Below are 99,242 nucleotides of genomic sequence, written 5' to 3'. Positions count from 1 at the left end.
GAACAGGATTGTGAAACGCCTTTGCGCCGATGATAGTGGACGGACGTCTGTGAAAGTAGGTCATCGTCAAGCTCTTATTCCTCAAAACCCCCGCAAGCATTGCTTGTGGGGGTTTTGTTTTTTATGTCGCAGAAAATAGGCGGCGTAAACCGGGGCAAGGACAAGAGCTCGTCTCTACTTCGCTCGGGGTGAGCGGCCCGTATTGCATACCTCTCTGGGCTCATATCCTCCTCTGTCTGTCTGTCTGTCTGTCTGTCTGTCTGTCTGTCTGTCGATGACGTGCTTGAGCGGCTTAGACAAGGCTGCTGATCTAGGCATCAGGCCGAGATTGTCCCTTCGCACTCTGTGCCACCCCTCTCTGCTTCTTCCTTATTTCTTCTTAGAACTTCTAACTTCCGTTCTTAAACTCCTACTCAGTTCTTTGTTTGAGCCGTAGAATATGGATAAATACTTTAGAGCTAAAGGAGTTGGCCGTGAGTGCAGAGACAGTAGTGGATGCGATCGTGATTGGAGCTGGGCACAATGGCTTGGCGGCGGCGGTGGAACTGGCCAGCCAGGGCTGGAAGGTTCAGGTCGTAGAGGCTAAGAGTTCGGCTGGTGGTGCGGTCAGCACTCAGGAGCTGACCTTACCTGGCTTCCGGCATGATGTCTGCGCGATGAATCTGTCTTCGTTCGCCGGTTCTGCTTTTTATCAGCGCCATAAAGAGGCGCTAACTCGGCATGGTTTGGCCTTTGTTCCTGCTGAACATTGCTTTGCCAGCATCTTTCGTGATCATACTTATTTGGGCGTCAGCACGGATCTGGAAACGACGTTGACGCGTATCCGGGCTATTTCCGATAAGGATGCTGTTGCCTGGCAGGCTATGCTGGATGATTTTCAGCGTAAAGCCCCCCATCTATTTGCTGTGCTTGGCAGCCCTATGCCTTCTTGGAGCCTGTTGAAAGGTGCCTGGAAGAGCTGGCGTGAGCTGGGTAAGGATGGAGTAGTCGAGCTACTGCAACTGCTGCTGGCGACTCCGCGTGACTTTCTGGATCGTCACTTTGAAAGCGATTCCCTGAAAGCCATGATGGCAGCTTGGGGCCTGCATGTGGATTTCACTCCTGATACCGCCGGTGGTGCTTTGTTCCCTTATCTGGAATCTATGGCTAATCAGGCCTTTGGGATGGTGATCGGGCAGGGTGGGGCAGACACGGTTATCCGTGCGATGACCGGTCTATTGCAGGAGTTGGGTGGGGAGCTGTTGTTGAATGCTCCTGTGCAGACGATTGAACAAGAGAATGGCCGCGCCACCGGTGTTGTTTTAACGGATGGTCGACGCCTGAAAGCGCGCAAAGCGGTGATTGCTAACCTGAATCCTCAGCTTGTTTTTGGCCGTCTCGTACAGTCCCCAGCTGTGCCTAGCGACTATCAGAAAAAAGTGGATGCCTTCCGCCCTGGGTTGGGGACCATGATGATCCATTTGGCTATGGATGGATTGCCTGACTGGAAAGCCGGTGCGGACTTGCAGCGCTTCTCTTACGTGCACTTGGCTCCCGATATGGCCATGATGAGCCGCGTGTATGCGGAAGCCGCCGCTGGCCTGTTGCCAGCAGAGCCTGTGTTGGTGGTTGGGCAGGGCACTGCTTTGGATTCATCCCGTGCACCTGAAGGCAAACATACCTTGTGGGTTCAGGTCCGTGTTTTACCTGCTCAAGTAAAGGGTGATGCCTTGGGACAGATTACAGCGGGGGATTGGTCGCAGCTGAAAGACGCCTATGCAGAGCGTGTATTGGATCTGCTGGAAAGCTATGCTCCCGGCTTACGGAGCATGATTTTGGCCCGCCATATCATGTCGCCCCAAGATCTGGAGCAGTTCAATGCCAACCTGATTGGGGGGGACAATCTTTCAGGTAGTCATCATCTGGATCAGAACTTCTTCTTCCGCCCTGTTGCCGGTTACTCACAATACAAGACGCCGATTAAGGACTTGTACTTGTGTGGTGCATCGACTTGGCCAGGGGCGGGAACGGGTGCTGGATCAGGTTATATGTTGGCCAATATCCTGGCTAAGTAAGCCTAGGTTTATAACCCATTCAGGCGCTGGCGGGCGTGTTCCAGGCGTAATTGCCTGGCTTCCAGCTCCTGAAGCTGCCTGCGTATTCCATCAATATGTTCTCTGGCTGCACGTCGCGCCAGATCGGCTTGACCCTGGGTGACGGCATGGCATAAACGAGCATGCTGTCTATCCAGCTTGCGCTTGGAGTCTTGATCGGGATACAGATGCTGCACGGACACCCGCACGGTAGACAGCATCAAATCGTTGAACAGGCTGATCATGTGCACCAAGACCGGATTGTGAGAAGCCTCGCAAATGGCTTGATGAAAAGCATGATCTGCCCGAGCAATCTGCTCAGGCGCACCTTCCTGCGCTTGCAGATCTTCCAGTTCCTGAAAGCGTCGCCGGATCATAATGTGATCTGCTTCTGTCCCTCTGGAGGCAGCCAGTTGGGCGGCCTCACTCTCCAGTAACTCGCGCACTTCCAGCAAGTCGTAAAGGGTGCGCCCCTGCGCTTGCAAGAGGTGCTCCAGCGGTTTGCTGGCAGCGGAATCAATCAGATTGGCAACGAAGGAACCTTTGCCATGCTGGGTTTCAATCAAGCCGCGTACACGCAGGATTTGCAGGCCCTCGCGTAAGGCAGAACGGGAGACCGTCAGCCTTTGTGTCAGCTGTCGTTCCGACGGCAAGACTTGTCCTGGTTTCAGGACGCCATCCATAATCAAGGTTTCGATGCGCTGGGCAACCAGCTCGGCGGACGTATCCAGCCGCTTGGGTTCCTGCATTTTCATTGATGGTCTGACCAGTTTTGTACCTGTGAAAATAATAACAAACTAAATAGCTATCTATCTGTTTTATCAGTATAAAGATAAACCCTAGGCGGGACTAAGGGTAAAAACTGGTCTGACCAGTAATGGATGCGCTGGACAAGCAGGTGCTCATCAAAGACTATCCGGTTTAGAAGACTTTATAAAAATAGGAGACGTCGATGAGTTTGCTCTATGACGAAAAATTAGACGGCGTCTTGCCCCGCGTGGACAAGATGCAATTACTCAGCCGTTTGCGCGATGACATTCCCGGCCTGGATGTGTTGCACACAGATGAGCAACTGCACCCTTATGAATGCGACGGTTTAAGTGTCTACCGTAGCAAGCCCTTGTTGGTAGTGCTACCGCGTAATGTGGAGCAGGTGCAAGCTGTGATGCGGCTGGCTCACGAAGTGGGTGTGCCCGTGGTAGCCCGCGGAGCAGGTACCGGTTTGTCGGGCGGTGCCATGCCTTTGGAGCAAGGCATTTTGTTGGTAATGGCTCGTCTGAATCAGATTCTGGATCTGGACCCCGTAGCGGGGATTGCACGTGTCCAGCCCGGTGTACGCAATATCGCTATTTCTCAGGCGGCCCAGCCTTTTGGGCTTTATTACGCGCCGGATCCTTCTTCACAGATCGCCTGTTCGATTGGCGGCAATGTGGCCGAGAATGCGGGCGGGGTGCACTGCCTGAAGTACGGCCTGACCGTACACAATATCTTGCGTCTGGAAGTTATTACCGTCACAGGCGAGCGTCTGACTCTGGGGTCTGAAGCCCTGGATACGCCCGGCTTTGACTTGATGGCTTTATTTACCGGCTCTGAAGGGATGCTGGGCATTGTCACGGAAATTACGGTCAAGCTGCTGGCTCGCCCACCTTGCACGGTGGTACTGCTGGCCAGTTTTGATGATGTGGAAAAAGCAGCGGATACGGTGGCGCAGATTATTGCCCAAGGGATTGTGCCCGCTGGGCTGGAAATGATGGATCAGATGTCCATCCGTGCTGCCGAGGATTTTATTCACGCTGGCTATCCTGTTGATGCCCAAGCGATCTTGCTCTGCGAGATTGATGGCGCTTTGGAAGACGTGCAGGACGATGTGGCGCGTGTTGAACAGGTCATGTTCAAAGCCGGTGCCCAAGAGGTACGGGTGGCCCGCGATGAGCAGGAGCGGCAGCGCTTTTGGGCTGGGCGTAAAAATGCCTTTCCGGCGGTAGGCCGTATTTCCCCTGACTATTACTGCATGGATGGGACTATTCCGCGTCGTCAGCTGGCGTATGTCCTCAAGAAAACAGCAGAGCTGTCTGAAGAGTATGGTCTGCGCGTGGCTAATGTCTTTCATGCGGGGGACGGCAATATGCATCCCTTGATTTTGTTCGATGCTAATGAGCCAGGCGAGCTGGAACGTGCGGAGGCTTTGGGTGGCAAGATTCTGGAATTGTGTGTGGAAGTGGGTGGCACGATTACCGGCGAGCACGGTGTGGGCCGAGAAAAAATTAATCAGATGTGCGTGCAGTTCAATACAGACGAACTGCAATTTTTTCATGCCATTAAAGCTGCGTTCGATCCCAAAACCATGTTGAATCCTGGGAAGAACATCCCCACGTTGCATCGTTGTGCCGAAATGGGCGGGATGCATATCCATCATGGGCAGTTGCCTTTTCCTGAGTTGGAGCGCTTCTGATGAGCAAGGTAGAACATAAAACTCAGGATCGCAGCGTCGAGTTGCTGGAACAGGTTCAGCAGGCCTTGAGCACGAAAACCCCATTGCGTGTTGTTGGCGGAAACACGAAAGCCTTTCTTGGCAAAGCGGTTCAAGGACAGGACTTGTGTTTGGCCGGCCATGAGGGTGTCGTGGACTATGACCCGGCAGAGCTGGTTGTCACGGTACGCGCTGGAACCTCCTTGCAGGCTTTGGAGGCTGTCTTAAACGAACAAGGTCAATGCCTGCCGTTTGAACCGCCTGTCTTCGAGGGCAAGGCGACAGTCGGTGGTGCGACAGCCTGTGGTTTGTCAGGGCCGCGCCGCCCTTGGGCTGGCGCCTTGCGTGACTATGTGTTGGGCTGTCGTCTGATCAGTGGCATGGGCACGCATATGCGCTTTGGCGGCCAAGTCATGAAGAACGTCGCAGGCTATGACGTATCGCGACTGATGGTAGGCGCACAGGGCTCATTGGGAGTGATTACCGAGGTGTCCTTCAAAGTCTTGCCGCGCCCACGTAGCCGGGCGACATTGGCTTTGGATGTCACACAGTCAGAGGTGGCTGGTTTGTTGCGTGCATGGCGCGATCAAAGCCGTCCTATTACGGGAGCTGCCTGGCAGAATGGTCGTTTGCATCTGCGTTTGGAAGGTGGCGATAGCTCGGTGCGGCTGGCGCAAGAGCAGATAGGTGGAGATGTGCTGGAGGTGTCGTATTGGGATGATTTGTGCGAGCAGCGTCTGGCCTTTTTTAACCAGACTGGTACTTTGTGGCGGATTGCCTTACCGGTTGATGCGCCGGTACAAACATGGCCCGGTGAGATCCTGGTGGATTGGGGCGGTACGCAGTTGTGGCTTAAGTCCAATGCCCCTGCTGAGCAGATTCACGCGCAAGCTCGCGCCTTGCACGGTCATGCTCGTTGTTGGTCGGGATCGGGAGCAGGGCAGGATGAATTGCCCGAGTCCTTGTTGATCTGGCATCAGCGCTTGAAACAGCAATTAGATCCTGCGGCCATTTTTAATCCCGGTCGTTTATTCACTTCGGTGGAGTCCACATGCAAACACAACTGACCCAATGGGCTCAGCAGCTGCCGCAAGCTGAGCAAGCCCAGGCCATTTTGCGCTCCTGCGTGCATTGTGGATTTTGCAATGCGACTTGTCCTACCTATTTGGACCAAGGCAACGAGCTGGACGGCCCGCGCGGCCGTATCTATCTGATCAAAATGTTCCTGGAGGGCAAGGCAACCTCGGAGCTGACTCAACATCATCTGGATCGATGCCTGAGCTGCCGTAACTGTGAAACCACCTGTCCGTCGGGGGTGAAATATCACAATCTGCTGGATATAGGCCGGGCTGCCCTGGAGCCTAAAGTGAAGCGGCCTTTGAAGGATAGGGCGATGCGAGTCGCACTGACACAAATCTTGCCTGAACCGGGGCGAGTCGGTGCCTTGTTAGGTGTGGCGCGAACCCTGCGTCCTTTGCTGCCGTCTTCGCTGCAGGAAAAAATCCCGCCTAAACGTAGTGCAGATTTGAGCCGTCCCGCACAACGCCACAGCAAGCAGGTTTTGATGCTGGAGGGCTGTGTGCAACCCGCCATGGCGCCGTCGATTAATGCGGCTACCGCGCGGGTGCTGGATCGTTTAGGAATCAGCGTGACACCGATTGCCCAGGCAGGCTGTTGCGGTGCCTCGTCCTTTCACCTAGGTGCGCAGGAACAGGGCCTGGACCAGGCGCGTCGCAATATCGATGCCTGGTGGCCGCAGATCGAGCAAGGAGCGGTGGCGATTGTGCAGACCTCTAGCGGCTGCGGGGCTTTCATCAAAGAATACGTGGACCTGTTCAGGAATGATCCTGTGTATGCCGAGCGTGCTCGTCGAGTTAGCGACTTAGCTAAAGATCTGGTTGAAGTGCTAGAAGACCAGCCTTTGGAGGAGTACCTGAACTCGCAAACCCGCCCACGTTTGGCTTTTCATTGTCCTTGTACTTTGCAGCACGCTCAGAAGTTGGGTGGCCGGGTTGAGTCCGCCTTGACCCGTCTTGGGTTTGATCTGGGGGCGGTGCCGGATAGTCACCTGTGTTGTGGTTCAGCCGGGACCTACTCGTTGACGCAGCCAGAGATTGCAGGACGCCTGCGAGATCGGAAAATGGATGCGCTGGAAAGCAGCAAACCAGATTTGATTGTTACCGCCAATATGGCTTGTGGGAATCATTTAAATGGGGCGGGGCGGACCTCGGTCAAGCATTGGATTGAGTTGGTGGATGAGTATCTGATCGGATAAAGGTGTACCCGTCCGATCAAGTTTTGAAAAAAGCCCGCTGATATAGCGGGCTTTTTTTATTTGTGTTCCAGCGAAAAGGAGATGGATGGCTGCCAGAGTATGTCCATAAAGCGTGCTCAGCACATCCCTTATTTTGCAGGCATGTGGGCTTGGCGCCAGAGCGGCTAACAGTGTCTACAGGCCACGGAAGCATTAGGGCAAACCATAGGTTTTAGTGTTTTGTCAAGAATAAGTGCAAGAAAGGGCTGCTATCTGCGTGAATGGGATAGCGACGAGATACACGGACTCTTTAGCCTGTAAGGGTAGGAGCTAGCGCAGGCAAAACGGCTATGGGGAGCCGGTGCTGGTCCTTTCACTTTGACATCCACAGGATGATTTCAGGCAGTAGCACTTATAAGAAAGGAGTTGCTTTATGCACTCGGCGATTCGCGCAACCTTGCTTTTTCTGGGCCCTTTGTATGCATTAGTTCCTCAAGCGCAAGCCTATGAGCTTTATCGCGATGAAGGTACGCATCTTAATGCTGATCTGACAGTCGTTTATGGTCTGTTGAGCAGTAAACATAATTACATAGGCCGCTCAGGCAGTTTCCGATGGCAGGAAGGATTTGCCAAGTATGGATTCAGCGGTGAAACAGACCGTATTGGTGCCGGCTCTGTTTACGGTAGTCTCGCTTTGATCAGCTCGGCCACCTGGGGCGACGGTGATCCTGGTGGTTACTCGATTGGTAAGGAGCGGCGCACCAGTTTCGAGGATGCGTATATTGGTTGGCGCTCCGGTTCTTTGTTACCTGCTTTAGGTCAGGACGGTATTGACGTTTCGTTTGGGCGTCAGCCCATCAAGATTGGCCGAGGTTTCCTGATCAACGATGACGCCGCCAATCCGGGCAGAGGCATGGGGCTTGAGTATGACCGCGGCGGTGCGTATTACTTGGGCGCCCGGCATTCATTTGCAAATACTGCTGTGCTACGGCTGGGGGGGAAAGAGGGCCTGCATGGCAGTGCGATGTGGATCAAGTCCAAGAATCCGGCTCTTAGCAAGACGGAAATGGCGCTCGCCACGCTGGAGTACACCGCAGCAGAAGGGACAGTGGGCATGACTCACATTCGTGGATTGAATGTGGATAAACAGTTCACTGACGCCAAAACGATTGAGCGCAAAGATATCAAAATGTATGGCTTATGGGGCGAAGGTAATGCCGGTATACCCAATGCCAAGTTTGGTTTTGATGTGGCTTTGCAGGATAAAAAGTCCGGCAATGAAGTTGCCTGGTCCGCCCAGGCTGGCTATACCTTCGCTGACTTTCCCTGGAAGCCGGAAATCAGCTATCGCTATAGCTATTACCCCAAAAATTGGGATGGTTTTTTTACTGGTGGCTATCTGGATGACGGATGGACTCTTGGCGAAGTGGCGGGGAATTATGTACGTGGATCGTTCGCCAGCAATCTGGCGGTACATGCGATTTCCCTGCGAGCCCGCCCCTACGAAAACCTGACCGTGGGTGCGCTTTTCTATAACTATCGAACGGTGGCTAATCGTGCTGTGCTGAATGCAGACGCGAACGCGGTTGAGGTGTATCTGGATTGGGCGGTGACGCGTCATATCTCTGTCTCCCCTTTGTTTGGCTTGTACAAGCCGCGCAAGGATCAGGGCAATGGCGGCAGTCAGAGCAGTAGTTCGACCAATGTGTATACGCAGTTGGTACTGTCGGCAAACTTCTGATCGAATCTGCCATGTCGCGAGCTCAGTCTTATCGTGATTGCTTGATTAGCTTATTTATTCGGCGCCTTATTTTTTAGGCTTTGGCCGAAATTGCAAATTTTTGCGAAAAAAAGGCAATACCTACTTTCAAGACGACCAACTAGCATTGATTGCACATGGCGCATCCATCACAAAATATGAAAACGGAGACAAAAATGAGCCACACTGATGCGCGGTCTGTATCCACACCGGGTTTGATGCCTGGGCAGTTGGGCACAGCAGATATTATTTTTATGATTTTGGCCTGTGCTGCTCCCCTGGGGGTATTGGGCGGGCTGGTGCCATTGGCATTTGCGTTTGGTAATGGTGTCGGTACGCCTGGCACCATGCTATTGATTTGCCTAGTGATGCTGATTTTTGCAGTGGGTTATGTTCGCATGATCCCTCATGTTCGCAATGCGGGCGCCTTTTATGCATATATCGCCATCAGTTTGAATAAGCAGGTCGGCGTGGCGGCTGCGTATGTCGCCATCATTGCGTATATTTGCGCAGCTACTTCGACCTTGGGGGCGATGGCCTTTTTCTCCACGGACTTTGTACAGGAAGTTTTTGGTGTGGTCACGCGCTGGGAGCTTTGGGCGGCCATCAGCGTGGGTTTGATCGCTTTTCTGAGCTATCGGAAGATCACGATGGCGGCCAAGGTGCTGGCTGTACTGTTGATTTTGGAAGTCGTGTTCATCCTGATACTGGATGTGCTGATTTTGTACCATGTCGGATGGCCTGGCCTGGATTTCAGTAGCTTTACGCCGGCTGCAATACTGGCCCCCGGGTTTGGCATTTCTATTATTTACGCCATTAATGGTGTAGTCGGCTTTGAGGCAACGGCTATCTATCGCGAGGAAGCCAAGAACAGTCTGGTGACTGTTCCTCGGGCAACCTACGGCGCCATCCTGATCCTGGGTACATTTTATGTTTTTTCGTCCTGGTGTCTGGTTCTCAGTGTCACCCCGGAAAAACTGCAGGCGGTAGCGGCCGCTGATCCTGGCCGTTTGCTGACGGGCATGGGCGAGCAGTATTTGGGTGAGTGGGGACGCAATGCGCTCAATTTGCTGGTGGTGACTAGCCTGTTTGCTGCTGCCTTGGGTTTCGCGAATAATATTGCGCGTTATTTCTTCGCTGTAGCGCGTGATGGGTTGATTCCTGCTGTATTTGGCAAGGTTCATCCCAAGCACGGTTCGCCTTATATCGCCTGTCTGGCGTTGACGAGTATTTTTGTCGTGGTTATTGGCTCGTTTGCCTTGGCCGGTTTGGACCCTTTGCTCAATCTTGCGACCAGCCTGTCGTCCATGGGGGCAGTCGGTTTGATGTGTCTGCTCACCACCACTTCCTTTTCCATGTGCGTTTTTTTCGCCCGACGTGGTGAGTATTCGCTGGCGACTATCGTGGCGCCCTTAGTCGCGGGTGTGTTGTTGGCAGCGGCTACCTTCTTGTCGTTGAAGAATTACTCCGCATTGACAGGCACAGACTCTGTCTTAGTCAATAACCTGCCATTTTTGTTCTTGTTGGTCGTCATTGCGGGTTACTCGCATGGTAGCTGGCTCAAGCGCAATCGTCAGTCGGTTTATCAGAGAGTAGGCTCTACGAGCGTCGAACAGGAAGTGTTGGCGCCTTCGGTGGGCTGATGGGAGACATGCGTTTTTCTGATGGCATGGAGGTCGGATGAGATACGAGGCAGCAGTTCAACACTTAGCGGCAGTGCGTGTTCAGAGCGTCCATCGCGCACTCAGACTGGAAAGATTTCCAGCAATGAGTACGCGGTTCGCTGAGCAGGCGCGGGAGCATTTAAGCAGTATTCTTTCTCCGCACCAACTTGATCTGGACACTCGGCAAGCGGTGTGTTTTACGCATAACCGTCTGTTGCTTGATGGACTGTCCTTGCATTTCATTGAGTACGGCGTGCCTGCCGGTGTGGTTTGTCTGCAGTCTGAACAGCTAACTGACCATTACTTGTTCAAGATTCCTTTGACCGGAACTGCTCAGTATCGTCAGGCCGGGGCCTGTTATGAGGTCAGGCCAGGAATGATGCACGTTGTACATCCTGGCCAGTGCTTTGAGTCCTCCATGTCGGCTGACTATACCCACCTTACTTTGCTGTTGGATGCTGCAACGATTGACTGCCCGGAGGATTCACAGGATGTTGACGAATCGGGACGCAAGGCGCTTTTCGAGATTGCTCGTATCAATGCCGATGGGCATGCGCGGGCATTCTCAGGAATTTTGCAGGCAATTTGCGAGGATACGATCAGTGGTGAGTCCTTACTGAATTTGCCGGTTTTTCAGCACACGATTGAAAAAATAGTGGTCAATGCGGTACGTGCCTTGCCCCGTCGTTTGGTCGAACGCCCCGAATCGGCAAAGGCCTGTCTGGCGCCAATTTTTATCAAGCGGGCCGAAGAGTATATGCATGCCCACCTGACAGCGCCTATTCGTGTTGATGATTTGGTGCAGGCGGTCGGTGTTAGTCGACGTACTTTACATGCGGGATTTCGTAATTTCCGTCAGACCACACCGGGTGCGCAGTTGAAACGGATGCGGCTCGATGCAGCCCGCATAGCCCTGCTTGATGCGCGTGAGACGGGTGAGAACGTGACCGACATTGCGACTCGATATGGTTTTTTCCATCTGGGAAAATTCGCGCGTGATTTCAGAGCTCGATTCGGTCAGAGCCCCTCTGAAATTTTGCGGCCACGCTAAGCCGCGTAAGGCGGCGGTCCTAGCTTTGTGATTTGCTGCACTTTAGGGCTAGCACTTGCGCTTTGAAGCCTATTGCCACAGTCCTCACATCGTTACCCTTTACAGCTAGTCCGGCTCTTGTTTAACGCGCTTGAGCCGCATACGGGATATTGAATCAACCTTGTTTTGAATGTTGCCATGTGCACTGATAAGGCAGTGTGCAGGGGTAGCACGTCTGTGGAGATTGAATTGGGTCTGGACAATAATTATGAATTGTTGGGGCAGGAGACACGCACTTTTCTGGAGTTGCCACACGGCTTGCATATAGGTGGGCGGCAGATTCAGACGGCATCGACTTATGCCTTGCGTGATCCGAGTAATGGCCAGGTGTTTGCACATGCTGGACAGGCAAGCGCATCGGATGTGGGTGAGGCAGTGACGGCCGCCAAGCGGGCATTGCGAGGGTCTTGGGGCCGCTTCCGACCACATCAACGCGAGGCCTGCTTGCTGCGCCTGGCGCAGTTGCTTGAGGAGCATGCGCGCACCCTGTCTGAAATCGAGACCATATGCAGTGGTCGTTTGCTGCGTAATACCTTGGACGTGGACGTGAATTATTCGGCCCATGTTTTGCGTTATATGGCGGGTTGGTCGACCAAGCTGTCAGGGCGTACAACAAGATTGTCAGTACCTTACGTGACTGATGGCGAACTTGATGGCTATACCTTTCGCGAGCCGGTGGGCGTGGTTGCAGCGATTGTTCCGTGGAATGTCGCCCTTGGACTGGCCATCTGGAAAATCGCTCCTGCGCTGGCGGCCGGTTGCACCGTTGTCCTGAAGCCTGCACCCAGTACGCCACTGACAGCCTTGTATCTGGCGCAGTTGGCGCTGGAGGCGGGTGTGCCCGAAGGCGTTTTGAATATTGTGACTGGCAGCGAGCCAGGGCTGGGCGAAGCGATGGTGCGTCACCCAGATGTCGATATGGTCAGTTTTACCGGGTCTACCCATGTTGGTCGACTGGTCGCGCGTGAGGCCGCCGGCGCATTCAAGCGCGTCAGCGTAGAGCTGGGCGGCAAGTCGCCCGTCATCATCGCGCAGGATGCTGATCTGTCGCGTGCCATTCCGCAGGCGGCCTGGGCCATTTTCGCCAATCATGGTCAGAATTGTTGTGCAGGCTCGCGTCTGTATGCGCACGCCAGTGTATACGAGCAGGTGCTTGAGGGGATTGTATCGATTGCCGAGTCCATCAAGCTGGGCGCGCCGCTGGACTCGGACTCGGCAATGGGGCCTTTGATCAATCGGGCGCACAGCGAGTACGTGCTCAATTATGTGAAAGAGGGTGTGCGCGAGGGGGCGTCGCTTCGTACCGGTGGTGCAGGTCTGGATCATCCGGGCGCGTATGTGCAACCAACGGTGCTGGCGGGCGTCAGCCCAACGATGCGGGTGGTTCGCGAGGAGATTTTCGGCCCGGTTCTGGTGGCCGCATCGTTCCAGAATGATGCTCAGGCCGTAAGCCTGGCCAATGATTCCGAGTTTGGTTTGGGCGCCAGTATCTGGAGCCGGGATCTGGATCGCGTGCGCTACATGACGCGTGCATTGCAGGCCGGCTCGGTCTGGGTCAACACCCACAATACGCTGGACGTCAATTTGCCGTTTGGCGGTTGGAAAAATTCCGGTATGGGGCATGACCTGAGCGAAGAATCCGTTCTGGCCCACACCCGCATCAAGAGTTCTGTACATCATTACATGGAGCAGGACGCGTTCGACGCGGTTTGATGGTGGCGCTAGTTGCGCAAGGCATCCATTTTTTATCTATTACGTAGAGATTTCCATGAAGCAATCTTCTGTACCCGTCCAGACAGCAGCGCCGGCAGAGCCTGTCATTCGTATGCCGAAAGGCCTGCTGTTGCTGGATGGCAAACTAAGTGGAGTATCCCCCTCGGCACGGCGTATCGACGTCTTGAATCCGGCGACCGGTGAGCGCATTACGACCATACCTGCGTGTAGTGCCGCCGATGTGGATCATGCGGTCATGGCCGCGCAGCGCTGTTTCGAGAGCACGGCTTGGCAGTCGATGCGTCCTTTGGATCGTGGTCGCCTGCTCGAGCGTCTGGCGCTGCTGCTTGAAGAAAATGCGGAGCAGTTTGCGCAGTTGGAGTCGCTCGACAGCGGCAAGCTGCTAAGTGTGACGCGCATGATTGATATTCCGTTTGCGATCGAGGCCTTGCGTTATTTTGCCGGTTGGAGCTCAAAAATAGCCGGTGAATATATTGCCTTATCGCCTTTGGTCCAGGACGGCGCCATGTACCGTGCCTATACCGAGCGTAAGCCTATCGGAGTCGTAGGCGGCATTACGCCGTGGAACTTCCCATTGGGTCAGGCTATTCAGAAGCTGGCGCCGGCCATTGCCTGCGGTTGCACGGTCGTGCTCAAGCCGTCCGAGGAAACATCGTTGACAACCCTGCTATTGGGAGAGCTGATTATCGAGACTGGCTTCCCAGCGGGTGCAGTCAATATTGTGACCGGCTATGGTCATGATGCTGGAGCCGCTCTGGTGGAGCATCCCGTGGTGCGCAAGATCTCTTTTACCGGCTCTACGGCGACGGGTCAGCATATCTGGATGGCAGCAGCACCCACCATGAAACGAGTCACATTGGAGTTGGGCGGCAAGTCGCCCACCATTATCTTGGCCGATGCTGATTTGACGCGGGCGATACCGGGTGCGGCAGCCGCTATTTTTGCCAATTCAGGCCAGATTTGTACCGCCGGTTCGCGCTTGCTGATTGAGTCCGCCGTCTACGATGAGGTGATTGCCGGCGTAGCCGAAATCGCCCGTACTTTGAAGCTGGGCTCGGGCATGGACCCTGCAACGGAGGTCGGTCCTTTGATCTCATCGCGCCAGCGCGAACGAGTGGCTGGTCTGGTGCGCTCCGGGCTGGATCAAGGTGCTGTGGCATTGGCCGGGGGCGATATTGCCGGTGAGGCTGGCTGGTTCTACCAACCGACGGTGCTGGGCAATGTGACGACGGATATGACGGTGATGCGCGAAGAAATCTTCGGGCCTGTTGTGTGCGCCATGCGGATCGATGACTCCTCGGAATTGGTCAACTTGGCCAACGATACTCCCTACGGTCTGGCGGCCAGTATCTGGACGCGCGATCTGGAGCGAGCCCATCTGCTGGCGGATCGGATCGATGTGGGAACCGTCTGGTTGAATACGCACAATGTGCTTGATCTGGCGGTGCCTTTTGGCGGGCGCAAGCTCTCTGGCGTAGGGCGTGAATTCGGCAGTGAAGCCATCCATGCCTATACCGAACCCAAGGCGATATGCATGCGCCTGGACACGGGTGCGATGGCAGGGTACTAAGTTTTATTGAGGTAGTGGGTGAAGACGATCGCGGCGACTTGTTCTGAAAACACAGGTCGCCGCAATTTTTTTATTTCTGGAAGCGATCCAGTCGATACGGGCTAGGGTTCACCAGGGGAGGGGTATCGAGTATCAGGTCGGCGGCCAATTGACCAGCGGCCGGGCCGGTGCCAAATCCATGGCCGGAGAATCCGCTGGCTAGAGTCAGACCGGGAATCTTGTCGATCGGGCAGATGACGGGCAGAGAATCAGGGGTGACATCAATCATGCCGCCCCAGGATTGCTGGATGACGGCGTTCTTGAAAACAGGCCAGGCTGCGATCAGGTTGGTCATGGCCTCTTTGTTCAGGGCGGGCACGCAGGGTGGGTCCATGGTTCTGAGGTACTCGAAGGGAGAGATTCGATCAGCCTTCCAGCGACGCGCCAGCATCAGGTCAGACACCATCTCGCGCCCCAGGGAAATACGGACGTTGTTCCATTGGGCGCGCAGTGTGGGCAGGTAGTGCATGCCCAGCAACAGGCTGTCCAGCATCAAGGGCGCATACAAGGCGCCGCGTTGGGTAATGGTGAAACCGCCGTCCAGGCGCTTGCGGAACGAGAAATTGGGTGCGCCTACGGCAATGTCTGTCGGCCCTTCCATGGGGGCAGTGCGCATCACCGAGGCGACCAAGGGCAGGGTCAACAGCGATATGCCCTGATTGCTCAGGAAGCGACGTGACCACAGGCCGCCGGCCAGTAGCACTTGCTCGCAGCGTATTTCGCCGCGTTCTGTCATCACGCCGCTGACGCGGCCCGCTGACAGGGACAAGGTGCGTACGGCACAGTTTTCGATGATCAGCGCCCCTTTTTTAATGGCTGCCTGCGCGATGGCACTGTTAGCCAAGGTGGGCTCGGCACGGCCGTCAGAGGGCGTATAGATGCCACCGACCCAGCGGCCTTGTCCGCCGGGCACCATTTCATTGATCTGGGCCGCACTGAGCAGGCGCGAGTCCAATGGCAAGTCGCGTACGCTGCTCAGCCATTGCTCATGCTGATGCATTTCCGCCGGGTTGCGAGCGACATACATGATGCCCGCCTGACGATAGCCCACATCGGCCCCGACACGCTCGGGCATTTGAGCCCAGAGTTGATCGGTGGCCAGAGCGAGCGGCACATCGGGGGCCGAGCGGCTCATCTTGCGAACCCAACCCAGATTTCGCGAAGATTGCTCAGCCGCGATCCGGCCTTTTTCCAGCACGACCACGGGTATGCCGCGTTCGGCCAATGTCAGTGCGGCACTCAGACCAACAATGCCCGCACCGATGATGACGACGGTTGTAGAAGCAGGCAGCTCAGTAGAGCTGCTGACAGGAGTAATGACGGGAGCCACAGCTTGTCTCCTTGGACGATAGAGTAGGCCGGAGAGAGCGTTCCATGCGACGCGACTCCGGCCACCGTCATTCGCATGGCGCGACACTCAAGGGGTGATCGTCAGTTCTTTGATGTCGGCTTTGGAGGCACCACGGTAGGCAGTCACTTCAATCTCGACCCGGTATTCAGGTGATCCTAGCGGAGGGCTGGTCATGGTCAGGGTTGGATTGATATTGCGCATTTTCTCACCATAGACGGCCATGATGGTATCCACATCTTCGGGAAACTGGATAAACACCCGAGCGGCAACGATATCGGCCAGGCAGGCGTCCACAGAGGCCAATGCGGTTTCGATATTGATCAGCACTTGCAAGGTTTGTTCGCGCAGATCGGTTGAGATCAGCTTGGTCTTGGGATTGCGGCCTGCGGTATTGGACATGAAAATCAGGTTGTCGACCGCAACCAGGCGCGAGTAGCTACCCATTTCTTCGAATTTGGAGCCGGTTTTGACTTTGACGATAGAGGTCATGGGGAATATGTCCCTGTAAAAGAGTGAGTAATGTGACGCTGAACAAGCCCGTAATACGGGCTTGTTTGCGATAGGCGCTGATTAGCGCAAGACGGGCTCATCCCAAAGATTGAGACGTGTGCCAATTCCCTGTTTGAGCGCGTTGCGGTACACCACCGTGCCCCAGGCCACGTCCTCGACGGGCATACCGCCTACCGACATGATGATGATTTCGTCATCATTCTGGCGACCAGGAGCCTCACCGGCGACGATTTTTCCCAGGTCTTCCAGTTGATCGCGTGACATACGGCCTTCTGCGATCAGATCCATGAAACGGATGCCCACGACCGGCACGCTGGCATGAACAGGTTTAGGGTTTTCGTCGTACCAGGCGTCATACAGGCCGGTGTGATCGAGCACCTTGCGAATCTCAGGTGACTCCATACCCTCATCAATATTGCCCAGGGCTGGCATGGACAGGAATGTGCCGGGGCTCACCCATTCACGCTTGACCGTTGGGTACTTCGAGGGGTCGCCCACCGCGCCGGAGCCGCAGAATGTCACGATGTCACTGTCACGAACCAAGGCTTCGTCGGTATCGACAACTTGGACATTGGCGATCTGCGGGAATGTGTCGGCTAGCCAGGCTAGAAATGCGTCCAGGTTCTTCTGGCCGCGCCCTTTTATTTTGACTGTGTCGATCTGCGGACAGACAGCCATGAAAGCCGACAAGGATGTTCGTGCCATGACGCCAGGGCCGAGAATACCGACGACTTTGGAGTTTTTGCGTGCTAGATGGCGTGCCCCCACCCCCGGAATGGCGCCTGTGCGGTAAGCCGACAAGAGGTTGGCCGACATAAATGCCAGCGGAGCTCCAGTGTCCGCATCATTCAGGACGAACATCAGGATGGAGCGAGGTAGTCCCTTGTCTCGGTTTTCAATGTTGGAGCCATACCATTTCATCCCTGCGGTACGAAAACGTCCTCCCAAATAAGCGGGCATCGCCATGAATCGCCGGTCCGGCGTGGGCTTGGGCATATCGGGAAAGGGTGAGTTTTCGGGAAACACAACAATCGATCCATGCGAGTTGTTGTTTGAACCTGCCATGCGGTAGTCGTTGTGATACAGCAGGCTGAACATCTCCTCCATCGTGTCCACACAGCTCGCCATATCAGTGACGCCTGCGCGAACCATGTCCGGCTCGGACAAATAGATAAAGTCGATCTTCGTCGAGGTGCTCATGTCTCATATCCTTGTAGTGCGTTATTTGCAGCTACATGGTGACTCAGCCTCGAACTGGTGGAAATTGCAAAGCGGGATAAGGAATTTGCAGAATAGGCCAGCCCGCATGCAGCCATACCTTGGCATGGAGAGCAGACACGGGTAAATCCCGATTTTGTGCCGTGGCGATTTTATAAATGATGTATACCTTCGAATACTAAAATTGTTTAGATATAAAGTTTTTGCCTGTTTGCTATCCATGAAGCGTGGGGCGTTTCTTCGGGAAAAGAAGTGAGGGTGAGGATGAATAAGGGCATGAATGAACGGATCGCTTATCCGCCAGGAGCAGAAAATGGCGGCTTGGAGACAGTCGGTTTACACGAGCGTGGGTGCGCGACAATACGGACTTTGTATCTCAGTGCCCTAGTCAATGCCTTGTCTGATCAAGGGCGTCAAGTAGACGCTTTGCTGCGCGAGTATGGTTTTTACAGAACGCAGACATCAACACCGTATGAGCGGGTGCCTTTGCATCGCTATGTCTCCTTGCTGGAGCATGCTGCCCAGAAGTTTGGGCGTCCAGACCTGGGTTTGGAAATGGGAGCCCAGTTCGGTTTGGAGGAGATGGGGCCTTTCCATGCTCTGTTTGTGGCAGCAGGCAGTTTGCGGGCCACACTGGATACATTCGGCTTGTTTCAGGATCGTTGGCAGACGAATACCTTGTTGGATGTGACGATTCAGGCTGAAACAACCACGCTGAGTTATCGGATTCAGGATCGTGCTATTTGGCCTCGTAGCCAGGACGCAGAGTTTACGATGGCTGGTATGGCCTTGATGCTCAAGCAATTGGCGACCCCCAGCTGGGGGCCGATAGAGGTGCATTTCGAGCATTCGATTGTGGGCCGAGAGAAAACGCTGGAGCGGTTTTTCCGAGCGCCAGTTTTAGGGAATCAAGCGGCCAATCAACTTGTGATGCGTAATAGCGATCTGGATCGCCAGCTCTCTAACAACAAAGGATTTCAAGACAATAAGCTGAAGTCGGTTCTGGAGTGTCATCTTCTGGATTTGCTGGGGCCTGAAGCACTGCCGGTCAGGCGAACCTGTGATCAGGCCGCGGATATTATATCTCGGCGCTTGGGGCGGGCACCGGTTGACTGTGATTCGATCGCCTTGGTATTGAATCTGTCTGCACGTTCATTGCGCAGACGTTTGATGGAGGAGGGAAGCTCCTTTCGCCATGTTTTACAGGATGTCAGACAAGCCCGGGCGCAGGCCCTGTTGCAGTCTGCGGATCTACCCTTGTCGGCCGTTGCCGAACAGTTGGGCTATTCGGATACGGCGACTTTTTCGCGGGCCTTCAAGGAGTGGACGCGGGTGTCACCGCGTCGTTATGGGAAAGCGTCTAGCTTGAGTTGGCAATCGTAGAACTCGATATGGTTAAGGCGCAAACCAGGGCTGTGGCACGGTTGTTTGCACCGTAATAGCCTTCAGCTCCGAATACATATTCAAGGTCTCGCGGCAATGCTCGCGGCCAATTCCACTTTCCTTCATGCCCCCAAAAGGCGAGCCACTTGTCAGGTTGAAATAGCGGTTGATCCAGACATTGCCCGCTTGCAGGCGGTCAGCAGTTTCCATCGCATTTTTCAGGTTGGAGGTGTAGATGCCAGCCGCCAGGCCATAGCACACGTCATTGGCTTGCTTGATCATCTCGTCCACCTCGCTCCAGCGGATAAGGGACAAGACCGGGCCAAAGATTTCCTCTTGAGCCACACGCATGCGGTTATTGGTTTCCAGGATTGTCGGTTCAATGAAGTAACCATGTTCGTGACCAGCGACGGTGACGCGCTGACCGCCTGTCAGCACGTTGGCACCTTCGTCTCGGCCAGTCTGGATGTATTTCAGGACTTTTTCACCTTGCGAGGCGCTGATCAGGCAGCTTAGTTGGGTGTTGGAGTCGGAGGGATCGCCTATGCGTACGCGGCGGGCGGCAGCGACGAGCTTTTCAACAAATTGGGTGTAGATGGCATCGTGTACGAACAGGCGTGTGCCGGCCAGGCAGGATTGACCATTGCAGTACAGGGCTGCAAACAAAGCGTTGTCGACGACGGCGTCCATATCGTCAATATCCGGGAACACAATATTAGGGCTTTTGCCGCCCAGTTCCAGTGATACAGGGACCAGACGCTTGGCGCCGGCCTGACTGATGATGCGGCCCACTTCCGGGCTGCCGGTAAAGGCCAGTTTGGCGACTCCAGGGTGGGAGGTGAGCGCGGAGCCGACTTCTTCACCAAAGCCGGTCAGAACGTTAATGAGTCCGGCAGGGAAGATGTCATTGGCAATGCGGGCAAACTCCAGAGTGGACAGGCTGGCGTTCTCGTCGGGTTTCAGAATGACGGCGTTGCCTGCGGCGATGGCCGGTGCCACTTTCAATGCCACCATAATGGCCGGGACGTTCCAGGGAATGATTTGGCCCACAACGCCCAATGGGACGCGTTTAGCGATCAGGTAGCCATCAGGGATGGGGCGACCGAAATCCTCGTGTGCCACGATGGCAGCAGCAAAGTAGCGATACTGGGCAACGGCAATCTGGTAATCGATCATGACTTCGGACACTCGACGCCCTACATCTTCCGCGTCTATACGGGCCAGATGAGGGGTGGCTTGCTCCAGAGCATCGGCTAGACGGTTCAGGAGCAAGGCTCTGGCTTCATAGGCGGTTTGTGCCCATTGTTGCTGGGCTTGCGTGGCGGCCTGCACCGCCAGATCCACTTCCTTGGCTCCGCAGCGAGCCAATTGCCCAAGGGGACGACCGGTGGATGCGTTGATGGCTGGAAAGGTGTCTTGGGCGTAAATGGTTTTACCGCCTATATAGGCAGGGTAGTTTTGAGGGGTGCTCATGGCTAGCTTCCTTAAGTAATAGAAAAGTGTGGGGTTGCCAACAATCTGACGGGGGGCGGCTGGGTTGTTTTTACTTATAGTGCGCACGGTCAAGGCTGAGGGCTATCCACAAAGGGCATTTCTAGCCAGATTGCGCAAAGCGGGCCCAAGGGAAAGTCCTGATCCAGGGCGGCTTGGTGGGCTCTACAATTTACAGAGCCAAATAGGGTGTGTAAGTCATGAATGCAGGAATGCGAGAAGATTCCTTTCGGACCCGGGATATGGACGAGGCCATTGGCCAGGTTAGTCGTGTCTATGCGGCGCATCACTTGCGTGTATCGCGCCGCGCGTCACGCCTCTTTGATATGCGTTTGGGTGTGCTGGATGCCCAGACAGCAGGCTGCGTGGTGAATCTGCGCTACGACGCCGATATCATGGTGGATGCGGCGGATTTGCCTGATCTGTACTTGATCATGACCTGCATTGCCGGCCAGGGCCGTGTGCGGCAGGGGAATAGTGAATCTGCTTGGGTGTCTGGAGTGACGCTGCCTGTGTCAGCCAATGTGCGTACCGATTTCCATTTTGGTGATGGCTTTGATCAGCTGTCTTTTCGGCCGGATGTGCGGGTTTTACGTAAATTGTGTAGTGATTGGCTGGGCCGCCCTTTGGAGTGCCCGGTGCGTTTTCGTCTGAGCCCGTTCAGTGCGGATTTGTCAGCGGCCTGGAATCAGGCGGTGCAAATGTTGGTGGTGGCTGACAAGATTGCCTTGCAACCTGCTGTGCAGGCTTCCTTGAGCGAGTTTCTGCATGGGATGCTGCTCAATGGTCATCCTCATAATTTCAGCGAGGCTTTGCGTCGTCCAGGTATGTCGCTGTCACGGGCAATGGTGATGCGGGCGGAAGAGTATATCTACGAGCATTGTGAGAGTACGCTGACCGTGGGAGAGGTGGCGGCGGCAACGGGAGTGAGTGTGCGCAGTTTGCAGGCCAGTTTCCGAGAGACGGCAGCGGGATCACCCGTGCAGCGTATGCGGGACATCCGTTTGCAGCGCGTGCGTACCAGTCTGGAACAAAGAGAGGGCAGTGTGACCGAAGTGGCCCTGCGTTTTGGCTTCTTTCATTTGGGACGCTTTAGTGCCCAGTACCAGCAGATGTTTGGGGAGCGACCCGCCACGACGCTGGCGCGGGCCCGACAAGGAATGAACTTGTTGTCATAGTGCTTAAGACAAATCAGGTAGTACTTTTCGGGCTAATCCATGAGTGTCGAGCTGGCACTCACGTTCATTCCCGGAGCGAGTGTTCGGGCGAGCGGGTTATACGTTTGAATTTGGGAAGCTAACGCAGTTCACGAACTTTGCAACGTGTTTTCCCGAGTTCGTTTTCTCGGCAAGACGTGGTGGCAGAGCCGTTGGCATCAAAATAAATCCCCACATTTTCATTTTTGTTGTCGGGTGGGCCGAAGCGATTTGACGCTTTATTGTGCTGCTTAAGTGAGGACAGGTGGTTGTGCTCCAGCTGTTGTTCCCGTGCCGCTTGGCGTGTCTTTTCCTCGTTACTCAAAGCCTTTTGGAAGTTTCGGCTGAACTCTGAATCAAGGGCGGGGTCTCTCGACTTGGTCGGCGCGATGTTTGTTTCGCGCGGCAAAGTAGACGCTGAACGTAGATTTTTAAGATCGTCAGCGGTGACGGATAGATTTGGGGAGGCTGCGTGGCTGGTCACAGCGAGAAGACTGAGCAAGCCAATTGCAATAGGATTCAGGTATTTGCTCATCAGAATTTACTCGACGTGGGGGTGGTTTGATTATCTATCAGACGACAGAAATCTCATGGTTTTTCGTCTGCATTCTATATGGAGGGTCAGTAAGAGCGCAATTGTACAAAGGCTGAGGTAGCTGTTAATGGTATGGACCAAGTAACAGCCCCATGAGGGACTGATTCAATAGGGCGATGCCACGTACTAGGCTTTACATGACGACATAGCGGGATATGGCCAGAAAATGCGCTGCGCTGCCGGCCAGCACAAATAAATGCCAAATACCGTGCCAATGTCGAAAGCGCTCGTCAAACACGAAGAATACAATTCCGGCGGTATAAATTGCTCCACCTGCCGCCAACCAGGAAAATCCCTGCGAGCCCAGGCCGGATGCCAACGGCCCCAGTGCCAGCAAGACAATCCATCCCATAACAGCGTAAATCACTAGCGACAATATGCGTGCAGGTGAACGAGGACGGATATCCTGAAGAATGCCAATCAGTGCCAAACCCCAGACCACACCGAACAGACTCCACCCCCAAGGGCCACGCAGCGTGACCAGGCAGAACGGCGTATAGCTGCCAGCAATCAGCAAATAGATGGAAAAGTGATCCATCTTGCGAAATACATTCTTGGCCCGTCCCCTGAAGCAGTGATACAGGGTGGAGATCAGGTAAAGCAGAATCAGTGTGGCGCCATAGATTGCCGTGCTGGTGATGCGCCAGGGGTCTCCGGTAAAACTTGCCATGACCAGCAGCCAGGATACGCCGCCAACAGCCAGAACCGCGCCGATCAGATGTGACCAGGCATTGAAACGTTCACCGTAGTACATGATTCTCTCTTCTCTCCGAACATGCGGCATGCAGATTGCAAGACTGTTGCCGTGACCGGGAAAGCTTAGCGTATAAATCAAGATTTCGTACGGGTAGCTAGCTTGTCATTGACGTACATTAATACGCTGCTTTGGCATAACGAATGCTGGTGTATATGTTCAACAAAAAAGTCCTGTAAGGGACTTTGTCATTTGTCGCTTCTTTTCCCAATTTACTACTACGTATTTCTCACGCAGTTACGGTGGCGATTGCCATGATGCGCGCTCTATAGTGCTGTCCTTCAGGCCGCTAGCGACATTGCTGCGGTGATATTTGATGGCAGCGATGGCACAGGTATGTCGATGACGTGCTGAATTACATACAGTCGAGTAAATTATGCGAGACCAAACGGCAGGGAGTAGAGGAAATGGGTAGGCAGAAACAATATTGCAGTGCATTTTTTTCAAGGCAAACCTTGGCCATGTTGCTAGCGCTATGTATGGGAAGTACAGCAGCTCATGCAGCGGCAGTGACGTTTTCTCATAAGGACTGGGATCTGAGCTGCGATAACACGCTAACTTGCCGTGCTGCAGGTTATGCCGATGAGGCTGAGCAGCAGGGTTCAACGGTGTTGTTGACTCGTAAGGCGGGTAGTGGGGAGCCGGTGGTAAACCGAGTCATGCTGGCGCACTATAGTGATGCTGAGTGGCAAGAGAAATCGCCACCAGAACTTATTATTGCTGGCCGTACAGCAGGCCCATTAAGTTTTTCGGGCGATGAGTCATGGCAAATGAGTCAGGCGCAGTTAAGCCGGTTTTTGACAGCCTTGAAAAAAGACGAAGCCATTTCTTTTCGTGAGAATGGCAGCATATATTTGTTCTCTGCTGCGGGTTCAAGTGCGGTCTTATTGAAAATGGACGATGTTCAAGGGCGAATTAATACATCCGGGGCTATTCTGCGCAAAGGAAAAGAGAGTGAGTCTTCGGTAAAACTTCCTATTGCTGCGCCAGTTGTCACTCGTGCACCGGTACGGGATAAAAACCTACGCCCCATGACGGGGCAGGAGGATGCACAAATAAGGCCCGTGCTTTTGCAGGTGCTTGCCGCTGATGCAGAGCAATCCTGCACTGATGACAGATTGTCTGAGCCGTGGGGAATCGCACAACTTAATCAGCAGTTTTCCCTGGTTAGCGTGCCTTGTTGGTTAGCCGCTTACAACGGGGGAGACGCTTATTTTGTTATCGCTAATCGTATGCAGTCTGCTCCCGTATTGGTGAGTACTAGCGCTAGCGATTACGATAATGGAGTCATCTCCTCCAGAATGAAGGGGCGTGGGCTGGGTGATTGCTGGAGTTATGAGGCATCGGTCTGGGACGGAACCGACTTTGTTGAAAGTGAGCGCGGTGACACAGGACGTTGCGCTCTGATTCGAGCTGGGGGCGCCTGGGATATTCCGGAGCATGTCAGCCAAGTTGTTGGGCCGTGAGACTGTACAAAAAATAGCGACTTAGGTGGCTTTTTTGGGGCCGTTTGGGTGGGGTAGTTGAAAGTAAGCTATCAAATGCTTCCAGTGTAAGGAAGCTAGACCATTGATTTGAATAGTATTGATTGTTTTATTTCAATGGATTTAGATTAGTTGGTGCCGATGAAAGGAATCGAACCCTCGACCTTCTCATTACGAATGAGCTGCTCTACCGTCTGAGCTACATCGGCTAACCTAAGACAATAAGTATATCCTGTTTTTTTCGGGTTTGTAAATTCTGCGCGCGCTTTTAAAGGGTGACGTGCTATGTTGGTTGTTTCAGCCTGTTAAGGGGATGATGATGCTGGGGATCAAGATTGGTTTTGTTGTAGCGGCTTTCTTGCCTTGGTTAGCGACGGTGTGTGCCAAAGCGGGTAGTCCGGGCTTTGATAATCACGATCCTCGCCCGTGGCTGGCAGGTTTGACGGGATGGCGCGCTCGGGCTAATGCGGCTCAGGCCAACGCGTTTGAAGCTTTGCCTTTTTTCTATGCAGCGGTGTTGCTGGCCCTGTGGTCGGGGGTGGACGGCTTGCAAGTGCAAAGCCTGATGATTGCCTGGATCGTGCTGCGCGTGCTGTATCTGGTGATGTACATAATGAACAAGGCGGCGTTGCGCTCGCTGGTCTGGTTCTTGGCTTTGGCCGTCAATATCTGGATTTTGTGCTTGCCAGTGCTAGTGGCGTAAGCCTGCAGGAAAAGTAAAGGGGCTGGTTCTACCTTCTCAAGTAGAACCAGCCCCTTTTTAGTGTGTTTGTATCACCAGTTAAGCAGGCCGGTCCGGCCTATGCATTGATCCGGCCTGCTTGATTTTAGTTGCTGTGATTTTCCTGCTCTTCAGCCTCAACGCGGGCGCTGACGGCAGAGGGGAACAGATCCCAGCAGGCGATGAACATGGCGGCGATCAGCGGGCCAATTACAAAGCCGTTCAAGCCAAAAATCGACAAGCCACCCAGGGTCGAGATCAGGATCACGTAGTCGGGGATCTTGGTGTCTTTACCTACCAGCAGGGGGCGCAGCAGGTTGTCGACCAGACCAATCACCAAGATGCCGAAGGCGGTCAGGATGATGCCGGGAACATAGTGGCCCGATACAAAGAAGTAGATGGCGACAGGGGCCCAGATCAGGGAAGCACCGACGGCAGGCAGCAGGGACAGTACCGCCATCAGCACGCCCCAGAACAGTGCGCCTTGAATGTCCAGGAACCAGAACATGACCCCGCCCAATGCGCCTTGGGTGGCTGCCACGGCAATATTACCTTTGACCGTGGCGCGCACCACGGTCGTGAATTTGCGGAACAGGTGAGTCTTCTGGTTCTCGCTCAAGGGGATCAACTGGCGGTAATGACGACCCAGTTCGACGCCATCGCGCAGCAGGAAGAACAGCATGTACAGCATGATGCCCAGGCTGACCAGAAACTGGAAGGTGTTTTGGCCTACATTCAACGCCTGTTTAGTCAGGAACTGTCCGCCTTGCACTGCAAATTCGGAGAACTTCTCTTGCAGGGAGGCAAAGTCGTGCAGGCCAAAGCGGGCCGCAAAATCATTCACGCTAGGGGGCAGGGCATTAAGAATTTTTTGTAGATACGCGCCGGGATTTAACTGGCCGCTATTCATCAAATCGTAGAGTGAGGCGATTTGTTGAACCAGCGAAATGGAAACCAGGATGACCGGAATAATCACGATCAGGATGATGATCAGCAAGCTGATCAGGGCAGACAGGGAGCGTCGGCCTTTGGTTTTAGCTAGGAGCTTGCGCTGCAAGGGCGCAAACAGAATAGCCAGCACGGCACCCCAAAATATCGCGCCATAAAAAGGGAGAAGTATCCAGATAAAAGCGATGGATACGGCGACCAGCAACAGTAAAAAAGTATGGAATTGTAGTTTTGGCCGGGTGGACATGGAATTTTTCCATTAGCGTGAATTTGTGCCGATTGTAAGGGGGAATTCTGAGGAAGAGCGTGAATCTTGGTATCTGTTTATGCGGTTTCTATCGGCTTTAGAAAGCTCGCTCTTTACATATTCTTGTTATATGAGTTTTGCTGACCTGCTTGCGTAGAAAAGGCCGCTTGAAGCATCAAGTGTGTGATGGTGATATTGGGGCGAATAAGACCTTGCTCACGCTCGGGCTTGTCGAGCTTGCTGCAAATAGTGACTGCTGCGCCACACATGCTGGCTACTGCGTTCAAACCAGCGGTGGGCGTCGGTAATGCGCAGGGTTCGCGAGGCATCGCCTTGGTCTTGTGGGACGGCCAGCAGATGGCTGCGTACGTCGCTTAACAACTCTGCCAAGGCCTGGGAGCGGGTTTGTATTTGATCCAGCCAATCTTCTGGCGCCTGTCCTTGCAGCCCTTGTTGGGCCAAGGTATTGAGTTCAGTGGCCAGTGCGTGGGCTTGTTGATAGCGGCTATCGTGCAAATCGGCACTAGGCTGATGCTGCAAACGGCTGCGCAGGCGTTGCATATGGTCGATGGCGTGCAGCAAGGCACTGATGCGGGTGGCGATGGCAGGGGTATCGGTAGTGCTGGGGATACGTAATACGAACTCGTAGGCCTGATCTAGTACGGTTTCAATTTGCTGTAGATCTTCGGTGGCAGTGCTGGGGCGGCTCATGTTCAAACTGTGTTGATACAGATTCAGTAGGCGTTGGGCCAGTTCTTCCAGTGTGCGTTGTGTCGTTTCCAGGGCCAGGGCGGGTACTTGCAGCAGGCTGTCATCCAGGTGGTGTTGGGGGCGTGCAGCTCGGTCGGGGACCAGGCGTTGCACCCATCGGGCAAATTGCTGGGTAAAGGGCAGGCACAAGACCGCGCCCAGGCCAATGAACAGGCTATGGAAGGCGGCTAGTCCCAGGGCACCGGGAGGAACGTTGATATAGGAGCCAGTGGCGTACATGGCCTTCAGGAACAGGGGCAGAATCAGCAAGCCCAGCAGACCGGCAATGACGTTGAACAGAATGTAGGCAATAGCCGTGCGTTTGGCGTAAATGGTGCCGCCAATGGCGACCAGCACTCCGGTCAGGGTCGTACCGATGGAGGCACCCACTACAATCGCGGCCGCTTGGTCAAAGCTGACTGCTCCCGCATCCAATGCAGTCAGTGTCATGGCAATGGCTGCGGTGGAGGACTGCAGCACTGCGGTCAGAGCCAGACCGGTGAGCATAATCAGCAGATGGGAGCCATACCCACCCGCTGGCATATGGGCCAGGCTGAAGTTGGCGGCTAAGCCCTGCATACCTTCTTGGAGTGTGCTTAAACCCAGGAACAGGATGCCAAAGCCCGCCAAGGCCCGGCCCAGTTCTTTTTGACGACCGGGAGCCAGTAGCTTGATCAAGGCACCCAAGCCAATCAAGGGCAAGGTGTAAAAGCCCAGATTCACCTTCAGACCCAAACCGGAAATGATCCAGCCGGTTGCGGTATTGCCCAGACTGGCCCCAATAACGACGCCAATCGCCTGGGTAAAAGAGATAAGCCCCGCGCTGACAAAACCGATCAAGGTGACCGTGGTGGCCGTAGAGGATTGGGCCAGGGCGGTAATCAGCGCACCAGAGGCAAAGGCTTTGATGGGCTTGCCTGTAAAAGCGAGCAGAATTTGTTTGAGAGAGCCGCCCGCAAATGCCACCAGGCCTTCGGACAACAACATCATGCCAATCAGGAAAAGGCCTAGTCCTCCCAGAAAGGGGAAAAGAGTATCGAACATATCAGCGCGCGAGGAAATAGGGGCTTGGCCTGCCCGGAAAAGAAAAACTTCTTGGGTAGGCAGGGTATGGACTGTGCATTATCGCCAGTTCCTGCGTGCTTGGAATGGATTTCTTGAACGGCTCTGCTTTGGGGCGGGGTAAGTCAAGTGCAAAATTACCGGCCGGCTATTTTTTTGTGTATAAGAGCGCTTGGTTTATATCGCAAGAGGGAGAGTGATGTGGTTCTTCGTAAATACGTAAAGCTGGCGAGTGTTGCCTTGCTAATGGGTGGCTTGATGTCGGGTCAGGCCCAGGCCATTCAAATGTGGCATTCCGATACGGTGTGGGCAAATCAAGGAATGTGCGCGGCAAATTTTACTTTTGATAGCGGATTGGACCGTGTCCAGCAATTGAAAGTGCATATTCAAGTACTGGATAAAAAAAACAATAAGGTGGTGGCCCAGGACGTGATCGAGGTTGATGAGTTTGGTGGCTCGAATGCGGATCGCTATGCGACAGGCTATTGGCACAGTGATATCGCTTGCGATCAGGATTTGCGTTTGCTTGTCACCCAGGCTCAGGCAGTCATCGAGGATGAGCGTGTTGATTTGTTGGCCAAGCGGGAATTGGAAATACGCCCTTTTGTTCCCTATGAAATTACCATTCAGGCACCGCGTGTGACGCAGTCTCAACGCCCTGATGCGTGCCTAGCCTCAAAATTTACCGTTCAGGCTGTGATCCAGGATAAAGATGGCTACAGCAATGTGCGCGCCCAGCCTAATGCCCAAAGTGTTGTCATCGAAAAGCTGTTCGAGAAAGAGGTGTTTTTCACCTTTGAGCAGAAAGGCAATTGGTGGCAGGTGTGTACGCCTACCGGGCAGGTCGGGTATCTTTACCACGATCGCATCCGGCCACAACACTAAGAGGTATTCAAGACATTGTGCGGTTTGAGGGCAAGGCGCAGGATGTGACTTAATGTGGTTTGTGGATAAGGGCCTCTTGGGTATTCAAGAGGCCTTTGTTTTGTGGAGAGCCTGGGAGAATGGGGGGGCTGTGGGCGATTAGCCTGCTGTCTTCAGAAGCGGCGAGGTCTTGGAGCGGTTGGGCGCACGCGTATGGAAATTAGGCGATGTCCAGCGACCAGACGTAGAAAAGCCCAGCTACTTGCGTAGCTGGGCTTTTGTATTTTTGGCTCCCCGACCAGGGCTCGAACCTGGGACCTGCGGATTAACAGTCCGTCGCTCTACCGACTGAGCTATCGGGGACCAGCAAAGAAAATGATTATAGGGTGAAGCTATCAATAATGTAAAGCAGTATTTTTTTAAAAACTCTATTTTCATATAAGCAAAACGGTGAGCGGCCTTGGCAATAGGCGTAAATCCCGAGTTTTTTGTTGGGAACATACCGTCTGGTCAATAAGGGGGAGGGCCTGTTTGGTTGCAAATGGTTGCAAGCCTTTAGTTTATTGGCTTTGCGCTGATTTAGGGCTTTCTCTGCTGAAACGACTGCTGCTGGAAAACTAGGGAAAATGCGGATGAAACCCAGTAAACACGCGGAATGCGGTTTATTGACATCAATATTGTTTATGTCTGAAATATAAATGCTTGCAGTATATGTGCCTCAATTATCAAGCCCCTTTCCATCCCTGTTTCAGGGCTGATCCGTTGAGGAGTCTTGCTTCAAGAAATAGGAGGGAGTGCGCCAGCCTGGCATCCGGGAACTATTCCTGACGGTGTGTGGCCCAGCACTTGGACAGGAACCGGACAACATAAGAAATCCGGCATTCAGACGTTTACAGAGAACAGAGAACATGAAAAAAACTATCTTGGCAGCCTTGTTGATGCCTGTCTTGGCGGTACCTGCTTACGCCGCATCGAACGTGACCTTGTATGGCGTGGTCGATACTGGCTTGGGTTACGAACAATGGAAGGGCAGCGATCTGAAAGGCGGCGCAGAAAAACAACGCCGTTTTGGTCTGTATGACCAGGGTTGGATGGGTAATCGCTGGGGCCTGATGGGCAGCGAAGATCTGGGCGATGGCCTGAAAGCCAACTTCATGTTGGAAAGCGGCTTTGATCTGAGCGACGGTACGGCGCGTCAGAACCGTTTGTTTGGCCGTCAAGCGACCTTAGGCCTGAGCGGCGAGTCCTGGGGCCGTGTGGACCTGGGCCGTCAAACAACCGTCACGTCTCTGTACGTGGCCGGTGTCGCCAGCCCCTTTGGCGGTAATGGCTACCAGTATGGCGTTGGCGCTGCCTTTGATTCGGCCAACACGGTTCGTTATGACAATATGGTGGCCTACCAGAGCCCTGAGTTCTCGGGCTTCCAGTTTGGTGCTGGCTATTCGTTCAATACCAATGGCAAACAAAACTGGAATCGTAGCAGTTTGCCTGGCAATGCCATCAATAGCGACGAAGCCAACGTGAAGGCCGTTACCGTTGCCATGCGTTATAGCAATGGCCCTTTGAAAGCAGCCTTGAGCTTTGACCAAGCACGTTATGGCTCTGCTCGCGAGCAAGGCGGTAGCCTGGTGGCAGCTGAAAATGGCAATGTCAGCGCCTGGAACTTGGCGGCCAGCTACAAATTCAGCTTCGCCACCCTGCATGCTGCTTTTGGTCAAAGCCGTAATGGCTATATCGGCGGCTCCCTGCAAACCGAACAGTTCGGCCCTGGTTTGCATAAAGACCTGAAGGTCAATACCTACGCCTTGGGTGTAACGGTACCGACAGGCAAGGCCGGTTCCGTCCTGGCTTCCTGGACCATGGCTGACCCACGTTCCACACCACGCAGCACGGATGATGCCAAGACCCAGCACGTATTTAGCGCTGGTTATCTGCACAACCTGTCCAAGCGCACCAATCTGTACGCCATTGGTTCCTATGCCCGTAACATCGGCTACTACAGCGATCTGAAGAGCACGGTGGCGACAGTGGGCGTGACACACCGTTTCTGATCTTGCTGACTGATTCTGCCAGCCCTGATCCGGTGTAGTGCGTTAGCAGCGGCGGCGCCGGTTCAGGCAGGGGCTAGGTCAGGAGAAAAGAGCCACAGCGGGGCTGCATCAACATGCAGTCCCGCTGTCTTTTTTTGGGCACTCTCCATCTTTTGTCCAAATGTTAATAGCGCCGTTTCTAATTGGTGTGATGGGCGCATTTTGCAGGGACAAAAAAAAACAGCCCGAGGCAAATGCCTTGGGCTGTTTTCAATGGTTTTCTTGGCTCCCCGACCAGGGCTCGAACCTGGGACCTGCGGATTAACAGTCCGTCGCTCTACCGGCTGAGCTATCGGGGACCAGAGAAAAAGAATATAGCACGTATTTTAGGGAATGTGCAAGCCCCTCATAGGGGGAGTGCCTGAAATTCTTGGCCGATCTGGGCTGTTTTCTGGCGAGGGGGCGCTAAGTTATTGTCTTTGTTGGATTAGTTCTGTCGTTGCAAGGTGAGGTGTGGTTTTTTGTTTTTGCGCTGTTGCTTGTCCTGCCTGATCTGACCAGCATTTGCTGCCGTTTTGATGGGGCTGCCCGACTGCGTGCGTACGTGAGTACCATGGTCGCCATCTGGAGCAAAGAGTAGAATCGAACACTTATTGCCCTTATCGACTCTTTTTCCGTCAGGGCCAGCGGTTTTTTTGCTGACCATATTGCCCTGCAAAGTGATGAATCCCCATGCAAGCTAGTCAAGGCCCCAGTGCGCAGCGCAGTTCCTTTTTAATTGGACTGGCGTTATCGGGGGGCGGCTCTATTCTTTTCTCCGCCAAAGCGGTGGTTGCCAAGCTGACCTACCAATACGATGTCACCGCGCTAACGGTGATCGGGTTCCGGATGCTCTTGTCGCTGCCGTTCTTTTTGGTCATTGCCCTATGGCAGATACAGAAAGTGCGTCAAGGCAAGTTGCGTGCCCTGACGGGGCGACAGAAGCTGGAGCTGGTTGTGCTGGGTTTTCTGGGCTATTACCTGGCCAGTCTGCTGGACTTCATTGGTCTGGAATATATTTCAGCGGGGCTGGAGCGGCTGATTCTGTTCTTGTCGCCCACCTTTGTGCTGATCTTTTCTGCCATCTTCCTGAAACGTCGCATTCTACCCAAGCAGTGGCTGGCCTTGGCGTTGGCTTATCTGGGGGTAGGGCTGGTATTTATGCAGGACTTGAGCCTGACGGGGGATGATGTGCTGCTGGGCGCGCTGTGCGTGCTGGGCTCAGCCATTTCCTATGCCATCTATTTGATTGGTTCGGGCGAGTTGCTCAAGGCGATTGGTTCCACCCGTCTGGTGGCCTATGCCATGTCGTTCTCAGCGGTCTATACCCTGATTCACTTTTTTGCTGTTTTTGGCTGGCAAGGACTGGTGCAACCCGCACCGGTATACGGCTTATCCATGATTCACGCCGTTTTCAATACGGTCTTGCCGACCTTCATGACCATGTGGGCGGTGGAGCGCGTTGGGGCTCCCATGAGCGCTCAAATGGGCCTGATTGGCCCGGTCTCGGTCTTGTTCCTGGCGAACTGGTTCCTGGGTGAACCGATTACGGTCATGCAGTTGTTGGGTACGGCCTTTGTACTTAGCGGCGCGATGGTGCTCAGCCGCCGCTAAGGTCGGGCGTTTGGGCTGGCTTACTTGCCGTTAGCCAGCCGTTTTTCGATCTCGTCGCGGTGTACGTCGTAGGTGGTAAAACCGGCCAGATTCTCTGGCATATTCAGTTTATCGCGGTGGATCAGGGTCTGACGGATATCGTCCAGACCGCTGCGCCAGTGTTCGCGCATGGTGATGCGACCAAACTGATAGTCTTTGTAATGCTGTTCGTAGGGCTGGTTGCGGTAAATCAGGTGCACCACGTTGTAGCGTTTGCTACTGGCCAATTCCTCGGCCAGACGACAAGGCAACAAATCTTTTCGCTGCTCGGGCGGAATCAGCTCCAGCAGCTCCGACAGAATATGGCGCATGTACTGCGAGTGGCGCATATCTTCGGTCACCATACGGGTCCGGCTGGAGTAGCGGATTTCATTCAAGCGATCGCTGACTTCGCCCATATTGTTGGGTACCGCGCCCCGCGCACTCCATAAGTCCACTTGAAAGACCAGGGTGTCTCTACGTGGGGACTGGTCCAGCACATAGGATAGGGGCGTATTGGAAACCAGACCGCCGTCCCAGTAATATTGGCCATCAATTTCCACAGGGGCAAAAGCCGGGGGCAGGGCGCCAGACGCCATGAAGTGTTCGGCCCGCAAAGTGGTGCGATGGTTGTCAAAGTAAACAAAGTTACCTGTGCCTACATTGACTGCGCCTACGGAAATGCGCTGACGCTTGTCGTTGATGCGATCAAAGTCGCACAGGCGCTCCAAGGTGTCTTTCAAGGCGCTGGTGTCGTAATAGCTAGCCCCTTCAGGAACGCCGGGAGTCGATTGCATGGGTGGGGGAAAGCGCGGGCGGAAAAAGCCGCGTTGTCCCAGAACCAGAGCATTGCTGGCATTAAATGCGCTGATGGCTTCGCGCATCATGTCGTTGATGCCAAACAGGGCGTGTTCCAGGCAAGCCGGAGCTGACCAACCAAAGTAAGGCTCGCAAATGGTGTCCCAGAATTCGTGCAGACGCTCGACCTGACGCTCGGGTGGGTTGCCCGCAATAATGGCCGTATTCAAGGCACCAATTGAAATGCCGGACAAACAATCAGGTTCGATACCCGCTTCCAACAAACCTTCGTAGACCCCAGCCTGATAGGCACCTAAAGCGCCGCCGCCTTGCAGAACTAATGCCACGGTTTCGTAAGGTGGCAAATAGGCAGGACGGGCAAAGTCTGGGGCGTCTTGCGCTTGTGGCGTAGGAACAGATGAAGTGTTCATGGCATCGCTCGGTTCAAGAGGTGGGCAGGAGATCGGGACTTATGATCCCTTCTGTTTGTGCTGCACTGCAGCAAGAATAGCATTGCTGCGGGTCTCAACCATCCTGAAAATGCAAAGTTGCGTCAATTTTTCAAGGCAGTAGGACCTTGCTCGGGACTTTGCAGATGATCGGCAAAGGCGCTTAATACCTGGCTGCGATAGCGTTCTTTGTGCAGCACCAGGGACAGGCGACGCTTCAAATCCAGAAAAGGGGTGTCCAAAATGCATAGTCGCTGATTGGCCACAGCGTCCAAAGTGGCGGCTTGTGGCAGGCAGGCCAGACCTAAGCCGGCGATAACTGCTTGTTTGATGGCTTCCACCTGCCCCAGCTCCATCAGCACATGGCCACCGGGCAGGACATTCAAGGCTTGTTCTGTCAGTGCCCGCGAGGCCGAGCCGCGCTCGCGCATAATCCAGCTCATGCCAGCAAAGTCTTCTTTTTCCAGTGTGGTTTTGCTGGCCAGCGGGTGATCGGGGGCGGCGCAAACGACCAGTGCATCCTCTCGCCAGATCCAGGTTTCCAATTGCGGGTGGTTAACTGGGCCTTCTACGCACGCAATGTCGCAACTATGTTCCAGCAACTGATTAATGATGTTTGCCGTGTTGTCTACCGACACATGCAAGGACACACGCGGGTGTTGGCGGACAAACTGGCCTACCAGATCCCCAATCAAGTAGTTGCCGACGGTATTGCTGGCCCCGATACGGATTTCGCCACGCAGCTCGCTTTCTTCTTGCTGGCTTTGCATCTCTCGCAGGCGCTCCAGAATCTCGCGTGCGTGGGGAAGCAACTGCTTGCCGCGACTGGTCAGCTGCATGCGCCCTGGCGTGCGTTCAAACAAGGGACAGTCCAGCTGCTTTTCCAGTTCGGCCAAGGCCATGCTGGCGGCGGGTTGGGATAAGTGAATTTGGGCGGCGCAGGCGCGCACCGTACCCAAGGTGGCAATGCCAACAAACACTTCCAGTTGTCTGATGCTGATCGCGTTCATGATAAATAAAATTGATACTTACGATAAGTAATAATGAATTTTTTAATACTCAGGGTCAATCTAAAATTACTTTTACTTATTAAATATCTGGAAAAACGAGATGAGCAGTGTGACCGATTTGTCGGCAGCAAGCACATCCCTGAAGGCGCAGGGTAAGTCCGGTTTCTCGCTGAAGCCATCGCGCTGGTGGGGCTTTTTATTGTCGGTGGCTGTGGGTGTCGTGGCAATGGGTCTGGGCAAACTTTGGCCCTTGATTGGCGGCCCGGTGTTCGCCATTGTGCTGGGTATGGTGATACGCAACAGCATGGGAGTGGCTGCGGTGTTTCAGCCTGGCTTGCGTTTCTCGTCCAAAGTATTGTTGCAGTGGTCGATTATCGGCCTGGGTTTTGGCTTGAGCCTGCCGCAAGTGATGCGCACCGGCATGGATTCGCTGGCTGTCACTCTGGTGACGCTGACGGTTGCTTTTGTTACCGCGATGGTGCTGGGCCGGGTTCTGGGGATTCCTTCCAAGCTGCGTACCTTGATTGGTGTGGGGACCGCGATTTGTGGGGGCTCGGCCATTGCGGCGGTGACGCCCATTTTGAAACCGGAAGAGCATGAAACCGCACTGGCGATTTCCACGATTTTTATCTTCAATATTGTGGCAGTACTGATTTTTCCGCTGGCCGGCCACATGATGAACATGTCGGATGCAGGCTTTGGGGTCTGGGCAGGGACGGCAATTAACGATACTTCGTCGGTCGTAGCCGCGGGTTACAGCTACAGCCGTCAGGCAGGGGATCACGCCACTATCGTCAAACTGACCCGTGCCACTTTGATTATTCCTATTTGCTTGATTCTGGCTGGTCTGGAAATGTGGCGCTCGCGTCAGGCAGGGCGGGATTTTGATCTGATGCGCGTGTTTCCCTGGTTTATCGTCTGGTTCATGGTGGCGTCGGGCTTGCGTTCGCTGGGTTGGGTGCCTATGGAATGGCTGGAGCCGCTGCGCTTCATGGCCGAGTTCCTGATGGTTCTGGCTCTGGCTGCGATTGGTTTGTGCTCGGATTTGCGAGTCATGGCTCGAGCCGGAGCACGGCCCGCCTTGTTGGGCTTGGGAGTCTGGATAGCGGTAGCGGTCAGCAGCTTGTTGGTGCAGCGCTGGATAGGCGTCTGGTAAGACGGGTCTATCAAAAAGCCCCTGGCAGTGGAAGAGAACTTCCATTGCCAGGGGCTTTTTTGTGAGCGAGCTACTTGTTTAGACGAACCAGGAAGCCGGGCTGCGGTTCAAGGCAACGCCCACGATATAGGCAAAGATGGCAATGGCGATCAGGGCTGCTACGCCTCGGCTGAAAGGAGTTTTACCGCGTTTGATGGCAAAGCTGCCCACCACGATATAGACCACCAGCAGCACAATTTTGGTCAACAACCAGGGTTGATTGGCCGCTGCGCCCAACATCCCGGCCAGGGCCAAACCACAGACCAGCAAAATCGTGTCGATGACATGCGGTGCAATGCGCACAAAGCGACTCTGCAAACAGGCTGATCCGGTAACTGACCAAAAGGCCCGAATAATAAAAAACAAAATGCTCAGCCCGGCGGCTGTCATGTGCAGATGTTTGAGGGCCATGTAAGTCATGCCTGTTGTTTCCTTCTGAAGTTCAGGGGGGCAGAAAAAGGCAGTATACGCAGGCTGGGCCTTAAAAGTTTGTCCTGCGCCTGACCGGGGACGTCATCAGACGCAAAAAACGTGTTTAAAGCTGATTGACCGGTAATTTCAAATAGACCTGCCCATTGCTCTCGGGGGCAGGGAAGTGGCCCGCCCGGATATTCACCTGGATGGAGGGCAAGATCAGGCGGGGCATGCCCAAGGTCTTATCTCGTTCTGTGCGGCGCTGGCAAAACTGTGCCTGGGTGATCCCGTCCCGCACATGAATATTGCCGTCTTTTTGCTCTTGGACGGTGCTGTGATAGTTGGGCTCCCGTCCTTCAGGCGGGTAGTCATGACACATGAACAAGACGGTATCAGCGGGCAAGGCCAGCAGGCGCTGAATGGATTCATAGAGTTGGCTGGCGCTGCCACCTGGAAAATCGCAGCGTGCCGTGCCTACGTCGGGCAGGAATAAGGTATCGCCCACGAATACGCCTAGATTTTCGACCTGATAGGCCATGTCTGCCGGGGTATGGCCGGGTACATGCAAGGCTTGCACCTGGATGGCACCAACTTGGAAATACTCCTGATCTTTGAACAGGGCATCAAACGGCGTTCCATCGGCTCGAATTTCGGCCTCTATATTGAAAATACGGCTGAAGGTGGACTGTACTTGCTTGATGTGTTCGCCAATGGCGATTTTTCCGCCGACTTGCTCTTGCAGCCAGACCGCGGCAGACAGGTGGTCAGCATGGGCGTGGGTTTCCAGTATCCATTGCACTTGCAGCTGATGCTGACGTACAAAATCCACAATCTCTTGGGCGCTGGCTGTGCTGCTGCGGCCCGCCGCTGCGTCATAGTCCAGTACCGAGTCGATGATGGCGCACTCGCTCTGGCCAGCGGTGTAGACCACGTAGGAGAACGTGGCAGTGTCCGGATGAAAGAAGCTGGCGACCTGGGGTTGGAGCATGTCAGACCTCTTGTTGCTTATAAAGTATGAAAAGATATTATATAATAATATATATTGTATTTTTGTAGAGCGATATGAATCGAATTGAACTGGACGCTTTGCGGCAGGTGGCTGGACAAGCCAGCAGCCTGCTGGGCAGCTTGGCCAATCCCGACCGCCTGATGATTCTTTGCACCTTGGTGCAGGGTGAATGCAATGTGGGGGAGTTGGCGCAGCGCAGCGGTATCGCTCAGCCTACTTTATCCCAGCAATTGACCGTGCTGCGTCGTGAAGGGCTGATTGCCAGCCGCAAAGAGGGCAAATACGTGTATTACCGTCTGGAGCATCCAGCCGTGCTGGCGGTTATGCAAACTTTATACGGCATCTTTTGCGCCCCCGGAGGCACTGATGATCGCAATTGACTGGAATTCCTTTACCCCGTGGAGCGCTTTGCTTGGGGGCGCCTTGATTGGTTTGGCGGCCTCAATACTGGTGCTCTTCAATGGTCGTGTATTTGGTATCTCAGGGCTTTTGTCGGGCACCTGGAGTGGCGCGGCAGGGGATAAAGCCTGGCGTTGGATGGCCTTGCTGGGTTTAGCGGCAGCACCTTGGGTTTACCGACTGGCGGGGGAAACCGTACCGGTGGTGCAGTCCCAGCCCTGGGTATGGGTCGTGGTGGCGGGCTTGCTGGTGGGCTTTGGAACCCGTTTGGGCTCAGGTTGTACCAGTGGGCACGGCGTATGCGGTTTGTCGCGTTTGTCGCCTCGTTCTCTGGTGGCGACGCTGATGTTTATGGCCAGCGGTTTTCTGACCGTGTTTGTTTTGCGCCATCTGCTTTAAGGAGCCCACCATGCAATATGTCATCGCTTTAGTCTCTGGCTTGATTTTTGGCCTGGGTTTGTTGATTTCGGGTTTGGCTAACCCCAGCAAGGTGCTGGCGTTTCTGGATCTTGCCGGTGCGTGGGACCCGTCCTTGGCCTTGGTGATGGCTGCTGCCATTGCCGTAGCCATTGTGCCGTTCAGTTTGGCGCGTCGTCGTCCGTGTGCCTATGTGACCGGGCAGCCCATGAATCTACCCAAGCAGCGTCAAATAGATCGCCCTTTGGTGATCGGTGCTTTGATTTTTGGCGCAGGTTGGGGAGTAGCGGGCTTTTGTCCCGGGCCTGCGATTGTCTTGGCCGCTTCGGGGGCGCCTTTGGCCCTGTTGTTTCTGGCCGCGATGCTCATTGGAATGTGGCTAGCCGGAAGGGTGCGTCGCTAAGAACCACGCACCCAAACCTTAGCCCAAGTGGGTGCTGGGAGGCGGAACTTGATCCGGTTCCATATTCACCAAACCTTGCAAAATACCGCAGTGCTCCAGCCCTCCGGCCTGGCCGCAGCGGTGTCGCAATTCCGTCAGTTGTTTTTGCAGATGCTGCAACTCGGCAATTCGTACGGCCACGTGCTCAATATGTTCATCCAGCAAATCGTTGACCGGGGCACAGTCTTGCGCTGGGCCGTCCATAAAAGCCAGCAAGCCGCGGATTTCTTCGTGGGTCATGTCCAGGCTGCGGCAGTTACGGATAAAACGTAGCCGTTCTAGGTGGATGCTGCGGTACAGGCGGTAGTTGCCCTCGCTGCGTTCAGGCTCGGGCAGCAAGCCAACCTTCTCGTAATAGCGGATCGTCTCTGTGTTGCAGTAGCTTTTTTCCGCCAATTCACCAATTTTCATTGCAGTGCCTCCATAAGGCTTGACCTTGTAGTTACTTTAGGCTTTCTACTGATCTCATGCAAGAAGCAAGGAACCGCTATGACATTAGCTAGAAACCCTTCCAAGGACGGCCCAGACATGGGGCAAGATACTGCCAAGACTGAGGTGCATGAGCACGCCCACGAGCATGACCATGTGGCGGGCGAGCCACATAGCCATGACCATAGCCACGACCATGATCACCGCCAGGGCCACGATCATAGCCACCAGCATGCCGAAAGCTCGGCTTGCTGCGTGGCTCCGGCTTTCGCGCCTAGCGTCAACTTGGCAACCAGCACATCGACTCGTTTGGTGGTGCGCATTGCCGATATGGACTGCCCGGCCGAAGAAAACATGATTCGTTCCGGCCTGAAACGCTTGGATCAGGTACAGAGCCTGGGCTTTGATTTGATGCAGCGTGTGCTGACCGTCGATCACAACGAGGGGGCTCGCGATAAGGTTTTGAGCGCCTTGCGTGGCCTGGGTTTTGAGCCGCGCATGGCAGACGAAGAGCCCGTTAAGCCGGTGTCGGCCAAACAGGGCGTATTGCGTATTGCCGGTGCGGTGGTACTGGCCTTGGGGGCTGAAGTCAGCCACTGGTTGGCGGCCCCTGAGTGGCTGGTCATTGCATTGGCTGTCGCCGCTATCTTGTCGGGCGGCGTACAGGTCTATAAGAAGGGCTGGATTGCACTGCGCAATGGTCAGCTCAACATCAATGCGCTGATGAGTATTGCGGTAACGGGCGCGGTGATTCTGCAGCAGTGGCCTGAGGCGGCCATGGTGATGTCCCTGTTCAGTCTAGCTGAATGGATCGAGGCCCGTTCTTTGGATCGCGCCCGTAATGCGGTCGATAGTCTCTTGAAACTGGTACCGGATGAAGTGCTGGTCAGTGCCGATGGCACAGATTGGCAGCGTCTGCCCGCCAGTCAGGTACAGGCCGGTTGGCAAGTACGGGTAGCACCGGGCGAGCGATTTGGTCTGGACGGCAAGGTGTTGCAAGGTTTGAGCACGGTTAATCAGGCGCCCATCACAGGTGAAAGTGCGCCGGTAGACAAAGCCCCCGGTGACGAAGTATTTGCCGGCACCATCAACGGCATGGGTGAGTTGGTCTACCAGGTTCTGGCCGGTCACGATGAAACCTTGCTGGCCCGGATTACCCGTTCTGTGCAGGAAGCTCAGGCCAATAAAGCGCCCATTCAGCGTTTTGTGGATCAGTTCTCCCGCATTTACACCCCCTTGGTCGTCGTTGTAGCCGTCCTGATGGCGGTAGCCTTGCCGTTGATCTGGGGTGTGAGCTGGTCCGATTCTGTTTACCGTGCTTTGGTGCTGCTAGTCATTGCTTGCCCTTGCGCCCTGGTTATTTCGACTCCGGTTGCCGTGGTCAGTGCCTTGGCCAGTGCCGCCCGCTCCGGCATCCTGATTAAAGGCGGTGTGTATCTGGAGCGTGCTCGTCAGCTGCGTTATCTGGCGGTTGATAAAACCGGCACATTAACCTTGGGCCAGCCTTCTTTGAACGAATACGGTAGTTTGCGGGGCGACTTGAGCAAAGAGGAAGTGCTGGACATGGCGCTTGCCTTGGCCGAGCGTTCTGATCACCCCGCCTCGCAAGCGATTGCCCGTGGTCGAGTGGCTTCCGGTCTGGTGCGTTTGGACCAGTTTGAAGCCTTGGCCGGCAATGGTGTGCAAGCGCAGGGTCGAGACGGGTTGTTGCGCCTGGGTAAACGTAGCTGGGTATTGGGCCAGAATCAGGCCGAGTCCAGTCAGGCCGAGCAACAGGCCGTCGAGAGCGGGGCCACCATGGTGTACTTGGGTAATGAACAAGGCTTGCTAGCCTGGTTCGCCATGATGGACACCTTGCGCCCTACGACTACACAGGCGATCCGTCATTTGCAAGAGCAGGGTGTGCAAGTGGAGATTTTGTCGGGTGACCACGAACAGGCAGTGCGTCATGTGGCTCAGCAGGCCGGCATCAAGGACTACCGGGGCGGCTTGCTGCCTCAGGACAAGCTCGACCGTATCGAGGAAAAACTGGGTAATGGTCTGGTTGCCATGGTGGGCGATGGCATTAACGATGCTCCTGCTCTGGCGCGCGCCGATGTGGGGATTGCCATGGGAGCCTTGGGTTCGGATATTGCCATTGAGACGGCCGACGTCGCCTTGATGGACGATGATCTGGGCAAAATCGCTGTGCTGATGCGTCAGTCGCGTGCTTTGCACGCTGTGCTGTGGCAGAACATCAGTCTGGCATTGGGTATCAAGGCCGTGTTTCTGGTCATGGCCCTGACCGGGCAAGCCACTATGTGGATGGCTGTATTTGCCGATGTGGGTGCCAGCTTGCTGGTGGTGCTGAACAGCCTGCGTTTATTGCGAAGTCGTAACCCCTGATAGATGCTCGCTTGGCATGAATGCTCCGCCTCTTTGAGGCGGAGTTTTTTTATGCTTCATCAAAGTAGCCCATCACTATCGTGAAGTTGGGGGGACACGCAGTAGTATCATGAAGGCTTCATTTGACTTGAAGTCCGGTTTGTTGCTCATGGGTTTTGAGCAGGCCGGGCATGACAAGGACGCGCAATGATTGCACTGCTGGAAGCGGGTCGCGCCGGACTCCTGGGGCGAAAGCATTGGCTTAATAATCTGTTGGCTGGTTTAGTGGTGGGGGTGGTGGCTTTGCCACTGGCAATGGCTTTTGCCATTGCTTCCGGGGTCAAGCCTGAGCAGGGTTTGTACACTGCCATTATTGCTGGTCTGGCCGTCTCCCTATTTGGGGGTAGTCGGGTTCAGATTGCCGGGCCGACGGGCGCTTTTATTGTGATCTTGGCCTCGGTAGTGGCGCAGCACGGTGTGGCTGGGCTGCAAATCGCTACCTTGATGGCTGGGTTTATCTTGCTGCTCTTGGGCCTCTTGCGCCTGGGGGCGGTCATCCGTTTTATTCCAGATCCGGTCATCGTGGGTTTTACCGCTGGGATTGGCGTGATTATCTGGGTGGGCCAGTGGCGGGATTTTTTTGGGCTGCCCGTTGTTGAAGGCCAGCACTTTCATGAAAAGCTCTGGTTCTTGCTGCATAACCTGCCTTCCCTAGACTGGGCCACCACGTTGCTGGGCGCATTGTCTCTGGCCATTCTGATCATTGTTCCCAAGATTCCGGCCCTGGCCCGTCTCCCGGGCCCCTTGGTCGCCTTGGTGATCATTACGCTGATCCAAGCCATTTTCCGCTTCGAGTCGGTTGCCACGATTGGTTCCAGCTTTGGCGCCTTGCCCAGCGGTTTGCCTTCTTTTCAATGGCCGGAAATCACCCTGACCCGCGTGGTGGAACTAATAGGCCCAGCCTTCGCCATTGCCATGCTGGGGGCGATTGAGTCCTTGCTCTCGGCCGTCGTGGCAGACTCCATGACGGGCTCTCGCCACGATTCCAATCAGGAGCTGGTGGGCCAAGGGATTGCCAACGTACTGTCCCCCTTGTTTGGCGGGATTGCCGCGACTGGGGCAATTGCCCGTACGGCTACCAATATCCGTAATGGGGGTAACAGCCCCATTGCCGGTGTGGTGCATGTGATTTTTCTGGTACTGGTTTTGCTGCTTTTGGCCCCGTTGGCGGCCTATATCCCCTTAACCGTATTGGCGGCTATCTTGTTCATGGTGGCCTGGAATATGAGTCAGGCGGGGCTGGTCATTCGTTTGCAGCGTCGCATGCCCGTGGTTGATCTGTTTATTTTGTGGGTAACCTTTGCCTTGACGGTGTTTGCCGATCTGGTGGTGGCCGTCAATATTGGTGTGATTCTGGCCATGCTCTATGTGCTCAAGCGCACCTCGGATGGGGTGCAGGTGCGGGCCTTGGAAGGACGCCGCCTGCAACGGGCATTGGATTTGTCCTTTAGCCAGGAGCTGCGTCAGGACATTTCGGTACTGACGTTGGAAGGGCCTTATTTCTTTGCTAGCGTGGAGGCGGTGAATCGCTCTTTGTTGAGCGTGACAGAGCCAGTCAAAGCGATTGTTCTGCGCTTGAATTACGTGCCTTTTGTGGATGCCACGGCCATGCAGGCGCTGGAAACCGTGTTGGTGGAGCTGGAGCAGCGCAATGTGATGGTGGCACTATGCGAAGCCAATGAGAAAGTTACTCGTAAACTGATTCGTATGGGTTTGTCCAAGCATATCTATGCGCAACGGGTCTTTGATAGTTTGCAGACAGCTTGGGACAGTGTGGGTGAAACGCTGGATTACCGGGCAAGCGAGGCGATGAAAGATCTTGCCCAGCCTGCAGCGAAAGCGGTTATTTAAGCAGGTTCTCCCACGGCTTATCGCTACCAAACGCTGGGTTTGAATCATCCCCTCGTCAAAAGCGAGGGGATGTTTTTTGGGTTCTGCTTAAGGGGCCTCGGTGGTATTAAGCACCGTTCGGAATCCTACGTGCTGAGTAGACACGGTGGTTTCTTGTGGCTGGCGTGAGGCAGGGCGGTAACGTACGCAGAAGTTGGCTGCGCACAAAAAAGAGCCGCCTTTGATGACGCCCGTGGCCGGATTCCCCTTGGCATCAGTCGCCGCCTCTATAAGGCGTTTGGATGTTAAGGATTCATGATTAGGTCGCCACTCACTACGCGTCCACTCCCAGACATTGCCGACCGCATCCCACAAACCATAGTTGTTGGCCGGGAAGCAGCCCACCGGAGCCGTGCCCTCGTAGCCGTCGCGGACCAGGTTCTTGGTGGGGAAGTTGCCTTGCCAGGTATTGGCCATTAAGCGACCGCGTAGCTCGGGGGTATTGCCCCACGGGTAGCTAGCGGCTTCCAGACCACCGCGAGCCGCAAACTCCCATTGCTCTTCTGTCGCTAAGTCACGGCCCAGCCAATGGGCATAGGCGCGTGCATCTTCATAGGCAATATGGACGACCGGGTGGTTATCCCGTCCATTCAGAGTTGTGTCTGGCCCGCCAGGGTGACGCCAGTTTGCACCGGGAACCCATACCCACCAGTTGTAGCTGCTGGGTGGGGTTGAGGCGTGCTGGCTGTGCCCTTCATGCGGATCGTGATCATGTTGCGCGGCGGGTGGGGTAAAGACGGCCGAACCGGGTAGACGGTATTGCTCGGGGACCTGAACATGGGGCGGAAATTGCGGCACCCGTTCGGCCTGGGTTAAGTAGCCGGTTGCCGCCACAAACTGGGCGAACTGGGCGTTGGTGACTTCGTGTTGGTCAATCTGAAATGCTTGAACCTCCACGGCGTGTACTGGTTTTTCTTCTGGATAGCCCTCGTCGGAACCCATTAGAAAGCGTCCCCCCGGAATGGCGATCAAACCGGCTCGATTGGCCGCCTTCTTGCTGGCCGGGCTAAATCCAGCCGGGATACCGCTATAGGCCTGACAGTCGTGAGCGGGGCTTGGGAGTGCGTCGGTGCCCTGTGCTGCGGCAGGCAGCGGGGCGGCTGTCAGCAGCCCGCATACCGTCAGCAGCACCTTGGCTCGGGAGAGCTTAAAGGACTTCATCAAGATCCTTGTAGTAGTTCAGGCTATTGCTGTAACCAGGACGTGAAGCCAGACCCTCAAAATCTTCCACGCCGTTGCGCTTGGCATATTGCTCGTACTCGGCAATCAGCTCCTTGAGCTTTTCGGGGTGTTTGTCCGACAGATCCGTCTGCTCGGAGCGGTCTTGGGCCACATTGAACAGTTCCCAGCGATCTTTCCCCCACGGCGCATTGGCGTAGACAATTTTCCAGTCGCCCAGGCGCATGGCGCGGCGACCATTCAACTCCCAGCCTTGGCGGAAGGTTTCATGGACTTGCTCGCTGCGACCTGTCAACAGATCCACCATGGAATTACCTTGCATGGGAATGACGTCACGGCCACGGTACTCGCCTTGGGGTTGCTCGACTTGGGCCAAAGCCAAAATGGTGGGTGCAATATCAGTGACGTGGGCGGGGGCACGAACAAACTCGCCCTGGCGCTTGCCACCGGGTACACGCATGATGCTGGGCACCGAAATACCGCCTTCATACATAAAGGCCTTGTACAGGTTGAAGGGAGTGGAGCCGACTTGTGCCCAGCCTGGGCCGTACTCAACAAAGGAGCCGGGTCGGCCCGTGTTTTCGTAGCTATTGTCGCGATGCTTGTGGGCCCAGGCGCGGGTTTCGCCTTCATCCAGCACCGTGTTGCCATCGGCCCCGTTGTCAGACAGGAAAATCACCACGGTATTGTCATATTGACCGGTTTTTTTCAGATGCTCGATGACGCGGCCAATCTGCGCATCCATGGCGTCCACCATCGCGGCGTAAATAGTCATGCGCTTGCTCTCGACTCGCTGCTGCTCGGGGTTGAGCTCTTTCCAGCGTGGCCAGGCGGGATTACCGACATAGCCCTGCATATCTTTGGGCACTAGTCCCAGTTGCTTCATGCGGGCCAGACGCTCCTCACGCAGCACGTCATAGCCTACGTCGTAGCGGCCTTCATATTTGCGGATGTATTCGTCGGGGGCATGCAGGGGCCAGTGGGGGGCGGTAAACGCCAGGTAGGCAAAGAACGGCTGATCCTTGCGGGTGTCTGCATCGATATACGACATCAGGCGTGAGGCAAAGAACTCGCTGGAGTAGAAGTCTTTGGGCAGTTGCACTTCCTTGCCGTTTTCACGGTACAGGGCGACTGGAGCTTTATTGGCATCAAAGGTGATGATGCCGCTTTGGTCGAAATGGCTGGCACCGCCATGCATCAAGGCATAAGACTGGTCAAAACCGCGATTGGGCGGCGCTACTTCTTCCTTCACGCCCAAATGCCATTTTCCGGCCATATAAGTGCGGTAGCCATTATCTTGCAGGACAAGGGGAAAGGGCAGGGCGCGATCGCTTAGAAAGCCTTCATAACCGGGCAGGCTGCGCTGCTGGGGTGTCATCAGTTCGGCCATGCCGCCAAAGCCAACCTGGTGGTTGTCGGCCCCGGACATCAACATGGCACGGGTTGGGGAGCAGAAGGGCGAGGCGTAAAAGTCGGTCAGTGCCACCCCGTCTTTCACTAAAGCATCCAGATTAGGGGTGGAGATTTCACTGCCGAAGGCACCAATGTCGGAGTAACCCAGATCATCGGCCACGATCAGCAAAATATTGGGGCGTTTTGTGTCTGTGGCGGCGTGGCTGCTTAGCGTGCAGGCAGCCAGAGTTAAGCCGAGCAGGCTACGTAGCAAATAGCTATGGGTAGAAGGTCGCATTTTCTTGTGTCTCACTATTTTTTTGTTTGTAGTGACACTCGTCTTCTGCCGGGACTCTGATGCAAGTCAGAGATGTGCAATCACATAAAACCGTGGAAGCGAGCGCCATGGGGCTGCTTCCTGAATTGAACCCGAAGCCGCTTTGCTCTTTCCAAGACTAAAAAGGTTTACTTGAATACTTAAAAGGTATGGGGGCTAATATAAGTATTGGAAATCAAGGAACTAAGTGCGCCGGAAAGCCGGGCTGTGGTTTTCCCTGATGGGGCCTGAAAGTGTGTGGATTGCGCAGTGGCGGGGGCTCGGTCCACCATGTAAACCATGGGTTTGGGTGACCCAGCAAAGGTTTCTGCTTGCCCAGCGTCAGGCCCCGTTTTTACTTGTTATGGGGGCCTGTGCCGGAGGGTGGATCAGCGTACCAGCTTGAAGTCGTCATCGCCCATAAAGGCGTAACGCAAGGCGTCGATCAGGGCCAGGAAGTAGGCCAGTGGTGCCCAGATGGCAAACAGCACCAGGAACAGCAAACCCATGCCGATCTGGCCCAGATAAAAGCGGTGTACGCCTAGCCAGCCCAGGAAGATCGCCAGCACAATGGCAATCTTGCGATGGCTGTTGGGCTTGGACATTTCATCTTTCTTGTTCTTGGAAATCCAGATGACCAGTGGGACGGTGATCAGCAGTGCAATCAGTGCTTTGCCCCAATGGACCATCAGGTATCCCTGAATGTCTTTCATCAGCGAGATGAAGTCATGGAATAGAAATCCTAGATACGAGGAAAGGTAGGTGAAGATGGCCTCGCCAAAGGTCAGGCCCAACATCACGATTAAAAAGATGGCAATGCCCAGAATGATTTTTTGCAGCATGGTGTGTCCGTCAAAAAAACAGCAAGTTCAATAAGTGCGTGCCTGACGCACAGCCTGTTCCCAACTAAGCATCAGGCTTTGTGCTTCATCGCGCGACATGGCGGGTTCAAAAGTGCGGTCGCATTGCCATAGCGCTGCAATTTCAGGCAGCCCGGCATACAGGCCACTACCTAGTCCAGCCAGATACGCCGCTCCTAAAGCGGTGGTTTCAATAGTAACGGGACGCACGACGGGCAGGCCCAGCAAATCAGCCTGAAATTGCATCAGAAGATTATTGGCGCAGGCACCGCCGTCGACGCGCAGCTCTTGCAGGGCGGGCCCGCCGTTGGCTTGTACATCGCGGTTCATGGCTTGCAGTACGGCTGCGCTTTGATAGGCAATGCTGTCCAGGGCAGCGCGTGCAATATGGGCCATGGTGGAGGCGCGTGTCAGGCCGGTAATGGTGCCGCGAGCCTGCGCGTCCCAGTAGGGAGCGCCCAAGCCGGTAAAGGCCGGTACCAGTCGCACGCCTTGGGCATCGGGCACGCTGCGGGCCAAGGCCTCTACCTGAGCGCTGTGTTCCAGGGCGCCCAACCCATCGCGCAGCCATTGAACGACCGCACCACCAATGAAAACGCTGCCCTCCAGCGCGTAGGCGGGGGTGTCATCATGGTGGGCGGCGCAGGTAGCGATCAGTCCGTTATGGGACTGGGGAATGTGCGAGCCACAATGCATCAGCAAGAAGCAGCCGGTACCGTAGGTGTTCTTGGCCATGCCGGGTGTGGTGCAGGCCTGGCCGAACAGGGCGCTCTGTTGGTCGCCGGCCACACCGCAAATCGGAATGGCACTGCCCAGAATATCGGGACTACACCGGGCGAACTCAGACGCGGAGCCTTGCACTTTGGGTAGGACGCTGGCGGGAATCGTGAACAAATCCAGCAGTTCTTCATCCCATTGCTGGGTGTGAATGTTGTAGAGCAGGGTGCGCGAGGCATTGCTGACATCCGTGGCATGGACTTGGCCACCGCTTAAATGCCAGATCAGCCAGCTGTCTATGGTGCCAAAGGCCAGTTCGCCGCGCTGTGCCCGTTCGCGGGCACCGGGGATGGTGTCCAGCAACCAGCGCAATTTGGAAGCCGAAAAGTAGGCATCAATAGGCAGACCGGTTTTGGCCGTGATGGAGGCTTCGTGGCCCTGCTCGCGTAACTGGGCGCAGAAGTCCTCGGCACGCCGGTCCTGCCAGACGATGGCCTTATGTAAGGCTTGCCCGCTGCGCCTATCCCATAGCACCGTGGTTTCACGCTGATTGGTAATACCAATGGCATGGATGTCCTGAGGGCGCAGACCGGCCTGTTCGATCGCTTGTCGGGCGGTCTGGAATTGGGTGTCCAGAATTTCCTGGGGATCGTGCTCCACCCAGTCCGTGCGCGGATAGTATTGCTTGGTTTCCTGCTGCGCCTGCGCCAGAATGCGGCCGTCTGCTGCCACAATAAGGCTGCGCGAGCTGGAAGTTCCCTGATCAAGAGCAAGTATGAATGTCATGCGAATGAGGCAATAAGATCAAAGCAGGTCACAGTGTACCGGCTCTATAGGGGCGATGTGTGGCCGCGCAGGGGCGTTGATACGCAAGCAAACAAGTTTCACTGGACGGTAAAAGTCCAGGGGCTAAAATCAGGGTAAATCCCGAGCAAGCCTGTGTTTTCCGGGTGTCTGCTAATTTCAGGTCCGATTCTTTATCTTATGACTACATTAAGTTCCCCCTTATTGACCGATAGAGCCCAGATGTTGGGCGCCTTGGCGCGCACCACGCACGTGGATATGGTCGTGGTGGGTGGTGGGGCAAGCGGCCTGGGTGTTGCCGTGGATGCCGCCCTGCGCGGGCTGAGCGTGGTAGTTCTGGAAGCCTGGGACTTTGCCAAAGGCACGTCCTCGCGGGCGACCAAGCTGGTGCATGGTGGCGTGCGGTACTTGGCCCAGGGCAATGTCAGCCTAGTACGTGAGGCCTTGCGTGAGCGCATGCATTTGCTTAACAATGCGCCGCATTTGGCACAACGTCTGCCTTTTGTGATGCCCAGTTACAAGTGTTGGGAAACCCCATTCTATGGGGTGGGCTTGATGGCATATGACGGCCTGGCCGGGCGTGAAGGACTGGGTCATACCCAATTTTTAAGTGCCTCCAAAATTCGACAGCTTTTACCCGGTGCGCGACAAAGTGGCCTGAAAGGCGGCGTCAAGTATTGGGATGGCCAGTTTGACGATGCCCGTCTGGCCCTGGCCCTGGCTCGTACCGCCGCCTTGAATGGCGCTTTGCTGGTCAATTACTGTCACGTGGTGGAAGTGCTGCACAGTGATGGGAAAGTGTCCGGGGTGCGTTGCGAAGACAAGGAAAGCGGCCAGAGCTACCAGATCAATACCCGCTGTGTGGTCAATGCTACGGGCGTGTGGGTGGATCAGGTGCGTCAACTGGATGCCCAGGAGGCGGGGCGTGAGCTGCGGCCTATGGTGTCACCCAGCCAAGGTGTGCATTTGGTGGTGGATCAGGAGTTTTTACCCGGTGAACATGCTTTGCTGGTGCCGCGTACCAAGGACGGCCGCGTGCTCTTTGCCGTGCCGTGGTTGGGCAAACTGATCTTGGGTACGACTGATACGCCTAGAGATGATATTCCTTTGGAGCCACGCCCTTTGGCGCAAGAAGTGGATTTCATTTTGAAAGAATCTGCCAATTATCTGCAAAAAGCACCGGGTGTGCAGGATGTGCGCAGTATCTGGGTAGGCTTGCGTCCCTTGGTGCGTCCGGCAGCTGAGTCGGCGGCAGGACAGACACAATCCATCAGTCGGGAACACAGCATTACAGTTAGTGCGAACGGCTTGCTGACCGTCACTGGCGGCAAATGGACAACCTATCGCGCCATGGCCGAGGATGTGTTGGAGCGCTGTCAGCAGTCTGGTCTATTAGGGCCGCTGCCAGCCTGTCGCACTCAGGATCAGCGTCTCGTGGGGGCCTCTTATGTGGGTGATCGGCGCTCTTTAGGGCGCACAGCAGGCCTGGATGCCTATGGTAGTGAGGCTGACTGGGTGCAAACTTTGCCGGGATCGGATCAGGAACTGGCCCCTGGCTTAAGTGCCGCCATGGTGCGCTTTGCCTGCCGTTTTGAATATGCGCGTACGGTAGAGGATATGTTGGCGCGTCGTTCACGCCTCTTGTTTCTGGATGCGCGTCTGGCGCAATCGGTGGCACCTGCTGTGGCGGCCATCATGCAAGAAGAAACTGGCCGCTCACCCGAGTTGGAAGCCTTTCTTGAATTGGCCGAGCAATACGCCACGGTTCCCACTGTGTAAATAGATAAAGCCCCCTGAACCCTTAAGCATGGCGCTATGCTCAGTTTTTTGGGGTATGAAGTCGGGGCCTTGTTTGAATTAATCCCTTTGCCGGCTCGACAATCAATTAATCAAAGAAAGTTCGAGCCGTTTCAAAGCGTTCAGCGAAATAGGGATTATCCAGAGAATCAATGCGTACCCGCCCGCCGCTGGAGGGCGCATTGATGAATTGCTGCTTGCCTATATAAATACCCACATGCGAGTTGGGCGCACCCAGTGTATTGAAAAACACCAGGTCGCCGGGGCGTAGCTGCGCACGGCTGACACGGCGGGCCGCGCTGGCCTGATCGCTCGTTCGGCGTGGAATAGGGGAGCGGTACTCCTGGCTGAAAACATAGTGCACCAAGCCGCTGCAATCAAAGCCGGTGGAGGGCTCGCGCCCGCCGTAGCGATAGGGGGTGTCCAGCAAGGTCAGGGCAGACAGGACGACGGCTGAACGGCGTTGATCGTCTACCGTGATTGCTTTGCCTGCCGTCGGCGCAAAGGAGGGCGTGTGCGCACACGCGGCCAGAAGCACGCTTAGGCACAGGGCAAACAGACGTTGCGTAAAAGCAGCAGGAACCATGGGCTGTTACAAAACGGATGGGGGGTAGAAGAAGCCAACAAGCAGAAGAATATCCGATATTTGACCTCTTTTTAGGCAGAGCCTGAGTGTTGAGGCTGCTAGATATGCATTAAATCAGGCTTAATAGATGCAACAAAACATATTCTTGGCACAGTCGTGTTGATCTTTGTCATGTTACATCTAGTTTATATCTACAACATTAAGTGAGCATCTGATAATATTCTGCTGTGTCTTGATGCATTTATTGCATGTATCAGACGTTTTTCATGTTTTTAGAGCATTTATAGACATACTGTGTCATAAGCGTTGATAATGTAAAAAATATATTCAGGCAATACATTGCAAGGCATGATACATATTTATGTAACTTTGACTATTTTAAATGTGTTTTGTTACAAGAAACTCGCTGATTAACAGTTTTACAAGGATGGCTGACATGCCCGTATCGGAAAATTCGCTGCTGAATGATATTCAGGAAGTCAATTTGTCGTACTTGTTACTCGCGCAGCGCCTGCTGCGGGAAAATTTTGCGGCAGGTATGTTCCGTTTGGGCTTCGATACCGATGTGGCTGAGACCTTATTGCGTCTGTCGCCCGCCCAATTGGTCAAGCTGGCCAGCTCCAGCTCGTTGATCTGCGGCTTTCGCTTCAATGACTACGACCTGCTTACCACCTTGACGCAGAATGTGCTGGGAGGGGTATTGCAGCAGGCTCACTCCACCATTCTTCTGTCCCAACGCGCGACAGCAGAACAAGTCGGCTAAACCGACACCCATTTCATTCCACCAAGAACTATGGCTATAAAAAGCGTCGCCAAAGAAGCCCAGGAAATTGGGCTTGCTTCCGACATGATTGAGCTGGGGGCGCGCTTGCAGGTCCTGCAAGCAGAAACATCACTGAGTTACGACCGGCTGGCCCGTTTGTACCGCGAGGTGAAAGGTTGTTCGCCGCCCAAGGGCATGCTGCCTTTTTCCGTTGATTGGTTCATGACCTGGCTGCCCAATATCCATTCCAGCCTGTTCTACAGCATTTACCAGTTTATGGCCGCGCATACGCCGTGCGACAAAAGCCGTGCCCTGGTCGAGGCCTACCGTCTGTACCTGGAGCAATCGTCGGCAGGCCGCCTGGAGGTGGGGCCGGACGAGGAACCCGTGCTGAGCTTTACCCGTGCCTGGATGCTGCTGCGCTTTTTCGATAGCGGCCTATTGCAGTTGTCTCAGTGCGAGCGTTGCAAAGGGGGCTTTGTGGCCCATGCGCACGACCCGGAAGCAGGCTTTATTTGTGCCATTTGCCGCCCGCCACCTCGGGCAGGCAAGACACGCGCCAGCAAAGCTCGCAGCACTCCTAAATCTCCTGCCAGCAAAAGTCGAAAATCAGAGCCGGCCAAGGAGCCTCAAGCCAGGGCTGGCGGGCACGTCAGCACTTCTGTAGACGTGCCCGTTTAAGTCGTACTTGTATCGTCAGTGTGCAGCAAAGCCGGATAGATGCTGGTTTTTGATGTCGATCTGATAAGAATCTGAACGTGTCAAGGCAACTGGAAGCGTCGATCTAGGCTGGAAAAAGGCCATTAACGCGTCGTTTTAGCCCGGTTGCTTGCCGCCATCATTAGCAGCGTGAATTAGAAGAAGGCGTATCCGTGCTTATCATCCTTGGATATATCATTGTTTTCGTCTCCGTTTTTGGGAGCTTTGTGGGTCTGGGCGGGCATTTAGGTGCGCTCTACCAGCCTTTTGAATTACTACTGATTGGTGGCGCGGCCCTGGGGGCCTATTTTGCGTCCAACAGCGGCAAGTCCATCAAGCTGCTGGCTAAAGCCTTGCCGATTGCATTTCGCAGCAGTCCCTATAACAAGCAGTTGTACATGCAACTGATGGGGATGCTGTCTGTGCTGCTGAACAAGGCGCGCCGCGATGGCATGATGTCCATCGAAGCTGATATCGAGAACCCCGAGCAGAGTCCCATCTTTGCGGATTATCCCAATGTGGTGAAAGATCCGGCCTTGATGAACTTTGTGTCCGACTACCTGCGTTTGATGATCAGCGGCAATATGAGCTCGTTTGAAATCGAAACGCTGATGGACCAGGACATCGAAACCCACCAGCATGAACGCAACGTGCCAGCGCGTGCCTTGCGTGAAGTGGCTGACGCCTTGCCCGCTTTCGGGATTGTGGCGGCGGTGCTGGGTGTGGTGAAGGCCCTGGCCTCTGTAGATCAGCCGCCTGCTGTGCTGGCAGACCTGATTTCCAAAGCTATGGTGGGTACCTTTTTGGGTATTTTGCTGGCCTACGGGTTTGTGGCTCCTTTGGCGGCCACGATTGAGCGCCGTACTTCCGATTCGGTCAAAGTACTGGAATGCATTAAGGTCACTTTGCTGGCTAACTTAAACGGCTACCCACCCCAGCTGGCGGTAGAGTTTGGCCGTAAGGTGCTGTACTCCTCGGATCGTCCTTCGTTCCAGGAACTGGAAGAGCATGTACGTCAGGCCCGTTCGGGTGCTGGTCGCAAGGCCTAAGCGGACGCGTCCATGAGCAACCATAAGGACCGAGTCATTATCCGTCGCAAGAAGATGGCGCATGCCGAGCATCACGGCGGTAGCTGGAAAATTGCGTACGCGGACTTCATGACGGCCATGATGGCCTTCTTCCTGGTGATGTGGATTCTTTCCCTGGTTCCCAAACAGGACTTGAAAGAGATTGCCGATTACTTTCGCATGCCCCTGATGGATGCTGTGTCGGGCGGCTATCAGGCAGACTATTCGCGCAGTGTCATTCCGGGCGGCCAGCCCAGCCTGGTCCCCAACCCCCACCCCGGTGCGAACCCCGGTCAGGCGGCGGATGACCGTCTGGATGTGGAGCGCCTGGAGGATTTGAAATCGGCTCTGGAAGAGCTGATTCGTATCGATCCCGTCTTGAAAGAGTTCCGTCCGCAACTGCTGCTGGACATGACTCAGGACGGTTTGCGCATCCAGATTATTGATCGCCAAAGCCGCCCCATGTTCTCTACGGGCAGCGCGCATGTGCAGATTTACATGCGGGCCATTTTGCGCTCGCTGAGTTCGTCTTTGAACGAGATGCCCAATCGCATCCTGATTTCCGGGCATACGGATTCTTTGCAGTATGCCAGTGGCGAGCGTTTGTACAGTAACTGGGAACTGTCAGCAGACCGCGCCAATGCGGCCCGTCAAGAGTTGGTGGCCGGTGGTCTGGCCGAGGCCAAGGTCAAGCAGGTCGTGGGTTTGGCCGATAGTGTGAGCCTTGTTAAAGATAACCCTGCCGCAGCCGTAAATCGACGTATCAGCCTGCTCGTGCTCAATAGCCGGGCAGAACGACGCATGGACGAGCAAGCGGCAAGTGGTTCGCAAGAGTTTGATTTGCGCGAAGCGATGCAGGAGACCGAGGGGCCCATCAGTATTCATATTCCGGGTCTGCCTGAAATGCCTTCTGCCTTGCCAGTAGTGCCCTAGGGCCTGTTAACAGGCCCTTCAGGCCTACGTGTTTGGGCTGTGCTTTTTGTTTTGTTGTTCTAAGCCATAACCAAGAAGGAAGTGTTCATGAGCTCCGGCGTAGATCTGAGTCAGTTTTACGAAACCTTTTTCGATGAAGCCGATGAGTTGCTGGCGGACATGGAGCGCTTGCTGCTGGAGTTGGATCTGGATGAGCCTGATCGCGATCAGCTCAATGCCATCTTCCGGGCCGCGCACTCGATCAAGGGCGGGGCAGGCACTTTTGGTTGTTTTGGCCAGTTGGCTGAGACCACCCACTTACTCGAAAACCTGCTCGATCTGGTCCGTAATGGCGAGATGCAATTGCGCAAGGACATGATTGACCTCTTTCTGGAAACCAAGGACGTGCTAACCGGACAAGTCAATGCCTACCGCGAGGAACAGGAGCCTGATGAGCAAGCCTACACTCGTATCTGCGCGCAATTAAGGCAGTTGGCCCTGGAGCAAAAGGGCATTTTGGCGACCGACACCAAAGGGACCGAGGCCATCCTGCAAGAGGAACCCGAGCCAGAACCGGTCGCCAGTGCGGATGGTTTGCCGCTGTGGGTGTCGATGGGGCCGGTATCCGATAAGGATGCCGAAGCGCTGCAACAAGAAATGGAGTTGATGGGCACGATTGTCCATCAGAGCCGCGAGGGCGAGCGCCTGGATATCTGGCTGGAAACCACAGGGTCGGCTGACGATATCCTGGCGGTGTGCTGCTTCATTTTGAATGCGGATCAGGTGTCTGTGCAGCCCGGTGCGGTGCCTGGGCAGGCTGCAGTAGCACCTGCTGCTACGGCGGCTGTTGAGCCAGTTGCCGCTGTTGCCCCTGCGGCAACTCCCGCTCCTGTCGCTGCTCCTGCTGTGGCGCCTGTGGCTGCTGAAGCAGAAAAACCTGAAGCACCTGCTGCTCCCAAAGCGGCAGACAAACCCCTTAAACCGGCAGCCGCCAAAGAGTCGGGCACGATTCGCGTAGGCGTAGAAAAAGTCGATCAGATTATCAATCTGGTGGGGGAACTGGTTATTACCCAGGCCATGCTGGTGCAAACTGCCTCGACCCTAGACCCGGTTGTGCATGATCGTCTGCTTAACGGGATTGAGCAGTTGGAGCGTAATGCTCGCGATCTGCAAGAGTCCGTGATGTCCATCCGCATGATGCCTATGGACTACGTGTTCAGCCGTTTTCCGCGTGTGGTGCGTGAAAGCGCCGCGCGTATGGACAAGAAAATTCGTCTGGTCACCAAAGGCCAGGCCACCGAGCTGGACAAGAGCCTGATCGAACGCATTATTGACCCGCTGACTCACCTGGTGCGCAACAGTATCGACCACGGTATTGAAATGCCCGAGGATCGTCTGGCTGCGGGTAAAGAAGAAGAGGGCGTGCTGACTCTGTCGGCTCAGCACCAGGGCGGCCACATCATTATTGAAGTGGTGGACGATGGCGCCGGTCTGAACCGTGAACGTATCCTGAAAAAAGCCATGTCCTCGGGCCTACCGGTGACCGAGACCATGCCGGACGACGAAGTCTGGCAACTGATTTTTGCCCCTGGTTTTTCGACCGCTGACAAAGTCACGGAGATTTCCGGGCGCGGCGTGGGCATGGACGTGGTACGACGCAATATCCAAAGCATGGGCGGCCATGTGCAGCTGTACTCGCGTGCGGGTAAGGGCACCACCACCCGTATTGTCTTGCCGCTGACGCTGGCCATTCTGGATGGCATGTCGGTTCAGGTGGGCAATGAAGTCTTTATTTTGCCGCTGGCCCACGTGACCGAATCCATGCAGCCAACAGAAGAACAGTTGCGCCGCGTGTCCGATACCGATCATGTGATGTTTGTCCGTGGCGAGTACCTGCCCCTGATTTCCCTGCGGGACATCTTTTCGGTGGAAGAAGCCGAAAAGGATGTAACCCGTGCCATTGCCGTTATCTTGCAGGCCGAAGACATGCGCTTTGCCTTGCTGGTCGATCACCTGATTGGCCAGCATCAAGTCGTGGTCAAGAACCTGGAAGCCAACTACCGAAAAATTCCGGGTATTTCCGCCGCCACCATTTTGGGTGATGGCAGCGTAGCCCTGATTGTTGATGTTTTTGCCTTGCAACGTCTGGCGCGTGATCCCGCCTCGACGTGGGCCTGATTATTCGGAGATTTTTATGTCCAACGACTTTACTTCCCACTCCGAAGCTGCCGAGGCTGGCGGCAAGGAGTATCTGGTATTTACTCTGGGCGACCAGGAATACGGCATCGATATTCTGAAAGTTCAGGAGATCCGGGGCTACGACTCCCAGACCGTAACCCGCATTGCCAACGTACCCCATTTCATCAAGGGCGTTACCAATTTGCGTGGCGTGATTGTGCCTATCGCGGACTTGCGTGTGCGCTTCAATATGGAACGCGTGGAGTACGACCATCAGACCGTGGTGGTGATCCTGAATCTGCATGATCGCGTGGCCGGCGTAGTGGTCGATGGCGTGTCCGATGTGCTGGTCTTGCAGTCGTCCCAGATCAGTGCGGCCCCCAGCTTTGGCACCGCCTTCTCGACCGAGTACCTGACCGGTATCGGTACCCTGGGCGAGCGCATGCTGATTCTGGTGGATATTGAAAAACTGATGACCAGCGAAGAGATGGCCCTGGTTGACAGCGCAGTGACCTGATCGCCTGAGTCTGCAGGGACTCGCCAGACGGGGACTTGCTGAACAAAAGGGGTCCTTTAAGGATTTTTCGGGTCGGGGGAGGCGTCACGAGCGCCTCTGATGTTCGGATCTACTCTAGACAAGGTGCTTGCAATGCTGGATGGATTACGTTTGACCAATCTGAAGGTGCGGACCAGTCTGATTCTGGTACTGGTGTTTTTTTTAGTCATGTTGGTGGCGGGTGCGGCCTTGGGGATTTTGTCCCTGCGCGCCAATAACGGTGCGCTGCAAAGCATCGTGGTCAACCAGCGTGTAGGCTCGGCCATGTATCAGGCGATCGAGCGCTACAAAGAGACTCAAACCCTGATTGGGCGAGCGGCCATCAGTTATGTGGTCAGCAACGACCTGCAAAACCAGGACCTGATGGCGGAATGGAGCGATGCGGCTCCTGAGGGTTCGGCGATCAGCACCGCTACCCGCGAGGCTCTGGAGGCCACCCGTAAGCAGTTCGAGCAGGCGCAAGAAGCTTTTTTTGAGTATCAGGGCGTTGCGACTCAGCTGGAAGGGACGAACGACTACTACCAGCGTGTAGATGCATCCTTCATGTCCTTGATGCAAGGCGGTGTGCTGCCCCTGATCGCTTACCTGGAGCAAGGTGATATTGCCGGTTTCCGCAGCTATGTAGCGACCACCACTAAGTTTCTGGAAGAGGACTTGTACAGTGCCTTGAGCACCTTGCAGGCTGCCCAACAGCGTTCTATCGACACGCAGTTTCAAAAAGAAAACGATCAATACAATATGGTGATCCGTCTGGTGGGTCTGGCCATGGTGTTCTGCCTGTTTATCTCTTTGGCGGTGTATGTGTTCTTGAATCGCATGGTCTTGCGCCCCTTGCGTCAGGCCGGTGCGCACTTTGATCGCATTGCCAGCGGAGATTTGACGCAGCGTGTGGAAGTGCGCTCCACCAATGAAATCGGTGTGCTGTATGACGCTGTGCGCCGTATGCAGAACAGCTTGCAGGCCATGGTCATGACCGTGCGGCAGGGCGTGGAAGAAATTACTTTTGGCTCGCATGAAATCTATGTGGGCAATACCGATTTAAGCAGTCGTACCGAAGAGCAGGCCGCGTCCTTGCAGCAAACCGCGGCCAGTATGGAGCAGTTGGCCAGCACCGTGCGCCAGAACTCGGATAACGCCCAGCAAGCTGATCAGGTGGCCAAGAACGCCTCTGAAGTGGCGATGCGGGGTGGTCAGGCTGTCTCTACCGTGGTGCAGACCATGGAAGATTTGTCGGCCAGCTCGGGGCAGATTGCACAGATTGTGAACGTCATTGATGGCATTGCCTTTCAGACCAATATCCTGGCCCTGAATGCGGCCGTGGAAGCGGCCCGTGCCGGAGAGCAGGGCAAGGGCTTTGCCGTGGTGGCAGGCGAAGTGCGCAGCCTCGCCCAGCGCAGCGCCCAGGCCGCGCGCGAGATCAAAGGCTTGATCGAGCAATCGCTGGCGAAAGTGAAAGAAGGGACTCGTCAGGTGGATGAGGCGGGCAAGGTCGTAATGGAAGTGGTGAGCTCGGTGCAGAGTGTCACCACCATCATGGCGGAAATTTCTTCGGCCTCGAACGAGCAGTCCGAAGGTATTGAACAGGTAAATCGGGCCGTTGCACAAATGGATGTGGTTGTGCAGCAAAACGCGGCCCTGGTAGAGCAGGCAACTGCAGCGGCTGGGTCCTTACAGGATCAGGCTACCCGTCTGTCCGATGCGGTATCGGCCTTCAAGGTTGGTGCCCAAGACATTATTGATGATCCGTTTGATTCGGCCGAGCCAGAGCGGTTACGTTCCGGTGAACGCTTGTCGGCGGGGCCTTTTAGCGGGACCTTGGCCAGCCTGTAGTTATATGAGCACATCTGTGGAACCTTTTGTTTATACATTGCCCTCGATCCCGCAAGCCTCGAGGGCCGACTGTGAGCGAGCTGCGCGCTTGCTCAAGTCGTATGCGGGCATCATTTTAGGGACCCACAAAGAAGATATGGTGGCGCGCACATTGGGGATGCGCAGCCAGAACGCGGGGGTTCGGGAGGTCCGGCAGTATCTGGATATTCTGGAACAGGACACCCATAGCCAGGAGTGGCAGGACTTCGTCAACGCTTTCACGATCAATCACACCGCTTTTTTTCGTGAGCAGCACCACTTCGATATTTTGGGCAAATTTGTCAGTACACGCGGCAAGCCGCTGGATATCTGGTGCAGTGCCGCCTCAACGGGCGAGGAAGTCTATTCCATTGCCATGACGGTGCGTGAGCACTGTCCTTCGCCCGACGTCAATGTGTCTATTCTGGCCAGTGATATTGACTCGGCCGCCTTGGATAAGGCCAGGCAGGGTATGTACACCCTGGAGCGTATCCAGCCCGTACCCGATTTGTGGCTGCCGCGCTATTTTCAGCGCGGTGTGGGGGCTCGCAAGGGACTGGCACGCGTCAAGCCCGTGCTGCGCAAGATGGTGGAGTTTGAAGAGTTCAATCTGGTGGGGCCTGCTTGGCCATCGTCCAGCCGTTTTGACGTGATCTTCTGTAGAAACACCATGATTTATTTTGACCGGGACGATCAAACACGCATCCTGGAGCGATTCGCCGCCGTGACCAAGCCGGGCGGACTGCTGTTTGTTGGGCACTCCGAGAACTTCTCCTACTTGACCAAAGCCTTTCGCTTGCTGGGTCAGACGGTGTATGTGCGGAACTAAGCTCTGTTGGCGCTTGAAATCGGGATGATGAGTAGCATGAAGAAAATTCGAGTTTTGTGTGTAGACGATTCCGCCCTGGTGCGCAGCCTGATGGTGGAAATTATCAATAGTCATGCGGATATGGAAGTGGTGGCGGTGGCCCCTGATCCGCTGGTGGCGCGCGATCTGATCAAAGAACACAATCCGGATGTGCTGACGCTGGATGTCGAGATGCCCCGCATGGATGGCCTGGACTTTCTGGAACGGCTGATGCGCTTGCGTCCCATGCCGGTGGTGATGGTCTCTTCCTTGACAGAACGCAATTCGGATGTGACCTTGCGTGCTCTGGAGCTGGGTGCAGTAGACTTTGTGACCAAGCCCAAGCTGGGCCTGCGCGATGGCTTGCTGGACTATTCAGACCTGATTGCGGACAAGATTCGCGCCGCTTCGATTGCGCGCCCGCGTCGTGCGGCACCGGCCAGCGCAGGCTCAGAACCCGTACGTCGCCTGACGCATAACTTCTCGACCACCGAAAAGCTCATCATGATTGGTGCCTCCACCGGTGGCACGGAAGCCATCCGCCAGGTGCTGGAGCCTTTGCCGGCCAATTGTCCGGCCATCATGATTACCCAACATATGCCTGCCGGTTTTACACGCTCTTTTGTGAACCGGCTGGATGGTCTGTGCTCCATGCAGGTGCACGAGGCTGAAGATGGTCAGCGCGTTCTGCCCGGCCACGTTTACCTGGCTCCTGGCGGTGTTGCCCACATGAAGCTGGCCCGCTCAGGTGCTAACTATGTGGTCAAGCTGGTGGACAGCGAGCCCGTCAACCGCCACCGGCCTTCGGTTGATGTGCTGTTTCACTCTGCAGCCGAGCTGGCTGGTCGTAATGCCGTAGGCGTGATTCTGACCGGCATGGGTAAGGACGGCGCGCAGGGTTTGCTGGCCATGAAACAGGCCGGAGCCATGACCTTTGCCCAGGACGAGGCCACCAGCGTGGTGTTCGGTATGCCCCGTGAGGCCCTGCAAATTGGCGCTGCTGACATCGCCTTGCCCTTGGGGCAGATTAGCGAACGAATTCTAGCTAGTGTGGGGGCCTTTGGGCACCGCGTATAAGCGGACCTGAACGCACTGGCATGCTACTCATTTGGAGAATGTAAATGGTACAAAAAAATATAAAGATTCTCGTCGTCGATGACTTTCCCACCATGCGCCGGATCATCAAGAACTTGCTCAAGGATCTGGGATACGAGAATGTAGACGAAGCTGAAGATGGTCAGATGGGCCTGGAGAAATTGCGTAATGGCAATTTCGAGTTCGTGGTCTCTGACTGGAATATGCCGAATCTGGATGGGCTGGAAATGCTTAAACAGATTCGTGCCGATGCCAACCTGTCCTCTTTGCCGGTGCTGATGGTGACGGCCGAAGCCAAGAAAGAGAACATTATTGCCGCCGCCCAGGCGGGCGCCAATGGCTACGTCGTTAAACCCTTTACCGCCGCAACACTGGAAGAGAAGCTGAACAAGATCTTCGAGAAAATGGGCGGTTAATACGGAGTACGTCATGGATCCACAGCAAACACCGACTCAGCCTGACCCCCAAAGCGTACCGGTTGATCTGGTCTACCGCATCGCCAACCTGACCCGCTTGCTGCGGGAGAGTATGCGCGAACTGGGTCTGGATCAGGCCATTAAAGATGCCGCGCACGCGATTCCGGATGCCCGAGATCGTCTGCATTATGTGGCTCGCATGACCGAGCAGGCCGCCAACCGGGTGTTGAATGCGGCCGAGCAAGTGCGTCCTTTGCAGGAATCCTTGCAAGAGGATGCTCAGGCACTGGATGCCGAATGGGAACAGTGGTTTGAACAACCTTTGGACCAAGATCAGGCTCGCGAACTGGTCAAACGCACCCGCAGTTTCTTGCGTGATGTGCCTGTCAAGGCGCAGCAGACCCAGGAAAACCTGCTGGAAATTATCATGGCCCAGGATTTTCAGGATCTGACGGGGCAGGTGATCACCCGTATGTTGGGGGTGGTCGGCACTATTGAGACAGAGCTGGTCCAGGTGCTGGTTGATAATGTGCCCACGGAAAAACGCGAAGAGACGCAAAGCCTGCTTAACGGCCCTGTCGTCTCGCCAGTGGCCTCGGAAGTGGTCACCAGCCAGGATCAGGTGGACGATTTGCTGGCTAATCTGGGCTTTTAGTTTTCGCTTGCGATTGCCCGTTTAACCCGCTTCAAAAAGGCGCTGCACATTGCAGCGCCTTTTTGCTTGTGCGGAACAGCCTGCTTTTATCCGGCTTTCTCCGCGCTATCAGAGCTTGCCTGCTCTTTTAGAATGACCCCGCGGCCTGCAGTGCGAGCGCGATATTCGTGCTGGGCGCGCGATCCACTCTTTCAATTCCTGCGTCTTGGCAGTCCATGGCAGAAGACAGCGATCTCGAAAAAACAGAACCGGCCTCACCCCGGCGCCTGGAAAAGGCGCGGGAAGAAGGGCAGGTGGCGCGTTCCAGAGAGCTGACGACTTTTCTGATGCTGTTGTCCGGCATTGGCGGGATTTGGGCCGGGGCTAGCTATTTGTATGAAACCTTTGGCGGCATCGTACGCCGTAGCGTCTGGTTTGATCCGCGTATTGCGCATGATCCCACCGCGATGGTGGTGCAGGCAGCAGGTTTGGCCGGAGAGGCCCTGAAAGGGCTGGCGCCGCTATTTTTATTATTGGTGGTCGTGGCGATTTTTGCCTCGATTGCCTTGGGCGGCATGAGCTTTAGCGGCAAGGCGATACAGCCCAAGTTCGAGCGCATGAACCCGGCCAAGGGCATCAAGCGCATGTTTTCGATGCAGACCGTGGTTGAACTGGTCAAGACCCTGGCCAAAGCCGGACTGGTGGGCTCGGTAGCGGTCTATGTGATCTGGACCGAGCGCGAGCAGATGACGGCCCTGATGTATGTACATCCCACGGCAGCCATCGCCACGGGGATGACGCTGATCATCAAGTGTTGTGCCTTGATCGCCGCCAGTCTGCTGGTGATTGTGTTGATTGATGCGCCCTGGCAGCTATGGAGCTTTTATAAAAAGCTACGTATGTCGCGCCAGGATGTGAGAGAAGAGCATAAGGAAAGCGAAGGCGATCCGCATGTGAAAGGGCGTATCCGGCAGCAGCAACGGGCTATGGCTCGTTCGCGCATGATGTCGCAGGTGCCGGGTGCCGATGTGGTGGTCACCAACCCGACACATTATGCGGTGGCCTTGAAGTATCAGGATGGCAAGAGCGCTGCGCCACGTGTGGTGGCCAAGGGCACAGGTTTGATTGCCGCCAAGATCCGTGGCCTGGCGGCGGAACACAAAGTGGCGACTCTGGAGGCACCCGCACTGGCGCGGGCCTTGTACTTCAATGTCGAACTGGAGCGTGAGATTCCCGTAGACCTGTACGCGGCCGTGGCTGAAGTGCTGGCCTGGGTTTATCAGCTTCGCAACTGGAATAAAAGGCAGGGCGAGCGCCCGATCATGCCCACCCGATTGAAAGTGCCGACAGGCATGGATGAAGGTCCACTGCGTTCGCGCAAACACTAAAAGCAATGAACAATTTTTTTGCCTTACTGAAACAAAATGGTGGTCAACACGCCCGGCTGTTAGCGGGCCCAGTGCTGATCCTCATGGTCATGGCCATGATGATTTTGCCCTTGCCCCCCTTTCTGCTGGATCTGCTGTTCACCTTTAACATCGCCTTGGCCGTCATGATTTTGCTGGTGGCCATGTTTACCAAAAAGCCGCTGGATTTTGCGGCGTTCCCGGCGGTGCTGCTGTTTGCCACTCTGTTGCGTCTGGCCTTGAACGTGGCCTCCACGCGTGTAGTGCTGATGAACGGGCACAAGGGCCCGGATGCGGCCGGGCAGGTGATTGAAGCCTTTGGCCATTTTCTGGTGGGTGGCAACTTTGCGGTCGGCCTGATCGTGTTTGTGATTCTGGTCATCATCAACTTTGTGGTGATTACCAAGGGTGCGGGCCGTATTGCCGAAGTGGGTGCACGCTTTACCCTGGATGCCTTGCCGGGCAAACAGATGGCGATTGATGCCGACCTGAATGCTGGTCTGATTGGCGAGGACGATGCACGGCGTCGTCGTACCGAGGTGTCGCAAGAGGCCGAGTTCTACGGCTCCATGGATGGTGCCAGTAAGTTCGTACGAGGAGACGCGGTCGCTGGCCTGCTGATTATGGTCATCAACGTCGTCGGAGGCTTGATTATCGGTGTCTTGCAGCACGATTTGTCGTTCTCGGAAGCCGGCCGCGTTTATACCTTGCTGACGATTGGTGACGGCCTGGTCGCCCAGATTCCAGCCCTGATTATTTCTACTGCCGCCGGTGTGGTGGTCTCGCGCGTCGCCACCGATGAAGACGTGGGCCAGCAAATGGTCAACCAGCTGTTCAGCAATCCTTTGGTGCTGTATATCACCGCCGGGATTCTGGGGCTGATGGGTTTGATCCCTGGCATGCCCAATCTGGTCTTTCTATTGCTGGCGGCGATTCTGGCTACCGGTGCCTGGATGATGAAAAAGCATCAGGCCGAGCAGGTACAGCAGGACAGTGAACCGAATGAGCAAGTTCTGGCTGCCGCTGACTCAGCAGCCAGTGAAGCCAGTTGGAATGATGTGTCCATGGTGGACCCCTTGGGCTTGGAAGTGGGCTATCGCCTGATTTCCCTGGTGGACCATGCGCAAAATGGCGAGCTGCTGCATCGCATCCGCAGCTTGCGTAAAAAGTTTGCTCAGGAAGTGGGCTTTTTGCCGCCCGTGGTTCACATTCGCGACAATCTGGAACTGAAACCCAACGACTACCGCATTTTGCTGGCGGGGGTGGAAATTGGTCGTGGTACGGCTACGCCAGGGCAGTGGCTGGCGATTGATCCCGGTGGCGTCACCATGAAGTTACCGGGTACGCCTACCACCGACCCCGCCTTTGGTTTACCTGCGGTCTGGGTGGATGTGAGTATGCGTGAACAGGCCCAGATTGCGGGCTACACCGTGGTGGATGCCAGCACGGTGATTGCGACTCACATCAATCATTTATTGCATCGCCATGGCGCGGACCTGTTGGGTCGTCAGGAAGTTCAACAACTGCTGGATCACGTCGGTCGCGAAGCACCCAAACTGGTCGAAGATCTTGTGCCGCAAACGCTTTCCCTTAGCCTCTTGCTTAAGGTCTTGCGCGGTCTGTTGGCAGAAGATGTACCGATCCGAGATATGCGCAGCATTGTGGAAACACTGGCAGAACATGCGCCGCGCATTCTGGCACCCGGAGCAGTGGCTCCAGGGAATGAGGCGGGCGAGCTCCTGGCGGTTCTGCGGGTCGCTCTGGGTCGCGCCATTGTGCAGCAGTGGTTCCCCGGTGAAGGCGAGTTGCGAGTGATTGGTCTGGATGCGCGTCTGGAACGGGTTATGACGCAGGCGCTGACCAGTAGCGGCGCCCTGGAGCCGGGGCTGGCCGAGTCAGTGCTTAGCGATGCCATGCGTGCCGCCCAGTTCCAGGAAGAGCACGGGGACCCGCCTGTGCTGGTGGTGCCGCCGGTTCTGCGGGCCACCTTGTCCCGTTTCTTGCGTCACCACATCCCACAACTGGGTGTCTTGTCTAACGCTGAAATCCCTGAAGAACGCATCCTTCGGGTCACCACCATTATTGGTCAGTCTGAATGAATATAAGTCGCTTTTTTGGTAGTACCAGCCGTGAAGCCATGCGTCAGGTACGCATTGCGCTGGGCCCTGATGCCTTGATTGTGTCCAACCGTCGCGTGAATGGCGGGGTGGAAATTTTGGCTACCGATTCAAGTTCGGTGCCCGGCGGTGCCACCGAGCGTGCTCCCGTGCCGGGTAATGTGCCGCATCAAGCGGCGGGCATCCGTCAGCAGGAAATGACAGCGCCACCGGCTGGTGACAATGTCATGGGGGCTATTGGCGCTTTGCGTGGTGCCCTGGAAGGGCGCATGGACGATCTGGTCTGGAGCCACCAGATGCGCCGCTCGCCAGTAGCGGTGAATTTGTTCCAGAGCTTATTGGCACAAGGTTTCAGTACCGCCTTGTTACGGGCCATGCTCAAGCGCTTGCCCGAAGAACTGGGTGCACGTGCGGCTTTGCAATGGGTGCGTACCGAGCTGGAAACCCATTTGCCGGTGTTGCGGGCCGAGGATACGTTGTGGCAGCCCGGTCTGGCTCTGGCCTTGGTGGGGCCGACGGGCGTGGGTAAAACCACCACCCTGGCTAAGCTGGCTGCTCGTGCGGTGCGCCGCTTTGGTCCCGATAAAGTCGTTTTGTTGACGACCGATACCTACCGGATTGGTGCGCACGAACAGTTAAAAATTTATGGCGACCTGATGCGGGTGGCCGTTCATATCGTGCAAGACGTGGCCCAGCTGCGTAGTGTGATGCTGGGCGTGCGGCCGGATCAAGTTATCTTGATCGACAATATGGGTATCAGCCAGCGTGACCGCTATGTGCGTGAGCAGGCAGCTTTGCTGGCCGGTGCCGGACGCCGGGTGCAACGTTTACTGGTTCTGAATGCTGCCAGCCAGGGCGACACCTTGGACGAAGTCGCGCGTAGCTATACCCAGGACGGCGGTACACCATTAAGCGGTTGCATCATCTCTAAAGTGGATGAGGCGATCAAGCTGGGCGGGCCTTTGGATACTGCCATCCGCTTCAAGCTCCCCATTCATTACGTCTCCAACGGACAAAAAGTCCCTGAAGATTTACGCTTCATGAGCCCAGCTGAACTGGTCGATTCCGCTTTGCAGGTGCGCGAGAGCCAACGGCCGTTGTACGCTCCCACATCAGGCGACCTGGCTGCTCTGCTGGAAACGGGTGGGCAATCGGTTCAAGAACAGCAAGCGGAGCAAGAACGCCGTGCTCGCGTCTTGCCGCGCCTCTTGTCCGCCGCTTCGGCGGGTGGTCCTATCGCTCTGGAGCAAGCACGCCGTGCAGCGGCTGATCTGGATGAGCGTCTGGCCTGCGCCGAAGCCTATGACTTCTGGCGTGATCTGCATGCCCAAAATGAGGCGGTTCAAGATGGCGCCGCAGCGCAACGCGCCGAAGGCTTGATGCGAGCCGCCTGCCAGGAAGTCAGCGAAGGTAATGTGTCGCGCTTGCTGGTCATTCATGCCGACCATCAGCCTGTGGGAAGCCAGGAACAATGCTCCTTCAGCTTTCTGTTCAGCCCCAAAGGGCAGGCGCTAAGCGTTCCGTATTATCAGCGCCAGACGCCATCTCAATGGTCAGATGTACGAGGCGTTCGCAGTCTGGAGCGGCCCAGTGCCACTCAGGCCCTGAATCAGGCCATGCAAGTGCTCAATACCCAGGCTCAGCCCGTGAGTTTGCTGCATATCTTTGAAGGTGGTTCGCCCACTATGTGGCGCCAATGGGCAGATGTGGAAGCCGACTGGTTGGCCTTGATTCCGGGGGCAACGTCTTTGTGGCATAAGGACGGCAAAACCACGCCCAATGCCTTGGACAAGCAGCTGGCGTTTCATGCCATTCCTGATCTGGCCGCTCGCCTGCATCTGGAAACGCTGGGTCGCGCCCGCTTGGGTGAAATCGCCTTGTGGTACGCCGTAGAGCCTGTGCAGTTGCGACAGCGTAATGCCGAGCCGGTGCATCTGGAGCTGATTGTCTTGCGTACCGTGCGTCGTCATGATGGCAAAGTGTTGAAAACCCGTTTTGCCCTGATGCATCAGCGTGCAGGCTCGGAGGCCATCGCTCCGGCCAGCCTGGCTTGCTACATGATGCTGCGTAGCGAAGTGCAGGAAATGACTCGGCTTTTAGGGGCGGTGCGTGCCATTTTGCCCGCCAGCAATTCCGAGTTTGAAGAAGAGCTCAATTTGTTGGCCGCCGCGCAATTGACCTTGGCATCTTGGGACTTGCTGCAAGCTCCGGATAATTTGGGTGTGCGCCAGCTGTGTGCCCGCCTCTTGGGTAAAGAGGGCTTGAAGTCCGGGCAATCAGTGGATGCGCTGGTGAAGATGCTGGTGCTGAAAGAGGCGATGAGCTAAAAACCCACGAAGTAAAAAAAGCCTGCCCTTGCGGCAGGCTTTTTTCTATTGGTTCAGCGCCTTTATCTATCTAGCCTTAAACCTTAAGGCTGAGCGATGATTGTGTGCTCTGTGTCTTGCCCGACGCATCGTAAAAGGTGTTGCGGCCTGTGAAAGCCTCTAGGGCATCCAGGTTCTGCTGGGTGTCAGTCAAAAAGGTATCAACCAAAATACGGTTGTTGTCGCTGGCGTTGCGCACTTTCTCGCTCAGATCAATCAGCTGTTCCAGTTCGGCTTCCAGCTCATCGGTTTCTGCCGCGTGGCGCAGCCCTTGACCGTCATTATTCAGGCCGCGCGCTTGCAACAGGTCGGCACGGGCCAGATCCAGTTTCTCGATACGTTCCACTAGCTGATATTTACGCAGCGTAATCTGGGCCAGTTCCTGTGGCTCAAAGGCGCGCAGCAGCAGGGTGCTTTCTTCTAGCAACAGTTGTTCAAAATCGAGCAGGGCTTGGTGTTGATCGGCAAGGCAGGTTTGCAAAGACATGGCCGTTTTAGATGAATTACTTGAGAAGATCGCGCACAGAGGCAATCAGGGAGTCGGCAATCCGACTGGTATCAATTTTGAGCTCGCCTGCTGCAATGGCCTCGCGCAAGGCCTCGACTTTTTTCATGTCTACGTCGGCGCTGCTGTCTTGCAGCGAATTGAGCTGGCGTGCTGCAGCGCTGAAGTCCACTTCGCTAGTGCTGCTGCTATTGCTGTACGCGTGACGCGCACGATGGGCTGTCGTGCTGCGTTCAGTAGCAGACGTTTCAGCAAGGGGTGTTTTGAGGGGGGATGGGCTGATCTTCACGTTTTCCTCCGTGCGGCCTGTTCTTTGCGTTGATCTTGTAACGGCGCTCTGGACGCAAACTTTAGCATGCTCATCAGATTTAGTTTAAAGAATGACCTGGACCGTGGACGCATCCAATACGGTGGCCGAAATCACTTGCCCCGAACTGGCCTTGATCTGGATCTGGGTACCCGGTGCGCCACTTTGTAGTGCCTGGCCTTCGCCGGTCGCCATAAAACCCATGCCGCGTGCAATGGTGCGCACCGTCTGGCCGCGCATCACCGACTGTGGGTCGCGCAGGGCCGAGCTGCGAACCGGGCTGCCTAAAGGAATGCGTTGGCTGGCAACGTAGCCGATGATCTGGTTGGGATCAATCGCTACACCATTGGCCAGACTCAGTAGATCGCCCTCGCGCTCCAGCAGATCGTCCTGATTGATGGTCTCGCCCGGATTGATGCGCCGATTGGTGACGTAATAAAGACCCTGAACAGAAAGCGTGGCTCCAAGAGAGGTGCTCCAGCTTTGTGGGCTCAGGCAGCGTATGCCTATGCTCATTCGGGATCGCAGGCGCTGGCCGCTGGGCAGAAAAACCTGGCTTTGAGTGCAGGCCGGCATGGCGTTCAAGCGGGTCGAGTCCAAGGTGATCGTGGCGATGCCCGGATACATCTGCGCGTGCTTGAGTAAATAGTCCTGCGCCTGGTCCTGCATAGCCTGAACGCTCAGGGGGCTGGCGCTCTCTTGAGCGCGCGCTGGCAGCGTTGCGCCCAGGGCGAACACGCACACGCAGATCAGGAGTCTATATAAGGTCATGACTGAATTTTACGGACTCAGCCGCCAGGTCAAGAGCTGAACTGGCCGATAAATAGCGTTTTGTTCCCGGGTTTGTGATGGGGCTGCTCTGGCTACCATTCTGTTATGGCGGTGAAAGGGCGTGCGCGCGTTCACTGGATCTCAAACTTGAACACAGAATTGGCTTGACTCCATGATTGATCGCATTGGTGAGCACCTGAAGTTTTACCAGACGGCCTTGGCGGTACGCCAGGAGCGCCAGGAGGTGTTGGCCTCCAATATTGCTAATGCCGATACGCCTGACTATAAAGCTCGGGATATGGACTTTACGGCGACCTTGAAGGCTGCTTTAGGGGGGCAGGGCCAGATGGCATTGCCCAATACCCATTTGTCCCTGACGTCGGCTCGCCATATTCCCGCCCAGGCGGAGCGTCTGCCTAGTAGTGACGAGTTGCTGTATCGCGTCCCTGTGCAACCCTCCCTTGACGGCAATACGGTCGAGATGGATGTGGAGCGCATGCAATTTGCCGATAACACCCTGCACTATCAAAGCACGATCAACCTGGCGTCCCAGCGTTTGAAAGGCTTGATGGCTGCCCTGCAACAGTAATAGCGAGTCCCCATGTCCAGTTTCAGTATTTTCCAGATTGCCGGTTCTGCCATGACGGCGCAGTCACAGCGCCTGAACGTGTCGGCCAGCAATGTGGCTAACGCCGACAGCGTGCTTGGGCCAGATGGCCAGCCTTATAAAGCTCGCCAAGTTGTGTTTCAGATGACCCCCCAGGGCAATAGTCCGATCGGTGGCGTGCAAGTGGTGGGCGTGCAAGAAAGCAATGCACCCGGCCGTTTGCAATATGACCCCGGCAATCCCTATGCCGACGAGCAAGGCTACGTAACGATGCCCAATGTGGATGTGGTGGCCGAGACCGTCAATATGTTGGCCGCCTCGCGCTCGTATCAGGCCAATGTGGAAGTGGTGAACACCTCCAAGAATCTGATGTTGCGCACCTTGACCATTGGTCAGTAAGCCGGTTTACGGAAGATAAAGCATGAGCACAGTTAATAACGATCGCACCGCTCTGGACCCTACTTCAGGGGCGATGGCCGGGATAGATGCCCGCAACAAAAGTGCAATGGCCGAAACGGAAGACCGTTTTCTGACCATGTTGATTACGCAGCTGCGCAATCAAGATCCCTTAAATCCCATGGATAACGCCCAGGTCACGACCCAAATGGCGCAGATGTCCACGGTGGCCGGGATTCAGCAATTGAATACCACCTTGATGGCAGTAGCCGGGCAGATGGATGTCAGCCAGTCCATGCAGGCTGCCAATCTGATTGGCAAGGAAGTCCTGGTGCCGGGCGAGAAAGTCGCACTGGGTACGAGTAGTGAGGGCGAGAAAGTTGCGATGCCTTTTGGTATTGACCTGGTGAGCGGTACGACATCGACCACGATCTTTATTAAAGACAGCAGCGGCAAGGTGGTGCGCGAGTTTGATGAAGGCCCGATGCAAGCCGGGGTCTATTCCAAAGAATGGGATGGCTTGGATAACGATGGTTTACCCCTGGCCGATGGTGCGTACACCGTCAGTGTGCTGGCCAGTAATGATGGCACGGCCGTCACAGCCAGCCCATTGACCCATGGAAAGGTCGATAGCGTGGCGTACACCTCCAGCGGCTTGATGCTGGATCTTGGCCTGGCGGGTTCATTCTCCCTGCTGGATATACGCAAAATCATGTAAGTGCCGCGTGCCCCATAAGCGGGCTGGGCCAACACGACATTAAAAGGAAAGTTCATGAGCTTCGGACAAGGATTGAGTGGCTTGAACGCCGCCTCCCAAAACCTGGATTCTATTGGCAATAACATCGCCAACTCGGGAACCGTCGGCTACAAAGCCTCGACAGTGCAGTTTGCGGACGTATATGCCAACTCGCGCGTGGGTCTGGGTGTGCAGGTATCGCGCGTCAGCCAGCGTTTCTCGGTTGGTAACGTCAGCAACTCGGGCAATCAGTTCGATATGGCGATTGACGGTGAAAAAGGCCTGTTCCGTCTGGAGCAAAGCAATGGTGCGGTGCTGTTCTCGCGTAATGGTCAGTTCTACCCGGACAAGGCTGGCTATCTGATCAACGCCCAAGGGCACTATCTGACAGGTTACGGCGTGGGCAGCAGCGAGCTGCAGCGCATGCAAGTGCCATCGGCCAACGTGCCTCCCAAAGCCACAACAGCCCTGGACTTCAAACCTAATCTGCCCGGTGGTGCCGCAGCGATTCCGACAGAAGATGCGAGTGGCAATCCCATCAATACCTTCGATCCCAAAGACAACACCACTTATAGCGAATCGTTCAGCTACTCGGTTTATGACTCGCTGGGCAACAGCCACGAAATTTCCCAGTACTTCGTCAAACGCCCCTCCAATGGGGCCGGTGAAAGCGTGTGGGACGTGTACTACATGGAAGGCAGCACACCCTTGTCGCCCGCCAGCGCCACCATGACCTTTAATGGTTCAGGCGTGATGACCAGCCCTAATCCGGCTACCGTCAATGTGACCTTGGCGAACCCAGGCGGGAATGCGTCGCCTGCGGATGATCTGGTGTTTGACGTGCGCTACACCGGTACCACACAGTTCGGTGGTGAGTTCGCCAAGGGCAAGCCTTATCAGGATGGTTACGCCACAGGTGAATATGCCAGCATGAGCATCGACAAGGACGGCACCATGGTCGCCGCCTACACCAACGGTGTGACCCAGCGTTTGGGTTCTCTGGTCTTGGCTGACTTCAGCAACCTGCAAGGTTTGCGTCCCGTGGGCGGTAACGCTTGGGCGGAAACAGGGGAATCGGGTCAACCTATTTTGGGTCGTCCCGGCGAGAACGGTCTGGCGTCCATTAAAGGGCAGGCGGTGGAGGACTCCAACGTGGATATGGGGCAGGAACTGGTCAATATGATTATTGCCCAGCGTACCTACCAGGCTAATGCCCAGACTATCAAGACGCAGGATCAGGTTCTGCAAACCCTGGTCAATCTGCGTTAAGAGCTGACATGGATCGCCTGATTTATACCGCCATGAATGGCGCCCAGCGCACGCTGGAACAGCAAGACGTCATTACCAACAACTTGGCCAATGTGAACACGTCCGGTTTTCGCCAGCAGTTGGCGTATTACCGCTCCGTGCCGGTGAGCAGTGATGTGGGCTCGCAAACCCGTGTGGCAACTGCCACGGTGACACCGGGCAGCCGTTTCCAGCCGGGCGCCATGGCCGAAACCGGCAATGCGCTGGATGTCGCCATTGCTGGCGAGGGCTGGTTTGCAGTGCGTGCGCTTGATGGTCAGGAAGCGTATACACGAGCAGGCGATCTGCTCGTGAATGCCCAGAACCAGCTGGTGACGCAGGCAGGTTTACCTGTTCTGAGCACCGATGGGCAAGTCATGGAAATCCCGGATCGCGGCACGGTCACCTTCTCCAGCGACGGTCAACTGACCGCTCTGGGCGCAGGTGATAACCCGCGAGACATCCAGGTCATGGGCCAGTTGAAAATGGTTAATCCTCCCTCAGCCGATTTGTTGCGCGGCCAGGATGGCTTGTTCCGCTTGAGTAATGGGGGTGTGGCCCAGCCAGACCCATCGGTGAGCATGGTCTCGGGCTTTATTGAGAAAAGCAATGTGAACCCGGCTGAAGCGATGGTGGCCATGATTTCCAATTCCCGCCGCTTTGAAAACCAGATGAAGATCATCCAGGATGCCGCTGCGCGCGAAGATCGGGCCAACTCTCTTCTTTCATTTAACGGCTAAGCCGCGCTGATTGCGCGTGTTTTAGTTCAAGGATTGCACACATGATTCGCTCTCTGTGGATTGCCAAGACTGGTCTGGAAGCTCAGCAGACCAATATGGATGTCATCTCCAATAACTTGGCTAACGTGAATACCGTCGGTTTCAAACGTACCCGTGCCTTGTTTGAAGACTTGATGTATCAAACCCTGCGTCAGCCAGGTGCCCAAGTGGGTGCGGCCAACCAGCTTCCTACCGGCTTGCAGATCGGTACCGGTGTGCGCACGGTGGCAACCGAGCGTATCCATACCCAGGGTGATATGAAGCACACGGGTCACAATATGGACATCGCCATTCAAGGTAGCGGTTTCCTGCAGGTGGAGATGCCGGACGGCACGTTTGCCTACACCCGTGATGGCAGTTTGCAGCGTGACCAGAATGGTCAGCTGACGACGGCAGGCGGTTATCCGATTCAGCCCCCCATCAACATTCCGGACAATGCCCTGGAATTGACGATTGGCCCGGACGGCACCGTGTCGGTGACACAACCCGGCGCAGCCGGTGCCAGCGTGGAAGTAGGCCAGTTGCAACTGAGCACGTTCGTGAATCCGGCCGGTTTGCAAAGCAAGGGCGAGAACTTGTACATCGAAACGGATGCATCGGGCGCGGCCAACTTCCTGCAACCGGGCATGGATGGTGCCGGTCTGGTTATGCATAAGTACAACGAAACGTCCAACGTGAACGTGGCCGAGGAACTGGTCAATATGATCAGCACCCAACGTGCCTACGAAATCAACAGCAAGGCCGTGTCGACGGTGGACCAGATGTTGGCTCGCCTGACACAGATGTAAATCTAAAGAGATCGTGACAATGTTCCAAGCTCTGATGAGCCGTCTTGCGCTGTGTGCGGTTGTGGCCCTGTCCGGTTGTGCGTTGGTGCCGCCTGAAGATGTGGTGACTGGCCCCTTGACGGCGGCGCCGCCACCGGCCATTCCCGCAGCGGTTGTGGCCAATGGCTCTATCTACCAACCCTCGGCCTATGGCAGCTATCCACTGTTTGAAGACAGACGGCCTCGTAATGTAGGCGACATTGTCACCATCATGATCCAGGAGCGAACCAACGCTGCGAAGAACGTGTCAACCAACACGGATCGGACGGGCAGTGGTGGCCTGGATTTTGTGGGTGTCCCATCCTTCCTGCCTAATGAAGTGGGCAGCAAGCAGAACTTTGAAGTCTCGGGCTCGAACAAGGCCCAAGGCAAAGGCTCCAGCCGTGCGGACAACACCTTTAGCGGCACCTTGACCACCACTGTCGTGGGTGTCTTGCCCAACGGGAATTTGCAGGTGGCGGGTGAAAAGCAAATCGCTATTAACCGGGGCAGCGAGCATATCCGCTTTTCCGGTGTGGTGGACCCGCGCTCCATTACGGGCAGCAATACGGTGTCGTCCACCCAGGTGGCCGATGCGCGTATCGAGTTTCGTAGCAAAGGGGTTATGGACGAAGTCCAGACCATGGGCTGGCTACAGCGTTTTTTCCTGAATATTTCCCCGTTCTGAGCCTTTTGCTTGTTATGGCGTTCTCCATGAGTCGTACTCGTTTTTTCTCTTATCGCTCTGTGCTGCAAGCGGCTCTGCTGGCGGCAGGTCTGCTGCTGGCACCCGTCAGCCAGGCCGAACGCATCAAGGATCTGGCATCCATTCAGGGTGTGCGCGATAACCCGCTGATCGGTTACGGCCTGGTGGTAGGGCTGGATGGCAGTGGGGATCAGGTGCGTCAGGCGCCCTTCACCCAGCAAAGCTTGACCAATATGTTGTCCCAGTTAGGGGTGACGATTCCCCAGGGCAGCAATATGCAGCTCAAGAACGTCGCTGCCGTCATGGTGACGGCGCGTCTGCCTGCCTTTGCCCGTCCCGGTCAGGCCGTGGACGTGGTGGTGTCCTCCATGGGGAATGCCAAAAGCCTGCGGGGCGGCACCTTGCTGATGACGCCCCTGAAAGGGGCGAACGGTCAGGTCTACGCCATTGCACAGGGCAATTTGCTGGTGGGCGGGGCAGGGGCGGAAGCCGGTGGTTCTAGTGTGCAAGTCAATCAGTTAAATGGCGGCACGATTCCCGGCGGCGGCACGGTCGAGCAAAGTGTGCCCACGACCTATGCGCGGGATGGCGTGATCAATCTGGAAATGAATTCTTCAGATTTTGGTTCTGCCCAGAATGTAGTGGCCGCCTTGAATAAACAGTTTGGTCCTTCTACCGCTACGGCCTTGGATGGCCGCCTGATTCAGGTTCGTGGTCCTTTGGACCCGCAGGCCCAGACCGCTTTTATTTCCCATGTTGAAAACTTGCAAGTGAACTTGCCGCCGGCACGGGCTCGTGTGGTGATCAATGCGCGTACCGGCTCGGTGGTCATGAACCGCACGGTGACGATTGATGAAGCCGCCATTGCCTACGGCAATCTGTCCGTGGTCATCAGTCGCCAGCCGCAGGTCAGCCAGCCAGACACGCCGTTTGGTGGTGGTCAGACTGTGGTGGCCGATAGCACGCAGATCGAAATGCGCAGTGATAGTGGTTCGCTGCAACGTGTGAAAACCAGCGCCAATCTGGCCGATGTGGTGCGTGCGCTCAATGCCTTGGGTGCGACCCCTCAAGACTTGTTGTCCATTTTGCAGAACCTGAAAAGCGCGGGCGCTTTGCGGGCTGATCTGGAGATCATCTAATGACGGTGCAGTACTTTCCACGTCCGGGGGCTAGTTCCCAGGTGTCGATTTTTGACCCTCAGCAACTGGCTCAGCTACGTCGGCAAGCCGGGCAGGACAGTCAGAATCAAAACACCCAGCTGCAAGTGGCCCGTCAGTTTGAATCCCTGTTTATTCAGAATATTTTGAAGCAGGCGCGAGCGGCCAATCCTGAAGGCGGCATGTTTGACACGCAGTCCGTGCGTATGGCGCAAAGCCTGGGCGATGAGCAATTGGCGATGCAGTTGGCTGACCCTGGTATTGGGCTGGCCAAGGCTTTGCAAGCTCAAATGAGTGGGCAAGATAGTGAGCCCTTTGGTGTCGCTTCGCATGATCCAGAAGCAGCCCGCTCGCGTCGTCCGGACCTGCGTTCGCGTATGCCCAACGACCGCTCCATCGATGCGGCGTCGATTGCTGAGTTGATCGACAAGCTCAGCAACAACACTACGATTCAGCGCGTGTATTCCTCGATTCAGGGTGCGCCTAACCATATTCGCCAGTTTGTGGACCGTATGAATACGGCGGCCAAAGTGGCTGCCGAAGACAGTGGTGTACCTGCCAAGCTGATTTTGAGCCAGGCAGCACTGGAGTCGGGTTGGGGCAAGCGTGAAATTATGCATGCCGATGGTTCCACCAGCCATAACCTGTTTGGGATCAAAGCCACACCGTCCTGGAAAGGGAAAACGGTGGAGGTGATGACCACCGAATATCAAAATGGCGTGGCCCGCAAAATGACGCAAACCTTTCGTGCTTACGATTCGTACGCGGATTCTTTTGCTGATTACGCCCGCCTGATTGGTAATAACAAGCGCTATGAAAGCGTAAAACAAGCGGCATCGCCTCAAGAGGCGGCACAGCGCATTCAGGACGCGGGCTACGCCACTGACCCCTCCTACGCAAAAAAACTGATCTCCATCATGGCTTACTTCGATGGTGGCAAGTCTTAATTATTGATACAGGTCTAAATATTGCACCAAGGTAGCCGTTAAAAAGCAGCATGTTCATTTTTCGCCTTGGACACTACGGACCGGGCAGGACAGAAAGGATTTGATATGAATCTCGCCAACCTTGGTATTACCGGCTTGTATGCTGCTCAAAAGCGCATGCAGGTGACGGGCCACAATATTAATAATATCGATACCGCTGGCTATAACCGCCAATCGGTCTTGGTTGAGACGGCCGGCTCGGTAGGGGGCAGCGGTGGTTACTATGGCCGTGGTGTACAGGTCGTTACCGTACAACGCTCCCACGACAACTTTCTGTATCAGCAACTGGTACGTTCGCAAACGGCCGGTGCAGCCTTGGTCAGCTATGGTACGGAAATCGCCCAGCTGGACAATCTGTTCTCGGACCGCACGGTAGGGATCAGTCCCGCCTTGCAGAACTTCTTTAATGGTCTGGAAGCCGTCGCTTCGCAGCCTGCTGACTCCTCGGCGCGCCAGGAACTGCTGGGCCGCGCTGAAAGTCTGGCGACCCAGATTCGTGACGCGACGTCCTACATGAACCGCGTCAGCGAGAACATCAATACCCAGGTAGGCACCACGGTTACCCAGATTAATAGCTATCTGGAACGTATTGATAACGTCAACAAGCAGATTGTGTCCGCCAAAGGCACTACGCCCGGTCACGAGCCTAACGACTTGCTGGATCAGCGCGAACAGCTGGTGGCCGAGTTGGGCCAACTGATTGATGTGCGTACGGTTGAGCAGGATGGACGCTTAAGTGTGACCACCGCAGGCGGCCAGATGCTTCTGGGTGGCGAGCGCGTCTACCCCTTGCACGCCGTGCGTTCGGCGGAGAACCCCGAGCGTATCGTTGTCGGCTTTACCTCTGCCTTGAACGTGGACGGCAAGATGGTGGTGTCCGAGTTCCGCGAAGGAACGATTAAGGGCGGCACCTTGGGTGGCTTGTTGCAGTTCCGCCAGGAAAGTCTGGAACCGTCTATCAGTAGCCTGGGCCGTCTGGCCGTGGGCCTGGCTCACGCGGTGAACGATATTCACCGTCAAGGCGTGGACTTGAAGGGCGAACCCGGCAAAGACTTGTTCAGCGTCAGTGGTCCGAAAATTCTGGCCAATGGCAATAACCCGGTCAGCAGCGGTATACCCGGTGTGTCGTTTTACAAAGACCCGGTTGATCCTGCAGACCTCAGCAAAGGCTACACCCAGCCGGTTGATCAACTGACAGGGGATAACTACCGTATCGAACGAGTGGATGGCCGCTTTCAGCTGCGTAATTTGAGCAGTAATGATGTCACCCCCTTGAACGGCCCCGACAAGAATGGCGGCATTACGCGTGTTGATGGCTTGGAAATTGATGTTTCCAGCCTGGAAACCAAATCCCAGGATGGCGATTCCTGGCTGGTTCAGCCTACCGCCAACGCCGGTAGCAGCCTGCAGGTTGAGATCAAGCGTCCCCAGGACATTGCTGCCGCCGATAACGATACCGGTTCGGCTAACGGTGCGATCGCCCAGAAACTGGCAGATCTGCGTAATACCAAAGTGCTGGCCGATGGCTCTTTGAGCCTGAATGATTCCTTTGGCCAGATTGTGAACCGCATTGCCGTGCAAACACAGCAAAACGGTACCGCTGCCAAAGCGCAATTGAAACTGATCGAGCAGAACTACGCGGCTCAGCAATCCTTGTCCGGCGTGAACAAGGACGAGGAATACATCATGCTCCAGCGTTACCAGGAGCAATACCAGGCGGCTGCCCGCCTGATTGATGTCAGCTCGCAGATGTTTGACACCCTTTTAGGCCTCCGTAGTTGAGTACGGCTCTTTAGTCTTGAAATTGGAACCTTGCTATGCGTATTAGTTCTTCTCTTTTCTTTCAGACGGGCCTGAACTCGATTAACAAGCAGCAGTCCGATCTGATGCGCGTTTTTCAGCAAATGAGCACGCAAAAACGGATGATCACTCCCTCCGATGATCCCTTGGCCTCTGCTCAGACCATCAACCTGGCGCAAGCCCAGGCTATGGACAAGCGCTACGGTGAAAACCGGGAAGTGGCCATGCGCTCGCTGGGTGAAGAGGAAAATATTTTGAATGCGGTGAATCTGCAGTTGCAGGGGGTTCAGACTCGTCTGGTGGAAGCTGCTACAGGTACCTTGTCCGATGCGGATCGGAGTACGTTGGCGACGGTCATGGAAAGCTCATTAGAGACCCTGCTTGGTTTCGCCAATACTAAAGACGGTTCGGGCCAGTATTTGTTCTCTGGCTCTCAAGGTACAACCCAGGCTTTTGAGCGTACGGGTAACACTTACTCCTATAAAGGCGACGGTAATAGCCGTGATGTTCAGGTTGAGCAGACCCGTCAGCTGGACGTTGCAGACCATGGCCGCACAGTGTTCGAACGTGCTAATCCGGGCTCCGCGTCGTATTTCACTCAGGCCAACAGTAATGCTGGCACAGCCGTAGTGAGCAGCCCCAATGGGAACTCCACCCTGCCCGGTGCAGAAGCCAATTACACCATCCGCTTTACTTCGGAAACCGAGTATGACATCGAGGTCAACGGCGCGGTGGTCAGCCAGGGCGTACTGGATGAAAACGAGCGTCAGCGTATTAGTTTGCCCGGTGGTGTGAGCGTTCAGATTGAAGGCAAGCCTGAAGTGGGTGACAGCTTTACGGTCAGCTCGGTAGACGGTGCCAGCTCAGATGAAATGAGCCTGTTTAATACTTTGCAATCCGTTGTTGATGCCTTAAGAAAGCCGGTGAGTGGAGATCCCGCCGCTCAAGCAGAGTTTCGCAACGTCATGAACTCGGCCATGCAACGTATTGGTGAGAACTTCGATAACGTGCAGACGGTGATTTCCTCGGTCGGTACACGCATGAACGAGATTGATGCCTTGAGCGCCAACGGTGCAGCCCGTGCCCTGAGTTACACCAATGAACTCTCGCGTCTGGAAGATCTGAACCCGTTTGATGCCTCCACCCAGCTGCAGCTGCGTAAAGCGGCCCTGGAAATGTCGGCCCTGGCGTTCCAGACGATTCAGAGCATGAGCTTGTTCAATATGAATCGCTAGGACTGAGTTCCTTTTTTAAGTGGTTTTTCCTTAACCGGCAGTCAAGCACCACGTGCAGGAATCTTCTATGCTTTTTAAGAATTTGAGTCTGAAGGTCGGTATGACCTTTTGTATCGCTACTTTGATGGCATTGACAGTGGCCATGGCAGGCTGGGCGCTGTATTACTTTCACGGCCTGCTGGCATTGGGTTCGGGCGACAAGGTCATGCGTACCTTGCAGGAGCAGCAGAGCACCTTCAATATTATTTTGATCGTGGTGTTGGTTCTGGCTGTCTTGCTGGGCCTGGCGGCAATTAGCTACTTCTTTCGCCGTGTCGTGCGTCCTTTAGGCGACTTTGCCGCGTATTTTGACGCGATTGCCAAAGGTGACTTGACTCAGCGTATCCGCGTGCTGACCGCCAATGAAATTGGCGACTTGTTTGAGTCTCTGGGGCGCATGCAGGAATCCCTGGTCAAGACCACCACTACGGTGCGTCTGGGCCTGGAAGAGATCCACGCAGGTGCTCAGGAAATTGCCCAGGGCAATACCAACATCAGCAGCCGTACAGAAGAACAGGCCGCTTCCTTGCAGCAAACAGCAGCCAGCATGGAACAGCTCGCCGGCACCGTGCGCCAGAACGCCGACAACGCCCAACAAGCCAACCAGTTGGCAGCAACGGCTTCGGATGTGGCGCATCGTGGCGGCAGTGCCGTCAATGAAGTGGTTGCGACCATGCAAGGGATTTCGGCCAGTTCCAACAAGATTTCCGACATTGTTGGCGTCATTGACAGCATTGCCTTCCAGACCAATATTCTGGCGCTGAACGCGGCCGTTGAAGCCGCCCGTGCTGGTGAGCAGGGCAAGGGTTTTGCGGTAGTGGCCGCTGAAGTGCGAGCCTTGGCTCAGCGCAGTGCCCAGGCCGCTCGTGAAATTACCGGCCTGATTGAAGACTCGGTGCGTAAAGTCACCGAAGGCTCTTCGCAGGTCGAGCGTGCCGGTGCCACCATGCAGGAAATTGTGGACTCTGTGCGTCGTGTGACTGACATCATGGGTGAAATCACTGCAGCCACAATTGAGCAGTCTTCCGGGATTGATCAGGTGAACCGCGCGGTGTCTCAGATGGATGAAACCACGCAGTACAACGCGCGGTTGGTCGAACAGGCAGCCTTGGCTTCGTCGGGCTTGAGCGAACAGGTCACCAAGGTCAATCAGGCCATTGGCTTTTTCCGCTCCCCCGGCACTGAAGTCATTGATGTCAGTGCTCGCCGTGTGGCGAACCGCCGCAGTGTGGCTGCCAGCAAGCCCGAATCTGAGCATCGCCGTAGCTCCACCTTGAAAAACGGTGCGTCGGCGGTAAAAACCAACAGCCCGACCAAAGGTTTGTCGGCACCCGCCAAGGCGGCTCCAGCGACTAAAACCGCTGCTGAGCAGGACGATAGCCAACGCCTGTTGCGTCCCGATCTGAGCGGCAAAAAGAGCAGTAGCGCATCTTCGGATGATGATTGGGAGGAGTTTTAATGTCGTATACCCGACTGAGTACCTGGGTCGGGCTGGGACGTAAGACGCTGATCGGTTTGTGCTTGCTAAGCCTGGCGGCCTGCGCCACCCAGGGTTCTTCCTTCAAGTCATCGGGACTGAATGATTTGGTCTTGGGCCAAAGTACCCGTGCCGATGCCGAGCTGTCCTTGCAAGGCCGTCCTCATCAGGTCTACCGACAGCTCGATGGCAGTGAAATGGCCGTGTGGTTCCAGGGTACGACCCTGGCTACCGATGCGGTTTACTTCCGACAAGAACTGTGGCTTCAATTCGATGCCCAGGGGCGTTTCCAGCAAGTGGTCAAACGCAGCCATATTCCTTCTATGTATCGCGAGCAGGCGCGCAGCGCCACCACAGGCTCGGTCACGATTGAACACCCTGGCACGGACATGATCACCATCTTGCCGGTCAGCCACTAGAGTTTTCTTTGGATTTAGCAAATGCTGGGTATTGAAAGCAGTCTTCCGTCCGCGTCCCGCGCTTCTAAACGTCGTTCTTCCAAATCTTTTCGCCCCAACCTGAAAGCCGCCTCGGGTCTGAAGATCAGCACCTTGCTGATGATTTGCATGGGTCTGCTCCTGTTGCTGATCGTGGCTGTCGGTGGCTTGGCCGCTTACTACCTGCAGCAAAGCGGTGATTCGCTGCGTACGATTAATCGTCAGGCCGATCGTTCCGTGCAGGTACTGCAGCTGAACAACAACATGATGGAAGCCCGTGTCAGCTTGATGAGTGCGGCGCGTTTTTATCAGGAAGCGGGCATTGATAACGATGCCAATCTGGTACAAAGCGCCGACAATGCCGTGATCATGGCGACCCAAAAACTGGACGAGGTGCGTAAGGCCTTTGCGGACATTCGGAGCAATATGCCGACTGAGCCGGAGTTGCGTCGTCTGGCCATGGGTTTGGTGGCCTCCTATCAGGCTTATCTGGATGATGGCGTCGAGCCTATGGTCCAGGCCCTGGAAACACGCGACTACAGTACTTTTTACTTTGTCAGTGAAGGTTTTGGGGTGCTGCGCGCTGCTACCTTCCAATTCCGTATTGAAGAGCTGAGCAAGTTCTACAACGACCTGGCCGACCAGTTGCTGGAACAGGCCGAGTTGCAAACTCGTGTTGCCAACACTGCGATTGCTCTGGGCTTATTGCTTGGGCTGATTATTATTGTTGTCCTGCGTTTGGTGCTGGGTCGTACTGCTCTGACGCCTCTGCGTGAAGCAGGCGTGCATTTTGACCATATTGCCAATGGCGATCTGACCAAGAAAATTACCTACCGCTCCGCTAATGAAGTGGGTGTTCTGTATGACGCCATGCGTCGCATGCAGCAAAGCCTGCAAGGTATTGTGCTGACGGTGCGCCAAGGTGTGGACGAGATTGCATCGGGTTCTTCGCAAATTTTTGCCGGTAATACGGACCTTAGCTCCCGTACCGAGCAACAGGCTGCCGCCTTACAGGAAACGGCCGCCAGTCTGGAAGAACTGGCCAGCACGGTGCGCCAGAATGCGGACAATGCTCACCAAGCGGATCAGCTTGCCCATAATGCGGCCAAGGTGGCCCGTCAGGGTGGCGAATCGGTGGGTGCCGTGGTTAACACCATGAACCAGATTTCGGCTCGTTCCGGTCAGGTGGCTGATATCGTTAATGTCATTGACGGCATCGCCTTCCAGACCAATATTCTGGCCTTGAACGCGGCTGTGGAAGCGGCCCGAGCTGGCGAGCAGGGCAAGGGATTTGCCGTCGTGGCCGGTGAAGTGCGCAGTCTGGCACAACGCAGTGCGCAAGCAGCCAAGGAAATCAAGGGCCTGATCGAAGCTTCGCAAAACGAAGTGAAAACCGGTACACAACAAGTGGCTAGCGCGGGCGATATCATTCAAGAAGTGGTGCGTGCGGTCAATAGCGTGACCACTTTGATGAGCGAAATTTCCTCCGCCTCCCAAGAGCAAACCGCTGGTATCGAGCAAATTAATACCGCTGTGGCGCAAATGGATGCTGTGGTGCAGCAAAATGCTTCACTAGTGGAAGAAGCTGCCGCTGCGGCAGGCTCTTTGCAAACGCAATCTGAAACCTTGGCCGATGCTGTTTCCCAGTTCAAGGTTCAAGAAGGCGATGTCATCGATATGTCTGAACGTGACTACGAGCGTTTGCATTAAGCTTTTTTGCGGGCAAAAAAGGGCTAGTGCCTATAGTTGAAATCCCCTAGAAAAAGGGGCTCGGCCTAGGTCATGCTGCATGGCACAATAATTCTTTGCCTAATAGCCAGCAGAGACGACCATGTCCTTCGCGATTCCCGGTGAATCCGTGGCCAAGACGGCGGTGCGCCAAAAGGCGCCCGGCATCTTGGCCTGGTTGATTGCTTACCCGCCCTTTGATCAGATGCAGACGCAGCACTGCGATTATTTGATCGAGCACAGTGAGCTTCGTTTTTTTTCAGCCAGGCAGCGCTTGTTCGAAGAAGGCGCGCGGGTAGACCAGCTCTACATTATTCGCCAGGGCCAAGTCTCCAGTCAGGAACAAGGCGAAACCCGTGAATACGTGGAAGGCGATTTACTGCCTGTGCGGGAGCTAGTCTCTGGCCAGCCTTTGGCTACCGCCTACGAAGTTCAGGAAGACTGCTTTGCGCTCTGTGTGGCTGGCGAGGCGGTCGCGCATCTACTGACTAATAGTGAACCCTTTCGGGACTATTGCCTGCGCGGCACCAGCAGTTTGCTGGCCTCCGTCTGGCGTAGTGCTCAGCAAAGCGCCAGCGCGGATTTGGGTGCCAGCTACACGCTGGACATGAGCCTGCAAGCCCTGACTGAACGTGGTTTGCTGAGCTGCTTGCCGGACTGCCCGGTTGAGCAGGCCGTGAAAGATATGCACGAGCGTCAGGTCAGCAGCATCGTGGTGGTTAATTCGGACACCCATCTGCTAGGTATCTTTACGTTGCGCGACTTGCGCCGTCTGGTGGCGGGCGGGCAGTACGACCCCACCCAGGCTATGTCTCAGATCATGACGTCGGATCCGGTTTGGCTCAGCCCCCAAGCCTCTGCTTTTGATGCGGCCTTGCTGATGGTCGAGCACCGGATCGGCCATATTTGCCTGGTGCAGGACCATAAAGTGGTGGGCATGGTGTCCGAACGCGATGTGTTCTCCTTGCAGCGCGTGGATCTGGTGCATTTGTCCCGCGCCTTGCGCTGCGCACAGGATGTTTCGGTGCTGGTGAGTTTGCAGTCGGATATCGGGCGCTTGGTGGATGCCATGCTGGCCCACGGCGCCCGCTCGGAACAGCTGACGGCAGTCATTACCCGTTTAAACGATCACACCGTGCAGCGCACGATTGAGTTGACACTGCCCGGCTCGGGCCTGGAGGGGATCGAGTTTTGTTGGTTGGCCTTCGGCAGTCAAGCGCGTGGAGAGCAAACCCGCCATACGGATCAAGACAATGGTATTTTGTTTCTGGCGAATTCGCCTGAGCAGAGTAAGGCGTATCGCGCCCTGTTCCTGCCTTTTGCGCGCCGGGTAAACGAAGCTTTGGACCGCTGTGGTATGACCTGGTGTACAGGTAATATCATGGCCAGCAACCCCGAACTTTGTCTGTCAGAGGCCGAATGGTTGCACCGTTTTCAGATCATGATTGAACGGCCGGCGCCCGAGCAATTGCTAGAATCCACGATCTATTTTGATTGTCGTGCCATCTGGGGCCAGAGCAGTTTGTTGCAACGCATGCAGCGTCGGGTTCTGGCCATGGTGAACGACAACCACGTATTCCAGCGCATGCTGGCGCAAAGCACCTGTCAGACCCGTATTCCCAGTGGCAAGCGGCGTAGCCGTCTGGAAGCCTTGATGGGGCAGGGCGAAGACAAAATTGATATCAAGAAACAAGCCTTGGCACCCATGGTGGACGTACTGCGTGTACTGGCCTTGGCGCATGGTTGCGAGCTGCCGTCCTCTTTGGATCGCTTGGCCGTTCTGACCCAGCGAGGCGTCTTTACCGCTGAGGAATCCGAGGGCTTGCGTGAGGCTTACCGTTATCTGCAATTGCTGCGTTTGCAGCACCATCAAACTCAGCTGCAGCAAGGGCAGGAGCCCAACAATCTGGTGCGTTTGAACAGCTTGGGCGCGTTGGACGCACGGGTATTACGTGAAGCTTTGTCGCAAGTGCGTCGTGCACAACGAATTTTGGCTTTCCGGTATCGCTTATGAAATTGCTTTCCTGGCTTCCCTGGCGTCGTTCCTCCTTTGCCGCACGCAGCCCTTCTTTATCCTGGAGCGGGGTGGACGAGCTGCCTTTGCAGCAGGCCGCCTTTACCGTGCTGGATCTGGAGACCAGTGGTTTGGAGCCCAAGCGCCATCACATTGTGCAGATGGGCGCGGTGCGGCTGGAACACGGTGCGATTGCCTTGGGTAATATCTGGTCGGGACTGGTTCGTAATCAGGGTGAACGCAGCCCTGAAAGCTTGTTGATCCATGAAATCAGCCCGCAGCAGCAAGAGGAGGGCGAGCCCTTGCCGAAGCTGATGCGCGACTTCGCTCGCTATTCCGAAAACACCGTATGGATAGCGTGGGATGCGGACTTTGATCTGGCTTTTCTGGACCGTGCCTGGCCGCAAGCTGGCTTGGAACAAGCTCGCCCTCTGGCATTGGATCTAGCTGATTTGGCAGCATGTGTTCTGCCAGAATGGCGTGGCCGACGCTTGGGTCTGGATGATTGTCTGAAATATTGCGGCCTGCCCGTTATTGATCGTCATGACGCTTTGGGCGATGCGCTGGTCAGCGCGCAGTTATTGCAGTTGTTGATCGGGCGCGCCAGGCAAAAGGGCGTACTGACCATTGGGCAGGCGCGGCGTTTGATACAGACGCACAAACAACGTCAGGCCAACGCCTTTTAAGAACCGGCAAGACCCCAGGCAACCCGCATCATGGCTTCGTAACCTGAGTTGAAAAGCTGAGTCAGAAAGGGTGTGGTCTGTGGAATAACCACTGTTAGCAAGGTCAGGCCGATCGTCAGTGTAATGGGGAAACCCACCGCAAAAATCGTCAATTGTTGGGCGGTACGGTTCAAGATCCCGAAGGCTAAGTTGATGGTCAGCAGCACAATAATCAGGGGCAGTGCCAGCAGCATGCCCGATACCCACAACTCGCTGCTCCAATCCAGTAGGGCTCCCCAGCCGTTCTGGCTTAAGTCTGTGCCTATGGGCAAGACATGGAAGGTACGCACCAGTACACCCAAGACCAGTAAATGACCGTTCAGGGCCAGGAAAGTCAGTACTGCAATGACGTTCAGCAGACGTGACAGCACGGCGGTGTTCGAGCCGGTGGCCGGGTCAAAAAAGGACGCAAAGGATAAGCCCATTTGCAGGCCGATGAATTCCCCTGCGGTTTGCACGGCGGCAAACACAATGCGCATGGTCAAGCCCAGGGCCACGCCAATCAGCACTTGTTGTGCGGCAATCAGCAAAGCCTCGTAAGAGGCTGTGGGCAGATCGGGCAAGGGTGGCAGTGAAGGGGCGATAATCAGCGTCAGCACAAAACCCAGGCCTATCTTGGCGCGTTTGGGAATGGCAGATTCACTGAAAAAGGGAACGGTCGCCAGCGTGGCCAGAATGCGGATAAAGGGCCACAAAAAGGCATTAAGCCAGGCTGTGAGCTGTGCTGAGTTCAGGTCGAGCACGGATAACCTAGTTCACCAGCCCTGGAATGCCACGCAAGAGGCCTTGCATGTAATCGACCATATTGTTGATCAGCCAGGGGCCCAGCAGCACCACGGTAATACCCATGGCCAGCAGCTTGGGGATGAAGGACAGTGTCATCTCGTTGATCTGTGTGGCGGCCTGAAAGATACTGATGCCCAAACCCACTACCAGCACCACAATCAGCATAGGCCCCGCCATGGACAGGGCCAGTTTCAGAGCGGTGTAGGTCATGGACATGACGGTTTCGGGAGTCATGGCGGTCCTTTATTGGTAGAAACTGCGTGCCAGGGAACCGAGCAGCAGATGCCAGCCATCGGCCAGCACAAACAGCATGAGCTTGAAGGGCAGCGAGATGGTCACCGGCGGGACCATCATCATCCCCAGTGACATCAAGACGCTGGCAATCACCAGGTCGATAATCAGAAAGGGGATGAAAATCGTAAAGCCGATCTGGAAGGCTGTTTTCAGTTCGCTGGTGACAAAAGCGGGGACCAGGACGCGCAAGGGCACATCTTCGGGGCTTTCCAGTTCGCCCACTCCCGCCATCTCGCCAAACAGTTTCAAGTCGGCTTCGCGAGTCTGGTGCAGCATAAAAGTTTTCAGGGGCTGGGCACCTTGCTCCAGGGCCGCCTCAAAACTGATCTTATTTTCCGACAAGGGTTTGTAGGCGTCCTGATACACCTGATCAAACACTGGTGACATGACAAAGAAGGTCAGAAACAGGGCCAGACCGACCAATACGGTATTCGGTGGTGCCGTACCCGTTCCCATGGCGTTGCGCAGCAGACCCAGCACAATAATGATGCGGGTAAAACCGGTCATCATCAGCAGGGCGGCTGGCAGGAAGGACATCATGGTCAGCATGGCCAGCGTCTGGATGCTTAGCGACCAGGTTTGCGAGCCGTTCGGGCCTGCCGTGCTGGTAATGGCCGGGACGGCCTGTGCCCAGAGCTGGGCAGGGAGCAGCAAGCCCAGCAAAGCCAGAAGCAGCAAGAGGCCGGTGCGCAGGGCAGGAGAGATGGTGGCGGTCATGATGTGTTCAGCGGGGCGCGCGATGCTGGTCCAGATGGGCCTGGAAATCCGGCTCTGGTTCAGTGGGCGTCTTGGTGTGGAGCAGGCTGATCTGCTGGGCGGTAATGCCAATCAAAATTTCACGGTCATCAATCTGGAGCAAGGCCACGCTGCTGCGTGGCCCCAGGCGTTGGCTGTCCAGAATTTTGATGCGTTGCTGGTTTTTGTTTTTCAGCAGCCCGCCACGACGGGCCGCCCAGGCTGCTGCCAGAATCAAGCCTACGACCAGCAGCAGGCTGAGCATGATTCTGACGAGCTGGGCCTGTTCCATGTTTTAGCGGCGGCCGTTCAGGCGTTGGATGCGGTCCGAAGGCGTCACGATGTCGGTCACACGAATACCGTATTTGTCGTCCACTACGACTACTTCGCCTTGGGCGATCAGGTAGCCGTTCACATATATATCCAGCGGTTCACCGGCCAGACCGTCCAGTTCCACCACCGAGCCCTGGCCCAGCTGCAAAATGTTTTTGATCGTCAGGCGGGTGCGCCCCAGCTCTACCGACAACTGGACGGGGATATCCATAATCATGTCGATATCGGTGCTGGTGCTTGTCTGCGCGTGTTCCATGGGCGGGAACAGATTGCTGGCAGGTGCGGGAGCGGCTTGTTCGTGTACGGGGGCAGCAGCGCTTTGCTCGGCCAATGCCGCGGCCCAGTCATCATCCAGGGGCTGTTCCAGTCCCTGGGCTTGATTGCTGCTTTGGCCAGCTTGTTGCTCAGCCATGGCGGCTGCCCAATCGTCCTCGGGCGCAGACCGGTCGTTAGGGTTGTGAGGGTCGCTCATAGGGACTTACCTTTAGTCAAATCGCTGTCGTTGGTGGCCAAGATGTTTTCTACCCGCAGGGAGTAACGACCGCCGGATGTGCCGTAGTGGCATTCCAGAACCGGCACGCCATCCACGTGGGCTTCAATAAGGGTTGGGATTTCAATCGGCAATACGTCATTGGCCTTTAGCTGGGACAACTGGGCAATGCTCATGTCGATATTGACGAAGTTGGCAATCAACTCGACTTCGGCGCTGCGTACTTGGCGTGACAATTGTTGCGTCCAGCGCTGGTCAATGTCGTTGGTGCCTTTGTCCTGCAGGGGTCGGGTCAAGAGATCGCGCAAGGGCTCGATCATGGAGTAGGGCAGGCAAATGTTCAGATTGCCGCCCTGGGCGCCAAATTCAATATTGAAGGAGGTCACCACCACGATGTCGTTGCTGCTGCTGATGCTGGCAAATTTGGTGTGCATCTCCGAGCGCATATACTCCGCTTCCAGCGGGTAAATGGACTCCCAGGCTCCGCAATAGCTCTCCAGCGTCAGCGTCAGCAGGCGCTGAATGATGCGTTGCTCGGTGGTCGTGAAGTCGCGGCCTTCGACGCGGGTGTTGTAGCGGCCATGGCCACCGAACAGACTGTCGATAATCAAAAAGACCAGGTTCGGGTCGAAGGTAAACAGCGACACGCCGCGCAAGGGCTTTAAGGCAACCATGTTCAGGTTGCTGGGGACAGGCAGGTTACGCTCGAAATCCGAATATTTTTGAATGCGAATGGAGCCGACAGTAATGTCAGCGTTGCGGCGCATGAAGCTGAGCATGGTCGAGCGCAGGCGACGGGCAAAGCGCTCGTTGATCAGCTCTAACGTCTGCATGCGGTGGCGCACCACCCGGTCTGGCGAGGTCAGGTCGTAGGCCCGCACACCTGACAGGTTTTCATTCAGGGGCTTGGTGTCAGCGCCTTCGCCGGTAACACCGGCCAGCAGTGCATCGACTTCGTCTTGGGATAGGAAGCTCTGATACGACATTTATTGGATGACAAAGGCGGTGAACAGGACATCATTGATGTACGGTACAGCGGGGTTGGGCGCATAGGGCTCTTTCAGGCCGGCGCTCAGCTGTGCAACCAAGGCTTGACGCCCCTCAGAAGTCTGGATGTAGGCAGGGCGCTGTTCCGCCAGAATCTTCAGCACGCGGTCCCGCACCATGGGCATGTATTCCAGCAACATGGCACGCGAGCCATCGTCCTGGACACGCAAGGTGATACCTACGTACAAAATACGCGAGCGGCCGTTCTCGTTCAGGGTGACAGTAAAGGGATCGAGCGGTGCAAAAATAGGCTTGGCGCTGGCCTTGACCACCGGAGGCTCGTTGGGGGCTGGGGCTGCCTCTACAGACTGGCTCTTTTCTGCCCAGGCCAACCAGGCAGGCGGGCTGCTTTGTTGCAGGGAGTAGTACAGCGTTGCGCCCACGCTAGCGGCGATAATAAACAGAACCAGCAGACCGGTTTTCATCAGGCGTGCAAGTTTGGTGGGTGCTTTTCGGGCCATGTGATGTGAGCGATGAATTTTCTAGCGTATGACAAACAGACAAACGCATGTCTGGCCTGAGCCTGACTGCATGCCTGAGCTATTGTGCCGGAGGTCAGACAGGACAGGCCCGGCGAATAGACGCTGCTTTTCGAGCTTAATCATGCTTTTTGCCGGGCTGTCTGTGGGACCTTGAATCAGGCGAAGGTATCAACAAGCGCATTGGGGGCCAGCGAGCGCGTGACGGTGCTGCCTGTCAGGAGGCTGGCCTCGTCCGAAGTGGCCAGACCATTCAGGCTGAAAGCGGGCTGATCGCCTTTGCTATCCTTAGCGGCCAATTGCTCGTGAAAAGCCTGATGCGAGGCGTTTTGGTCACCCACATCAGCCTGACCCAAGGTCAGCCCGTTCTCGGCAAACTGCTGTTGCAGCTGCTGCAAGGACTGTTCCAGAGCGTGGCGTACCTGAGCGTGGGGCGAGGTAATCATGGCGTGGGCCATGCCGTCCTGCATCTGCAAGGTAATACGTAATGGGCCCAACTCGGGTGGGTCCAGGCGGATATCGGCGCTTTGAATGCCACCTTGGGCTTGTTGGGCCAGCGTGATCATTTGGCGACCCATTGCCGCACCCCATTCGGGTGATTGAACGGGTGTGGCCACTGCCAGAGCCATGGGGCTGGGCAGAGCTGCTGGACTACTGACTTGCATCGCTACGGGTGTCGCTGTGAGCTGAGCCAAGAGGGATGCATCCAGAGGCGGTACGTTCTGAGTCACGCCAGCGCGAGCATCGTCGGCCATTTGTCGGCCAAAAGCGGCTAGCGAAGCAGTCGCCTCATCCAGCAAACGAGTTTGGGACGAGGCCGCCTGGGAGGCTGCATTTTGCATGCTTTGGCTGTTCAGAGCCAGCGCGGCAGTCAGAGCCGGTTTACGAGCGGGGGCCGCCGTCAACGGATTGCTGATCTCTGCTGCTTTAGGCAAGGCCAGTTCAGCGCTCAGATCCAGTTCGCTCGTCGCTTCGGCCGCCTTCAAGGGACCGGACTGAGGCAGGCGGCTGGCGCTGCTCAATTCGCTAGCCAGGTTTGGGCGTGTGTTGGCCGGTGTCAGCCTGCTATCAGCCTGGACAGTTTTGGGATCAGCTTTGCTGTTTTTGATGGCCTGCACTTGCGACAAAATCGACAAGGCTATGGCGGGTAGACCGCTATCGGCCTGGGCATCCAATGCGTCGTCCAGATCGGTCTCGGCAACGATCAAAAGAGCCGAGTCTTTTGCCAGTGCGTCCAGATCTACCGCTTCCGTGAGATCAGCAGCCGATTCAGCCAGTTTGGGGCTGTCTGCGGGGGCTTGAGTCTTGGCGCCGTCTGGCTTGGCTGCCTGGGGTTTTTGTGCGCCTTTGTTTTGCACCTGTTGCTGTTGAGTCTGCAGGTGCTGGGCAAAGCCTTCGTCTTTGGGCGCTTGCGCAGCCGTAGGCCCGCTCGTCGAGGAGACGGGGGCCGAAGGTGCGGCGGGGGCCGCAGGTAAAACCGAAAGAGTGGGCGAAGTCATGGCGGCGCTTGTTTAATAGGCGTTCTGGCTACGGGTATAGAGACGAGCAGCAATTTCATCGCTGCTGCGTTGTTCCATTCTTTGCTGTTGGACTTGTTGGGTTTGGAGACGACGGTCAATCAAGGTTTCGTAAGCCTTCAGGCGTTGTTGGTGGCCATACCAGACCTGGCGTCCCTGCTCCATCTTCTCTTCTAGCGATTGGATAACGCTATTTTGCTGGGAAACGGCCTGGTCCAATGTCACGATAAAGCGCCGGAAATTGTGATAGTTCGCCATGGTTACCCCGGTTTGGCCCACATCCAGCAGGCGCTGGGCGTAGTCCTGACGATACGTCTGCAGCATTTCCAGCTGGGATTGGGCCGCATCGCGCTGTGTGCGCAGCTCCTGCAGCTCGCGGGCCGCGTCATCCACGTTATTTTGGCTAAGGTCGACCAGCGTATGTAAAGAGGTGTTGGCTTTCATGTTTATTGCTCGCTATTTAAAACGGCGTTCAATTCATCAAAGGCGCGTGGCACGTCCACACGTTGCTGCATGCCTTGTCGCAAGTAGGCTTCCAGCCAGGGGTAGCGATCAATGGCTTGGTCAATGGAAGGATCATTGCCACGGGTATAAGCACCCACGGCAATCAGGTCACGGTTGCGTTGGTAGCTGGACAGCAGGCCCTTGAAACGGTGCACCAGCTTGATCTGTTCGGGGTCCACAATGCTGGGCATAACCCGCGAGATGGAAGCCTCGATATCAATGGCTGGGTAGTGACCGGTTTCGGCCAGGCTGCGCGAGAGCACAATGTGGCCGTCCAAGATGGCGCGGGCCGAGTCGGCAATCGGGTCTTGCTGGTCGTCACCTTCTGTCAGCACGGTGTAGAAGGCCGTGATCGAGCCGCAACGCCCTTGGGCGTCGGGTTCACCATTGCCAGCGCGCTCCACCAGGGCGGGCAGCTTGGCAAAAACAGAAGGCGGATAACCTTTGGTGGCGGGGGGTTCACCAATGGCCAGAGCGATTTCACGCTGAGCCATGGCATAGCGCGTCAGCGAATCCATGATGAGCAGCACATTCTTGCCTTCATCACGGAAGAATTCGGCTAAACGCGTGGCGTAGACCGCGCCTTGTAATCGCAGCAAGGGCGAGACGTCGGCCGGAGCCGCCACCACAACCGAGCGTTTCAGGCCTTCTTCGCCCAAGTTGTGTTCAATAAACTCTTTAACTTCCCGGCCCCGTTCACCGATCAAGCCCACGACAATAATGTCGGCCTGTGTGTAGCGTGCCATCATGCCCAAGAGCACACTCTTACCCACGCCAGAACCGGCGAACAGGCCCATGCGCTGGCCACGACCTACCGTCAACAGGCCGTTGATAGCGCGTACGCCCACGTCCAGAACGGTGTCGATGGGGCTGCGGTTCAGGGGGTTGGGCGTAGTGTGGCTGAGCGAGACGCAAGAATGAGCGTCGATGGGGCCCAAGCCATCCAGCGGGTTGCCGCTGCCATCGACAACTCGGCCCAGCAGACCGGGGCCAACGGGGACGTGGCGTGAACGTGCCTGGGCAGGCAGGCGATCAGGCTGATCAGAATCAGGCAGAGGAACTGGCGGTTGCAGTTGTGCCTCGACAGGCACAACGCGTGCCCCTGGGGGCAAGCCGGATATTTCGCTAAGCGGCATCAGGTACAGGGACTTGCCTTCAAACCCGACGACCTCAGCTTCAGCCCAGATATTCTGGGCGGCAGACAATTCAACCTTGCAGGCAGCCCCGACCGCCAGCTTCAAACCCGTGGCTTCCAATACCAAGCCGGTGGCGCGTACTACACGGCCACTGCGTAAGGCTGGCTCAATCGCCTGCACCCGCTGCTGTGCAGACAGCATCTGGGCACGCCAGCGTTCGGGAGAGGAGGCGAGCAGGGGTTTTGCCATTCAGGGCTCCAGCGTCGCGGGCAAGCCCAGGCTGGCCAGCGCCCGTTTCCAGCGAGTGGCAAGGGTGGCGTCAATATCGCCATAGCTGGAGCGCACCCGGCATTCGCCGCGTTGCAACTGCGTATCTTCTTGTAGACGCCAGGCTCGTGGTTCGCCTTGTTCGATCAGGAACTCACGCACCAAACTAATGTCATCGGGGTGTAAGGTCAGTTCCAGAGCGCTGGTATCGCCCGGATCGCTGCGCAGCACCTCGGCCACCAAATCGCGAATGCGGCTGGGTTCTGTCTTGATGGTGCTTTGTAAAACGTGTTCGGCGATGCGTGTGCCTAGCTGAATTAACGATTGCCCCATTTCCTGGTCCATGGTTTCAATGGAGCGGGCGCAGTTCTGGTTCAGGGCAACAAACTCTTTAATGTATTGGTCAATTTGCTCTTGGGCTTTTGCCATGCCAGCTGCCAGCCCGGCTTCGTAGCCCTGGGCATGTCCGCTTTCTTTGCCAGCTTCCATCCCGGCCGCATGGCCCTGGTTAAAACCGGCTTGATAGCCTTGGGTATGACCTTCCTCCTGGGCCTGGGTGCGCTGAGCATCCAGGTCTCGCTGCAGCTCTTCGTCTGTGGGAGGAACAAACTCCGGCTCTTCAGGTTCGCTAGGGACGACAGGATCATCCAGCCCCTGCATTTGCCAACGGCTCCAGCTTTCCTGAAGCTCCGAGTAGGCCGAGGCTTTGCGGTGGCCGGACATTTACAGGCTCCCGTTTGCGGGTTTGCGAATGGCGCGAAGGGGCAAGGACGGCTCCAAGGAGGCCGTATTAGACATACTCGTCCCCACTCAGGCCGCCCAACGTAATCTGGCCGGCTTCGGCCAGACGACGGGCCACTTGCACGATCGCCTTCTGTTCCTGCTCCACCTTGGACATACGGATCGGACCTTGCGCATCGATGTCCTCGCGCAGCATTTCGGCAGCACGGTTGGACATATTGCGGAAGAACTTTTCGCGCAACTCTTCGGGCGCGCCTTTCAGGGCGATGGTCAGTGCAGAGGTTTCGATTTCCTTGAGCAGCAGCTGGATGGCAATGTCTTCCACATCGGCCAGGTTCTCGAACACGAACATTTCGTCCACGATGCGCTGGGTCAGGTCGGCATCCATACTGCGCAGGCTGGTCAGGACAGACTCTTCCAGGCTGGCATTCATGTAGTTCAGCATTTCTGCTGCCGTACGCGGGCCACCCATCTTGCTGCGCTTGGCACCCTGACCAGACAGCATGCCGTTCAGCACTTCAGTCAGCTCGTTCAGCGCCGTGGGCTGTACGCCGCCAAAGGTGGCAATACGCAAGACCACATCGTCGCGCAAGCGCTCGGGAATGTGGCCTAGGATATCGGCCGCGCGGTCACGCTCCAAGTGCACCAGAATGGTGGCAATAATCTGTGGGTGCTCGTCGGCAATCAGCTCGGCCACACTGGACGCATCCAACCAGTTCAGGGCATCAATACCACTGCTGGCACCTTCGCCGTTTTCCAGCAGGTCCTCGATCAGGCCAGCGGCACGGTCCGAGCCCAGGGCCTTGGTCAGGACCGAGCGGATATAGGCGTTCGAATCCAGGGCCACTGCCATGAATTGATCGGCTTCCTGACGAAAGCTCTCGAGCGCCCCGTCCATATCGGCGCGGGTCAGTTGCTTTAAGGATGCCATCGCGGTACTGAGCTGCTGTACTTCACGTGGCGAGAGGTGACGAAACACCTCGGCGGCGGCATCTTCCCCCAAGGACATCATCAAAATAGCACTGCGTTCGATGGAGTCGTCTGGTTTAGCCGTTTGCATTTTTTTCATCTTTGTTCAACCAGGAGCGCAGCACCATAGCCACTGCGCGTGGGTCATCATGAGCCATCGTGCGGGCTGTGTTCAGATTCTCTTCGTAGCGGCTCATTTCAGCGGCGCGCTGTTCAGCGGCATGCTCACGAGCGGCATCTTCTTTCTGGCGCTCAACGCGGGCATCAGCCACCCCCTTGGCCTGGATCAGGCCCTGGATGATGGGGTTGATGACAATGCGCCATGCCATGAACAAGATGAATGCAAAGACCAGATACTTGACCAGTTCCATGGCGAGCTCGCGGTATTCCGGATTTTTCCAGAAGGGGGTATCAACATCGCCTTGCTCGTTGAACTGACCGTTCACCACGCTCAGGCTATCGCCTCGTTCAGTTGAGTAGCCGACGGCTTGTTTGACCAGATCGCTGATCTTGTCCAGTTCTGCCTGGTCCAGCGGCAGATTGTCTTTATCGGTACTGCGGTAGTTCACCACCACTGCCACTGACAGACGGCTTAGCTGTCCAATTGGACCTTTCACGTGGCTGATGGTGCGATCCACTTCGTAGTTAACGGTGGAATCGTTACGTGCATTGCCAGTGTTTTGCAGCAAACGGGCTTGCTCGGCCAGGGATACCAAAGAGGGGTCGTTGCTGACTGCGGCTGTGGCCGCGTTGGCCGTTTGTGCGGCACCGTTAGCAGCCGGGTCGACGGCAGGCGCAGTCGGTTGCTGGGGCTGGTTAGGTGCGGCGGGCGGATTGACCAGATTGGCGGTGGCATTGGCAGGCACCTGATTGCTCAAGGCACCAGGGACGCCTTGGGGCTGCTGCGGGTTGCGTTGCAAGGACGAGCTGCTTTGCTGGCTGCGTACCGCGGCCTGGCCGGGCTGCTGATTCGGTTTATAGACTTCAGAGGTATGTTCGCGGCGCGAGAAATCCACGTCTGCGGTTACCTGGGCACGTACATTCCCAGCACCCACCAAAGGGTTCAGCAAGGTCAAGATACGTTGTACGGCACGGTATTCAATGTCATTTACAAAATTGCGCTGTTGATTGTCAGCACCCATCTCGCCAGTCGGAGCCGTCAGCAAACGACCATTCTGGTCAATGATGGACACTTTGTCGGCGTTCAGATTGGGCACGCTGGAGGAGATCAGCCAACTGATGGCAGAGACCTGGCCTTCGCTTAAGTCACGACCGGGGTATAGCGACAAGACGACGGAGGCGGTAGGAGACTGGCGATCACGCACAAACAGGGTTTCACGCGGCATGGCCAGGTGAACACGGGCTTCCTTGACCGAATGCACGGCCTTGATGGAGTTGGCCAGCTCTCCTTCCAACGCGCGTTGATAGGTGACCTGTTCGGTGAACTGGCTGGCCCCAAAGCGGCTTTGATCCAGCAATTCGAAACCGGCATTGCCACTGCGCGGCAAACCTTGCGAGGCCATTTGCATGCGCACATCGTGCACACGATCCTGGGGGACCAGAATGGCGGTGCCGGTGTTGTTGAACTGGTAGGGCACGTTCATCTGGCCCAGGGCCGAGACAATGGCACCGCCGTCGCGATCGTCCAGATTGGAGAACAGCACCTGAAACGTAGGGCCACGGCTCCACATCAAGAGGGCGACAATCAAGGCAATCAGTGCGGCACCCAGCCCGATCAGCGCCACTTTGGGCAGGGCGCGTATCGTGTCGTAGCCAGGAAGTTTGTTCAGCAACTGTGCTGTCTGACTCATGGATGACCTTGGTGAGGCAGAGTTCTGCATGGAATCAGGGGAGTTCAAATCAGGACGTGCTCAGGCAGCATTAAGGAAAAGGGCGGTGCGCATGAAAAGATCAGACTGCTTACACCGGCATACTGGCAATTTCTTGGTAGGCGGCCACTAAGCGGTTGCGTACCTGGATGGTGGCCTGAAAACCAACGCTGGCTTTTTGCAGGTCAATCATCACGTCATTCAAAGAGATTCCAGGCTCGCCCATTTCAAAGGCCTGGGCTTGGGTGCTGGCGGCGTTCTGTGCCTGGGATACCCGGTTCAAAGAACGAGCCAACTCGGCAGCAAAGCCGCCAGGAGCGGCTGCATTGGCCGAGGAGGATACCGAGCTGGAAGCCCCTGCCGCCTGCGCGACTGCGCGCATCTGGGCCAGAAGGTTTTCAACGCTGGAAAGATTGGAAATCGACATATTCGCTTGCCAGAAAGTCAGGATGGGCCACGCGCACAGGTGCGGGCAGCTTGCCGTGCTTAATGTAACGTTTAGCGAGCCAGGCTAAGCAGGGTATCTATCGCCAAAAACAGGGGCTTTTCAGCCCTTATGAATGGGATGCTCAGGGTTTGGAGGCGTCGTGTACAGCCTGCAAGGCTTGTGTGGCCTGGGGATGGCCTTGTTCCAGCGCATACAGCCAGGCCAGCAACTCGGCGACAGCTTGATAGAGCTGGGGGGGGATGTGCCGGTCCAGGTCCACTTGCATCAACAGGCCGACCAGTTCTGGGGACTCGTGTACGTAAAGCCCGTGCTCGCGGGCTGTATCGATAATTTTTTCAGCCAGCGTGCCATAGCCTTTGGCGACGACGCGTGGCGCCCCCTCTTTGGGGTCGTAACGCAGTGCCAGTGCCTGTGGGCGATGGGTGGGGGCGTCATGGCTCATTGGTCAGGTCCTGCGGCAAGCTCGGGTCGGCCTCAATCTGTAGTTGGCTCAGGACCAGGCCTTGATCCTGCAAACGTTCGCGCAGCGGCAAGCTGTTTTCGTCCAGATAAGGAGCCGACTGATCGGCCTGTATATGTACCAGCAACTGCTGATTCAATAAATTCAGACGAAGCGTGATTGGGCCCAGGGTAGGCAGGTCTAGTTGCAGGGTGCTGGACCAGTGCTCCGTGTCTTCTGCTGACTGGGCCTCGTGACGTTGCACGGACCAGTTCATATCCGCATCGGGCCAGGCCTGGCCTTGCCATTGCAGGTTCTGGTGAGCCAGTGTATCCAGTTGCTGACGCACCAACATGCTATTTGCCGGGTCTT

The 99,242-nt window shown here is 55.8% G+C and carries 92 protein-coding genes and 3 tRNA genes (1 of these 95 only partly in view); 53 read left to right on the top strand and 42 right to left on the bottom strand.

Translation table 11 applies throughout. The features are described 5' to 3' along the window. Nucleotides 1-473 precede the first annotated feature (473 nt). On the top strand, nucleotides 474-2,054 hold the full coding sequence (locus IE156_RS15425; RefSeq protein WP_229841393.1) for a phytoene desaturase family protein: 1,581 nt from the start codon (nucleotides 474-476) through the stop codon (nucleotides 2,052-2,054). A gap of 8 nt (nucleotides 2,055-2,062) precedes the next feature. On the opposite strand, the gene glcC is transcribed toward IE156_RS15425, so the two are convergent. Beyond that, nucleotides 2,063-2,827 carry a transcriptional regulator GlcC gene (gene glcC / locus IE156_RS15420; RefSeq protein WP_189393507.1) on the bottom strand — a complete coding sequence of 255 codons (765 nt, stop codon included), beginning with the start codon at nucleotides 2,825-2,827 and terminating at the stop codon, nucleotides 2,063-2,065. Between the two features lie 197 nt (nucleotides 2,828-3,024). On the opposite strand from glcC, the gene glcD reads away from it, so the two are divergent. The 8 genes from glcD (at nucleotide 3,025) to IE156_RS15380 (ending at nucleotide 14,613) form a co-directional block, all read left to right on the top strand. Further along, nucleotides 3,025-4,524 carry a glycolate oxidase subunit GlcD gene (glcD, locus tag IE156_RS15415; protein WP_189393506.1) on the top strand — a complete coding sequence of 500 codons (1,500 nt, stop codon included), beginning with the start codon at nucleotides 3,025-3,027 and terminating at the stop codon, nucleotides 4,522-4,524. Further along, a complete protein-coding gene (gene glcE / locus IE156_RS15410) occupies nucleotides 4,524-5,609 on the top strand; it encodes a glycolate oxidase subunit GlcE (protein ID WP_189393504.1) in 1,086 nt (361 codons plus the stop codon). The genes glcD and glcE overlap by 1 nt, the downstream gene beginning before the upstream one ends. Further along, the gene (glcF, locus tag IE156_RS15405; RefSeq protein ID WP_189393502.1) at nucleotides 5,594-6,817 is read left to right on the top strand and encodes a glycolate oxidase subunit GlcF; all 1,224 of its coding nucleotides are present in this window, start codon (nucleotides 5,594-5,596) and stop codon (nucleotides 6,815-6,817) included. The genes glcE and glcF overlap by 16 nt, the downstream gene beginning before the upstream one ends. A gap of 412 nt (nucleotides 6,818-7,229) precedes the next feature. Beyond that, on the top strand, nucleotides 7,230-8,537 hold the full coding sequence (locus IE156_RS15400; RefSeq protein ID WP_189393500.1) for an alginate export family protein: 1,308 nt from the start codon (nucleotides 7,230-7,232) through the stop codon (nucleotides 8,535-8,537). Nucleotides 8,538-8,731: 194 nt separating this feature from the next. Then, entirely contained in the window at nucleotides 8,732-10,198 is a 1,467-nt protein-coding gene (locus IE156_RS15395) for an APC family permease (RefSeq protein ID WP_189393498.1), read from the top strand. A gap of 124 nt (nucleotides 10,199-10,322) precedes the next feature. Next, nucleotides 10,323-11,270, top strand: coding sequence for an AraC family transcriptional regulator (locus IE156_RS15390; RefSeq protein WP_189393496.1), 948 nt, complete (start codon nucleotides 10,323-10,325; stop codon nucleotides 11,268-11,270). A 216-nt stretch (nucleotides 11,271-11,486) separates the two neighbouring features. Continuing rightward, entirely contained in the window at nucleotides 11,487-13,022 is a 1,536-nt protein-coding gene (locus IE156_RS15385) for an aldehyde dehydrogenase family protein (RefSeq protein WP_229841391.1), read from the top strand. Nucleotides 13,023-13,077: 55 nt separating this feature from the next. Continuing rightward, a complete protein-coding gene (locus IE156_RS15380; RefSeq protein ID WP_189393492.1) occupies nucleotides 13,078-14,613 on the top strand; it encodes an aldehyde dehydrogenase family protein in 1,536 nt (511 codons plus the stop codon). A 70-nt stretch (nucleotides 14,614-14,683) separates the two neighbouring features. On the opposite strand, the gene IE156_RS15375 is transcribed toward IE156_RS15380, so the two are convergent. From IE156_RS15375 to IE156_RS15365, 3 genes are all read right to left on the bottom strand, one after another. Beyond that, nucleotides 14,684-15,982 (bottom strand): NAD(P)/FAD-dependent oxidoreductase, encoded by a 1,299-nt coding sequence (locus IE156_RS15375; protein ID WP_189393489.1) that lies wholly within the window; start codon nucleotides 15,980-15,982, stop codon nucleotides 14,684-14,686. A gap of 87 nt (nucleotides 15,983-16,069) precedes the next feature. Next, nucleotides 16,070-16,492: a Rid family hydrolase gene (locus IE156_RS15370; RefSeq protein WP_189393488.1), complete on the bottom strand. Its 423-nt coding sequence runs from the start codon at nucleotides 16,490-16,492 to the stop codon at nucleotides 16,070-16,072. Nucleotides 16,493-16,573: 81 nt separating this feature from the next. Next, nucleotides 16,574-17,713, bottom strand: a complete 1,140-nt coding sequence (locus tag IE156_RS15365) for an ornithine cyclodeaminase family protein (protein ID WP_189393486.1) — start codon at nucleotides 17,711-17,713, stop codon at nucleotides 16,574-16,576. A 294-nt stretch (nucleotides 17,714-18,007) separates the two neighbouring features. On the opposite strand from IE156_RS15365, the gene IE156_RS15360 reads away from it, so the two are divergent. Beyond that, nucleotides 18,008-19,114 (top strand): AraC family transcriptional regulator, encoded by a 1,107-nt coding sequence (locus tag IE156_RS15360; protein WP_189393484.1) that lies wholly within the window; start codon nucleotides 18,008-18,010, stop codon nucleotides 19,112-19,114. A gap of 12 nt (nucleotides 19,115-19,126) precedes the next feature. On the opposite strand, the gene IE156_RS15355 is transcribed toward IE156_RS15360, so the two are convergent. After that, nucleotides 19,127-20,587 (bottom strand): aldehyde dehydrogenase family protein, encoded by a 1,461-nt coding sequence (locus tag IE156_RS15355; protein WP_189393482.1) that lies wholly within the window; start codon nucleotides 20,585-20,587, stop codon nucleotides 19,127-19,129. Between the two features lie 230 nt (nucleotides 20,588-20,817). On the opposite strand from IE156_RS15355, the gene IE156_RS15350 reads away from it, so the two are divergent. Beyond that, on the top strand, nucleotides 20,818-21,783 hold the full coding sequence (locus IE156_RS15350) for an AraC family transcriptional regulator (RefSeq protein WP_189393480.1): 966 nt from the start codon (nucleotides 20,818-20,820) through the stop codon (nucleotides 21,781-21,783). Nucleotides 21,784-21,901: 118 nt separating this feature from the next. Here the strand turns inward: IE156_RS15350 and IE156_RS15345 are convergent, their stop codons facing one another. Together IE156_RS15345 and trhA are read right to left on the bottom strand one after the other, a co-directional pair. Beyond that, nucleotides 21,902-22,336, bottom strand: a complete 435-nt coding sequence (locus IE156_RS15345) for a hypothetical protein (RefSeq protein ID WP_189393478.1) — start codon at nucleotides 22,334-22,336, stop codon at nucleotides 21,902-21,904. A gap of 193 nt (nucleotides 22,337-22,529) precedes the next feature. Beyond that, nucleotides 22,530-23,150 (bottom strand): PAQR family membrane homeostasis protein TrhA, encoded by a 621-nt coding sequence (gene trhA, locus IE156_RS15340; RefSeq protein WP_189393476.1) that lies wholly within the window; start codon nucleotides 23,148-23,150, stop codon nucleotides 22,530-22,532. A gap of 407 nt (nucleotides 23,151-23,557) precedes the next feature. Between trhA and IE156_RS15335 the strand changes: the two genes are divergently transcribed. Beyond that, nucleotides 23,558-24,616 (top strand): DUF1176 domain-containing protein, encoded by a 1,059-nt coding sequence (locus tag IE156_RS15335; RefSeq protein WP_189393474.1) that lies wholly within the window; start codon nucleotides 23,558-23,560, stop codon nucleotides 24,614-24,616. Between the two features lie 151 nt (nucleotides 24,617-24,767). Here IE156_RS15335 and IE156_RS15330 read toward each other — a convergent pair. Then, a tRNA-Thr gene (locus IE156_RS15330) sits at nucleotides 24,768-24,843 on the bottom strand. Nucleotides 24,844-24,953: 110 nt separating this feature from the next. Between IE156_RS15330 and IE156_RS15325 the strand changes: the two genes are divergently transcribed. Beyond that, nucleotides 24,954-25,337, top strand: a complete 384-nt coding sequence (locus tag IE156_RS15325) for an MAPEG family protein (RefSeq protein ID WP_189393472.1) — start codon at nucleotides 24,954-24,956, stop codon at nucleotides 25,335-25,337. 124 nt (nucleotides 25,338-25,461) lie between these two features. Here IE156_RS15325 and IE156_RS15320 read toward each other — a convergent pair whose 3' ends face one another. After that, entirely contained in the window at nucleotides 25,462-26,550 is a 1,089-nt protein-coding gene (locus IE156_RS15320) for an AI-2E family transporter (protein ID WP_189393470.1), read from the bottom strand. A gap of 216 nt (nucleotides 26,551-26,766) precedes the next feature. Further along, nucleotides 26,767-28,344, bottom strand: a complete 1,578-nt coding sequence (locus tag IE156_RS15315; RefSeq protein WP_189393468.1) for a Na/Pi cotransporter family protein — start codon at nucleotides 28,342-28,344, stop codon at nucleotides 26,767-26,769. Nucleotides 28,345-28,563: 219 nt separating this feature from the next. Between IE156_RS15315 and IE156_RS15310 the strand changes: the two genes are divergently transcribed. Further along, a complete protein-coding gene (locus tag IE156_RS15310; RefSeq protein WP_189393466.1) occupies nucleotides 28,564-29,247 on the top strand; it encodes an IrmA family protein in 684 nt (227 codons plus the stop codon). A gap of 266 nt (nucleotides 29,248-29,513) precedes the next feature. Here IE156_RS15310 and IE156_RS15305 read toward each other — a convergent pair. Then, nucleotides 29,514-29,589, bottom strand: a tRNA-Asn gene (locus IE156_RS15305). Nucleotides 29,590-30,134: 545 nt separating this feature from the next. On the opposite strand from IE156_RS15305, the gene IE156_RS15300 reads away from it, so the two are divergent. Further along, nucleotides 30,135-31,277, top strand: a complete 1,143-nt coding sequence (locus tag IE156_RS15300) for a porin (protein ID WP_189393464.1) — start codon at nucleotides 30,135-30,137, stop codon at nucleotides 31,275-31,277. 262 nt (nucleotides 31,278-31,539) lie between these two features. On the opposite strand, the gene IE156_RS15295 is transcribed toward IE156_RS15300, so the two are convergent. Further along, nucleotides 31,540-31,615 (bottom strand) — tRNA-Asn (locus IE156_RS15295). A gap of 128 nt (nucleotides 31,616-31,743) precedes the next feature. Continuing rightward, nucleotides 31,744-31,962, bottom strand: coding sequence for a hypothetical protein (locus tag IE156_RS15290; RefSeq protein WP_189393462.1), 219 nt, complete (start codon nucleotides 31,960-31,962; stop codon nucleotides 31,744-31,746). Between the two features lie 26 nt (nucleotides 31,963-31,988). Between IE156_RS15290 and IE156_RS15285 the strand changes: the two genes are divergently transcribed. After that, a complete protein-coding gene (locus IE156_RS15285; RefSeq protein WP_189393460.1) occupies nucleotides 31,989-32,909 on the top strand; it encodes a DMT family transporter in 921 nt (306 codons plus the stop codon). A gap of 20 nt (nucleotides 32,910-32,929) precedes the next feature. Here the strand turns inward: IE156_RS15285 and IE156_RS15280 are convergent, their stop codons facing one another. Together IE156_RS15280 and IE156_RS15275 are read right to left on the bottom strand one after the other, a co-directional pair. Then, nucleotides 32,930-34,156, bottom strand: a complete 1,227-nt coding sequence (locus IE156_RS15280) for a patatin-like phospholipase family protein (protein ID WP_189393458.1) — start codon at nucleotides 34,154-34,156, stop codon at nucleotides 32,930-32,932. Nucleotides 34,157-34,278: 122 nt separating this feature from the next. After that, nucleotides 34,279-35,184 (bottom strand): LysR family transcriptional regulator, encoded by a 906-nt coding sequence (locus IE156_RS15275; RefSeq protein WP_189393455.1) that lies wholly within the window; start codon nucleotides 35,182-35,184, stop codon nucleotides 34,279-34,281. 100 nt (nucleotides 35,185-35,284) lie between these two features. Between IE156_RS15275 and IE156_RS15270 the strand changes: the two genes are divergently transcribed. Then, the gene (locus IE156_RS15270; protein ID WP_189393453.1) at nucleotides 35,285-36,340 is read left to right on the top strand and encodes a YeiH family protein; all 1,056 of its coding nucleotides are present in this window, start codon (nucleotides 35,285-35,287) and stop codon (nucleotides 36,338-36,340) included. Nucleotides 36,341-36,418: 78 nt separating this feature from the next. Here IE156_RS15270 and IE156_RS15265 read toward each other — a convergent pair whose 3' ends face one another. Both IE156_RS15265 and IE156_RS15260 read right to left on the bottom strand, forming a co-directional pair. Beyond that, nucleotides 36,419-36,799: a SirB2 family protein gene (locus tag IE156_RS15265; protein WP_189393451.1), complete on the bottom strand. Its 381-nt coding sequence runs from the start codon at nucleotides 36,797-36,799 to the stop codon at nucleotides 36,419-36,421. Nucleotides 36,800-36,914: 115 nt separating this feature from the next. Further along, nucleotides 36,915-37,781, bottom strand: coding sequence for an MBL fold metallo-hydrolase (locus tag IE156_RS15260; protein WP_189393449.1), 867 nt, complete (start codon nucleotides 37,779-37,781; stop codon nucleotides 36,915-36,917). A 74-nt stretch (nucleotides 37,782-37,855) separates the two neighbouring features. Here IE156_RS15260 and IE156_RS15255 point away from each other — a divergent pair, with 74 nt between their 5' ends. The 3 genes from IE156_RS15255 to IE156_RS15245 are packed head-to-tail and all read left to right on the top strand — an operon-like array spanning nucleotide 37,856 to nucleotide 39,021. Next, nucleotides 37,856-38,182, top strand: coding sequence for an ArsR/SmtB family transcription factor (locus IE156_RS15255; protein ID WP_189393446.1), 327 nt, complete (start codon nucleotides 37,856-37,858; stop codon nucleotides 38,180-38,182). Then, nucleotides 38,169-38,600: a YeeE/YedE family protein gene (locus IE156_RS15250; RefSeq protein WP_189393444.1), complete on the top strand. Its 432-nt coding sequence runs from the start codon at nucleotides 38,169-38,171 to the stop codon at nucleotides 38,598-38,600. Before IE156_RS15255 ends, IE156_RS15250 begins: the two co-directional genes overlap by 14 nt. A 10-nt stretch (nucleotides 38,601-38,610) precedes the next feature. Next, the gene (locus IE156_RS15245) at nucleotides 38,611-39,021 is read left to right on the top strand and encodes a DUF6691 family protein (RefSeq protein ID WP_189393442.1); all 411 of its coding nucleotides are present in this window, start codon (nucleotides 38,611-38,613) and stop codon (nucleotides 39,019-39,021) included. An 18-nt stretch (nucleotides 39,022-39,039) separates the two neighbouring features. Here IE156_RS15245 and cadR read toward each other — a convergent pair whose 3' ends face one another. Continuing rightward, a complete protein-coding gene (gene cadR / locus IE156_RS15240; RefSeq protein WP_189393440.1) occupies nucleotides 39,040-39,471 on the bottom strand; it encodes a Cd(II)/Pb(II)-responsive transcriptional regulator in 432 nt (143 codons plus the stop codon). Between the two features lie 78 nt (nucleotides 39,472-39,549). On the opposite strand from cadR, the gene IE156_RS15235 reads away from it, so the two are divergent. Continuing rightward, nucleotides 39,550-41,874 (top strand): heavy metal translocating P-type ATPase, encoded by a 2,325-nt coding sequence (locus IE156_RS15235; RefSeq protein ID WP_229841389.1) that lies wholly within the window; start codon nucleotides 39,550-39,552, stop codon nucleotides 41,872-41,874. A gap of 186 nt (nucleotides 41,875-42,060) precedes the next feature. Next, nucleotides 42,061-43,764 (top strand): SulP family inorganic anion transporter, encoded by a 1,704-nt coding sequence (locus tag IE156_RS15230; protein ID WP_189393438.1) that lies wholly within the window; start codon nucleotides 42,061-42,063, stop codon nucleotides 43,762-43,764. A gap of 87 nt (nucleotides 43,765-43,851) precedes the next feature. Here the strand turns inward: IE156_RS15230 and IE156_RS15225 are convergent, their stop codons facing one another. The 4 genes from IE156_RS15225 to glpK all read right to left on the bottom strand — a co-directional run bounded on the left by IE156_RS15225 (nucleotide 43,852) and on the right by glpK (nucleotide 49,053). Continuing rightward, entirely contained in the window at nucleotides 43,852-44,964 is a 1,113-nt protein-coding gene (locus IE156_RS15225) for a formylglycine-generating enzyme family protein (RefSeq protein WP_189393437.1), read from the bottom strand. Then, entirely contained in the window at nucleotides 44,951-46,672 is a 1,722-nt protein-coding gene (locus IE156_RS15220; RefSeq protein WP_189393435.1) for an arylsulfatase, read from the bottom strand. Before IE156_RS15220 ends, IE156_RS15225 begins: the two co-directional genes overlap by 14 nt. 407 nt (nucleotides 46,673-47,079) lie before the next feature. Beyond that, nucleotides 47,080-47,532: a TM2 domain-containing protein gene (locus IE156_RS15215; protein WP_189393433.1), complete on the bottom strand. Its 453-nt coding sequence runs from the start codon at nucleotides 47,530-47,532 to the stop codon at nucleotides 47,080-47,082. A gap of 27 nt (nucleotides 47,533-47,559) precedes the next feature. After that, the gene (gene glpK / locus IE156_RS15210; protein ID WP_189393431.1) at nucleotides 47,560-49,053 is read right to left on the bottom strand and encodes a glycerol kinase GlpK; all 1,494 of its coding nucleotides are present in this window, start codon (nucleotides 49,051-49,053) and stop codon (nucleotides 47,560-47,562) included. Nucleotides 49,054-49,251: 198 nt separating this feature from the next. On the opposite strand from glpK, the gene IE156_RS15205 reads away from it, so the two are divergent. After that, nucleotides 49,252-50,850: a glycerol-3-phosphate dehydrogenase/oxidase gene (locus tag IE156_RS15205; RefSeq protein ID WP_189393430.1), complete on the top strand. Its 1,599-nt coding sequence runs from the start codon at nucleotides 49,252-49,254 to the stop codon at nucleotides 50,848-50,850. Between the two features lie 106 nt (nucleotides 50,851-50,956). Here IE156_RS15205 and IE156_RS15200 read toward each other — a convergent pair whose 3' ends face one another. Continuing rightward, entirely contained in the window at nucleotides 50,957-51,454 is a 498-nt protein-coding gene (locus tag IE156_RS15200) for a C40 family peptidase (protein WP_189393428.1), read from the bottom strand. Nucleotides 51,455-51,890: 436 nt separating this feature from the next. On the opposite strand from IE156_RS15200, the gene flhD reads away from it, so the two are divergent. The 14 genes from flhD to flhF all read left to right on the top strand — a co-directional run bounded on the left by flhD (nucleotide 51,891) and on the right by flhF (nucleotide 68,319). After that, complete coding sequence (gene flhD, locus IE156_RS15195; protein ID WP_189393426.1) at nucleotides 51,891-52,217, top strand: flagellar transcriptional regulator FlhD; 327 nt, start codon at nucleotides 51,891-51,893, stop codon at nucleotides 52,215-52,217. Between the two features lie 30 nt (nucleotides 52,218-52,247). Beyond that, nucleotides 52,248-52,898, top strand: a complete 651-nt coding sequence (flhC, locus tag IE156_RS15190; protein WP_189393424.1) for a flagellar transcriptional regulator FlhC — start codon at nucleotides 52,248-52,250, stop codon at nucleotides 52,896-52,898. Nucleotides 52,899-53,089: 191 nt separating this feature from the next. Then, nucleotides 53,090-53,965 (top strand): flagellar motor stator protein MotA, encoded by an 876-nt coding sequence (gene motA, locus IE156_RS15185; RefSeq protein ID WP_153229535.1) that lies wholly within the window; start codon nucleotides 53,090-53,092, stop codon nucleotides 53,963-53,965. Nucleotides 53,966-53,977: 12 nt separating this feature from the next. Further along, nucleotides 53,978-54,916 (top strand): flagellar motor protein MotB, encoded by a 939-nt coding sequence (gene motB, locus IE156_RS15180; protein WP_189393422.1) that lies wholly within the window; start codon nucleotides 53,978-53,980, stop codon nucleotides 54,914-54,916. A gap of 87 nt (nucleotides 54,917-55,003) precedes the next feature. Next, complete coding sequence (gene cheA, locus IE156_RS15175) at nucleotides 55,004-57,073, top strand: chemotaxis protein CheA (protein WP_189393420.1); 2,070 nt, start codon at nucleotides 55,004-55,006, stop codon at nucleotides 57,071-57,073. A 16-nt stretch (nucleotides 57,074-57,089) separates the two neighbouring features. After that, nucleotides 57,090-57,590, top strand: coding sequence for a chemotaxis protein CheW (locus IE156_RS15170; protein WP_189393418.1), 501 nt, complete (start codon nucleotides 57,090-57,092; stop codon nucleotides 57,588-57,590). Nucleotides 57,591-57,722: 132 nt separating this feature from the next. Continuing rightward, nucleotides 57,723-59,459, top strand: a complete 1,737-nt coding sequence (locus tag IE156_RS15165) for a methyl-accepting chemotaxis protein (protein ID WP_189393416.1) — start codon at nucleotides 57,723-57,725, stop codon at nucleotides 59,457-59,459. Nucleotides 59,460-59,475: 16 nt separating this feature from the next. Continuing rightward, the gene (locus IE156_RS15160) at nucleotides 59,476-60,306 is read left to right on the top strand and encodes a CheR family methyltransferase (RefSeq protein WP_189393542.1); all 831 of its coding nucleotides are present in this window, start codon (nucleotides 59,476-59,478) and stop codon (nucleotides 60,304-60,306) included. Between the two features lie 36 nt (nucleotides 60,307-60,342). Further along, nucleotides 60,343-61,401 carry a protein-glutamate methylesterase/protein-glutamine glutaminase gene (locus IE156_RS15155; RefSeq protein WP_189393415.1) on the top strand — a complete coding sequence of 353 codons (1,059 nt, stop codon included), beginning with the start codon at nucleotides 60,343-60,345 and terminating at the stop codon, nucleotides 61,399-61,401. Nucleotides 61,402-61,445: 44 nt separating this feature from the next. Beyond that, a complete protein-coding gene (gene cheY, locus IE156_RS15150; RefSeq protein WP_153229539.1) occupies nucleotides 61,446-61,835 on the top strand; it encodes a chemotaxis response regulator CheY in 390 nt (129 codons plus the stop codon). Between the two features lie 13 nt (nucleotides 61,836-61,848). Further along, complete coding sequence (cheZ, locus tag IE156_RS15145; RefSeq protein WP_189393412.1) at nucleotides 61,849-62,490, top strand: protein phosphatase CheZ; 642 nt, start codon at nucleotides 61,849-61,851, stop codon at nucleotides 62,488-62,490. Nucleotides 62,491-62,705: 215 nt separating this feature from the next. After that, nucleotides 62,706-63,857 (top strand): flagellar biosynthesis protein FlhB, encoded by a 1,152-nt coding sequence (gene flhB, locus IE156_RS15140; protein ID WP_189393410.1) that lies wholly within the window; start codon nucleotides 62,706-62,708, stop codon nucleotides 63,855-63,857. Nucleotides 63,858-63,862: 5 nt separating this feature from the next. Beyond that, nucleotides 63,863-65,974 carry a flagellar biosynthesis protein FlhA gene (gene flhA, locus IE156_RS15135; protein WP_189393408.1) on the top strand — a complete coding sequence of 704 codons (2,112 nt, stop codon included), beginning with the start codon at nucleotides 63,863-63,865 and terminating at the stop codon, nucleotides 65,972-65,974. Further along, the gene (gene flhF, locus IE156_RS15130; RefSeq protein ID WP_189393406.1) at nucleotides 65,971-68,319 is read left to right on the top strand and encodes a flagellar biosynthesis GTPase FlhF; all 2,349 of its coding nucleotides are present in this window, start codon (nucleotides 65,971-65,973) and stop codon (nucleotides 68,317-68,319) included. Before flhA ends, flhF begins: the two co-directional genes overlap by 4 nt. A 76-nt stretch (nucleotides 68,320-68,395) precedes the next feature. Here the strand turns inward: flhF and flgN are convergent, their stop codons facing one another. The 3 genes from flgN to flgA all read right to left on the bottom strand — a co-directional run bounded on the left by flgN (nucleotide 68,396) and on the right by flgA (nucleotide 69,941). Next, nucleotides 68,396-68,845: a flagellar export chaperone FlgN gene (flgN, locus tag IE156_RS15125; RefSeq protein ID WP_189393404.1), complete on the bottom strand. Its 450-nt coding sequence runs from the start codon at nucleotides 68,843-68,845 to the stop codon at nucleotides 68,396-68,398. A 16-nt stretch (nucleotides 68,846-68,861) separates the two neighbouring features. Next, complete coding sequence (gene flgM / locus IE156_RS15120) at nucleotides 68,862-69,152, bottom strand: flagellar biosynthesis anti-sigma factor FlgM (RefSeq protein WP_189393402.1); 291 nt, start codon at nucleotides 69,150-69,152, stop codon at nucleotides 68,862-68,864. A gap of 84 nt (nucleotides 69,153-69,236) precedes the next feature. Continuing rightward, entirely contained in the window at nucleotides 69,237-69,941 is a 705-nt protein-coding gene (flgA, locus tag IE156_RS15115) for a flagellar basal body P-ring formation chaperone FlgA (protein WP_189393400.1), read from the bottom strand. Nucleotides 69,942-70,113: 172 nt separating this feature from the next. Between flgA and flgB the strand changes: the two genes are divergently transcribed. The 16 genes from flgB to IE156_RS15035 all read left to right on the top strand — a co-directional run bounded on the left by flgB (nucleotide 70,114) and on the right by IE156_RS15035 (nucleotide 86,817). Continuing rightward, nucleotides 70,114-70,530, top strand: a complete 417-nt coding sequence (gene flgB, locus IE156_RS15110; protein WP_189393398.1) for a flagellar basal body rod protein FlgB — start codon at nucleotides 70,114-70,116, stop codon at nucleotides 70,528-70,530. A 12-nt stretch (nucleotides 70,531-70,542) separates the two neighbouring features. Beyond that, nucleotides 70,543-70,947 carry a flagellar basal body rod protein FlgC gene (flgC, locus tag IE156_RS15105; protein ID WP_189393396.1) on the top strand — a complete coding sequence of 135 codons (405 nt, stop codon included), beginning with the start codon at nucleotides 70,543-70,545 and terminating at the stop codon, nucleotides 70,945-70,947. Nucleotides 70,948-70,969: 22 nt separating this feature from the next. Then, entirely contained in the window at nucleotides 70,970-71,662 is a 693-nt protein-coding gene (locus IE156_RS15100; RefSeq protein WP_189393395.1) for a flagellar hook capping FlgD N-terminal domain-containing protein, read from the top strand. A 54-nt stretch (nucleotides 71,663-71,716) separates the two neighbouring features. Continuing rightward, on the top strand, nucleotides 71,717-72,949 hold the full coding sequence (flgE, locus tag IE156_RS15095) for a flagellar hook protein FlgE (protein ID WP_189393393.1): 1,233 nt from the start codon (nucleotides 71,717-71,719) through the stop codon (nucleotides 72,947-72,949). An 8-nt stretch (nucleotides 72,950-72,957) separates the two neighbouring features. Then, on the top strand, nucleotides 72,958-73,707 hold the full coding sequence (gene flgF, locus IE156_RS15090; protein WP_189393391.1) for a flagellar basal-body rod protein FlgF: 750 nt from the start codon (nucleotides 72,958-72,960) through the stop codon (nucleotides 73,705-73,707). Between the two features lie 41 nt (nucleotides 73,708-73,748). Further along, nucleotides 73,749-74,534 (top strand): flagellar basal-body rod protein FlgG, encoded by a 786-nt coding sequence (flgG, locus tag IE156_RS15085; protein WP_189393389.1) that lies wholly within the window; start codon nucleotides 73,749-73,751, stop codon nucleotides 74,532-74,534. Between the two features lie 19 nt (nucleotides 74,535-74,553). Next, the gene (locus IE156_RS15080; protein ID WP_189393387.1) at nucleotides 74,554-75,240 is read left to right on the top strand and encodes a flagellar basal body L-ring protein FlgH; all 687 of its coding nucleotides are present in this window, start codon (nucleotides 74,554-74,556) and stop codon (nucleotides 75,238-75,240) included. A gap of 26 nt (nucleotides 75,241-75,266) precedes the next feature. Further along, nucleotides 75,267-76,397 (top strand): flagellar basal body P-ring protein FlgI, encoded by a 1,131-nt coding sequence (locus IE156_RS15075; protein WP_229841387.1) that lies wholly within the window; start codon nucleotides 75,267-75,269, stop codon nucleotides 76,395-76,397. Further along, nucleotides 76,397-77,362 (top strand): flagellar assembly peptidoglycan hydrolase FlgJ, encoded by a 966-nt coding sequence (gene flgJ, locus IE156_RS15070; protein WP_189393385.1) that lies wholly within the window; start codon nucleotides 76,397-76,399, stop codon nucleotides 77,360-77,362. Before IE156_RS15075 ends, flgJ begins: the two co-directional genes overlap by 1 nt. 105 nt (nucleotides 77,363-77,467) lie before the next feature. Further along, the gene (gene flgK / locus IE156_RS15065) at nucleotides 77,468-79,183 is read left to right on the top strand and encodes a flagellar hook-associated protein FlgK (RefSeq protein WP_189393384.1); all 1,716 of its coding nucleotides are present in this window, start codon (nucleotides 77,468-77,470) and stop codon (nucleotides 79,181-79,183) included. 35 nt (nucleotides 79,184-79,218) lie between these two features. Continuing rightward, on the top strand, nucleotides 79,219-80,436 hold the full coding sequence (gene flgL / locus IE156_RS15060) for a flagellar hook-associated protein FlgL (RefSeq protein WP_189393382.1): 1,218 nt from the start codon (nucleotides 79,219-79,221) through the stop codon (nucleotides 80,434-80,436). 67 nt (nucleotides 80,437-80,503) lie between these two features. After that, nucleotides 80,504-81,934: a methyl-accepting chemotaxis protein gene (locus IE156_RS15055; protein WP_308430481.1), complete on the top strand. Its 1,431-nt coding sequence runs from the start codon at nucleotides 80,504-80,506 to the stop codon at nucleotides 81,932-81,934. Further along, on the top strand, nucleotides 81,934-82,371 hold the full coding sequence (locus IE156_RS15050; protein WP_189393380.1) for a hypothetical protein: 438 nt from the start codon (nucleotides 81,934-81,936) through the stop codon (nucleotides 82,369-82,371). Before IE156_RS15055 ends, IE156_RS15050 begins: the two co-directional genes overlap by 1 nt. Nucleotides 82,372-82,392: 21 nt before the next feature. Further along, nucleotides 82,393-84,099: a methyl-accepting chemotaxis protein gene (locus tag IE156_RS15045; protein ID WP_189393378.1), complete on the top strand. Its 1,707-nt coding sequence runs from the start codon at nucleotides 82,393-82,395 to the stop codon at nucleotides 84,097-84,099. 121 nt (nucleotides 84,100-84,220) lie between these two features. Next, nucleotides 84,221-86,131 carry a DUF294 nucleotidyltransferase-like domain-containing protein gene (locus IE156_RS15040; RefSeq protein WP_189393376.1) on the top strand — a complete coding sequence of 637 codons (1,911 nt, stop codon included), beginning with the start codon at nucleotides 84,221-84,223 and terminating at the stop codon, nucleotides 86,129-86,131. Beyond that, nucleotides 86,128-86,817, top strand: coding sequence for a 3'-5' exonuclease (locus IE156_RS15035; RefSeq protein WP_189393374.1), 690 nt, complete (start codon nucleotides 86,128-86,130; stop codon nucleotides 86,815-86,817). Before IE156_RS15040 ends, IE156_RS15035 begins: the two co-directional genes overlap by 4 nt. Here IE156_RS15035 and fliR read toward each other — a convergent pair. The 16 genes from fliR to IE156_RS14955 all read right to left on the bottom strand — a co-directional run. Continuing rightward, nucleotides 86,814-87,599 (bottom strand): flagellar biosynthetic protein FliR, encoded by a 786-nt coding sequence (gene fliR, locus IE156_RS15030; protein ID WP_189393373.1) that lies wholly within the window; start codon nucleotides 87,597-87,599, stop codon nucleotides 86,814-86,816. The genes IE156_RS15035 and fliR overlap by 4 nt on opposite strands. A 7-nt stretch (nucleotides 87,600-87,606) precedes the next feature. After that, nucleotides 87,607-87,876 (bottom strand): flagellar biosynthesis protein FliQ, encoded by a 270-nt coding sequence (gene fliQ, locus IE156_RS15025; protein WP_003804652.1) that lies wholly within the window; start codon nucleotides 87,874-87,876, stop codon nucleotides 87,607-87,609. Between the two features lie 9 nt (nucleotides 87,877-87,885). Then, nucleotides 87,886-88,653 (bottom strand): flagellar type III secretion system pore protein FliP, encoded by a 768-nt coding sequence (gene fliP / locus IE156_RS15020; RefSeq protein ID WP_189393371.1) that lies wholly within the window; start codon nucleotides 88,651-88,653, stop codon nucleotides 87,886-87,888. Between the two features lie 7 nt (nucleotides 88,654-88,660). Then, a complete protein-coding gene (fliO, locus tag IE156_RS15015) occupies nucleotides 88,661-88,963 on the bottom strand; it encodes a flagellar biosynthetic protein FliO (RefSeq protein ID WP_229841386.1) in 303 nt (100 codons plus the stop codon). A gap of 3 nt (nucleotides 88,964-88,966) precedes the next feature. Further along, complete coding sequence (fliN, locus tag IE156_RS15010) at nucleotides 88,967-89,476, bottom strand: flagellar motor switch protein FliN (RefSeq protein ID WP_189393369.1); 510 nt, start codon at nucleotides 89,474-89,476, stop codon at nucleotides 88,967-88,969. Next, nucleotides 89,473-90,480, bottom strand: a complete 1,008-nt coding sequence (fliM, locus tag IE156_RS15005) for a flagellar motor switch protein FliM (RefSeq protein WP_189393368.1) — start codon at nucleotides 90,478-90,480, stop codon at nucleotides 89,473-89,475. Before fliM ends, fliN begins: the two co-directional genes overlap by 4 nt. After that, nucleotides 90,481-90,966, bottom strand: a complete 486-nt coding sequence (locus IE156_RS15000; RefSeq protein ID WP_229841384.1) for a flagellar basal body-associated FliL family protein — start codon at nucleotides 90,964-90,966, stop codon at nucleotides 90,481-90,483. It lies immediately after the preceding gene. A 212-nt stretch (nucleotides 90,967-91,178) separates the two neighbouring features. Continuing rightward, nucleotides 91,179-92,519 carry a flagellar hook-length control protein FliK gene (locus tag IE156_RS14995; RefSeq protein WP_189393365.1) on the bottom strand — a complete coding sequence of 447 codons (1,341 nt, stop codon included), beginning with the start codon at nucleotides 92,517-92,519 and terminating at the stop codon, nucleotides 91,179-91,181. 12 nt (nucleotides 92,520-92,531) lie between these two features. Continuing rightward, on the bottom strand, nucleotides 92,532-92,981 hold the full coding sequence (gene fliJ / locus IE156_RS14990) for a flagellar export protein FliJ (protein ID WP_189393363.1): 450 nt from the start codon (nucleotides 92,979-92,981) through the stop codon (nucleotides 92,532-92,534). A gap of 2 nt (nucleotides 92,982-92,983) precedes the next feature. After that, nucleotides 92,984-94,426 carry a flagellar protein export ATPase FliI gene (gene fliI, locus IE156_RS14985; protein WP_373296543.1) on the bottom strand — a complete coding sequence of 481 codons (1,443 nt, stop codon included), beginning with the start codon at nucleotides 94,424-94,426 and terminating at the stop codon, nucleotides 92,984-92,986. After that, the gene (gene fliH, locus IE156_RS14980) at nucleotides 94,427-95,167 is read right to left on the bottom strand and encodes a flagellar assembly protein FliH (protein WP_189393362.1); all 741 of its coding nucleotides are present in this window, start codon (nucleotides 95,165-95,167) and stop codon (nucleotides 94,427-94,429) included. A gap of 67 nt (nucleotides 95,168-95,234) precedes the next feature. Then, the gene (gene fliG / locus IE156_RS14975; RefSeq protein ID WP_189393537.1) at nucleotides 95,235-96,245 is read right to left on the bottom strand and encodes a flagellar motor switch protein FliG; all 1,011 of its coding nucleotides are present in this window, start codon (nucleotides 96,243-96,245) and stop codon (nucleotides 95,235-95,237) included. Next, nucleotides 96,232-97,965 carry a flagellar basal-body MS-ring/collar protein FliF gene (gene fliF / locus IE156_RS14970; RefSeq protein WP_189393360.1) on the bottom strand — a complete coding sequence of 578 codons (1,734 nt, stop codon included), beginning with the start codon at nucleotides 97,963-97,965 and terminating at the stop codon, nucleotides 96,232-96,234. The genes fliG and fliF overlap by 14 nt, the downstream gene beginning before the upstream one ends. Nucleotides 97,966-98,074: 109 nt before the next feature. Continuing rightward, nucleotides 98,075-98,410, bottom strand: a complete 336-nt coding sequence (fliE, locus tag IE156_RS14965) for a flagellar hook-basal body complex protein FliE (protein ID WP_189393359.1) — start codon at nucleotides 98,408-98,410, stop codon at nucleotides 98,075-98,077. A 142-nt stretch (nucleotides 98,411-98,552) separates the two neighbouring features. Continuing rightward, a complete protein-coding gene (locus IE156_RS14960) occupies nucleotides 98,553-98,873 on the bottom strand; it encodes an EscU/YscU/HrcU family type III secretion system export apparatus switch protein (RefSeq protein WP_189393357.1) in 321 nt (106 codons plus the stop codon). Continuing rightward, nucleotides 98,863-99,242 carry the end of a flagellar hook-length control protein FliK gene (locus IE156_RS14955; RefSeq protein WP_189393355.1) on the bottom strand. Its footprint extends 835 nt past the window's final position, so 380 of the gene's 1,215 nt are visible here — the last part of the coding sequence; its start codon lies off the right edge, out of view — the gene reads right to left on this strand; its stop codon occupies nucleotides 98,863-98,865. Before IE156_RS14955 ends, IE156_RS14960 begins: the two co-directional genes overlap by 11 nt.

It is taken from the genome of Alcaligenes pakistanensis (genome assembly GCF_014652815.1).
In the GTDB taxonomy this organism is placed as follows: domain Bacteria; phylum Pseudomonadota; class Gammaproteobacteria; order Burkholderiales; family Burkholderiaceae_B; genus Alcaligenes; species Alcaligenes pakistanensis.
The sequence above is the reverse complement of the archived record's forward strand: the minus strand, read 5'-3'. Positions and strand labels throughout refer to the sequence as shown.

Coding starts and splice junctions, on each gene's coding strand:
- IE156_RS15285 (WP_189393460.1), top strand. CDS start 31,989: ATGCAAGCTAGTCAAGGCCCCAGTGCGCAGCGCAGTTCCTTTTTAATT.
- flgK (WP_189393384.1), top strand. CDS start 77,468: ATGAATCTCGCCAACCTTGGTATTACCGGCTTGTATGCTGCTCAAAAG.
- trhA (WP_189393476.1), bottom strand. CDS start 23,150: ATGTACTACGGTGAACGTTTCAATGCCTGGTCACATCTGATCGGCGCG.
- IE156_RS15100 (WP_189393395.1), top strand. CDS start 70,970: ATGAGCACAGTTAATAACGATCGCACCGCTCTGGACCCTACTTCAGGG.
- flgB (WP_189393398.1), top strand. CDS start 70,114: ATGATTGATCGCATTGGTGAGCACCTGAAGTTTTACCAGACGGCCTTG.
- fliN (WP_189393369.1), bottom strand. CDS start 89,476: ATGAGCGACCCTCACAACCCTAACGACCGGTCTGCGCCCGAGGACGAT.
- IE156_RS15045 (WP_189393378.1), top strand. CDS start 82,393: ATGCTGGGTATTGAAAGCAGTCTTCCGTCCGCGTCCCGCGCTTCTAAA.
- IE156_RS14960 (WP_189393357.1), bottom strand. CDS start 98,873: ATGAGCCATGACGCCCCCACCCATCGCCCACAGGCACTGGCACTGCGT.
- cheZ (WP_189393412.1), top strand. CDS start 61,849: ATGGATCCACAGCAAACACCGACTCAGCCTGACCCCCAAAGCGTACCG.
- IE156_RS15220 (WP_189393435.1), bottom strand. CDS start 46,672: ATGCGACCTTCTACCCATAGCTATTTGCTACGTAGCCTGCTCGGCTTA.
- IE156_RS15270 (WP_189393453.1), top strand. CDS start 35,285: ATGAGCAGTGTGACCGATTTGTCGGCAGCAAGCACATCCCTGAAGGCG.
- flhC (WP_189393424.1), top strand. CDS start 52,248: ATGGCTATAAAAAGCGTCGCCAAAGAAGCCCAGGAAATTGGGCTTGCT.
- fliE (WP_189393359.1), bottom strand. CDS start 98,410: ATGTCGATTTCCAATCTTTCCAGCGTTGAAAACCTTCTGGCCCAGATG.
- IE156_RS15315 (WP_189393468.1), bottom strand. CDS start 28,344: ATGTTCGATACTCTTTTCCCCTTTCTGGGAGGACTAGGCCTTTTCCTG.
- IE156_RS15365 (WP_189393486.1), bottom strand. CDS start 17,713: ATGAGCACCTCGACGAAGATCGACTTTATCTATTTGTCCGAGCCGGAC.
- IE156_RS15250 (WP_189393444.1), top strand. CDS start 38,169: ATGATCGCAATTGACTGGAATTCCTTTACCCCGTGGAGCGCTTTGCTT.
- IE156_RS15040 (WP_189393376.1), top strand. CDS start 84,221: ATGTCCTTCGCGATTCCCGGTGAATCCGTGGCCAAGACGGCGGTGCGC.
- glcC (WP_189393507.1), bottom strand. CDS start 2,827: ATGAAAATGCAGGAACCCAAGCGGCTGGATACGTCCGCCGAGCTGGTT.
- flgE (WP_189393393.1), top strand. CDS start 71,717: ATGAGCTTCGGACAAGGATTGAGTGGCTTGAACGCCGCCTCCCAAAAC.
- IE156_RS15050 (WP_189393380.1), top strand. CDS start 81,934: ATGTCGTATACCCGACTGAGTACCTGGGTCGGGCTGGGACGTAAGACG.
- IE156_RS15280 (WP_189393458.1), bottom strand. CDS start 34,156: ATGAACACTTCATCTGTTCCTACGCCACAAGCGCAAGACGCCCCAGAC.
- cheY (WP_153229539.1), top strand. CDS start 61,446: ATGGTACAAAAAAATATAAAGATTCTCGTCGTCGATGACTTTCCCACC.
- IE156_RS15255 (WP_189393446.1), top strand. CDS start 37,856: ATGAATCGAATTGAACTGGACGCTTTGCGGCAGGTGGCTGGACAAGCC.
- fliO (WP_229841386.1), bottom strand. CDS start 88,963: ATGGAACAGGCCCAGCTCGTCAGAATCATGCTCAGCCTGCTGCTGGTC.
- IE156_RS15265 (WP_189393451.1), bottom strand. CDS start 36,799: ATGACTTACATGGCCCTCAAACATCTGCACATGACAGCCGCCGGGCTG.
- fliQ (WP_003804652.1), bottom strand. CDS start 87,876: ATGACTCCCGAAACCGTCATGTCCATGACCTACACCGCTCTGAAACTG.
- IE156_RS15000 (WP_229841384.1), bottom strand. CDS start 90,966: ATGAAAACCGGTCTGCTGGTTCTGTTTATTATCGCCGCTAGCGTGGGC.
- IE156_RS15320 (WP_189393470.1), bottom strand. CDS start 26,550: ATGTCCACCCGGCCAAAACTACAATTCCATACTTTTTTACTGTTGCTG.
- IE156_RS15245 (WP_189393442.1), top strand. CDS start 38,611: ATGCAATATGTCATCGCTTTAGTCTCTGGCTTGATTTTTGGCCTGGGT.
- flhA (WP_189393408.1), top strand. CDS start 63,863: ATGAACAATTTTTTTGCCTTACTGAAACAAAATGGTGGTCAACACGCC.
- IE156_RS15395 (WP_189393498.1), top strand. CDS start 8,732: ATGAGCCACACTGATGCGCGGTCTGTATCCACACCGGGTTTGATGCCT.
- glpK (WP_189393431.1), bottom strand. CDS start 49,053: ATGACATTCATACTTGCTCTTGATCAGGGAACTTCCAGCTCGCGCAGC.
- IE156_RS15290 (WP_189393462.1), bottom strand. CDS start 31,962: ATGGTCAGCAAAAAAACCGCTGGCCCTGACGGAAAAAGAGTCGATAAG.
- glcE (WP_189393504.1), top strand. CDS start 4,524: ATGAGCAAGGTAGAACATAAAACTCAGGATCGCAGCGTCGAGTTGCTG.
- IE156_RS15260 (WP_189393449.1), bottom strand. CDS start 37,781: ATGCTCCAACCCCAGGTCGCCAGCTTCTTTCATCCGGACACTGCCACG.
- IE156_RS15235 (WP_229841389.1), top strand. CDS start 39,550: ATGACATTAGCTAGAAACCCTTCCAAGGACGGCCCAGACATGGGGCAA.
- IE156_RS15200 (WP_189393428.1), bottom strand. CDS start 51,454: ATGGTTCCTGCTGCTTTTACGCAACGTCTGTTTGCCCTGTGCCTAAGC.
- fliP (WP_189393371.1), bottom strand. CDS start 88,653: ATGACCGCCACCATCTCTCCTGCCCTGCGCACCGGCCTCTTGCTGCTT.
- IE156_RS15055 (WP_308430481.1), top strand. CDS start 80,504: ATGCTTTTTAAGAATTTGAGTCTGAAGGTCGGTATGACCTTTTGTATC.
- flhB (WP_189393410.1), top strand. CDS start 62,706: ATGGCAGAAGACAGCGATCTCGAAAAAACAGAACCGGCCTCACCCCGG.
- IE156_RS15360 (WP_189393484.1), top strand. CDS start 18,008: ATGAATGAACGGATCGCTTATCCGCCAGGAGCAGAAAATGGCGGCTTG.
- flhD (WP_189393426.1), top strand. CDS start 51,891: ATGCCCGTATCGGAAAATTCGCTGCTGAATGATATTCAGGAAGTCAAT.
- fliF (WP_189393360.1), bottom strand. CDS start 97,965: ATGAGTCAGACAGCACAGTTGCTGAACAAACTTCCTGGCTACGACACG.
- IE156_RS15165 (WP_189393416.1), top strand. CDS start 57,723: ATGCTGGATGGATTACGTTTGACCAATCTGAAGGTGCGGACCAGTCTG.
- IE156_RS15225 (WP_189393437.1), bottom strand. CDS start 44,964: ATGAAGTCCTTTAAGCTCTCCCGAGCCAAGGTGCTGCTGACGGTATGC.
- IE156_RS14995 (WP_189393365.1), bottom strand. CDS start 92,519: ATGACTTCGCCCACTCTTTCGGTTTTACCTGCGGCCCCCGCCGCACCT.
- IE156_RS15205 (WP_189393430.1), top strand. CDS start 49,252: ATGACTACATTAAGTTCCCCCTTATTGACCGATAGAGCCCAGATGTTG.
- IE156_RS15230 (WP_189393438.1), top strand. CDS start 42,061: ATGATTGCACTGCTGGAAGCGGGTCGCGCCGGACTCCTGGGGCGAAAG.
- cadR (WP_189393440.1), bottom strand. CDS start 39,471: ATGAAAATTGGTGAATTGGCGGAAAAAAGCTACTGCAACACAGAGACG.
- glcD (WP_189393506.1), top strand. CDS start 3,025: ATGAGTTTGCTCTATGACGAAAAATTAGACGGCGTCTTGCCCCGCGTG.
- flgJ (WP_189393385.1), top strand. CDS start 76,397: ATGACGGTGCAGTACTTTCCACGTCCGGGGGCTAGTTCCCAGGTGTCG.
- IE156_RS15170 (WP_189393418.1), top strand. CDS start 57,090: ATGTCCAACGACTTTACTTCCCACTCCGAAGCTGCCGAGGCTGGCGGC.
- IE156_RS15215 (WP_189393433.1), bottom strand. CDS start 47,532: ATGCTGCAAAAAATCATTCTGGGCATTGCCATCTTTTTAATCGTGATG.
- IE156_RS15350 (WP_189393480.1), top strand. CDS start 20,818: ATGCGAGAAGATTCCTTTCGGACCCGGGATATGGACGAGGCCATTGGC.
- motB (WP_189393422.1), top strand. CDS start 53,978: ATGAGCAACCATAAGGACCGAGTCATTATCCGTCGCAAGAAGATGGCG.
- IE156_RS15370 (WP_189393488.1), bottom strand. CDS start 16,492: ATGACCTCTATCGTCAAAGTCAAAACCGGCTCCAAATTCGAAGAAATG.
- IE156_RS15335 (WP_189393474.1), top strand. CDS start 23,558: ATGGGTAGGCAGAAACAATATTGCAGTGCATTTTTTTCAAGGCAAACC.
- flhF (WP_189393406.1), top strand. CDS start 65,971: ATGAATATAAGTCGCTTTTTTGGTAGTACCAGCCGTGAAGCCATGCGT.
- flgA (WP_189393400.1), bottom strand. CDS start 69,941: ATGACCTTATATAGACTCCTGATCTGCGTGTGCGTGTTCGCCCTGGGC.
- flgG (WP_189393389.1), top strand. CDS start 73,749: ATGATTCGCTCTCTGTGGATTGCCAAGACTGGTCTGGAAGCTCAGCAG.
- IE156_RS15345 (WP_189393478.1), bottom strand. CDS start 22,336: ATGAGCAAATACCTGAATCCTATTGCAATTGGCTTGCTCAGTCTTCTC.
- flgN (WP_189393404.1), bottom strand. CDS start 68,845: ATGTCTTTGCAAACCTGCCTTGCCGATCAACACCAAGCCCTGCTCGAT.
- flgC (WP_189393396.1), top strand. CDS start 70,543: ATGTCCAGTTTCAGTATTTTCCAGATTGCCGGTTCTGCCATGACGGCG.
- fliI (WP_373296543.1), bottom strand. CDS start 94,426: ATGGCAAAACCCCTGCTCGCCTCCTCTCCCGAACGCTGGCGTGCCCAG.
- IE156_RS15275 (WP_189393455.1), bottom strand. CDS start 35,184: ATGAACGCGATCAGCATCAGACAACTGGAAGTGTTTGTTGGCATTGCC.
- IE156_RS15075 (WP_229841387.1), top strand. CDS start 75,267: ATGAGTCGTACTCGTTTTTTCTCTTATCGCTCTGTGCTGCAAGCGGCT.
- fliG (WP_189393537.1), bottom strand. CDS start 96,245: ATGCAAACGGCTAAACCAGACGACTCCATCGAACGCAGTGCTATTTTG.
- IE156_RS15355 (WP_189393482.1), bottom strand. CDS start 20,587: ATGAGCACCCCTCAAAACTACCCTGCCTATATAGGCGGTAAAACCATT.
- IE156_RS15325 (WP_189393472.1), top strand. CDS start 24,954: ATGCTGGGGATCAAGATTGGTTTTGTTGTAGCGGCTTTCTTGCCTTGG.
- IE156_RS15080 (WP_189393387.1), top strand. CDS start 74,554: ATGTTCCAAGCTCTGATGAGCCGTCTTGCGCTGTGTGCGGTTGTGGCC.
- IE156_RS15035 (WP_189393374.1), top strand. CDS start 86,128: ATGAAATTGCTTTCCTGGCTTCCCTGGCGTCGTTCCTCCTTTGCCGCA.
- fliH (WP_189393362.1), bottom strand. CDS start 95,167: ATGTCCGGCCACCGCAAAGCCTCGGCCTACTCGGAGCTTCAGGAAAGC.
- fliM (WP_189393368.1), bottom strand. CDS start 90,480: ATGTCGTATCAGAGCTTCCTATCCCAAGACGAAGTCGATGCACTGCTG.
- flgF (WP_189393391.1), top strand. CDS start 72,958: ATGGATCGCCTGATTTATACCGCCATGAATGGCGCCCAGCGCACGCTG.
- flgL (WP_189393382.1), top strand. CDS start 79,219: ATGCGTATTAGTTCTTCTCTTTTCTTTCAGACGGGCCTGAACTCGATT.
- cheA (WP_189393420.1), top strand. CDS start 55,004: ATGAGCTCCGGCGTAGATCTGAGTCAGTTTTACGAAACCTTTTTCGAT.
- IE156_RS15390 (WP_189393496.1), top strand. CDS start 10,323: ATGAGTACGCGGTTCGCTGAGCAGGCGCGGGAGCATTTAAGCAGTATT.
- fliJ (WP_189393363.1), bottom strand. CDS start 92,981: ATGAAAGCCAACACCTCTTTACATACGCTGGTCGACCTTAGCCAAAAT.
- IE156_RS15300 (WP_189393464.1), top strand. CDS start 30,135: ATGAAAAAAACTATCTTGGCAGCCTTGTTGATGCCTGTCTTGGCGGTA.
- glcF (WP_189393502.1), top strand. CDS start 5,594: ATGCAAACACAACTGACCCAATGGGCTCAGCAGCTGCCGCAAGCTGAG.
- IE156_RS15155 (WP_189393415.1), top strand. CDS start 60,343: ATGAAGAAAATTCGAGTTTTGTGTGTAGACGATTCCGCCCTGGTGCGC.
- IE156_RS15400 (WP_189393500.1), top strand. CDS start 7,230: ATGCACTCGGCGATTCGCGCAACCTTGCTTTTTCTGGGCCCTTTGTAT.
- IE156_RS15380 (WP_189393492.1), top strand. CDS start 13,078: ATGAAGCAATCTTCTGTACCCGTCCAGACAGCAGCGCCGGCAGAGCCT.